86 protein-coding genes, 11 tRNA genes, 1 other RNA gene and 1 riboswitch (1 of these 99 running past the window's edge) are annotated in these 115,343 nt (G+C 72.8%); of the genes, 55 read left to right on the top strand and 43 right to left on the bottom strand.

Annotation, left to right across the window (positions count from 1 at the left end; genetic code table 11):
• Positions 1-216 carry the 3' portion of a hypothetical protein gene (locus ACZ6AQ_RS22330; RefSeq protein ID WP_388690110.1) on the top strand. The gene continues 15 nt to the left of window position 1, outside the view, so 216 of the gene's 231 nt are visible here — the last part of the coding sequence; its start codon lies beyond the left edge, outside the window; the stop codon is at positions 214-216.
• Between the two features lie 196 nt (positions 217-412).
• Here ACZ6AQ_RS22330 and ACZ6AQ_RS22325 read toward each other — a convergent pair whose 3' ends face one another.
• From ACZ6AQ_RS22325 to ACZ6AQ_RS22290, 8 genes are all read right to left on the bottom strand, one after another.
• Positions 413-1,315 (bottom strand): RNA polymerase sigma factor SigF, encoded by a 903-nt coding sequence (locus ACZ6AQ_RS22325; RefSeq protein ID WP_468761646.1) that lies wholly within the window; start codon positions 1,313-1,315, stop codon positions 413-415.
• A gap of 233 nt (positions 1,316-1,548) precedes the next feature.
• On the bottom strand, positions 1,549-2,553 hold the full coding sequence (locus ACZ6AQ_RS22320; protein ID WP_468761644.1) for an RNA polymerase sigma factor SigF: 1,005 nt from the start codon (positions 2,551-2,553) through the stop codon (positions 1,549-1,551).
• A 235-nt stretch (positions 2,554-2,788) separates the two neighbouring features.
• Positions 2,789-3,082, bottom strand: coding sequence for a Dabb family protein (locus ACZ6AQ_RS22315; RefSeq protein WP_388690106.1), 294 nt, complete (start codon positions 3,080-3,082; stop codon positions 2,789-2,791).
• Between the two features lie 9 nt (positions 3,083-3,091).
• On the bottom strand, positions 3,092-3,256 hold the full coding sequence (locus ACZ6AQ_RS22310; RefSeq protein WP_468761642.1) for a hypothetical protein: 165 nt from the start codon (positions 3,254-3,256) through the stop codon (positions 3,092-3,094).
• Between the two features lie 409 nt (positions 3,257-3,665).
• Positions 3,666-3,750 (bottom strand) — tRNA-Ser (locus ACZ6AQ_RS22305).
• A 66-nt stretch (positions 3,751-3,816) separates the two neighbouring features.
• Complete coding sequence (gene tadA / locus ACZ6AQ_RS22300) at positions 3,817-4,245, bottom strand: tRNA adenosine(34) deaminase TadA (RefSeq protein ID WP_388690609.1); 429 nt, start codon at positions 4,243-4,245, stop codon at positions 3,817-3,819.
• A 197-nt stretch (positions 4,246-4,442) separates the two neighbouring features.
• Positions 4,443-4,979, bottom strand: a complete 537-nt coding sequence (locus ACZ6AQ_RS22295; protein WP_468761640.1) for a tRNA adenosine deaminase-associated protein — start codon at positions 4,977-4,979, stop codon at positions 4,443-4,445.
• A 227-nt stretch (positions 4,980-5,206) separates the two neighbouring features.
• Positions 5,207-5,416 (bottom strand): hypothetical protein, encoded by a 210-nt coding sequence (locus tag ACZ6AQ_RS22290; protein WP_388690101.1) that lies wholly within the window; start codon positions 5,414-5,416, stop codon positions 5,207-5,209.
• A 92-nt stretch (positions 5,417-5,508) separates the two neighbouring features.
• Between ACZ6AQ_RS22290 and upp the strand changes: the two genes are divergently transcribed.
• Positions 5,509-6,144, top strand: coding sequence for a uracil phosphoribosyltransferase (upp, locus tag ACZ6AQ_RS22285; RefSeq protein WP_388690100.1), 636 nt, complete (start codon positions 5,509-5,511; stop codon positions 6,142-6,144).
• A gap of 127 nt (positions 6,145-6,271) precedes the next feature.
• On the opposite strand, the gene ACZ6AQ_RS22280 is transcribed toward upp, so the two are convergent.
• The 5 genes from ACZ6AQ_RS22280 to ACZ6AQ_RS22260 form a co-directional block, all read right to left on the bottom strand.
• Positions 6,272-6,901 carry a LytR C-terminal domain-containing protein gene (locus ACZ6AQ_RS22280; protein ID WP_468761637.1) on the bottom strand — a complete coding sequence of 210 codons (630 nt, stop codon included), beginning with the start codon at positions 6,899-6,901 and terminating at the stop codon, positions 6,272-6,274.
• A gap of 230 nt (positions 6,902-7,131) precedes the next feature.
• A complete protein-coding gene (locus ACZ6AQ_RS22275) occupies positions 7,132-7,428 on the bottom strand; it encodes a type II toxin-antitoxin system VapB family antitoxin (protein WP_018101777.1) in 297 nt (98 codons plus the stop codon).
• A gap of 318 nt (positions 7,429-7,746) precedes the next feature.
• Complete coding sequence (locus ACZ6AQ_RS22270; RefSeq protein WP_468761635.1) at positions 7,747-9,300, bottom strand: M28 family metallopeptidase; 1,554 nt, start codon at positions 9,298-9,300, stop codon at positions 7,747-7,749.
• Between the two features lie 389 nt (positions 9,301-9,689).
• The gene (locus ACZ6AQ_RS22265) at positions 9,690-10,334 is read right to left on the bottom strand and encodes a TetR/AcrR family transcriptional regulator (RefSeq protein ID WP_468761633.1); all 645 of its coding nucleotides are present in this window, start codon (positions 10,332-10,334) and stop codon (positions 9,690-9,692) included.
• Positions 10,335-10,571: 237 nt separating this feature from the next.
• Entirely contained in the window at positions 10,572-10,988 is a 417-nt protein-coding gene (locus ACZ6AQ_RS22260; RefSeq protein WP_468761631.1) for a YciI family protein, read from the bottom strand.
• A gap of 143 nt (positions 10,989-11,131) precedes the next feature.
• Here ACZ6AQ_RS22260 and ACZ6AQ_RS22255 point away from each other — a divergent pair, with 143 nt between their 5' ends.
• Positions 11,132-11,761 (top strand): MarC family protein, encoded by a 630-nt coding sequence (locus ACZ6AQ_RS22255; protein WP_468761629.1) that lies wholly within the window; start codon positions 11,132-11,134, stop codon positions 11,759-11,761.
• Between the two features lie 24 nt (positions 11,762-11,785).
• Here the strand turns inward: ACZ6AQ_RS22255 and ACZ6AQ_RS22250 are convergent, their stop codons facing one another.
• The 6 genes from ACZ6AQ_RS22250 to ACZ6AQ_RS22225 form a co-directional block, all read right to left on the bottom strand.
• A complete protein-coding gene (locus tag ACZ6AQ_RS22250; protein WP_468761628.1) occupies positions 11,786-12,622 on the bottom strand; it encodes an alpha/beta fold hydrolase in 837 nt (278 codons plus the stop codon).
• A 135-nt stretch (positions 12,623-12,757) separates the two neighbouring features.
• The gene (locus tag ACZ6AQ_RS22245) at positions 12,758-12,967 is read right to left on the bottom strand and encodes a DUF4287 domain-containing protein (RefSeq protein ID WP_468761901.1); all 210 of its coding nucleotides are present in this window, start codon (positions 12,965-12,967) and stop codon (positions 12,758-12,760) included.
• Positions 12,968-13,053: 86 nt separating this feature from the next.
• Positions 13,054-15,309 (bottom strand): FtsX-like permease family protein, encoded by a 2,256-nt coding sequence (locus ACZ6AQ_RS22240; RefSeq protein ID WP_468761626.1) that lies wholly within the window; start codon positions 15,307-15,309, stop codon positions 13,054-13,056.
• Positions 15,306-15,980, bottom strand: coding sequence for an ABC transporter ATP-binding protein (locus ACZ6AQ_RS22235; RefSeq protein ID WP_468761624.1), 675 nt, complete (start codon positions 15,978-15,980; stop codon positions 15,306-15,308). The genes ACZ6AQ_RS22240 and ACZ6AQ_RS22235 overlap by 4 nt, the downstream gene beginning before the upstream one ends.
• 64 nt (positions 15,981-16,044) lie before the next feature.
• Entirely contained in the window at positions 16,045-16,461 is a 417-nt protein-coding gene (locus ACZ6AQ_RS22230) for a hypothetical protein (protein WP_468761622.1), read from the bottom strand.
• 869 nt (positions 16,462-17,330) lie between these two features.
• Positions 17,331-17,418, bottom strand: a tRNA-Ser gene (locus ACZ6AQ_RS22225).
• A gap of 117 nt (positions 17,419-17,535) precedes the next feature.
• Here ACZ6AQ_RS22225 and ffs point away from each other — a divergent pair.
• The 6 genes from ffs (at position 17,536) to ACZ6AQ_RS22195 (ending at position 26,516) form a co-directional block, all read left to right on the top strand.
• Positions 17,536-17,634, top strand: an RNA gene (gene ffs, locus ACZ6AQ_RS22220) — signal recognition particle sRNA small type.
• A gap of 265 nt (positions 17,635-17,899) precedes the next feature.
• Positions 17,900-20,110, top strand: a complete 2,211-nt coding sequence (locus ACZ6AQ_RS22215) for a DNA polymerase III subunit gamma and tau (RefSeq protein WP_468761620.1) — start codon at positions 17,900-17,902, stop codon at positions 20,108-20,110.
• Positions 20,111-20,171: 61 nt separating this feature from the next.
• Positions 20,172-21,422 carry a phosphoribosylamine--glycine ligase gene (purD, locus tag ACZ6AQ_RS22210; protein ID WP_388690080.1) on the top strand — a complete coding sequence of 417 codons (1,251 nt, stop codon included), beginning with the start codon at positions 20,172-20,174 and terminating at the stop codon, positions 21,420-21,422.
• Between the two features lie 272 nt (positions 21,423-21,694).
• Entirely contained in the window at positions 21,695-23,653 is a 1,959-nt protein-coding gene (locus ACZ6AQ_RS22205; protein ID WP_468761618.1) for a hypothetical protein, read from the top strand.
• A gap of 406 nt (positions 23,654-24,059) precedes the next feature.
• Entirely contained in the window at positions 24,060-25,520 is a 1,461-nt protein-coding gene (locus ACZ6AQ_RS22200) for a N,N-dimethylformamidase beta subunit family domain-containing protein (RefSeq protein ID WP_468761616.1), read from the top strand.
• Positions 25,521-25,604: 84 nt separating this feature from the next.
• The gene (locus ACZ6AQ_RS22195; RefSeq protein WP_468761614.1) at positions 25,605-26,516 is read left to right on the top strand and encodes a phosphoribosylaminoimidazolesuccinocarboxamide synthase; all 912 of its coding nucleotides are present in this window, start codon (positions 25,605-25,607) and stop codon (positions 26,514-26,516) included.
• Between the two features lie 53 nt (positions 26,517-26,569).
• Here the strand turns inward: ACZ6AQ_RS22195 and ACZ6AQ_RS22190 are convergent.
• From ACZ6AQ_RS22190 to ACZ6AQ_RS22175, 4 genes are all read right to left on the bottom strand, one after another.
• A tRNA-Gly gene (locus tag ACZ6AQ_RS22190) sits at positions 26,570-26,645 on the bottom strand.
• 313 nt (positions 26,646-26,958) lie between these two features.
• Positions 26,959-27,031: transfer RNA gene (locus ACZ6AQ_RS22185), tRNA-Gly, on the bottom strand.
• Between the two features lie 80 nt (positions 27,032-27,111).
• Positions 27,112-27,183 (bottom strand) — tRNA-Gly (locus ACZ6AQ_RS22180).
• 226 nt (positions 27,184-27,409) lie between these two features.
• On the bottom strand, positions 27,410-27,754 hold the full coding sequence (locus ACZ6AQ_RS22175) for a histone-like nucleoid-structuring protein Lsr2 (RefSeq protein ID WP_468761612.1): 345 nt from the start codon (positions 27,752-27,754) through the stop codon (positions 27,410-27,412).
• A 351-nt stretch (positions 27,755-28,105) separates the two neighbouring features.
• Here ACZ6AQ_RS22175 and purS point away from each other — a divergent pair, with 351 nt between their 5' ends.
• From purS to ACZ6AQ_RS22150, 5 genes are all read left to right on the top strand, one after another.
• Positions 28,106-28,351, top strand: coding sequence for a phosphoribosylformylglycinamidine synthase subunit PurS (gene purS, locus ACZ6AQ_RS22170; protein ID WP_015035032.1), 246 nt, complete (start codon positions 28,106-28,108; stop codon positions 28,349-28,351).
• Complete coding sequence (purQ, locus tag ACZ6AQ_RS22165; protein WP_388690071.1) at positions 28,348-29,028, top strand: phosphoribosylformylglycinamidine synthase subunit PurQ; 681 nt, start codon at positions 28,348-28,350, stop codon at positions 29,026-29,028. The genes purS and purQ overlap by 4 nt, the downstream gene beginning before the upstream one ends.
• Positions 29,028-31,277: a phosphoribosylformylglycinamidine synthase subunit PurL gene (gene purL, locus ACZ6AQ_RS22160; protein ID WP_468761610.1), complete on the top strand. Its 2,250-nt coding sequence runs from the start codon at positions 29,028-29,030 to the stop codon at positions 31,275-31,277. Before purQ ends, purL begins: the two co-directional genes overlap by 1 nt.
• Before the next feature lie 79 nt (positions 31,278-31,356).
• Positions 31,357-32,145 carry a maleylpyruvate isomerase family mycothiol-dependent enzyme gene (locus tag ACZ6AQ_RS22155; RefSeq protein ID WP_468761608.1) on the top strand — a complete coding sequence of 263 codons (789 nt, stop codon included), beginning with the start codon at positions 31,357-31,359 and terminating at the stop codon, positions 32,143-32,145.
• Positions 32,146-32,280: 135 nt separating this feature from the next.
• Complete coding sequence (locus ACZ6AQ_RS22150; protein WP_468761607.1) at positions 32,281-33,120, top strand: META domain-containing protein; 840 nt, start codon at positions 32,281-32,283, stop codon at positions 33,118-33,120.
• Positions 33,121-33,154: 34 nt separating this feature from the next.
• Here ACZ6AQ_RS22150 and ACZ6AQ_RS22145 read toward each other — a convergent pair whose 3' ends face one another.
• A complete protein-coding gene (locus ACZ6AQ_RS22145) occupies positions 33,155-34,558 on the bottom strand; it encodes a sulfatase-like hydrolase/transferase (RefSeq protein WP_468761604.1) in 1,404 nt (467 codons plus the stop codon).
• A 659-nt stretch (positions 34,559-35,217) separates the two neighbouring features.
• On the opposite strand from ACZ6AQ_RS22145, the gene purF reads away from it, so the two are divergent.
• Positions 35,218-36,744 carry an amidophosphoribosyltransferase gene (gene purF, locus ACZ6AQ_RS22140; protein WP_388690062.1) on the top strand — a complete coding sequence of 509 codons (1,527 nt, stop codon included), beginning with the start codon at positions 35,218-35,220 and terminating at the stop codon, positions 36,742-36,744.
• Between the two features lie 45 nt (positions 36,745-36,789).
• On the top strand, positions 36,790-37,869 hold the full coding sequence (gene purM, locus ACZ6AQ_RS22135) for a phosphoribosylformylglycinamidine cyclo-ligase (protein ID WP_468761602.1): 1,080 nt from the start codon (positions 36,790-36,792) through the stop codon (positions 37,867-37,869).
• A gap of 149 nt (positions 37,870-38,018) precedes the next feature.
• Here the strand turns inward: purM and ACZ6AQ_RS22130 are convergent, their stop codons facing one another.
• The gene (locus tag ACZ6AQ_RS22130) at positions 38,019-38,273 is read right to left on the bottom strand and encodes a DUF3073 domain-containing protein (RefSeq protein WP_388690059.1); all 255 of its coding nucleotides are present in this window, start codon (positions 38,271-38,273) and stop codon (positions 38,019-38,021) included.
• 300 nt (positions 38,274-38,573) lie between these two features.
• A complete protein-coding gene (locus ACZ6AQ_RS22125) occupies positions 38,574-39,674 on the bottom strand; it encodes a Leu/Phe/Val dehydrogenase (protein WP_468761600.1) in 1,101 nt (366 codons plus the stop codon).
• A gap of 156 nt (positions 39,675-39,830) precedes the next feature.
• Between ACZ6AQ_RS22125 and ACZ6AQ_RS22120 the strand changes: the two genes are divergently transcribed.
• Entirely contained in the window at positions 39,831-40,691 is an 861-nt protein-coding gene (locus ACZ6AQ_RS22120) for a DUF8083 family protein (RefSeq protein ID WP_388690055.1), read from the top strand.
• Between the two features lie 716 nt (positions 40,692-41,407).
• Positions 41,408-41,614 carry a developmental transcriptional regulator BldC gene (gene bldC / locus ACZ6AQ_RS22115; RefSeq protein WP_003949541.1) on the top strand — a complete coding sequence of 69 codons (207 nt, stop codon included), beginning with the start codon at positions 41,408-41,410 and terminating at the stop codon, positions 41,612-41,614.
• A gap of 329 nt (positions 41,615-41,943) precedes the next feature.
• Here bldC and ACZ6AQ_RS22110 read toward each other — a convergent pair whose 3' ends face one another.
• The 3 genes from ACZ6AQ_RS22110 to hrpA all read right to left on the bottom strand — a co-directional run bounded on the left by ACZ6AQ_RS22110 (position 41,944) and on the right by hrpA (position 46,571).
• Positions 41,944-42,243 (bottom strand): DUF6274 family protein, encoded by a 300-nt coding sequence (locus tag ACZ6AQ_RS22110; protein ID WP_468761598.1) that lies wholly within the window; start codon positions 42,241-42,243, stop codon positions 41,944-41,946.
• Positions 42,244-42,369: 126 nt separating this feature from the next.
• Positions 42,370-42,443 (bottom strand) — tRNA-Asp (locus tag ACZ6AQ_RS22105).
• Between the two features lie 144 nt (positions 42,444-42,587).
• Entirely contained in the window at positions 42,588-46,571 is a 3,984-nt protein-coding gene (hrpA, locus tag ACZ6AQ_RS22100; protein ID WP_468761596.1) for an ATP-dependent RNA helicase HrpA, read from the bottom strand.
• Positions 46,572-46,743: 172 nt separating this feature from the next.
• Between hrpA and ACZ6AQ_RS22095 the strand changes: the two genes are divergently transcribed.
• The 3 genes from ACZ6AQ_RS22095 to ACZ6AQ_RS22085 are packed head-to-tail and all read left to right on the top strand — an operon-like array spanning position 46,744 to position 48,797.
• Positions 46,744-47,127 (top strand): hypothetical protein, encoded by a 384-nt coding sequence (locus ACZ6AQ_RS22095; protein ID WP_468761594.1) that lies wholly within the window; start codon positions 46,744-46,746, stop codon positions 47,125-47,127.
• A gap of 57 nt (positions 47,128-47,184) precedes the next feature.
• Positions 47,185-47,958, top strand: coding sequence for a DsbA family protein (locus ACZ6AQ_RS22090; RefSeq protein WP_468761593.1), 774 nt, complete (start codon positions 47,185-47,187; stop codon positions 47,956-47,958).
• Positions 47,955-48,797: a cytochrome c biogenesis CcdA family protein gene (locus ACZ6AQ_RS22085; RefSeq protein WP_468761591.1), complete on the top strand. Its 843-nt coding sequence runs from the start codon at positions 47,955-47,957 to the stop codon at positions 48,795-48,797. The genes ACZ6AQ_RS22090 and ACZ6AQ_RS22085 overlap by 4 nt, the downstream gene beginning before the upstream one ends.
• A 138-nt stretch (positions 48,798-48,935) precedes the next feature.
• Here ACZ6AQ_RS22085 and ACZ6AQ_RS22080 read toward each other — a convergent pair.
• The 3 genes from ACZ6AQ_RS22080 to ACZ6AQ_RS22070 form a co-directional block, all read right to left on the bottom strand.
• Positions 48,936-49,009 (bottom strand) — tRNA-Phe (locus ACZ6AQ_RS22080).
• A 22-nt stretch (positions 49,010-49,031) separates the two neighbouring features.
• Positions 49,032-49,105 (bottom strand) — tRNA-Asp (locus ACZ6AQ_RS22075).
• Positions 49,106-49,145: 40 nt separating this feature from the next.
• Positions 49,146-49,218, bottom strand: a tRNA-Glu gene (locus ACZ6AQ_RS22070).
• A gap of 104 nt (positions 49,219-49,322) precedes the next feature.
• Between ACZ6AQ_RS22070 and ACZ6AQ_RS22065 the strand changes: the two genes are divergently transcribed.
• From ACZ6AQ_RS22065 to ACZ6AQ_RS22000, 14 genes are all read left to right on the top strand, one after another.
• The gene (locus ACZ6AQ_RS22065; protein WP_467388292.1) at positions 49,323-49,673 is read left to right on the top strand and encodes a metallopeptidase family protein; all 351 of its coding nucleotides are present in this window, start codon (positions 49,323-49,325) and stop codon (positions 49,671-49,673) included.
• A gap of 176 nt (positions 49,674-49,849) precedes the next feature.
• Positions 49,850-50,530 carry a hypothetical protein gene (locus ACZ6AQ_RS22060; RefSeq protein ID WP_468761589.1) on the top strand — a complete coding sequence of 227 codons (681 nt, stop codon included), beginning with the start codon at positions 49,850-49,852 and terminating at the stop codon, positions 50,528-50,530.
• A gap of 200 nt (positions 50,531-50,730) precedes the next feature.
• Positions 50,731-52,887 (top strand): DEAD/DEAH box helicase, encoded by a 2,157-nt coding sequence (locus ACZ6AQ_RS22055; RefSeq protein WP_468761587.1) that lies wholly within the window; start codon positions 50,731-50,733, stop codon positions 52,885-52,887.
• A 296-nt stretch (positions 52,888-53,183) separates the two neighbouring features.
• Positions 53,184-55,388: an FG-GAP-like repeat-containing protein gene (locus ACZ6AQ_RS22050; RefSeq protein WP_468761585.1), complete on the top strand. Its 2,205-nt coding sequence runs from the start codon at positions 53,184-53,186 to the stop codon at positions 55,386-55,388.
• Positions 55,389-55,768: 380 nt separating this feature from the next.
• Entirely contained in the window at positions 55,769-58,930 is a 3,162-nt protein-coding gene (locus ACZ6AQ_RS22045; protein WP_468761583.1) for an FG-GAP-like repeat-containing protein, read from the top strand.
• A 241-nt stretch (positions 58,931-59,171) separates the two neighbouring features.
• Positions 59,172-59,245, top strand: a tRNA-Lys gene (locus ACZ6AQ_RS22040).
• A gap of 364 nt (positions 59,246-59,609) precedes the next feature.
• The gene (locus ACZ6AQ_RS22035; protein ID WP_468761581.1) at positions 59,610-60,839 is read left to right on the top strand and encodes a helix-turn-helix domain-containing protein; all 1,230 of its coding nucleotides are present in this window, start codon (positions 59,610-59,612) and stop codon (positions 60,837-60,839) included.
• A gap of 118 nt (positions 60,840-60,957) precedes the next feature.
• Positions 60,958-61,362, top strand: a complete 405-nt coding sequence (locus ACZ6AQ_RS22030; protein WP_468761579.1) for a hypothetical protein — start codon at positions 60,958-60,960, stop codon at positions 61,360-61,362.
• Positions 61,359-61,565 carry a hypothetical protein gene (locus ACZ6AQ_RS22025; RefSeq protein ID WP_468761577.1) on the top strand — a complete coding sequence of 69 codons (207 nt, stop codon included), beginning with the start codon at positions 61,359-61,361 and terminating at the stop codon, positions 61,563-61,565. Before ACZ6AQ_RS22030 ends, ACZ6AQ_RS22025 begins: the two co-directional genes overlap by 4 nt.
• Before the next feature lie 214 nt (positions 61,566-61,779).
• Complete coding sequence (locus ACZ6AQ_RS22020; protein WP_468761899.1) at positions 61,780-63,012, top strand: SIR2 family protein; 1,233 nt, start codon at positions 61,780-61,782, stop codon at positions 63,010-63,012.
• 106 nt (positions 63,013-63,118) lie between these two features.
• The gene (locus ACZ6AQ_RS22015; RefSeq protein WP_468761575.1) at positions 63,119-64,441 is read left to right on the top strand and encodes a UDP-glucose dehydrogenase family protein; all 1,323 of its coding nucleotides are present in this window, start codon (positions 63,119-63,121) and stop codon (positions 64,439-64,441) included.
• Positions 64,442-64,466: 25 nt separating this feature from the next.
• Positions 64,467-64,793 (top strand): MazG-like family protein, encoded by a 327-nt coding sequence (locus ACZ6AQ_RS22010; RefSeq protein ID WP_258790188.1) that lies wholly within the window; start codon positions 64,467-64,469, stop codon positions 64,791-64,793.
• A gap of 675 nt (positions 64,794-65,468) precedes the next feature.
• Positions 65,469-65,873, top strand: a complete 405-nt coding sequence (locus tag ACZ6AQ_RS22005; RefSeq protein WP_468761573.1) for a hypothetical protein — start codon at positions 65,469-65,471, stop codon at positions 65,871-65,873.
• 427 nt (positions 65,874-66,300) lie between these two features.
• A complete protein-coding gene (locus ACZ6AQ_RS22000; protein ID WP_468761571.1) occupies positions 66,301-67,842 on the top strand; it encodes a hypothetical protein in 1,542 nt (513 codons plus the stop codon).
• 13 nt (positions 67,843-67,855) lie between these two features.
• Here the strand turns inward: ACZ6AQ_RS22000 and ACZ6AQ_RS21995 are convergent, their stop codons facing one another.
• Together ACZ6AQ_RS21995 and ACZ6AQ_RS21990 are read right to left on the bottom strand one after the other, a co-directional pair.
• The gene (locus ACZ6AQ_RS21995) at positions 67,856-69,133 is read right to left on the bottom strand and encodes a serine/threonine-protein kinase (protein WP_468761569.1); all 1,278 of its coding nucleotides are present in this window, start codon (positions 69,131-69,133) and stop codon (positions 67,856-67,858) included.
• Between the two features lie 25 nt (positions 69,134-69,158).
• The gene (locus ACZ6AQ_RS21990; RefSeq protein WP_468761567.1) at positions 69,159-71,141 is read right to left on the bottom strand and encodes an HsdM family class I SAM-dependent methyltransferase; all 1,983 of its coding nucleotides are present in this window, start codon (positions 71,139-71,141) and stop codon (positions 69,159-69,161) included.
• A gap of 141 nt (positions 71,142-71,282) precedes the next feature.
• On the opposite strand from ACZ6AQ_RS21990, the gene ACZ6AQ_RS21985 reads away from it, so the two are divergent.
• Genes ACZ6AQ_RS21985 through ACZ6AQ_RS21965 form a run of 5 tightly spaced genes read left to right on the top strand, consistent with a single transcriptional unit; the run spans position 71,283 to position 82,098 of the window.
• The gene (locus ACZ6AQ_RS21985; protein ID WP_468761565.1) at positions 71,283-73,007 is read left to right on the top strand and encodes a PD-(D/E)XK nuclease family protein; all 1,725 of its coding nucleotides are present in this window, start codon (positions 71,283-71,285) and stop codon (positions 73,005-73,007) included.
• Between the two features lies 1 nt (position 73,008).
• On the top strand, positions 73,009-74,202 hold the full coding sequence (locus ACZ6AQ_RS21980; RefSeq protein ID WP_468761563.1) for a pPIWI_RE_Y domain-containing protein: 1,194 nt from the start codon (positions 73,009-73,011) through the stop codon (positions 74,200-74,202).
• Positions 74,202-77,777: a pPIWI_RE_Z domain-containing protein gene (locus ACZ6AQ_RS21975; protein ID WP_468761561.1), complete on the top strand. Its 3,576-nt coding sequence runs from the start codon at positions 74,202-74,204 to the stop codon at positions 77,775-77,777. The genes ACZ6AQ_RS21980 and ACZ6AQ_RS21975 overlap by 1 nt, the downstream gene beginning before the upstream one ends.
• 8 nt (positions 77,778-77,785) lie before the next feature.
• Entirely contained in the window at positions 77,786-80,677 is a 2,892-nt protein-coding gene (locus ACZ6AQ_RS21970) for a pPIWI_RE module domain-containing protein (protein WP_468761559.1), read from the top strand.
• The gene (locus ACZ6AQ_RS21965; RefSeq protein ID WP_468761557.1) at positions 80,674-82,098 is read left to right on the top strand and encodes a hypothetical protein; all 1,425 of its coding nucleotides are present in this window, start codon (positions 80,674-80,676) and stop codon (positions 82,096-82,098) included. The genes ACZ6AQ_RS21970 and ACZ6AQ_RS21965 overlap by 4 nt, the downstream gene beginning before the upstream one ends.
• Before the next feature lie 625 nt (positions 82,099-82,723).
• On the opposite strand, the gene ACZ6AQ_RS21960 is transcribed toward ACZ6AQ_RS21965, so the two are convergent.
• Entirely contained in the window at positions 82,724-83,299 is a 576-nt protein-coding gene (locus tag ACZ6AQ_RS21960) for a helix-turn-helix domain-containing protein (RefSeq protein ID WP_468761555.1), read from the bottom strand.
• 117 nt (positions 83,300-83,416) lie between these two features.
• Between ACZ6AQ_RS21960 and ACZ6AQ_RS21955 the strand changes: the two genes are divergently transcribed.
• The 5 genes from ACZ6AQ_RS21955 to ACZ6AQ_RS21935 all read left to right on the top strand — a co-directional run bounded on the left by ACZ6AQ_RS21955 (position 83,417) and on the right by ACZ6AQ_RS21935 (position 88,376).
• Positions 83,417-84,253, top strand: coding sequence for an EamA family transporter (locus tag ACZ6AQ_RS21955; RefSeq protein ID WP_468761553.1), 837 nt, complete (start codon positions 83,417-83,419; stop codon positions 84,251-84,253).
• A gap of 28 nt (positions 84,254-84,281) precedes the next feature.
• Positions 84,282-84,929 (top strand): FMN-binding negative transcriptional regulator, encoded by a 648-nt coding sequence (locus ACZ6AQ_RS21950; RefSeq protein WP_468761551.1) that lies wholly within the window; start codon positions 84,282-84,284, stop codon positions 84,927-84,929.
• Positions 84,930-85,055: 126 nt separating this feature from the next.
• Positions 85,056-85,763 (top strand): B3/B4 domain-containing protein, encoded by a 708-nt coding sequence (locus ACZ6AQ_RS21945; protein WP_468761549.1) that lies wholly within the window; start codon positions 85,056-85,058, stop codon positions 85,761-85,763.
• Positions 85,764-86,233: 470 nt separating this feature from the next.
• Positions 86,234-87,580 (top strand): diacylglycerol/lipid kinase family protein, encoded by a 1,347-nt coding sequence (locus ACZ6AQ_RS21940; RefSeq protein ID WP_468761547.1) that lies wholly within the window; start codon positions 86,234-86,236, stop codon positions 87,578-87,580.
• A gap of 148 nt (positions 87,581-87,728) precedes the next feature.
• Positions 87,729-88,376 (top strand): phosphatase PAP2 family protein, encoded by a 648-nt coding sequence (locus tag ACZ6AQ_RS21935; RefSeq protein ID WP_468761545.1) that lies wholly within the window; start codon positions 87,729-87,731, stop codon positions 88,374-88,376.
• 70 nt (positions 88,377-88,446) lie between these two features.
• Here the strand turns inward: ACZ6AQ_RS21935 and ACZ6AQ_RS21930 are convergent, their stop codons facing one another.
• On the bottom strand, positions 88,447-89,370 hold the full coding sequence (locus tag ACZ6AQ_RS21930; protein ID WP_468761543.1) for a sigma-70 family RNA polymerase sigma factor: 924 nt from the start codon (positions 89,368-89,370) through the stop codon (positions 88,447-88,449).
• Between the two features lie 448 nt (positions 89,371-89,818).
• On the opposite strand from ACZ6AQ_RS21930, the gene ACZ6AQ_RS21925 reads away from it, so the two are divergent.
• The 4 genes from ACZ6AQ_RS21925 to ACZ6AQ_RS21910 all read left to right on the top strand — a co-directional run bounded on the left by ACZ6AQ_RS21925 (position 89,819) and on the right by ACZ6AQ_RS21910 (position 93,831).
• Positions 89,819-89,892: transfer RNA gene (locus ACZ6AQ_RS21925), tRNA-Met, on the top strand.
• Between the two features lie 112 nt (positions 89,893-90,004).
• Positions 90,005-90,745 (top strand): MerR family transcriptional regulator, encoded by a 741-nt coding sequence (locus tag ACZ6AQ_RS21920; protein WP_468761541.1) that lies wholly within the window; start codon positions 90,005-90,007, stop codon positions 90,743-90,745.
• Positions 90,746-91,068: 323 nt separating this feature from the next.
• Positions 91,069-92,337, top strand: coding sequence for a PP2C family protein-serine/threonine phosphatase (locus tag ACZ6AQ_RS21915; RefSeq protein WP_468761540.1), 1,269 nt, complete (start codon positions 91,069-91,071; stop codon positions 92,335-92,337).
• Between the two features lie 212 nt (positions 92,338-92,549).
• Positions 92,550-92,695, top strand: a riboswitch (cyclic di-AMP (ydaO/yuaA leader).
• 11 nt (positions 92,696-92,706) lie between these two features.
• Positions 92,707-93,831 (top strand): M23 family metallopeptidase, encoded by a 1,125-nt coding sequence (locus ACZ6AQ_RS21910; RefSeq protein WP_468761538.1) that lies wholly within the window; start codon positions 92,707-92,709, stop codon positions 93,829-93,831.
• Between the two features lie 77 nt (positions 93,832-93,908).
• Here the strand turns inward: ACZ6AQ_RS21910 and ACZ6AQ_RS21905 are convergent, their stop codons facing one another.
• The 4 genes from ACZ6AQ_RS21905 to ACZ6AQ_RS21890 all read right to left on the bottom strand — a co-directional run bounded on the left by ACZ6AQ_RS21905 (position 93,909) and on the right by ACZ6AQ_RS21890 (position 99,149).
• A complete protein-coding gene (locus ACZ6AQ_RS21905; protein ID WP_468761537.1) occupies positions 93,909-95,267 on the bottom strand; it encodes a PrsW family intramembrane metalloprotease in 1,359 nt (452 codons plus the stop codon).
• Between the two features lie 251 nt (positions 95,268-95,518).
• Entirely contained in the window at positions 95,519-96,319 is an 801-nt protein-coding gene (trmB, locus tag ACZ6AQ_RS21900; protein WP_468761535.1) for a tRNA (guanosine(46)-N7)-methyltransferase TrmB, read from the bottom strand.
• A 78-nt stretch (positions 96,320-96,397) separates the two neighbouring features.
• A complete protein-coding gene (gene lhgO, locus ACZ6AQ_RS21895) occupies positions 96,398-97,582 on the bottom strand; it encodes an L-2-hydroxyglutarate oxidase (protein WP_468761533.1) in 1,185 nt (394 codons plus the stop codon).
• A 124-nt stretch (positions 97,583-97,706) separates the two neighbouring features.
• Positions 97,707-99,149: an MFS transporter gene (locus tag ACZ6AQ_RS21890; protein ID WP_388690016.1), complete on the bottom strand. Its 1,443-nt coding sequence runs from the start codon at positions 99,147-99,149 to the stop codon at positions 97,707-97,709.
• A gap of 547 nt (positions 99,150-99,696) precedes the next feature.
• Here ACZ6AQ_RS21890 and ACZ6AQ_RS21885 point away from each other — a divergent pair.
• From ACZ6AQ_RS21885 to ACZ6AQ_RS21875, 3 genes are all read left to right on the top strand, one after another.
• Entirely contained in the window at positions 99,697-101,988 is a 2,292-nt protein-coding gene (locus tag ACZ6AQ_RS21885) for an asparagine synthase-related protein (RefSeq protein ID WP_468761531.1), read from the top strand.
• Positions 101,989-102,119: 131 nt separating this feature from the next.
• On the top strand, positions 102,120-102,710 hold the full coding sequence (locus tag ACZ6AQ_RS21880; protein ID WP_468761897.1) for a Uma2 family endonuclease: 591 nt from the start codon (positions 102,120-102,122) through the stop codon (positions 102,708-102,710).
• An 84-nt stretch (positions 102,711-102,794) separates the two neighbouring features.
• Positions 102,795-106,067, top strand: a complete 3,273-nt coding sequence (locus tag ACZ6AQ_RS21875) for an ATP-binding protein (protein WP_468761529.1) — start codon at positions 102,795-102,797, stop codon at positions 106,065-106,067.
• 118 nt (positions 106,068-106,185) lie between these two features.
• Here the strand turns inward: ACZ6AQ_RS21875 and ACZ6AQ_RS21870 are convergent, their stop codons facing one another.
• Positions 106,186-108,456 carry a sigma-70 family RNA polymerase sigma factor gene (locus ACZ6AQ_RS21870; protein ID WP_468761527.1) on the bottom strand — a complete coding sequence of 757 codons (2,271 nt, stop codon included), beginning with the start codon at positions 108,454-108,456 and terminating at the stop codon, positions 106,186-106,188.
• A 311-nt stretch (positions 108,457-108,767) separates the two neighbouring features.
• Complete coding sequence (locus tag ACZ6AQ_RS21865) at positions 108,768-109,580, bottom strand: TetR/AcrR family transcriptional regulator (RefSeq protein WP_468761895.1); 813 nt, start codon at positions 109,578-109,580, stop codon at positions 108,768-108,770.
• Between the two features lie 353 nt (positions 109,581-109,933).
• Here ACZ6AQ_RS21865 and ACZ6AQ_RS21860 point away from each other — a divergent pair, with 353 nt between their 5' ends.
• Together ACZ6AQ_RS21860 and ACZ6AQ_RS21855 are read left to right on the top strand one after the other, a co-directional pair.
• The gene (locus ACZ6AQ_RS21860) at positions 109,934-111,295 is read left to right on the top strand and encodes an NAD(P)/FAD-dependent oxidoreductase (RefSeq protein WP_388690009.1); all 1,362 of its coding nucleotides are present in this window, start codon (positions 109,934-109,936) and stop codon (positions 111,293-111,295) included.
• A 106-nt stretch (positions 111,296-111,401) separates the two neighbouring features.
• On the top strand, positions 111,402-113,024 hold the full coding sequence (locus ACZ6AQ_RS21855) for an ATP-binding SpoIIE family protein phosphatase (RefSeq protein WP_468761525.1): 1,623 nt from the start codon (positions 111,402-111,404) through the stop codon (positions 113,022-113,024).
• A 7-nt stretch (positions 113,025-113,031) separates the two neighbouring features.
• Here ACZ6AQ_RS21855 and ACZ6AQ_RS21850 read toward each other — a convergent pair whose 3' ends face one another.
• A complete protein-coding gene (locus ACZ6AQ_RS21850) occupies positions 113,032-114,303 on the bottom strand; it encodes an MFS transporter (protein WP_468761523.1) in 1,272 nt (423 codons plus the stop codon).
• Positions 114,304-114,457: 154 nt separating this feature from the next.
• Here ACZ6AQ_RS21850 and ACZ6AQ_RS21845 point away from each other — a divergent pair, with 154 nt between their 5' ends.
• Entirely contained in the window at positions 114,458-115,024 is a 567-nt protein-coding gene (locus ACZ6AQ_RS21845; RefSeq protein WP_388690005.1) for a MarR family winged helix-turn-helix transcriptional regulator, read from the top strand.
• Positions 115,025-115,343: the final 319 nt, after the last annotated feature.

Here is a 115,343-nt window from a genome sequence, read left to right as displayed (position 1 = left end):
CAAGCACCGTACGGCCAGGGTCAGGGCCAGGGCCCCGAGGGCTCCTTCGACCCCGCCGGCAACACCCAGATGTTCCGCGCCTTCGTCGACGAGGGGGCCCCGCAGCGGCAGCAACCGCAGGCCGTCGCCGCCTCGGGCCCCCGGGTCGGCCTGATCGCGGGCGTGGTCGCGGCCGTCGTCGTCCTCGCCGTCGTCGCCTGGCTGGCGTTCGGCTGACCGCTCCGTACGCGCGCCCCGTCCCGGCGCGGATGCCCGTCCCGGCGGCCGGTCTCGTCTTGGCGGGCCGGACCCGCCCCGGCGCGGATGTCCCGGCCCGGACGGCGGCGCACGGGCCGCGAACGGCCGGCGCCCCCCGAGGGGGACGCCGGCCGTTCGCGTTCCGGGCGGCCTCCGGGGCCGCGGGGCGAGGGCGTCAGTCGGAGATGAGGCCGTCGCGCAGCTGGGCGAGCGTGCGGGTGAGCAGGCGCGAGACGTGCATCTGGGAGATGCCGACCTCCTCGCCGATCTGCGACTGGGTCATGTTGGCGAAGAAGCGCAGCATGATGATCTGCCGCTCGCGGGGCGGCAGCTTGGCGAGCAGCGGCTTGAGCGACTCGCGGTACTCGACGCCTTCGAGCGCCGTGTCCTCGTACCCCAGGCGGTCCGCGAGGGAGCCCTCGCCGCCGTCGTCCTCGGGCGAGGGGGAGTCGAGCGAGGAGGCGGTGTACGCGTTGCCCACGGCGAGGCCGTCGACCACGTCCTCCTCCGACACGCCCAGCACGGCGGCGAGCTCGGCGACGGTCGGGGAGCGGTCGAGCTTCTGGGCGAGTTCGTCGCCGGCCTTGGTGAGGGCGAGGCGCAGCTCCTGGAGGCGGCGCGGGACCCGCACCGACCAGGAGGTGTCGCGGAAGAAGCGCTTGATCTCCCCGACGACCGTCGGCATCGCGAACGTCGGGAACTCCACGCCCCGCTCGCAGTCGAACCGGTCGATCGCCTTGATCAGGCCGATGGTGCCGACCTGGACGATGTCCTCCATCGGCTCGTTGCGGGAGCGGAAGCGGGCGGCCGCGTACCGGACGAGGGGGAGGTTGAGTTCGATGAGGGTGTCGCGGACGTAGGTCCGCTCCGGGCTGTCGGCGGTGGCGCCCTCGGCGTCCAGGGCGCGCAGCCGCAGGAAGAGGGAGCGGGAGAGGGTGCGGGTGTCGAGGGCGCCGGACGGCACGGCCACCGGGGGCGCGGTCGGCGCGCTTTCGGGCGCGGTCGGCGCGGTCGTCTGCGTGGGCACGGGAACGGGCGTGAGCGTGAGCACCTTGGAGCTGCCCAGTTCTGTGGACATGCCACCCCCTTGAGGTCGCGGACGGTCGCGGTGCCGCGACCGTCTGAGGAACGCAGCCACCACCTGAATACCGGCGGTGGGGCTGCGGCAAACGCGGTTCCAGCAGAATGTCACATGTCGGCAACACGCTGTAGTGACTTGTCGACACATCGAGTGTGCATATCCGCAGGAAACAAGGGGTGTGCGGCATTTGGGGAGCGGGGGAACTCTTCCGAGGGGTCTACCCGTTCCAGCTACGCTTCGATCCTGTTTGCGGACCTCAATCGTGCGAAGCTGCGGGCGAGGAGCCTTGACACGTGCATCTGGGAGACGCCGAGCTCCTGGCTGATCTGGGACTGGGTCAGATTGCTGTAGTAGCGCAGCATCAGGATGCGCTGCTCCCGTTCGGGCAGTTGTACGAGGAGGTGCCGGACCAGGTCCCGGTGCTCGACCCCGGCCAGGGCGGGGTCCTCGTAACCGAGCCGGTCGAGCAGTCCGGGCAGCCCGTCGCCCTCCTGCGCCGCCTCCAGGGAGGTGGCGTGGTACGAGCGCCCGGCCTCGATGCAGGCGAGCACCTCGTCCTCCCCGATCCGCAGCCGCTCCGCGATCTCGGCGGTCGTCGGGGAGCGGCCGTGGGCGGTCGTCAGGTCCTCGGTGGCGCCGTTCACCTGCACCCACAGCTCGTGCAGCCGGCGGGGCACGTGCACGGTCCGGACGTTGTCGCGGAAGTACCGCTTGATCTCGCCGACCACCGTCGGCATCGCGAACGTCGGGAACTGCACGCCCCGGTCCGGGTCGAAGCGGTCGATGGCGTTGATCAGGCCGATGGTGCCGACCTGGACGACGTCCTCCATCGGCTCGTTGCGGGAGCGGAAGCGGGCCGCCGCGTACCGCACGAGGGGCAGGTTGGCCTCGATGAGAGCGCCGCGCACCCGGTCGTGCTCGGGGGTGCCCGGCTCCAGGTTCTTGAGCTTGCCGAAGAGGACCTGGGTGAGGGCGCGGGTGTCGGCGCCGCGGGTGCTCTGGGGGCGTTGGCGCGGGGACGCCGGGGCCTGGGGGCGCGGAGGGGCGGAGGGCTCCGCAGCCGGGGGGTGCGGAGGGGCGGAGGGCTCCGCGGCCGGGGGGTGCGAAGGGGCGGGCGGCTCCGGGCCCCGGTCGCGCGGTCCGGAGGGCTCCGGCTCCCGGGGGCGCGCGGACTCCGGGCCGCCTGCCTCGTGCTGGGGCGGGACTTGAGGTGCTGTACTGGCCGGCACGTTCACGCCACCCCTTTGGCTGGTCCTGCGGGTCGACTGGGTTCAACTGGGCTCGACCGGGTCAACTACGGTCAACTCATCCGTCAAAAGCGGTCATAGCATCACAAGACATGTCCACTGTGTGCAAGCACCCCAAAACTACGTGTTGAGGGATTCAAACACCCGAAAACGTGACCGGGAACCCGCGAGGCCCCCCGCCGGAACGGCGGGGGGCCTCGTCGAACGCGCGCGGGCGCCGGAACTAGAAGGCGTAGTCCGCGATCACCCAGGTGGAGAACTCCCGCCATTGGGCGACACCCGCCTGGTGGGCGGGGTGCTCCAGATAGCGCTGGAGGGCGTCGGTGTCCTCGACGGCCGAGTTGATGGCGAAGTCGTACGCGATCGGCCGGTCCGTGATGTTCCAGTCGCACTCCCAGAACCGCAGCTCCGGGATCTGCTCCCCGAGCGCCCGGAACGCCTCGACGCCGGCGACGACGCGCGGCTCGTCACGGGAGACGCCCTCGTGGAGCTTGAAGAGGACCAGATGGCGGATCACGGAGGGCTCCTAGTTGATGAGTTCGGTCATGAACTGGCCGACCCCCTGGGCGGCGCCGGAAATGCCCTCGAACCCTACCTGGACCAGGTCGGCCGCCCGGGCCGGGGACGTGACGATCGTGTACAGCACAAAGACCACGACCGCGTACAGCGCGACCTTCTTCGCCTGCGCCATTCCAGCCCTCCCCTGTTCCCCCGCCGCACGACCGCGCCACTCTAACCGAGCCCCCGGGGACCAAGGGCCCGGAGACGGAGGACTTTTTCTGTCCGCCGAAAGGGTGACGGGCCCGCAGGATGGAGGACGAGCCCGGAGGGTCCGGCAGGAATCCGAAGGGCTCCCGGAACCGGCCCGCACCTCGGCGCCCGCGCCGCGGGGCTTCCCCTGACGGCGGCGCGGGTGTCCGGTGGACCGGTTCCCACCGGGGGAGCGGCTTGTCCCCCCGATGCCGCTCCCCCGACCGACCGGGGGGAAGGGCCCCGGTCCGCGTCCGCGCGGAGCCGGGGCCTTCCCGTACGGGGCGTCACCCCGCTTCCCGGGTACGCCGAAGGGCCCGGCGCAGATGCGCCGGGCCCTTCGATCGAAGCGGTAGCGGAGGGATTTGAACCCTCGGTGAGTTTCCCCACACTCGCTTTCGAGGCGAGCTCCTTCGGCCGCTCGGACACGCTACCGAGAGAGAGCTTAGCCGAAACTTCCGCAGCGATGAAATCCGTGTCCCGCCGCAGGTGGGGCGGGGGTCAGCGGGTGCGGAAGAAGGCCGTCAGCCGCTCCGCGCACTCGTCGCCGAGCACGCCGTGGATCACCTCGGGGCGGTGGTTGAGCCGCCGGTCCCGTACGAGGTCCCAGAGCGAACCGGCCGCACCCGCCTTCTCGTCCGGGGCCCCGAACACCACCCGCTCCACCCGCGACTGGACCAGGGCGCCCGCGCACATCACGCAGGGCTCCAGGGTCACGACCAGCGTGCAACCCGTGAGCCGCCACTCCCCGGTCGCCGCGGCCGCCCGGCGCAGGGCCAGGACCTCGGCGTGCGCGGTGGGGTCGCCGACCGCCTCCCGCTCGTTGTGCGCGCGGGCGAGGACCTTTCCGTCCGGCCCCAGGACGACCGCGCCGACCGGTACGTCGCCGGCCGGCACGGCCTCGTCGGCCTCGGCGAGGGCGAGCCGCATGGCGTCCCGCCAGGGATCCCGTACGGGGTCCCCCGAGGGGCCCCGTACGGAGTTCCCCGAGGAGTCCCGTACGGGACCGGCCTCCGGAGGGGACGACGGGGAGGCCGCCGGACCGGTCGCCGGAGGCACCGGCCGGCCGGCCGCGGGGCCGGGCACGGTGCCGTGCGGTGGGTCGGGGACAGGGACCGCCGGTGTCACTAGCGGACGGCCTCCAGGACCTCGGCGGCGCCCAGCGCGTCCGCGATCTCCGAGAGCGCGTCGGTCTCCAGGGCGAGGAGGTCGGCCGGCGCGAGGCCGAGGTCCGCCAGGATCAGCCGGTCGCCCACCGGAGCGGCCGGGACGGCCTCGGCGGCCACGGGGTCCGCCTCGTCGTCCTCGTCCCCGGCGGTTTCGACCGGCTCCCCGTCCTCCGTACCGTCCAGGTCCAGCGACTCCAGCGCGTCGACCAGGTCGTCCGGATCGTCACCGAGGATCTCCCGGGTGAGCATCTCCCCGTACGAGGAACGAGCGGCGGCGGCGGCGTCCGAGACGTAGATGCGGGGGTCTTCCTCACCCTCGATCCGCACGATCCCGAACCACGCGTCCTCCTGCTCGATGAAGACGATCACCGTGTCGTCGTCCGAGACCTCGCGGGCCAGCTCGGCCAGATCCGACAGACTCTCCACGTCGTCGAGCTCCGTGTCGCTCGCTTCCCACCCGTCTTCGGTGCGCGCGAGCAGTGCGGCGAAGTACACCTGACTCTCTCCCACTGATCAGAGGTGTGACGTTCCGGCGGCGCGGTCCTGAGCCCCGCCCTTCGGCATCGTGACAGAAACGGCGCCCCCAGGAGAGGTCTTCGGCTCTTGCGTCGTGCATCAGTCTGAACGACCCCACCGGCGGGCGGGCGTGCGACCCCGGCGCACTCGGGGGGCGCACGTCCGCCACCGGCCCGTTCCCGCCGACCGGGCGCGTTCGGGCGGCCTCACCAGCGGAAGGTCCGCATCCGCATCGCCTGGCGCATCCGGGCCGCGCGGGCGCGCCGCGGCTGCACGCGTTCGCGCAGCGCCTTGGCCTCGTTCAGCTCGCGCAGGAACTGGGCGCGGCGCCTGCGGCGCTCCGCGTCGGTCTCCGTCGCCGACCCCGGAGCCGCCCTCTCGGCGAGTCCTTCGGACGGTTCATGCTGGTCGGGCATCTGCCACACCACCCCATCGCCGGGTCCGTGTGCCCTCACCTTCCCCCAGTGGGGAGGGTCGATGCCAGTGCGGGGCGGGCTACTGTTGAGGCATGCGTCTCCACGTCGTCGACCACCCTCTGGTCGCCCACAAGCTCACCACCCTGCGCGACAAGCGCACGGATTCCGCGACCTTCCGCCGTCTCGCCGACGAACTGGTCACCCTGCTCGCCTACGAGGCCACCCGGGACGTGCGGACCGAGCAGGTCGACATCGAGACCCCCGTCACGGTCACGACCGGCGTGAAGCTGTCGCACCCGCGTCCGCTGGTGGTCCCGATCCTGCGCGCCGGTCTCGGCATGCTCGACGGCATGGTCCGGCTGCTCCCGACCGCCGAGGTCGGCTTCCTCGGCATGATCCGCAACGAGGAGACGCTGGAGGCGTCGACCTACGCCACGCGGATGCCGGAGGACCTCTCGGGCCGCCAGGTCTACGTCCTGGACCCGATGCTGGCGACCGGCGGCACGCTGGTCGCGGCGATCCAGGAGCTGATCAGGCGCGGCGCGGACGACGTGACCGCGGTCGTGCTCCTCGCCGCCCCGGAGGGCGTCGAGGTCATGGAGCGCGAGCTGGCGGGCACCCCCGTCACCGTCGTGACGGCCTCGGTGGACGAGCGCCTCAACGAGAACGGCTACATCGTCCCGGGCCTGGGCGACGCGGGCGACCGGATGTACGGCTCGGCCGAGTAGGGGCCGGCGGGAGGCCCCGGGCCGTACGGAACGCTTCGAGCGGCACGGGCTCCGGGGCCGTACGGCCCTCAGGCCGCACGGGTCCTTCGGGCCGGGCGGTCCTCCGGCGTCAGCACGTCTCGCGGCGTCAGCACTTCTTGACAGGGGCGGGCGCGGGCCTGGTCAGGGCGACCAGGGCCGCGTCCGCCGTCGTCTTCGGGGCCAGGCTCTTGAAGGCGGTTCCGATGATCAGGTCCACGTCCGCCGTGCCCCGGGCGTCCGTCTTGGTCGTGGCGCCCGCGAGCTGGGTGCCCAGGACGGGGAAGCCGCCCTTGGTGGCGGCGGGCGCGCCGAGGAGCAGTCCGGCGCCCGTGACCTTCTTGTCGTAGGCGGCGGGTGCGTTCCCCACCTTGCCGATCTTGAAGCCGCGTTTCCTGAGTTCGTCCGCGGTCGTCTTGGCGAGTCCGCTGCGCGGGGTCGCGTTGTAGACGTTCACCGTGATCTGCGCGGGCTTCGGCAGGACGGCGGCCGGTGCGGCGGTCGCCGTGGGGGCGGGCTTGCAGTCCGCCCGCTTCCCGGCCGCCGTCTTCGTGTCCCCGCCGCCGGAGAACACGTCGACGAGCTGGTACGTGCCCCAGCCGGCCGCGCCGAGCACGACCGCTGCGGCGGTGGACGCGAGGATGATCCTGCGCCGGCGGTGGGGGCGGCGCATGCGCGGGTAGACATCCCCCGTGATGCGGTACTTTCCGCCCATGCCGGGGGGAGTGAGCATGCTCATGAGCGCAGCGTAATGCCGCCTGTCGGGGTTGCCTACTTGATGATCATGTGATCGCGTCCGGATGGGGACGAACTGGCCCCGAAAGGGTCAGCGCCCGATACCCGGAGCGACGCTTCGGGACGGATCGTGACCGGCCCCGGTAACGCCCCTCGGGGGCCTGGCGAGGAGAGAGCGCGCCGGAGGGGACGCAGGCGGGAGGGAGTGACGGCCTGCCCCTCCCGGGGTGGTCCTCAGCCCAGTTCGAGGACGCGGGCGTGCAGCACCTGCCGCTGCTGGAGCGCCGCGCGGACGGCACGGTGGAGTCCGTCCTCGAGGTAGAGGTCGCCCTGCCACTTCACGACGTGCGCGAAGAGGTCGCCGTAGAAGGTGGAGTCCTCCGCGAGCAGGGTCTCCAGGTCCAGCTGGCCCTTGGTGGTGACCAGCTGGTCGAGGCGGACCGGGCGCGGGGCGACGTCCGCCCACTGCCGGGTGCTTTCCCGGCCGTGGTCGGGATACGGCTTTCCGTTTCCGATGCGCTTGAAGATCACACGGAAAGCCTACCGGGCGAGCGGCCATCGGCGCAGCCACGAAGGGGGGTGGGATGACGGGCAGGACGCGGTGGACCCGGAACGGACCCCGTCACGCGGGGGAGCGGACCCCGTCACGCGGGGGAACGGGCTCGCGCCGACCGGGCCCCTGGGGCCGGCGGTCCGCCTCCGGACCGCGGTGGCTCCGGGCCCCGTACCCGTACTCGTACCCGAACGGGAACGGGAACGGGGAAAAGAACGGCCGACCGGCACGGGAAACCGGTCGGCCGTCCTTCGGCCCGGCGTGGCGGCGGAGCCGTCCGCCGCCGGCCGCCGGGACTACTCGGTGACCTCGTGGTGGTCGTCGTGCAGGCCGCCGCCGCTGCCCGCGTCACCGGTGGTCGGGACGGAGACGACCGGCTTGCGCAGCGAGGAGGTGTCGTGGGCGTAGGTGCCCACGGTGTTGGCGATGACGTCGATGTTGGCGTCGAACGCCTTCATGTTGATGTTGGTGATGTCGTCGCCCTTGGCGTGGTAGTTCACGTCGTACGCGACGCCCGCCTGGCCGCCGAACTTGGCCGCCTGGGCCGGGGTCTTGATGCCCTCGGCGCCGGTGAAGGTGCCGCCGGAGGGGATGCCGACCTCGATGAACGGGCCGTAGTCGGAACGGCCGGTGAAGTCGGTTCCCTCGTGCGGGAGGCCCTTCTTGTCCATGAAGTCGGTGATGTCGCGCTCCAGCTGGGCCGAGCCCGCCGGACCCGCACCGGCGCCGACGCCGTCCGAGTCGTCGCCGTCGTACACGAACAGGCCGTAGTTCGGCGAGGCGATCATGTCGAAGTTCAGGTAGAGCTTGATCTCGCTCTTGTCGAGCGCGGTGAGGTTCTTCACGTAGTGCTCGGAGCCCAGGAGGCCGTTCTCCTCGGCGGACCACCAGGCGAAGCGGACCTTGTTGCGGACCTTGTCCTTCGACTTGGCGAGCTCGAGGGCGGTCTGGAGGAGACCGGCGGAGCCCGAGCCGTTGTCGTTGATGCCGGGGCCGGCGGTGACGGAGTCGAGGTGGGAGCCGAGCATCACGGTGTTGGCGGCGTTGCCGCCCTTGGTCTCCGCGATGACGTTGTTGGTGGAACGTATCTGCTGGAGCTGGCGGATCTCCAGGGAGAGCGTGACCGGGCCCTTGGCGAGGTCGGCGGCGAGCGCCGTGCCCTCGGCCTGGCTGAGGCCGCCGGTGGGGATCTTGCCCGCGGCCGCGTCTCCGAGGGTGCCGGAGAGGGCGCCGTCGGTGTTGTTGTAGATGACGGCGGCGGCGGCGCCGGCCGCGGCGGCGTTCTCCTGCTTCACCGCGAAGGTGCAGCCGCCGCGCTTGATCAGCGCGATCTTGCCGGTGAAGGCGCCTGCGGCGAAGTCGCCCGGCTCGCACCCGGTGGTGCCGTCGGCGTCGACCGGAACGGCCGCCAGGTCGGCCCTGATGCCACCGACCGGGGTGGACTTGGTGTACGTCATCGCCTTGATGTCGAGCGCGCGGGGCGCGGGGGAGACGACGGAGGCTTTCTCGGCCTGCGTCTCCGTGTACTCGAAATCGAACTTCTGGTACGAGACGTTGTAGCCGGCCTTCTTGAGCTGCGTGTAGACGTACGCGGCCGAGGCGTCGTGGCCGAGCGAGCCGGCGGCGCGGTGGCCCCCGGCCGAGTCGGCTATCGCCTGGAACTTCTGCAGGTGCCTGTAGGCGTCCTTGGCGGTGGTTTCTCCGACCAGCTTCTTCGCCAGCTTGGCGGCATCGCGGGCGGGCGCGGCCGTGGGGTCCTGTCCCGCGGTGGCGGGGGATGCGAGGACCAGCGGGGCGGCGAGGGCGGCGGCGGCGAGGATGGCCGCGGCCCGGCGCTGGGATGCGTTCACAGAAGTCCTTCCCGGTACGGACGAGGTTGAGGGGAAGTTAGCGATCTCCGGGGCATCTTGTGAACAGATTCGCCACAATTCCTGCCGGGTGAAGCAGGATTGACATCTGAAATTCTCAATTCACTTGCGATTGAACGTCTTTCGCCGGATTTGCGCTCATCGGTTCCGGGAGGAGCGGAACGGCCGCAATCGCGCCGGCCGGAGAGGTCGATCCGTTGCGCCTCCGGGGCGAAGAGGCGCCGGGAGCGCGGGAGGGGCCGGAACCGGGCCCGCTGGGGGATGATCCCTTACGGGCCTTACGGGCCTTACGGGCCTTACGGGCCTTACGGGTCCCTAGAGGTCCCTGGAGGTTCGGGGGCGGCAAAGGCCCCGAGGGCGGCCCCGGGCCCTCAAGGGCGGTCCCGCAGGGCGAGGAGTTCCCGTACGCCCGCCTTGAGGCGCTCACCGGACAGTTCCCGCTCGACCGACAGGTGGTGCATGACGTCGGGGGAGAAGGGGGCGAGCAGCAGGTGGGCGAGGAGCGCGCCGTCGGCCTCCGGCCTGAGCTGCCCGAGGAGCAGGGCGACGTGGGTGTGCATCACCCGGTACGCGCCGCTGTGGTACCGGGCCCGGGGCGCGGCGGAGTGCGCGGCGAGCAGGATCTCGCGCTGCTCGGCGATCCGGTCGACGAGCGCGTCGAGGAAGGCGTCGAGCCGTTCGGCGGCCGGGGCGCCGGGACCGAGCGGCGGAGGCCCGCTCATGTATGCCTCCTGGAACCGCCGCTCGCGTTCGTCGAGGAGCGCCCACAGAAGCCGGGAGACGTCGCCGAAGCGGCGGTAGACGGTGCCGACGCCGATGCCGCTGGCGTGGGCCACCTGGTTCATGGTGACGGCTTCGGGCCCCTTCTCCGCGACGATGCGGGCGGCCGCGTCGAGGATCCTGCCCCGGTTCCGGGCCGCGTCGGCGCGTTCGGGGGCCGGGGTGCCGAGCGTGGGGAGCAGGCCGCGCGGGGAGCCCGCCGTCCGCTCGGTGGCCCGGGAGTTCTCCGTGCCCATCTCCGCAGCCTCCTGCCCTTCGGCCCCGTCACCGGGACGCTCCCGTGCCGAGCATACCGACCCCGCCGAAAAAATGGATAGAAATCCATTTCGTTCGCATCAATCGACCGGAAGGCGGACCGTCGGCTTCCCCGGGGCCCGGGCGGACCGGGGGACAGGCGTGGACGAGAAGGGGGCGGCGCGCCCACGGGCGCCTCGCTCCGGTCCCCGTCCCCGCCTCCTCGGCCCTTCGGGACCTCAGTCCCCCACCGGCCCCACTTCGTCGACCGGACGGATGACCACCGGGTGCTTCGGGGAGCCGGCCGGGACCGGGCAGCGGGCCACCTGGGCGGCGATCTCGGTGACGCGCTCCAGGGAGGCGCAGTCGACGACCCAGTAGCCGGCCAGGACCTCCTTGGTCTCCGCGTACGGGCCGTCCGTGACGACCGGGTTCCCGTCGTCGTCCACCGTCACGAAACGGGTCGTGGACGGGGCCGTGAGGCCCTGGGCGTCGAGCAGTTCGCCGTTCGCGGCGAGCTCTTCGCCGATCTCGCCCATGTGGGCGGCCATCGCCCGGATCGCCTCCTTGTCCCAGGCGGGGGCGCCGGCGGAACCGCGCCCCGCCATCGCCTCGTAACCGGCTTCCGACCCCTGGACCATCACCAGGTACTTCATGGTGTCCTCCTCGTTCGGCGGGCGTTCCGTGCGGTGCGTACCGCTTCTCGCAGCACAGTCGGATCCGGACCGCCGTTCTCGACACCACGCGGCCGGGAACCGGGAAAACGGGATAAATCACTCAGCCGTCCCATGATGCACGGGTGAACGCATTCACCTTCTCCGCCGCCTTCATCACCTTCTTCTCCGTCGTCGGCCCGCCGAAGGTGCTCCTCTCCTTCGCGAGTCTCGCCCAGGTCCACCCCGCCACCCAGCTGCGGACCATCGCCCTCATCTCCTCGGCCGTGGCCGTCCTCGTCGGCCTCCTCGCCGGCATCACGTCCCCCTGGCTCCTCGACCTCTTCCACATCAGCACCCCCGCCCTCCAGGTCGCGGGCGGCGTCATCTTCTTCGTCTACGCGGTCGGTCTCGTCCTCGGCACGCACCTCGGCTCCGAGGGGCCCCACCAGGACGCCCCCGACCTGGCCAGCGGAGTGCGCGAACTGCTCATGCCGTACATCGTGAGCCCTCTCGCCCTGACCGCCGTACTCATCGAGGGGTCGGCCCGCAGCGGCTTCAGCTGGCGCTCGACGGTCGTCGGCGCGTACGTGGCCGTCATCGCCCTCGACCTGGTCTGCGTCCTGCTCCTCACCCGGATCCTGCTCCGCACCCACCACGCGACGATCGAACTCCTCAACCGCCTCCTGGGCCTCCTGCTCGCCGCCGTCGGCGTCGACCTCGTCCTCGACGGCCTCTCCGGTCTGGGCGTCCCGGGCCTGGAGGCCCGGCACTGAGCGTTCCGGGGGCCGGGGCCCGTGTCAGTCCGCGTCGAGACCGGCGAGGAACCCGAGAACCACCCGGTGCAGTGGCGCGGGCCGCTCCAGGTGCAGGTCGTGCCCGGCTCCGGGCAGGCTCACCCCCCGCAGTCCGGGACGGAGCCGGGCCATCTCCGCGTACTGCTCGCCGCCGACGATCCCGCCCCGCTCGCCCTGCCCGAGAACGGCGAGGGCGGGACAGGTGATCGAGGCCCACTCGTCCCAGAAGGCGCGGGCGGCGTTCTCGTCGAGGGAGCGGACCATGACCTCGGGGTCGAACCGGGGCCACAGCCCCCCGTCCCGTTCCTCGAGCCCGTCCGCCCACCCTTCCCCTACGGGACGCACCCCGCCCCCGAGATACGCGACGGCCGCCTCCCGGGAGGGGAACGGAACCGGCCACCCCCGCAACCAGCCGCCGATCCGCTCCTGTGTGTCCGGGGCCGAGCCGCCGGGGCCGGCCTCGACCAGGACGAGGGCGCGCGGCAACCCGGGGTGGGCGGCGGCGGTGAGGAGCGCGGTGTGCCCGCCGAGCGACTGGCCCATCAACACGGGCTCGCGCAAGGCGAGTTCTTCGACGACGGTCACGACATCGGCGACGTGGGCGGCGCGGGACACGTCGCCGGGAAACCGCTCACTGCGCCCGTGCCCGCGCTGGTCGAAAGCGACGACCCGGTGACCGGCGTCCCGCAGCAGCCGGGCGGTGGTGTCCCACTCCCCGGAATGTCCCGCGAGTCCGTGCAGGAGGAGCACATCGGGCCCGGAACCGCCCCAGTCACGGCAGAACAGCCGTACTCCGTCCCGCCCCACGACCGGCCGCCCGGTCCCGCGCATGGATGTCATTCCCCCACCTTCTCCCACGGGTCGAGGGACCGCCGGGTCGGGGAACCGGCGGGCCGGGGCGTCGGCGGACGACGGGAACGCGGGTGACGGGAACGCGGACGGCGCGAACTCGGCTGACAGCATGCGTGGGAAGCCCTACTTCTTCCCGGCAAGGGTGTGGGCCACGAGCGCGTTCGCGTGCCCGTGGCCCAGCCCGTGCTCGGCCTTCAGCCAGGAGACCAGCTCCATGTGCTTGGCGAGCGGCGAGGAACGGATGAGGTCCTGCCACTCGGTGACGGGCCGCCCGTACTTCTTCTCGATGGAGGGGAAGTAGCTGGCGGGACCCTTGACGACGTTCTCGGCCACGGCGATCTCCTGAGGTGGGGTGGTCACTTACGGGTAGGACCCCCACCCCACCGAAAACTCATCGCCGCGAACGGGAGCACGTGCGGTCAATCACGCCGGATGTGCTCGGGATCGACGTGCCTCCGCACCATGGGCACGGAGGCCAGCGCGGCCACGAGCACCACACCCGCCGCGCAGGCGAACAGCAGGGGCAACCCCTCCCAGTCCCAGTGCACGGCCCCGCCCCCGGTGATCAGGTAACTGGACTCGGCGAGCCACCCCGCCACGATCGCCGCCCCCAGCCCCACCACCAACGGCAACACCACCTGTACCACCTGTACCGTCCGCAACGTCCCGGCCCGCGCCCCCAACAAGGCCAGCGCCGTCACCTGCCCCCGCCGCTCCATGGCCCGGTCGGCCACGGACACGACGAACGCGGCGACTCCGATGACCAACCCGAGCACCATCCCGACCGCCAGCAGGCTCCGAATCACGGCCAACTGCGCGAGCGACTCGATCACGATGCCGACGGGATCCACGGAAACGGTGGGAGCGACGGCCCCGATGCCGTCCAGGACGGCTCGGACGGTGTCGGGGTCGGACGGACCGACCAGTACGAGAGCGGCACCTGCGACATGAACTCCCTGAGGGATGAGGGAAGGCGGGATCAGAAGACTTGGTCCGGCGGCCCTGGAGGGAGTGTAGAGCTGAGCGGTGATGGCGGTTCGGGGTACGGAGATGTCCAGATCGCGGCCATTGGTCAGAGGGAAGGAGAAGGACTTTCCGGCTCGGGCGTCCTCGTCGAAGAGATAAGAAGGATCCTTGATCAGGAGGACCTTGTTGTCGACGCAGCCTCGGACGGATTTGGTGAAGGCTGCCAACTGGGCGCATGTGGCAACGATTCCTTCCACGCGCGGCACGACGTACTCAAGGTTCCCTCGCTGCGACTCGACATGAAAAGCATGGGCGTTCACGCCGCTCAGACCGGTCATCTGTGCAATCTGCCGAGGGTTCAGTTCATCCAGAGGAACGCTGTATTCCTGGACGGGAGCCGTGCGCCGACTGACCTGATCCAACTCGACGAGCACTCCCTGGGTGAGCGAGGCGCCGAAGACGAGCAGTACGAGCCCCGTGGCCACGCGCAGTGCGCTTCCCGGGTCGACTTCCGTTCGGCGCATGGCCAGTGTCAGAGCCAATGATCCGGACGCTGCCGCGAGGCGTCGCGAGATCCAAGCTGTGATCGGTGCCAGGCCCAGCGCGAGCCCGGCGCCGGTGAGGAGAACGGCACCAGGAACCAGTACGGCACTGGCGGGGCCACCCGACGGGTCCCGTCCCATCACGCCGAGCGCGCAGTAACCGCCGATGATCCCAAGGCCCGGAACCAACAACAGCGTTCCGTACTTGTTCGGGGATTTGCGTTCTCCGGTCCGCCGCACAGTGAGGGGTGACAACGCGGCCCGCTGTGCGCCGGCCCGGCTCACCACTGCCGCGAGCACCGGGCAGCCCAACAGGCAGGCGATCAGCGTGGTCGTTTCGGGGTGTCCGTCCGCCGGGTACCAGTGCAGTCCGGGCAGCCCGATCCGCGCCATCACCTCATTCACGCCGAGATACCCCAGAAGCCCCAGGACGGCACCCAAGGAGGCGGCGGCCACGCTTTCTCCGGCATTGACCCGCAGAGTGTCTTTGGCGCTGAGCCCGACAAGCCGGAGCGCGGCGAGACGGCGTGCACGAGACTCGCCGGACAGCCGTGCGCAGACGGAAAGAAAGATGGCGAGGGGAAGGAGCACGATGCAGCCGAGGGTGAATCGCAGGATGTCGACGGTGGAGGGGTCGATGAGTTCGTGTCGTGTGTACTCGTCTCCGAAGTGACCCAGTTGCCCCGCTCCGCCGAGTTCGGCTGGAAGTACACCGATGTATGCGTACAGGTCATCGGGTCCGCCCAGTCCCGAGGGGGCGATGGTGCCGATCACGCGACCGGGTACGAGTCCTGTGGCACGAGGATTGGCATCCAGGATCTCCGCCAATTTCGGCGAGACGATTGCCTCGCCGGCCCGGGGGAGCCGTTCCACGCCGGGGGGAGAAGGGGTGGGCCCGGCGCCCGTGTGCCCGATGAAGACCCTGCGCAGCGGCTGCGAGCCGTACGGGTCCATTAATTCTTTGTAGACGACGTTCTTGTTGCTGCCCGAGTGCACGGTCCGTTTCGTCACGCGGGCGTCGTGGGCGGCGATGATGGTGGGAATCGTGAGAGTGGCGGCGAGACAGGCCACTCCCAGCGCGGACCCGAGCGACATCAGCAGGAAACGGATTCTTCCTCTGCGCCCGCTGCCCCACAACAGGCGGATTCCGAGGAAGAACGGGTTCACACCGCCACCCGCTGTGTCAGAACACCGTCCGTCATCGTGTACTGCGTGTCGGCCTTCGCGGCTACGTCGACATCGTGCGTCACGATGATCACGGCCGTCTGCTGGTTCCGGGCGAGCTGGAGGAACTCGTCCAGCACGGCGTCCGCGTTGGCGCTGTCGAGAGCGCCGGTCGGCTCGTCCGCGAACACCACGTCCGGCTGGTGCACCAGGGCTCGCGCGACCGCCACGCGCTGGCTCTGTCCACCGGAAAGCTTCGAGGTCCTGCGCCGTGCCAGATCGCCCATCCCGAGGCGTCCCAGCACTTGGCCGGCCATCGCGTAAGCGTGGGACTTGCTGATTCCGGCGAGCCGGAGGGGGAGTGCCGTGTTCTCCTCGACGGACAGCTCCGGGAGTAATTCTCCGTACTGGAAGACGAACCCCAGCCGTGTGCGCCGCAGTGCGCTCAGCTCGCCGTCGGGCAGGGCGGACAGCAGTTGTCCGTCGAAGGTCACCCGCCCGTTGGTGGGGGGAAGAATCCCGGCGAGGCAGTACAGCAGGGACGACTTGCCGGATCCGCTGCTGCCCATGATGGCGGCCACTTCACCGCATTTGAGGGTGAAGTCGGCACCGCTCACAGCCTGCTGCGTGCCGTAGAAGAGATCCACGCCTTCGGCGCGGAGGATGGCGTCCATGGTGATGCGCGCTCCTAAGGGACGGGAGCCGCTGAAGGCGGCTCCCGCATGAGTGGATTCTTTGTCAGGGCCGCTTGTACTGTTTCGTGAACGAGCAGTTGTCGGGACGGAGCGAACCCCGGTTCTGGCACACGCGCACTTCGGCCGAGTTCGTATACCGAGTGGCTCCGTCGTATACGATTCTGTCGAGCCAGACGGATTTCTTCTGCGTGCCGTCGAACCGGTTCCAGTCGTAACCGTGAACCTTCACCTGCAGATAGATGTTGTGGTTGTCCGAGAGTCCGGTGTCGCGGAGCGCTCCCTTGATGTGGAATGCGCCGCGCATCTTCCCCGGGTCCTCCCACTTGTAGCTTCCATTTTTGAGCTCTGCCCCGCCTGTGACGAGAAGCCCTGTGTCCTGCCAGGCCGATTCGGCCACAGCTGCACCCATCCCTCCGAAGAACAAACCTGCGGTGAGTGCCGCTGCGGTGATCTTCCTCATCGTCAACCCTTGCTGTTCGTATGCCGGTCGATCGAGGCGAAACTTAGCGGAATGAAGACGTGAAAGATTTCGCAGGAACGTCACTTCCGTTCATTAACCCTCGATCCAGTGAAGGGGACCTTCCCCGTCACGGTCCACCCCGTAAGGGTGGTGGTCGGTACCCCTGGGCAGGGGAGGGCGGGGCGTCGCGGTTGGCTGAAATGTCAAGGTTGACGGTTTCGGAGTCAACACGACGGATGCTTCCTGTTGGTTGCCCGATGTGCGGACCTGCTTCCTGAGGAGCCATTCGCGCTCCTGGAAGATCCGTAGCCGTACTCCCGTGCATCGGCAGCGTGTCGGCGACGAAATGAACCGCCTCAGGGGGGGCTTTTTCTATCCCATGCGCAGTGAGGCGCTGAACCTTCTCCGTTTCCGCGTCGATGTGGGGCGAAGAGGGAAATCGGGCTTCGCGATGCCAGTGGTCCGGCTGATGCCGCGAAGGGTCTTCCGCAGTAGGTTCAGGCCTTCCGAGGCGGCTGTTCCCGTGCTTGTTCCGGAGGCACGGGAAGGGGCGGCCGGCGTGACGGGGAGCGCGGTGTGCGTCCTTCGTCCTGTTCGCGGACGGCTCTTCATGGGTGAACCCCTGTTGTCGTCATGGAAGGCGGGGGCCCAAGGGCGGCGGGGTCGTCGGACGGAAAAGCCGGTGGTGCCGCTCGGAAGGGGGCGCGTGCGCGGAGGTGGCGGGCCCGTCGAGGGAGAGTCGGTCCGGCTTGCGAAGCCCTCCGGTGCCTGCCCGGAGGGAAACGGAGCGGACAACGGTCAACGCGGACAACGACGAAGGGCCCCACCGCGAACGGTGGGGCCCTTCGACATCGTGCCCGGTGAGGCACTGGCGGAGGATACGAGATTCGAACTCGTGAGGGGTTGCCCCCAACACGCTTTCCAAGCGTGCGCCCTAGGCCTCTAGGCGAATCCTCCGACGGGAACATTACATGACCGAGGGGGGTGCTCGCGAACTCGATCCGGGGAGGGGTCGGCGGCGGGTTCCGGAAGGGAGGGGTGGGTCCGGGGGCGGCGGGGATCGGGTAGTCTGGGCGGAGCCCCTCACGCGGCGCTATCTGACTGAACTCCCCCAGGGCCGGAAGGCAGCAAGGGTAGGTCGGCTCTGGCGGGTGCGTGGGGGGCGCTTGCGTTTCCCGGCAGGGCCGGGCCGGGACCGGGGCCGAAGCCGTGGTTACGGTCGGTGTCGGTGTCGGTGTCGGTGCCGGCGTCGACGTTGCCGTACGCGGTGCGCCGTGCACGGTGCGCCGTACACCGTGCGGGGCCCCTCGGGCGTCCCGGGCGACTTCGGGCCTTTCCGGAACCGTCCCCCAGTGGTTCCGCCTCGTGGTCCCCTCCTCCACTCCCCGCCCCGGTCGTTTTTCCCGGGTTGTCGGTGGACGCCTATAACCTCGTACACGTGTCGTCTCTCGCGCTCTACCGCCGCTATCGTCCCGAGTCCTTCGCCGAGGTCATCGGGCAGGAGCATGTCACCGACCCGTTGCAGCAGGCCCTGCGGAACAACCGGGTCAATCACGCGTACCTGTTCAGCGGGCCCCGCGGGTGCGGCAAGACGACCAGTGCGCGGATCCTGGCGCGGTGCCTGAACTGCGAGCAGGGGCCGACGCCGACGCCCTGCGGGGAGTGCCAGTCCTGCCGGGACCTCGCGCGGAACGGGCCGGGGTCGATCGACGTCATCGAGATCGACGCCGCCTCGCACGGTGGTGTGGACGACGCCCGTGACCTGCGGGAGAAGGCGTTCTTCGGGCCCGCCTCCAGCCGGTACAAGATCTACATCATCGACGAGGCCCACATGGTCACCTCGGCGGGCTTCAACGCCCTCCTGAAGGTGGTCGAGGAGCCGCCGGAGCACCTGAAGTTCATCTTCGCCACGACCGAGCCCGAGAAGGTCATCGGTACCATCCGGTCGCGGACCCACCACTACCCGTTCCGCCTGGTGCCGCCGGGCACGCTGCGGGACTACCTCGGCGAGGTCTGCGGGCACGAGGGCATCCCCGTCGCCGACGGCGTGCTGCCCCTCGTCGTGCGGGCCGGCGCCGGGTCCGTCCGTGACTCGATGTCCGTCATGGACCAGCTCCTGGCCGGCGCCGCCGAGGACGGCGTGACCTACGCCATGGCCACCTCGCTCCTCGGCTACACCGACGGTTCGCTGCTCGACTCCGTGGTCGACGCCTTCGCAGCCGGGGACGGCGCCGCCGCCTTCGAGGTCGTCGACCGGGTCATCGAGGGCGGCAACGACCCGCGCCGGTTCGTCGCCGATCTCCTGGAGCGGCTGCGCGACCTGGTGATCCTGGCCGCCGTGCCGGACGCCGCCGAGAAGGGGCTCATCGACGCCCCGGTCGACGTGATCGAGCGCATGCAGGCCCAGGCGTCCGTCTTCGGCGCCGCCGAACTCAGCCGGGCCGCCGACCTCGTGAACACCGGGCTCACCGAGATGCGGGGCGCCACCTCGCCCCGGCTCCAGCTGGAGCTGATCTGCGCGCGCGTCCTGCTGCCCGCCGCCTTCGACGACGAGCGCTCGGTCCAGGCCCGCCTCGACCGGCTCGAACGCGGTGCCGCCGCGGCGCCCGCGCCCGTCTTCACGCCCGGCCCCCCCGAGCCCGCCCTGGGGTACGTCCCCGGGCCCGACGCCCACACCCCGATGGCCCCGCCCCCGCCCGCCCCACGGGCCCAGCCCGCTCCCGCGCAGGCCCCGCCCGTCCCCGTACAGCCGCAGCAGTCGCAGTCCCCGGCGCCACCGCAGCCCCAGCCGACGGCGTCCGCGCAGGCGCCCGCCGCGTCCCGGCCCGGCGCCTGGCCGGGCGCGGCCGTGCCCGGCGGCGGAGCCCCCGGCGGCGGCCCCGGCGCCTGGCCCGGTGCGGCCTCCGCTCCCGCTGTGCAGGCACAGCCCGCCCCGCAGGCCCCCGCGCCCGCCGCCGCCGTCGGCGGTGACATCGCCCAGGTGCGGAACCTGTGGCCGCAGATCCTCGACGCCGTCAAGAACAGGCGTCGTTTCACCTGGATCCTGCTCAGCCAGAACGCGCAGGTCGCCGGGTTCGACGGCACCACCCTCCAGCTCGGCTTCCTCAACGCCGGCGCGCGCGACAACTTCGCCGGCAGCGGCAGCGAGGACGTCCTCAAGCAGGCCCTCGCCGAGCAGTTCAACGTCCACTGGAAGATCGAGGCGATCATCGATCCCTCGGGCGGCGCCTCGCCCCCGCCCGCCGCCGCCCACTTCGGCGGAGGCGGAAGCGGGAACGGGAACGGGGGCGGGAGCGGCTTCGGAGGCGGAGGCGGCGGCTTCGGAGGAAGCGGTGGAGGCGGCGGCTTCGGAGGGAGCGGCGGCGGCGGCCGGCCGGCGCCCGGTCCGTCCGCCGCCCCCGCGCCCTCCTTCCCGCAGTCCCCCGCGCCCGCGCAGCCGCAGTCCGCGCCCGCCCCGGCGCGGCCCGCTCCCGCACGGGCGGAGCCCGCGTACGTCCCGCCCCCGCCCTCCGCCCCGCGGCCCGTGGCGCCCGAGGACGACGTACCGGAGGAGGACGACCCGGACCTCGTGGACTCGGCCCTCTCCGGGCACGACCTGATCGTGCGCGAACTCGGCGCCACGGTTGTGGAGGAATACACGAACGAGTAGCGCCGTCTCGCTCGGTGGCCCGTACGAAGGGCATCCCGTTCCGCGGGCTACCCTGACTGGCGTGAAGGTCCTCGTCATCGGCGGCGGCGCCCGCGAACACGCCCTGTGCCGCTCTCTCTCCCTCGATCCCGACGTCACCGCTCTGCACTGCGCGCCCGGCAACGCCGGAATCGCGGAGGTCGCCGAGCTGCACGCCGTCGACCAGCTGGACGGCGACGCGGTCGCGCGCCTCGCCACCGAACTCGGTGCCGGCCTGGTCGTCGTCGGTCCGGAGGCCCCGCTCGTCGCGGGCGTCGCGGACGCCGTGCGCGCGGTCGGCATCCCCGTCTTCGGCCCCTCGCGGGAGGCGGCGGAGCTGGAGGGTTCCAAGGCGTTCGCCAAGGACGTCATGGCCGCCGCCGGAGTGCCGACCGCCCGCAGCTACGTCTGCGTCACCCCCGAGGAGATCGACAAGGCGCTCGACGCCTTCGGCGCTCCGTACGTGGTGAAGGACGACGGCCTCGCCGCGGGCAAGGGCGTCGTCGTCACCGACGACGTCGAGCGGGCACGGGCCCACGCGCGCGCCTGCGACCGCGTGGTCATCGAGGAGTACCTGGACGGTCCCGAGGTCTCCCTCTTCGCGATCACCGACGGCACCACCGTCCTGCCGCTCCAGCCCGCGCAGGACTTCAAGCGCGCGCTCGACGGCGACGAGGGCCCGAACACCGGTGGCATGGGCGCGTACTCCCCGTTGCCCTGGGCCGATCCGAAGCTGGTCGACGAGGTCCTGGAGACCGTGCTCCAGCCGACCGTGGACGAGCTGCGCCGCCGCGGCACCCCGTTCTCCGGCCTGCTGTACGCGGGTCTGGCGATCACGGGCCGCGGCGTCCGGGTCATCGAGTTCAACGCGCGCTTCGGCGACCCCGAGACCCAGGTCGTCCTGGCCCGGCTCGCCACCCCGCTCGCCGGCGTCCTGCTGAACGCCGCCAACGGCACCCTCGCCGACCAGGCGCCGCTCCGCTGGCGGGACGACGCCGCCGTCACCGTGGTCGTCGCCTCCCACAACTATCCGGACACCCCGCGCACCGGCGACCGGATCGTGGGTCTGGAGGAGGTCGTGGAGCTGGACGCCCCGCACGCGTACGTACTGCACGCCGGTACGAAGCGGGACGGCGACGCCGTGGTGAGCGCGGGCGGCCGCGTCCTCTCGGTCACCGCCACCGGGAGGGACCTCGCGCAGGCCCGCGAGCGCGCCTACGCGGCGGTCGGCCGCATCCGGCTCGACGGCTCCCAGCACCGTACGGACATCGCGCGCGAGGCCGCCGGAGCCTGATCCCCGGACCGGGTCCCGCCCGCGGAGCCCGGTCCGTTCGCTCGGCCGTGCGGTGGACCGTACGACCGCGCGAACGCCATCACCTTTGACCAAAGCCATTCCATCGAGTGACGGCTGAGCCATCCGGATGACGCCCGCCACCACCCCAACTAGGGTGCGGCGAAGGCGTTCCGGCACTTGGCCCACCGGCATTGCGATGTCAGTGACGGGTGCCACAGTGGGGGAGTGACCGACACCGCCACGGGCAGTCCCGTCGAGGGCAGGAGGGGGTGATGGACGGCGTGACCGGTACCGGTTCCGTCGCCGGCGAGGAGTGGGGTGCGCGCGCCGCGCGCTCCCGGGCCCTCGCCGTCCTCCGCGTCCGCGGCAGGGCACTGGGCCTCGCGGTGCTTCCCGCCGCGGTGGCCGTCGTCCTGCACGCGGGCGGTGTCACCGGCCACTTCGCCGGTACGGGCTGGGACACGGCCCGCCGGGTCGTGACCGTCCTCGCGGTCGTCGTCCTGCTCGCCGCCACGGCCGTCGCCCTCGTCGTCGCCCGTGCCCGCCCGGCCGCCACACCGACCGTGGACCTGGCCGAGACGGCCGCTCCCGGTCTGTACCGGCTCGTCCGCGACCTGGCCGACCGGCTCGGCGTCCCGCCGCCCGCCGCGATAGCCCTGACCCCGGACTGCGACAGCTGGCTGGAGGACCGCACCCACCGGGCCCACCGCACCCGCCGGGCCCACCGCACCCGCCGGGCCGACCGCACCCACCTGACCGCCCGGACCCGCCGGGCCCCGGGGGCGGGCGGCGGCGGTGCTCCCGTCCTGGTCATAGGCTCGCCCTTCCTCTGGTGGATGCGCGTCGGCGAGCTGCGGGCGGTCCTCGCCCCCGTCGTCGCCGGTACGGGCCCGGCCGCCCACCCGGACATAGCCGCCGCCCGCCGCTTCGTCCGGGGCCTCGACGCCGCCGTCGCCGTGCCCCGGGACCCGGGCCTCGACCCGGTTCGCCGGCTCGGCGCCCGCGGTGTCGGACAGGTCGCCCGTGTCCTGCTGCGCGCCTGTCGCGGGCACGCCGCCGAGATGGAGCGCGGGGTGGCGGTCGCGGGCTCGGAGCGTGCCCAGGGGGTCGACCACGGCGTACGGATCGTGGCGCAGGAGCAGGTCGGCCTGGCCTACGCGGGCTGGGACCGTCTCCTGACCCGGGTCGCGCTGCCCGCCTGGCGCATGGGCCGCTGGCCCACCGGGCTCGACGCGGGCGTGGTCTCCGCGCTGACCGAGCTGTCCCGCCGCGACCGGCTCGCGGACGGCTTCTCCTCCCGGCTGGGCGACCGTCCGGCCTGCGACCTCCTGGAGGAGCCCGGCGCGGTCGACGAGGCCACCTCGCTGCTGGCCGCCCGTCTCTTCCACGGCGGTCCCGCCGAGCCCGGCCCCGACTGGTCGCCCGTGGAGTGGGGCCAGTACCCGGAGGAGGTCGTCGACCGGAAGTGGCGCACGGACGCGGCCCGCCTCCACCGGGCCCTCGACGGACTCGGTACGGCAGGGTCCGCCTCCGTCCTCCCGCCCGCCGAGGGCCCGACCCTGGCCCGGGTGATCGACCACCTGACGGCGGAGCCGGCCCCCGGGGCCGCACGGGAGGAGCCGGGAGCCGCGAGGACGGAGACCGGCACCACGACCGGCTCCGGCCCCGCCGCCCCCGACGGGGGGAACCCCGACGGCGACCCGACGGCGCCGGAGGATCCAGCAGCTCCGGGCGATCCGGACGACCCCGACGCCCTCGGCACCCCCGGCACCCCCGACGACGTGTCCGTCAACCCCGCCGCCGACGCGCTCGCCGGAGCCCTCAGCGCCCTGCTCGCACGCGAGGAGGCCGCCCGGGAGGCGAGGGTCGCCGCCGCCGAGCGCGCCCGGAGCGGGACGAAGGCCGGCCCGGCACCGGACACCGCCCCGTACGCGGGCGTCACCGGCCCCGACGGGCCGCTCCCGCTCTTCCCGCTCCAGCCGCCCCGGAGCGGCCGCGACCTGCTCGCCGACCACGTCACCGCGATGGTCTGCTGCGCGGCCGTGGACACCGCGGAGGCCGTTCCCGGACTCGACTGGCTCGACGGTCCCGCCCTCCTCGTCGGCGGCGAGCGGGCGGCGGACCTCGGTCCTCGCGTTCTCGCCCTCGTGGAGGACGGGGACCCCGAGCCGCTGCGGGACTGGATCGCGCGCACCGGCGTACGCCCCGAGAAGCCCGTGCGTCTCGTCTGACACGTGACGGGCCGCGGGGCCGGGGCGTGGGCCCGGGGCATAGGCCAGAAGCAAAACCGAAACTTTGACTTCCGTTCTCGTCAATTCACGACGAACGGTGACGGAGTGCGCGCGTTATGTGATGTGCTGGAGGCCATCGCTGACAGAAGCGCGAACCGGAAGCGCCCACCAGGCGTCACCCACCACACGGCGTACGCCGGCGGGCACCCACCGATCGGCACGCGCCGGCCGGCGCGCACCGGGCAGCGTGCGACGAGCGGCACGAACCAGACGGCACAACCGAGCAGGACGATCGAGCAGGACGACCCAGCGGTACGGACCGGGCGGCACGACCGGGTGGCACGGGCCGGGAGAGACACCACAGGCCACGGGCCGGCGGACCGGGGGAGTCGAGGAGGGGCGCATCATGGGGGCGGATCAGATCAGACGGTGGGAGTCGGGCGCGCTGGCGCACGCCGTGTCGGACCCGTTCGGCCAGGGCCCGCTGCCCTGGCTGCGCGGTTCGGAGAACTACTTCGACGACACCGGTCAGATCGTGCCCTGGTACGCGGACGAGGTCCTGGCCCGGGGCGGCGGTGGCGGCCCCCGCACGGCGGACGACGTCCGGCGCCAGATCAAGGGCTTCGCGGCCCGCGGGGCCGTCGCGCCGGGCGAGTCGATCGACTTCCACATCACCGTGGACCCGCCGCAGCAGTTCTCGGTCGACATCTACCGGATCGGCCACTACAGCGGCGTCGGCGCCTCGAAGATCACCACCAGTCCGCGCATCTCCGGGATCGTCCAGCCGCCCCCGCTCACCGCCGACCGCACGGTCTCCTGCCACCACTGGTGGCAGTCCTGGCGGCTCCAGGTCCCCAGCTACTGGTCGACCGGCGCGTACGTCGCCGTCCTCACCACCGCCGACGGGCACCGCTCCCACGTCCCCTTCACGGTCCGCGACGACCACCCGGCCGATCTGCTCCTCGTCCTCCCGGACGTGACCTGGCAGGCGTACAACCTCTACCCGGAGGACGGCCGCACCGGCGCCAGCCTCTACCACGCCTGGGACGAGGACGGCCGGCTGCTGGGCGAGGAGGAGGCGGCCGTCACCGTCTCCTTCGACCGCCCCTACGCGGGCGCGGGCCTCCCGCTGCACGTCGGGCACGCCTACGACTTCATCCGCTGGGCCGAGCGCTACGGCTACGACCTGGCGTACGCCGAGACGCGCGACCTGCACGCGGGCCGGATCGACCCGGGCCGCTACCGGGGCCTGGTCTTCCCCGGCCACGACGAGTACTGGTCGGTGCCGATGCGCCGGGCCGCCGAGCGCGCCCGCGACCTGGGCACCTCGCTCGTCTTCCTCTCCGCCAACACCATGTACTGGCAGGTGGAGCTGGGCCCCTCGCCCTCCGGCGTGCCGGACCGGCTCCTCACCTGCCGCAAGCGGCGCGGGCCGGGCCGGCCCGCCCTCTGGCGCGAGGCGGGACGGCCCGAACAGCAGCTCCTCGGCATCCAGTACGCGGGCCGGGTGCCCGAACCGCACCCGCTGGTCGTGCGGAACGCCGGGCACTGGCTCTGGGAGGCCACCGGCGCCGGGGACGGCGACGAGATCCCGGGCCTGGTCGCGGGCGAGGCGGACCGCTACTTCCCGCGCACGGCGCTCCCCGAGCACGAGAGCCGCATCCTGCTCGCGCACTCGCCCTACCAGGACGGCGAAGGGGCCCTGCGCCACCAGGAGACGTCCCTCTACCGGGCCCCGTCCGGGGCCTGGGTCTTCGCCTCCGGAACGTTCGCCTGGTCGCCGGCGCTCGACCGTCCGGGGCACGTCGACGCCCGTGTCCAGCGCGCCACCGCGAACCTCCTCGACCGGATCTGCAAGCGGGACTGACCGCGCCGGAGAGCCCGCCCGCCGGTGGTCCGCGCCCGTACGAGAGAATCGTGGGGCTCCTGGATCAACCTACGCGGAGGAACCGTGTCCGGATTCGTAGAAAAGCCCGAGCCCGTCCAGGTCCCGGGCCTCACCCATCTCCACACGGGCAAGGTGCGCGACCTGTACCGGAACGAGGCCGGTGACCTCGTGATGGTGGCGAGCGACCGCATGTCCGCGTACGACTGGGTGCTGCCCACCGAGATCCCCGACAAGGGACGGGTCCTCACCCGGCTCTCCCTGTGGTGGTTCGACCGGCTCGCCGACCTGGTCCCGCACCACGTCCTCTCCACCGACCTGCCCGCCGGCGCCCCCGCCGACTGGGCGGGCCGCACCCTGGTCTGCAGGTCGCTGGACATGGTCCCGGTCGAGTGCGTCGCGCGCGGCTACCTCACCGGTTCGGGCCTGGCCGAGTACGAGGAGTCCCGCACGGTCTGCGGACTCGCGCTCCCCGAGGGGCTGTCCGACGGCTCCGAGCTGCCCGGCCCGATCTTCACCCCGGCCACCAAGGCGGCCGTGGGCGACCACGACGAGAACGTGTCGTACGAGGAGGTCGCCCGCCAGGTCGGCGCCGAGAGGGCCGCGCTGCTGCGCCGGACGACCCTCGACGTGTACTCCCGGGCCCGGGACATCGCCCGTGAGCGCGGAATCGTCCTGGCCGACACCAAGTTCGAGTTCGGCTTCGAGAGCACTCCGGACGGCGACCGGCTCGTCATCGCGGACGAGGTCCTCACCCCGGACTCCTCGCGCTTCTGGCCGGCCGACCAGTGGCAGCCGGGCCGCCCCCAGCCCTCGTACGACAAGCAGTTCGTACGGGACTGGCTGACCTCTCCGGCCTCCGGCTGGGACCGCCGGAGCGAGCAGCCCCCGCCGGCGCTCCCGCAGGAGGTCGTGGACGCGACCCGGGCCAAGTACATCGAGGCGTACGAGCGCCTCACCGGCAACACCTGGAGCTGAGGCCCGCGCGGGTACGAGAAAGCCCCCGGTCGGATCGACCGGGGGCTTCTTCGTGGAGCGGACGACGAGATTCGAACTCGCGACCCTCACCTTGGCAAGGTGATGCTCTACCAACTGAGCCACGTCCGCATGCGCCGTAGCGCGGGGACCACTATACCCAACCTTTCGCCCGCGTGAGACGCGCCGCCGTCCGCCGGTTCCCGGCGCCGGGCTTCACGGCGGCGGGGAGTTCCCCACGGCGACGGCCTCGGCCACCAACTCCGTTTCCGCGTAACGGTTTCCGGCGCGGACGGTACGGACGGGTCGGGCGGCCCGCCCCGTACGGACGTGGCCACCGTCACACCGTCCGTGGCGGGCACCCGCAGAACGAGCGCGGCGACGCCGGGGCGGAGGAAACACGACGAAGGCCCCGGTTCCTGAGAACCGGGGCCTTCGCTCCCTGAGCGGACGACGAGATTCGAACTCGCGACCCTCACCTTGGCAAGGTGATGCTCTACCAACTGAGCCACGTCCGCATTGCTGCCGCTCAGCTTTCACTGGGCGGTGCGAGCACCACTCTACCTGATCCACCAGAGTGGCCGGTAACGCGATGCAGAGCGGGTGACAGGGATCGCACACTGCGCCTTCCCCCTGGAAGGGGGATGTTCTACTACTGAACTACACCCGCACGCTCCTCGGAGTGGGGCCTTCCGGCCTCGCCCCTCGGCGTGATCCAGACTCTAGCGGATCATCGGGGGGGCAATGCAAATCGGCGCCCGCCCCGGGCCGGCCGCGGCCCGGGGCGGGCGCCGCGCACCCGCGTCCCGCGCCCGGGTCCACCCCCGAGAACCGGCCTCGGGCGTCCCGGGGCGTTCCCGGGTCTTCGAGCCCCGCCGTCCCCGCCCGCCGCTCCGTCAGCTCGCCTCGCGGAACGCCTCGTAGACCCGCTTGGGGATGCGGCCCCGCGCGGGCACCTCCAGCTTGTGGGACTGCGCCCAGGCGCGGACCGCCGCGGGGGCGGGGGCGAGGGCGGTGTGCGTGTACGGGCCGGAGGGCTGGTTCCGGTCGTCGGCGCCGGCCCGGGCGGGGAGCTTGCGCCCGGCCGCCAGGTAGGGCGCGAGGGTCTCGCGGAGTTTCTCTGCATTGGCAGCATTCAGGTCGATCTCGTACATCTTCCCGTCGATCCCGAACACGACCGTTTCAGCCGCTTCTCCACCCTCGATGTCATCGGACAGGGTGACCACCACACGCTGAGCCACGGATATCGGTCCTTTCCTGCGGCTGCCGGGGTCGTGGGGCGCTTTTGGCGCTCCTGACGTGCGGCGATGCCGACCGTTCGGCTGTGCCGGGACAATGCTGCTTTCCTCTGGAAACCTTTGTACAGGTGCAGGTGTCGCAGGGGGAAGCCCCGCCAATTGTTTCAGCGTGTCCCGGCGCAATGAGGTCCGCAATATTTAACGTGAATTTTGCTGGGGAACCTCTGGCGACGAGGGGGCGAAGGGGTCTTGCGGCCCGGTCATTTGTAGGAACCTTCAGATCTCTACCCGCGTAGAATTTGGAGGCAGGTACGCTGAGGGAACCGCCCACGCAACACACCACCGGGAGTGCCAGTGGCACGCGTCGTAGTCGACGTCATGCTCAAGCCGGAGATCCTCGACCCCCAGGGGCAGGCGGTGCAGCGTGCACTGCCCCGCCTGGGATTCGCCGGAATCGCCGACGTCCGTCAGGGGAAGCGCTTCGAGCTGGAGGTGGAGGGGCCGGTCGACGACGCCGCCCTCGCCCGCATCCACGAGATGGCCGAAACCTTCCTTGCCAACACCGTGATCGAAGACTTCGTCGTGAAGGTGGAGTCGTGACCGCACGCATCGGCGTCGTCACGTTCCCCGGAACGCTCGACGACCAGGACGCGCTGCGCGCCGCCCGCCTCGCGGGGGCCGAGCCCGTCCCGCTCTGGCACCGCGACAAGGACCTCAAGCAGGTCGACGCCGTGGTCCTGGCCGGCGGCTTCTCCTACGGCGACTACCTGCGCGCGGGCGCCATCTCCCGCTTCTCGCCGGTGATGGGGACGATCATCGAGCAGGCGAAGGCGGGCATGCCCGTCCTCGGCATCTGCAACGGCTTCCAGATCCTCACCGAGGCCCACCTGCTGCCGGGCGCGATGCTGCGCAACAACCACCTCCACTTCATCTGCCGCGACCAGAAGCTGCGGGTGGAGAACGCGGAGACCGCCTGGACCTCGGACTACGTCCGGGGCCAGGAGATCGAGGTCCCGCTCAAGAACATGGACGGCCGCTACGTCGCCGACGAGCGCGTGCTCGACGAGCTGGAGGCCGAGGGGCGGGTGGCCTTCCGCTACCTCGACGTGAACCCCAACGGCTCGCTCCGTGACATCGCGGGCGTCACCAACGCCGCGGGCAACGTGGTCGGCCTCATGCCGCACCCGGAGCACGCCGTCGAGCCGCTGATCGGCACCGGCAAGACGGACGGTCTCGGTTTCTTCACCTCGATCCTCAAGAAGCTGGTCAACGCGTAATGAGCCTCGACACCGTCAAGCACGCGAGCGGGACGCCGGACAGCGAGCAGCCCTGGAAGGAGCTCGGCCTCAAGGAGGACGAGTACGCGCGCATCCGCGAGATCCTCGGCCGCCGTCCCACCGGCGCCGAACTCGCCATGTACTCCGTCATGTGGTCGGAGCACTGCTCGTACAAGAGCAGCAAGGTCCACCTGAAGCAGTTCGGCGAGAAGGTCCCCGCCAACGACGCCATGCTCGTCGGCATCGGCGAGAACGCCGGCGTCGTGGACGTCGGCCAGGGGTACGCGGTCACCTTCAAGGTCGAGTCGCACAACCACCCCTCGTACATCGAGCCCTACCAGGGCGCGGCCACCGGCGTCGGCGGCATCGTCCGCGACATCCTCGCCATGGGCGCCCGCCCGGTCGCGGTCGTGGACCCGCTGCGCTTCGGCGCGGCCGACCACCCCGACACCAAGCGCGTGCTGCCCGGTGTCGTCGCCGGCATCGGCGGCTACGGCAACTGCCTCGGCCTGCCCAACATCGGCGGCGAGGTCGTCTTCGACTCCTGCTACCAGGGCAACCCGCTGGTCAACGCCGGCTGCATCGGCGTGATGAAGCACGAGGACATCCACCTCGCCAAGGCGTCGGGCCCCGGCAACAAGGTCATCCTGTACGGCGCCCGCACGGGCGGCGACGGCATCGGCGGCGTCTCGGTCCTCGCGTCCGAGACCTTCGACGACACGAAGCCCACCAAGCGCCCCGCCGTCCAGGTCGGCGACCCCTTCCAGGAGAAGCTCCTCATCGAGTGCACCCTGGAGATCTTCCAGGAGAAGCTGGTCGCGGGCATCCAGGACCTCGGCGGCGCCGGGCTCTCCTGCGCCACGTCCGAGCTGGCCTCCGCCGGTTCCGGCGGCATGCGGATCGACCTCGACAAGGTGCACCTGCGCGACGCGACGCTCTCGCCCGAGGAGATCCTCATGAGCGAGTCGCAGGAGCGCATGTGCGCGATCGTCGAGCCCGAGCACGTCGAGCGCTTCCTGGAGATCTGCGAGAAGTGGGACGTCATCGCCACCGTCATCGGTGAGGTGACCGAGGGCGAGCGCCTGGAGATCTTCTGGCACGGCGAGCAGATCGTGGACGTGCCGCCGCGCTCCGTCGCCCACGAGGGACCGACCTACCACCGGCCGTTCGCGCGCCCGGACTGGCAGGACGCGCTCCAGGCCGACGACGCCGGCAAGCTGCCCCGGCCGCGGAACGGCGAGGAGCTGAAGGACCAGGTCCTCAGGCTCGTCTCCTCCCCGAACCAGGCGTCCAAGGCGTGGATCACGGACCAGTACGACCGGTTCGTGCAGGGCAACACGGTCCTGGCGCAGCCCGAGGACGCGGGCATGGTCCGGATCGACGCGGAGTCGAACCTGGGCGTGGCCATGGCGACCGACGGCAACGGCCGGTACGCCAAGCTCGACCCGTACACGGGTGCGCAGCTCGTGCTCGCGGAGGCGTACCGCAACGTCGCCGCCACGGGCGCCAAGCCGCTCGCCGTCTCGGACTGCCTGAACTTCGGTTCGCCCGAGGACCCGGCCGTGATGTGGCAGTTCGCCGAGGCCACCCGCGGCCTCGCGGACGGCTGCCTCCAGCTCGGCACCCCGGTGACCGGCGGCAACGTGTCGCTGTACAACCAGACCGGTGACGTGGCGATCCACCCGACGCCCGTCGTGGCCGTCCTCGGCGTGATCGACGACGTCAACCGCCGCACCCCGATCGCCTTCGCGGAAGAGGGCCAGCTCCTCTACCTGCTCGGCGACACCAAGGAGGAGTTCGGCGGCTCGGCGTGGTCCGAGGTGATCCACCAGCACCTCGGCGGCCTGCCGCCGGCCGTGGACCTCGACCGGGAGAAGCTGCTCGGCGAGATCCTGATCTCGGCCTCCCGCGACGGCATGATCGACGCGGCGCACGACCTCTCCGACGGCGGCCTCGTACAGGCGGTCGTCGAGTCCTGCCTGCGCGGCGGCAGGGGCGCCCGCCTCGTCGTCCCCGAGGGCCTGGACGCCTTCACCTTCCTCTTCAGCGAGTCGGCGGGCCGCGCGGTCGTCGCCGTCCCGCGCAGCGAGGAGCTCCGCTTCACCGACATGTGCGGCGCGCGGGGCCTGCCGGCGACCCGGATCGGCGTCGTGGACGGCGACGCGGTGGACGTGCAGGGCGAGTTCGTCCTCTCCCTGGAGGAGCTGCGCACGGCCCACGAGGCGACGATCCCGGGCCTGCTGGCCTGATCCGTCGCAGCGGCAGCGGTACGCGGGCCCCCGTCCGGACCTTCGGTTCCGGGCGGGGGCCTTCCCGTACCCTCGCTCCATGCCACCGGCCAAGAAGCGCACCCGCAGCTACGACCCCGTGAAGACCCGGGCGGCCGTCCTCGCCCAGTTCGGGCACGTACGGGACGCCGTCGAGGCGTTCACGACCGCGCAGCTCGACGGGCCGACCCGGCTCGGGGAGTGGACCGTGCGGGACCTGGCGGCGCACGTCGCGTGGATGGTCGACTCCGTGCCCCGGCTGCTCGCCGCCCCCGCACCGGCCGCGCGGGAACTGGCTCTGCTCGACTGGCCGTCCAGGACCGCGGAGGCCGCCGGGCGGATCGACGCGCACACGCGCGGACTCGACGCCGCGGACCTGCCCGCCCTCTACGCGCGCGTGCGGGACGACTACGAGGCGGCGGTGGCGGGCGCGGGCGGCGAGCGGCTCCTGCCGCTGAGCCTCGGCGCCATGACCCTCGGGGACTTCCTCGTCACCCGGGCCGTCGAACTCGTCGTCCACACCGACGACCTGAACGACGCGACGGGGGCCGCCATCCCGTACGACCGGCAGGCCCTGGCCGCCTGCACCCGCCTCCTCGCGGACGTGCTCGCGGCGCGGGTGCCGGGCGGCGCGGTCGAGGTCCGGGTTCCCCCGTACGCGGTCGTCCAGTGCGGGGAGGGCCCCCGGCACACCCGGGGCACCCCGCCGAACGTGGTCGAGACGGACCCCCTGACCTGGATCAGGCTGGCCACCGGGCGCACGGGGTGGGCGGCGGAGCGGGACGCGGCCCGGGTGAGCGCGAGCGGCGAACGCGCCGACCTGGCGGGCCTGCTGCCCCTGATGGGGTGACCCGTACGGGGGAGCCGGCCGACCCTGAGAGGGCCACCCGTACGGGAGGGCCCCCGCCCCTGTCGGGATGATCCGTACGGGTGGCACTCGGGGAAGGGAGGGGAACCGTCTCGTCCGTCCCCCCGTCCCATCCCCATGTCGAAGCCACGCGCACTCGTCGTCCTGGTCCCGCTCCTCCCGGCCCTCCTGCTCACCGCCTGCGGTACGGAGGGGGGTCGCGGCTCCGGGCCCGGGGCGGGCACCGTCTCCCCGGACCTCCCGCTCACCGGCACGCACTGGACCGTCGACAGGGTCACCGTCGGCGGAAGCGCGTCCGGCGCCCCGGACGGCGCCCGCGTCACGTTCGGGAAGGACGGCCGCGTCACGGGCAGCGGCGGCTGCAACACCTTCAACGCGACCGTCACGGTGCGGGGCGACACCCTCACCGCCTCCCCGGGCCCGATGACCGAGATGGCCTGTTCCGCCGACCGGATGCGGTTCGAGAAGGAACTGGTCAAGGTCTTCTCGGGGCGGCTCAAGGGCGTGCTGGGGAACGACACGCTCACCCTGACCTCGCCCGACGGACGGAACGCCCTCGCGCTCACCGCCGAGCGTCCCGCCCCCCTGCGCGGCACCACCTGGAAGATCGACGGGCTCGTCTCCGGGAAGACCGCGACCTCGCTGCCCGCCGGCAGCGCGGGCAAGGCGCGGTTCGTCGTGGGCGAGGACGGCCGGGTCACCGGCAACCTGGGCTGCAACAACTTCTCCGCGTCCGCCAGGAACGACGCCACGACCCTCACGATCGAGGGCCCGGCCGCCACCACGCGCATGATGTGCGCGAGTCCGCAGATGACGCTGGAGACGAAGCTGTACGAACTCCTCGACGGCCCGCTCTCGTACCGGATCGACCACCGCGCCCTGACCCTCACCGACGCCTCGGGCGAGGGCTTCACCGCGGTCGCGGTCGAGGCCGAGGCCGCGACCGACGGCCGGTAGGGCGGGCCGCCAGGTCAGGGCGGGTCAGGGCGGGTCAGGCAGGTCCGTAGGGCAGGAGCCCCGCGTCGATCCGCTCCCATGCCTTCCGCAGCGAGGCGGTGAGTCCGGGCTCGGCGGCCGCCCGGTCCGCCTGCTCGCGGGCGTCCCCGGCGAGGTGGAAGAGCTGGTCGCGGCCGGTCTTCCCCCGGTAGTACTTCCAGTCGCCCCGGCGCAGGGCCCGCTCCCCCCGCACCCGCCAGAACAGGTCCCGTTCGGGCACCTCGTCGCCGTGCAGCAGGTACCGGGCGAGGCTCGTGCCGTCGAGCGGGTGGGCCGGGTCGGGCCGGGCGCCCGCCAGTTCGAGGAGGGTGGCGGTCCAGTCGGGGGTGAAGACGGGGAGGCGGCTGACCTGGCCGCCGTCGATCCGGGCCGGCCAGCGCAGGATCGACGGGACGCGGATGCCGCCCTCCTGGAGGGAGCCCTTGTTGCCGGTGAGCGGCCAGTTGTAGGAGAAGCGTTCGCCGCCGTTGTCGCTGGCGAAGAAGACGAGGGTGTCGCGCTCCCGGCCGGAACGGCGCAGCGCGTCCAGGACCTTGCCGACGGACCGGTCGAGGTCCTCGACCATCTGTCCGTACTTCTCGACCGAACCGCCGTCCTGGTGCCACAGGGCACGGCCGTCGCCGGCCTTGATGCGGCGGACGATCTCGTCGCTCGTCCCCTTGTCGCCGTCGGCGACCCACGGCCAGTGCGGAGTGGTGAAGTTCAGGTTGAGGAGCCAGGGCCGGTCGTGGTCGCGGGCGACGTACTCGCTCGCCCGTTCGGTGAGGATCCGGGTGTAGTAGCGCAGGTCCTTGTACGCGGCGTCGCCCTCGTAGAGGTCGTACTCGCCGCCGAGGCCGAGCTTCGAGTAGTACTCCAGGGCCCCGCCGAAGTTCCCGAAGAACTCGTCCCAGCCGGAGCGGGTGGGGGAGTAGTCGGGGAGGTAGCCGCAGTGCCACTTGCCGATGAGGGCGGTGGCGTACCCGGAGTCGCGGAGCAGCGAGGCGAGCGTGGGATGGGTGGGTTCGAGGCCGACGGAGCGGTCGGCGATGGGTTCGGCCAGACCGCCCTTCGTACGGCCCGGATAGCGGCCGGTGTAGAGGCTGAAGCGGGTCGGGGAGCAGGTCGCGGAGCCGGAGTAGGCGTCGGTGAAGCGGACGCCCTGGCGGGCGAGCCGGTCGAGGTGCGGGGTGCGGATGTGCGGGGAGCCGTACGAGGAGAGGTCGGCCCAGCCGAGGTCGTCGCCGAGGATGAAGAGGATGTTGGGGCGCGGGGAGTGGCGGCGGGGGCGCGCGGCGCGGAAGTCGCGCTCCTCGGGCGCGGCGGCCTGGGCCGGGGCGGCGGTGACGCCGAGGGCGGCGGCGGCCGCGGCTCCGGCGGCGGCACCGCCGAGGGCACGGCGGGACAGGGGCGTGGACATGGGGGTCTCCAGACGGGCGTGCGGGTACGTCTCCGGGCCCGGTGGCGGCGCCGGGCGGGCGGAGGAAAAGACGGGAAAAACGGGGAAAAACGGGGGAAAGGCGGGGGAAAGGCGGAGGAGAGAAGGGGGAAGGAGACCGGGAAGCCGGTCAGGCGCGGCGACAGCCGGCGCTCGTGACACGGACGAGGTGCACGTGTCGGCGCTGGACGAGGGTGACCGACCGGTCACGCGGGGGCTGCATGGGCTGGAGCTTCGTCCGGCGTCCGCGTACCTGTCAACGACCGTCTCGCCCCCCGGGACCGGGTGTGGCGGCGCTGTTGCGGCAGTGTTGCGAGCCCTCGGAAGAACCCCGGAAGGACCCCGGAAGGGCCCCGGGAGGACCCCCGGAAGGGCCCCGGGAGGACCCCGAAGGGATCCCCGGAACGCCCCCGGAATCCCCCGGGAACGCCCGGGGACTGCGAACTCCGTCACATCACGGGGAATTTCGCGGGCCGGTACGGGGGTCCGCGCGCCGGAACCCGGGGACCGGGATCCCTTGTTCCGCCTGGCTTGTAGGCCCCTCCAAGCCGGAGATGATCAATTCATGCGATCCCACAAGGAGGGAGTCGCGGGATTTCGCCAATTCGGACCAGTGGTCGAGCCCGTCTACACTCGGAAACGTGCCACGTGGTGACGGTCGACTCAATCACGATCTGCTTCCCGGCGAGAAGGGCCCCCAGGACGCTTGCGGCGTCTTCGGGGTCTGGGCTCCGGGTGAAGAGGTCGCAAAGCTCACGTACTTCGGGCTCTACGCCCTCCAGCATCGGGGCCAGGAATCCGCGGGAATCGCGGTCAGCAACGGCTCCCAGATCCTCGTCTTCAAGGACATGGGCCTCGTGTCCCAGGTCTTCGACGAGACCTCTCTCGGTTCCCTCCAGGGTCACATCGCGGTCGGTCACGCCCGCTACTCGACCACCGGTGCCTCCGTGTGGGAGAACGCGCAGCCGACGTTCCGGGCGACCGCCCGGGGCTCGATCGCGCTCGGCCACAACGGCAACCTGGTGAACACGGCGCAGCTCGCCGAGATGGTCGCGGACCTGCCCAAGAGGGAAGGCCGCGCGACCCAGGTCGCCGCGACCAACGACACCGACCTGGTCACCGCGCTCCTCGCGGGCCAGGTGGACGAGGACGGCGAGCCGCTCACGATCGAGCAGGCCGCCGCGAAGGTCCTCCCCGACGTCCGGGGCGCCTTCTCCCTCGTCTTCATGGACGAGCACACGCTCTACGCGGCCCGCGACCCGCAGGGCATCCGCCCGCTGGTCCTCGGCCGTCTGGAGCGCGGCTGGGTGGTCGCCTCGGAGTCCGCCGCCCTCGACATCTGCGGCGCCAGCTACGTCCGCGAGGTCGAGCCGGGCGAGATGATCGCGATCGACGAGAACGGCATCCGCACCTCACGATTCGCGGAAGCGAAGCCCAAGGGCTGCGTCTTCGAGTACGTGTACCTGGCCCGCCCGGACACCGACATCGCCGGCCGGAACGTGTACCTCTCCCGCGTGGAGATGGGCCGCCGCCTCGCGAAGGAGGCGCCCGTCGAGGCCGACCTGGTGATAGCGACGCCCGAGTCCGGCACCCCGGCCGCCATCGGCTACGCCGAGGCGTCCGGCATCCCCTTCGGCGCCGGCCTGGTGAAGAACGCCTACGTCGGGCGCACCTTCATCCAGCCCTCCCAGACCATCCGCCAGCTGGGCATCCGGCTGAAGCTGAACCCCCTCAAGGAAGTCATCAAGGGGAAGAAGCTCGTGGTCGTGGACGACTCGATCGTCCGCGGCAACACCCAGCGCGCCCTGGTCCGGATGCTCCGCGAGGCCGGTGCCGCCGAGGTCCACATCCGGATCTCCTCCCCGCCGGTCAAGTGGCCCTGCTTCTTCGGCATCGACTTCGCGACCCGCGCCGAGCTGATCGCCAACGGCATGTCGGTCGACGAGATCGGCAAGTCGCTGGGCGCGGACTCGCTCTCGTACATCTCCCTGGAGGGGATGATCGAGGCGACCACGATCCAGAAGCCGAACCTCTGCCGCGCCTGCTTCGACGGCGAGTACCCGATGGAGCTGCCGGACCCCGAGCTGCTCGGCAAGCAGCTCCTGGAGACCGAGCTGGCGGCCGGACCGGCGGCCACCGCGGCCTCCGACGCGCTCCGTCGCCCGTGAGACCCCGCTGCGCACCCGCAGTAACGACACGAAAGTTCTCAACCCATGTCTGAGACCCCCAGTGCCGAAGGCGGCGCCAGCTACGCGTCCGCGGGCGTGGACATCGAGGCGGGCGACCGCGCCGTCGAGCTGATGAAGGAGTGGGTGAAGAAGACGCGGCGCCCCGAGGTCCTGGGCGGCCTCGGCGGGTTCGCCGGCCTCTTCGACGCCTCCGCCCTCAAGCGCTACGAGCGTCCCCTGCTGGCCTCCGCGACCGACGGCGTCGGCACCAAGGTCGACGTCGCCCGCCAGATGGGCGTGTACGACACGATCGGCCACGACCTGGTCGCGATGGTCATGGACGACATCGTCGTCTGCGGCGCCGAACCGCTCTTCATGACCGACTACATCTGCGTGGGCAAGGTCCACCCGGAGCGGGTCGCCGCCATCGTCAAGGGCATCGCCGAGGGCTGCGTCCTGGCCGGCTGCGCCCTGGTCGGCGGCGAGACCGCGGAGCACCCGGGCCTCCTCGGCCCGGACGACTTCGACGTGGCCGGCGCGGGCACGGGCGTCGTGGAACACGACCGCCTCCTCGGCCCCGACCGCATCCGTACGGGTGACGCGGTCATCGCCATGGCCTCTTCCGGTCTTCACTCCAACGGGTACTCGCTCGTGCGGCACGTGGTCTTCGACCGCGCGGGCATGACCCTGGACCAGCGGGTCGAGGAGCTGGGCCGGACGCTCGGCGAGGAGCTGCTCGAACCGACGAAGATCTACTCGCTCGACTGCCTGGCCCTCACCCGCACCACGGACGTCCACGCCTTCAGCCACATCACGGGCGGCGGCCTCGCCGCCAACCTGGCCCGGGTGATCCCGGACGGCCTGCACGCCACCGTCGACCGGTCGACCTGGACCCCGGGCGCGGTCTTCGACCTGGTCGGCACGGCCGGGCGGGTGGAGCGCCTGGAGCTGGAGAAGACCCTCAACATGGGCGTCGGCATGATGGCCGTCGTACCGGCCGATGCGGTGGACGTCGCCCTGACGACGCTGGCGGACCGGGGCGTGGAGTCCTGGGTCGCGGGCGAGATCACCGAGCGCGGCGACCGCGCCACCGGCGCCGAGCTGGTCGGGGACTACGCGCGCTGAGACCGGGAGGCGTCATCGATCGGGGGTGCCCTCAGGGGTGCCCCCGATCCGGCTCTCCGGGCGGGGGGAGCGGCGGCGCTCCGGGCGCACGCGGACAGCACGGAAACCCGGCCGGGGCGTACCGGGCCGGGTTTCGGTGATGCAGAAGGTCAAGCGCGACGCGGGGACGAAGAAGGACCGGACCGGTCGTCCTCGTCCTCGTCGTCCGTGTTGTAGAGATCCGCGTACTGGGCGTACGGGTCGTCTTCCTCGTCGTCGTCCTCGAACGGCTCGCCATTCGGCGGCTGGCTCGAAGTCGAAGCGCCCAGCTCATTGGCCAGACGCGTCAGGTCCGTCCCGCCGCTGCTGTACTTCAGCTGGCGGGCGACCTTGGTCTGCTTGGCCTTTGCCCGGCCGCGCCCCATGGCTCGACCCCCTCGGTGACGGGGCTCGATGGCCCCAGAGTCTTGACACGCGTTCATGGTTCGGAACGGGCTCTCGACGGAGAGACCGGCCCGTAGGGCTTCAACGGTACCTGTTTCCGCGGGCCTACGGTACGCCGTGCGCATCACATACCCCGGTACAGAACCTTCGAGGAGCCCTTTCCTCGCTGGTCAGTCGCGATTTTAACCTCTTCCGGGGGTCCGACCCGCCGAGGGGGGTGAGGGAAGTCTCCCCCGGACCCCCCGGCGGCGGGCCGGGACCGGACGCGGCCGGGGCGCGGTTCAGCCGCGCCGCGCCTCCGCCATCCGCTGCTCCGCGATCCGGTCGGCCGCCGCGGCCGGCGGGATCCCGTCCTCCTTCGCACGCGCGAAGATCGAGAGCGTGGTGTCGAAGATCTTCGCCGCCTTCGCCCTGCACCGCTCGAAGTCGAAGCCGTGCAGCTCGTCCGCGACCTGGATCACGCCGCCGGCGTTGACCACGTAGTCGGGCGCGTAGAGGATGCCGCGGTCCTCCAGGTCCTTCTCGACGCCGAGGTGGGCGAGCTGGTTGTTGGCCGCGCCGCAGACGATCTTCGCGGTGAGGACCGGCACGGTGTCGTCGTTCAGGGCGCCGCCGAGCGCGCAGGGCGCGTAGACGTCCAGGCCCTCGACGCGGATCAGCGCGTCGGTGTCGGCGACCGCCTTCACCTCCGGGTGCCGGTCGGTGATCCGGCGCACCGACTCCTCGCGCACGTCGGTGACGTACACCTCGGCGCCGTCCTCCAGGAGGTGCCCGACGAGGTGGTGGCCGACCTTGCCGACGCCCGCGACGCCGATCCGGCGGCCGCGCAGGGTGGGGTCGCCCCACAGGAACTGCGCGGAGGCGCGCATGCCCTGGAAGACGCCGAAGGCGGTGAGGACGGAGGAGTCGCCGGCGCCGCCGTTCTCGGGGGAGCGGCCGGTGGTCCACGCGTTCTCGCGGGCGACGACGTCCATGTCGGCGACGTAGGTGCCGACGTCGCAGGCCGTGACGTACCGGCCGCCGAGGGAGGCGACGAAACGCCCGTAGGCGAGGAGGAGTTCCTCCGTCTTGATCTGCTCCGGGTCGCCGATGATGACGGCCTTGCCGCCCCCGTGGTCGAGACCGGCCAGGGCGTTCTTGTACGACATGCCGCGTGCCAGGTTGAGCGCGTCGGCGACCGCCTCCGCCTCGGTGGCGTACGGGTGGAAGCGGGTGCCGCCGAGGGCGGGGCCCAGGGTGGTGGAGTGGAGGGCGATGACGGCCTTCAGGCCGGTGGCACGGTCCTGGCAGAGCACGACCTGCTCATGGCCGCCCCGCTCCGAACGGAACAGGGTCTGCAGCACGTCGGCGGGGTCGACAGGAACGCCGGTCACATCGGTCACGGTGGTGACTCCCGGGTAGGAAGCGGCGGTTGTGGCCCTCCCTGTGGGTGGGGGAGGGACCGGTTCGGCACGAGGGTAAGCGCTACCAGGGCGTAGATCAGCCGTAGTGCGCGGGATCACCCCCTCGGGGGGTACCGCCGTGGAAGGATTCGCGGCATGTCGGTCCCCTCCCCGGTCCCCGTTCCCTACGCGTCCTATCTGCGGGTGTACGAACCGCTGGCCGCGTTCCCCGAGCCGGAGCGGACCCACTGGTCCCGGTACGCGCGGCGGCCCCGCACCCCGGGGGCGCAGGAGGAGCTGCGCCGGTCGCTCGCGGACCTGCTGCCGGTGCCCCCGGTGCCCGTCCCGGTGCACGAGAGCGGGGAGGCGTTCGTCGCGCACCTGGACGGGGCGGTGGTGATCTGCCCGTGGCGGACCCGGCTGCGCGGCTGGCTGGCCCTGGAGGAGCTGGAGGCGGAGGGGTACCCGGAGCCGGTGCTCGACGCGATGCTCCCGCCGGTGGTGCGCGCGCAGGTGGCGGCGGACCACGAGCGGTGGCGGGCGCGGAACCCGGACGCGCGGCCGTGGATCCGGACGGCGGTCTGGCAGGTGCCGTTGCGCTGGTTCGCGCTCTTCGGGGACGAGGACCGGCGGTACGAGCCGGGGGAGCCGGCGGACGGGGGGCCGGGCCGGGCGCCGGTGCTGCGGTACCGGACGACGATGGCGCAGGCGCGGCGCCGGCTCGCGCGGGCGCTCCGGACGCTGCGGGAGTCGATCGACGAAGGTCCCATGACGGAGGGTCTGGTCGAGGTGGGGCGCTGGCTGGAGGAGTTCCACCCGAGGTCCCTGGTGGAGCTGGACTTCGGGGGCCTCGTGCACGCGGCCACGGCCGAGTGGCTGGCGGAGGAGCGGTCGGCGGCCCAGCTGGCCGAGGGGATCGCCGCGCTGCGGGCGGGGGACGGCGAGGCGGCGGGCGAGGTGTACGGGCGGCTCGCCGAGCGCTGGCGGGCGGTCGGGGACCTGCGGTTCGCGAACTGACCGGGAGGGGGCGGGCTCCGGGGCGGCCCGGGGACGGTACGGGCCGGGATCCCGGACGGTACGGCCCGCGGCCCGGGTCCCGGTCCGTCCCGGGGCCGTGGTCAGGGGCGCGCGGAGCGCGAAGTGACATCAGTCGGGCATCTTCGTCAGGTCGGTATCGACAAGACATGTCCGACCGGGGTAAATGATCTTCGAGGTCTCCGGAGCCGACGGCTCCGGGTCCCTCCGCGTCCGCTTCCTCCGGCCCGGGTCCTCCGGCTCCCGTCCGGTGGGGACGTTGGTCCCGATCCGGGCCTTTGGCTCAAGCGTGACGGACAGCACGTAATGCACCCTTGCGCCGATCCCCCATCCTCGTGCCAAAATAGGACAAGGAGTCCGGGGAGGGTTCCTTCCGCCCAAGTATGGGCGGAACGCTCAGCATTGCACTCTATGGGGGGTCTGAGGACTCCTGATCGCGCCTGTGACTGATCGTCACAGGCGCGTGACTGTCCGTTATGGCATGGTCCATCGACTTCCGCCGCTGATGAACACCTGCGAGGGCAATTCCATCGGTTTGGCCGACGTGGCTGGACGGATGGTGTAGTTGTAGTGCCGAGGACAAGCCGTTCGTCCTATAACCGACTCGGCCCGCTTCTGCCATTTCGGGCAACGCGGGTCAAGGTGCAGAATTTAGAGGAAAGAACCGAGATGGTTCGGTTCTCCCGAGGAGGCCGCTCATGACCGCTCGCACCCCTGATGCCGAGCCGCTGCTGACCCCTGCCGAGGTTGCCACGATGTTCCGTGTGGACCCGAAGACGGTGACCCGTTGGGCCAAGGCGGGCAAGCTCACGTCCATCCGCACCCTGGGTGGGCACCGCCGGTACCGCGAGGCCGAGGTCCGCGCGCTGCTGGCGGGCATTCCGCAGCAGCGCAGCGAGGCCTGAGGTCGCGTGACACCCCGCAGTACCCCGTAGTACCGGGCCCGTCCGGACCCCCCAATCCGGTCGCCCACCCCTAGCTCTGCCGGCGTGCGCCTGCCCCAACAGGCCCTCGTCGTACGATCGCGCTGGACTCCGCCGGGTCCAGCGCGATCTTTTTGTGTCCGGCGCCGCGCCCGGTTCCGACGTGCAATTGCACATATTAAATCGGACTGGTGTAGGGAGGGTGTAAGTGAAGCGGTTTCTGAAACGCTTTCAGTGACACCCGTCACAGGCGCGAACACTTGCCAACGGACGGCCGGCTCCCTCCCGCCCGGCGCCCAACGCCCCTTCGGTCACGGGTCGGTGGGCTTCCCGGGCGCCGGGGTCCCCCCGGGTCCTCCGGGTTCCCCGGCCTCTCTGAACTCTCCGGGCTCCCCCGGCTTCCCCGGCTCCGCGGTCCCCGCAGTGCCCGAGGGTTCCCCGGGTGCCGCGGGTTCCCCGGGGTCGGCGGGCTCGGCGGCCTCCATGGCGAGCCTCAGGAGGCGGTGGCAGACCGTGCAGCGCCGCGTGAGGTGCCCGTACCGCGACGCGGCCGCCAGGTGGGCGCGCAGGAGCGCTCGTGTGTCGTGTCGTGCTGCGGACGCCGCGGCCATGCGCGACCACCTCCGGTCGGGTCCCCCGATTCCCTGGAAGACCGGAGTACCGGCGGGCGCGGGCTCCCGTCAAGACACCGGGACACAACGAAGGCCCGCATCTCACGATGCGGGCCTTCGGTACGGCGATCCTGACGGGACTTGAACCCGCGACCTCCACCTTGACAGGGTGGCGAGCTAACCAACTGCTCCACAGGACCTTGGTCGCAGCCTCTGTAAAGCGGCTGCGAAGAAGACTGTACAGCAGGTCAGCGGGTGCGGTCGAACTCACCCACGGCGAGGGCCCGGCTACGGATCCGCGCGGACCCGTGCGGGCCCTCGCGGACCCGACCGCGCGGGCCCCGCTACGGCACCGCCGCGTCGATCGCCTTCACGATCCGCTTGTCCGACACCGGGTACGCCGTCCCCAGGGCGTGCGCGAAGTAGCTCACCCGCAGCTCCTCGATCATCCAGCGGATGTCGGTGACCGAGGACGGCACCGGCCGGCCCTTCGGGAGCTGTTCGAGCAGCCAGGCGTACTCGTCCTGCATCTCCCGGACCTTCTCCATCCGGGTGGTGTCCCGCTGGACCCCGGTCGGCATCTGCTGGAGCCGCCGGTCCACCGCCACCAGGTAGCGCATCAGGTCCGGGAGCCGCTTCAGGCCGGTGCGGGTGACGAAGCCGGCCGGCACCAGCCGGTCCAGCTGCTCCCGCACGTCCCGGAGGTTCGGCAGCAGGGCCGGGCTGGTCGTGGCCTTCAGGCGCCGCTCGCAGGCGTGCCAGGCCGCCAGGATCTGCTGGACCTGGCCCACCGTCCGCACCGTCGTGTCCACGAGGTCCGCGCGGACCCCGTCGTACAGCTTCCGGAAGGACGCCTCGTCCCACACGGGGCCGCCGTGGTCCGCGATCAGCTTGTCGGCGGCGGCGGTCGCGCAGTCCTCGAAGAGGGCCTGGATCGAGCCGTGCGGGTTCGAGGACAGGGCCAGCTTCTGCTGGTTGGTCAGCTTGTCCGAGGCGAACTTCGCCGGGTTCACCGGGATGTTCAGCATGATCAGCTTCCGGGTGCCCCGCCACATCGCGAGCGCCTGCTCGGCCTCCGAGTCGAAGAGCCGCACGGCCACCGAGTCGCCCTCGTCGACCAGCGCCGGGAACGCCTTCACCGGCTGGCCGGCCCGCTTGGTCTCGAAGACCTTCGTCAGCGTCCCGATCGTCCAGTCCTTGAGGCCCGTGCGCTCCAGGGAGGGCCCGGAGCCGTCCGGGCCGCCCGTCGCCGCCGCGGCGGCCTGGGAGAGCGCCTGACGGGCCTTGGGGCGCAGCTTCAGGCGCAGCGCCTCCAGGTCCTTGTCCTCGGCCAGCTTCCGGCGCCGCTCGTCCACGATCCGGAAGGTCACCTTGAGGTGCTCGGGCACCTTCGCCCAGTCGAAGTCCTCGGCCGTGACCGGGACGCCGACCATCCGGTGGAGCTCCCGGGCGAGCGCGCCCGTCAGCGGCTCCTGGACGGGGACCACGGAGTCGAGGAAGCGGGTCGCGAAGTTCGGCGCCGGGACGTAGTGGCGGCGGATCGGCTTCGGCAGGGAGCGGATCAGCTCCGTGACGACCTCCGTCCGCAGTCCCGGGATCTGCCACTCGAAGCCCTCGTCCGTCACCTGGTTGAGCACCTGGAGCGGGATGTGGACGGTCACGCCGTCCGCGTCCGCGCCCGGCTCGAACTGGTACGTCACCCGGAACTTGAGCGCGCCCTGCCGCCACGAGTCCGGGTAGTCGTCCTTGGTGACGGCCCCCGCCTTCTCGTTGATGAGCATCTCGCGCTCGAAGTCGAGGAACTCCGCCGCAGCGCCTCCTTCGCGGAGCTTGTGCTTCCACCAGGAGTCGAAGTGGGCCCCGGAGACGACGTGTTCGGGGACGCGCTTGTCGTAGAAGTCGAAGAGCGTCTCGTCGTCCACCAGGATGTCCCGGCGGCGGGCGCGGTGCTCCAGCTCCTCGACCTCCGTGAGGAGCCTGCGGTTGTCCGCGAAGAACTTGTGGTGGGTGCGCCAGTCGCCCTCGACCAGCGCGTTCCTGATGAACAGCTCCCGGGAGACCTCCGGGTCGATCCGCCCGTAGTTCACCTTGCGGTCGGCGACGATCGGGACGCCGTACAGCGTCACCTTCTCGAACGCCATGACGGCCGCCTGGTCCTTCTCCCAGTGCGGCTCGCTGTACGTCTTCTTCACCAGGTGCTGGGCGAGCGGCTCGATCCACTCGGGCTCGATCCGGGCGTTGACCCGGGCCCACAGCCGCGAGGTCTCCACCAGCTCGGCGGACATGACGAAGCGCGGGGGCTTCTTGAAGAGCGCGGAGCCGGGGAAGATCGCGAACTTGGCGTTCCGCGCGCCCAGGTACTCGCCGCGGCCGCCCTCCCGGCGCCCGCCCTCCTTCGCCCCGTCCTTGGACTCCTTCACGTCCTTCAGGCCGATGTGCGAGAGGAGACCGGCGAGCAGGGAGACGTGCACGGACTGTTCGGGCGCGTCTTCTTCGTTGGGGTGGATGCCCATCTGCCGGGCGACCGTCCGCAGCTGGGTGTAGATGTCCTGCCACTCGCGGATGCGGAGGAAGTTCAGGTACTCCTGCTTGCACATCCGGCGGAACGAGGACGAGCCGCGCTCCTTCTGCTGCTCGCGGACGTACCGCCACAGGTTCAGGAAGGCGAGGAAGTCGCTGGTCTCGTCCTTGAACCGGGCGTGCTGCTGGTCGGCCTGCGCCTGCTTCTCCGAGGGCCGTTCGCGCGGGTCCTGGATGGAGAGCGCCGCCGCGATGACCATGACCTCGCGGGCGCAGCCGTTCCGGTCGGCCTCCAGGACCATGCGGGCGAGCCTCGGGTCCACGGGCAGCTGGGAGAGCTTGCGGCCCTGTTCCGTCAGCCGCTTCCTCGGGTCCTTCTCGGCCGGGTCGATCGCGCCCAGTTCGTGGAGGAGCTGCACGCCGTCCCGGATGTTGCGGTGGTCCGGCGGGTCGATGAAGGGGAACTTCTCGATGTCGCCGAGGCCGGCGGCGGTCATCTGGAGGATGACGGAGGCCAGGTTCGTGCGGAGGATCTCGGCGTCCGTGAACTCGGGCCGCGAGAGGAAGTCGTCCTCCGAGTACAGCCGGACGCAGATGCCGTCGGACGTACGGCCGCAGCGGCCCTTGCGCTGGTTGGCGCTGGCCTGGCTGATGGGCTCGATCGGCAGCCGCTGCACCTTGGTCCGGTGCGAGTAGCGGGAGATGCGGGCGGTGCCCGGGTCGATGACGTACTTGATGCCGGGGACGGTCAGGGAGGTCTCGGCGACGTTCGTCGCGAGGACGATCCGGCGCCCGGAGTGCGCCTGGAACACCCGGTGCTGTTCGGCGTGCGAGAGGCGCGCGTAGAGGGGGAGCACCTCGGTGTTCCGCAGGTTCCGCTTCAGCAGCGCGTCCGCCGTGTCGCGGATCTCGCGCTCGCCGGAGAGGAAGACCAGGATGTCGCCGGGCCCCTCGGCCTGGAGCTCGTCGACGGCGTCGCAGATCGCGGTGATCTGGTCGCGGTCGGAGTCCTCGGAGTCCTCTTCGAGGAGGGGGCGGTAGCGGACCTCGACGGGGTACGTGCGCCCGCTGACCTCCACGATCGGGGCGTCCCCGAAGTGCCGGGAGAAGCGCTCGGGGTCGATGGTCGCGGAGGTGATCACGACCTTGAGGTCGGGGCGCCTGGGGAGCAGCTGGGCCAGGTAGCCGAGCAGGAAGTCGATGTTGAGGGACCGCTCGTGGGCCTCGTCGATGATGATCGTGTCGTAGGCGCGCAGCTCGCGGTCCGTCTGGATCTCCGCGAGCAGGATGCCGTCGGTCATCAGCTTCACGAAGGTCGCCTCGGGGTTCACCTGGTCGGTGAAGCGGACCTTCCAGCCGACGGCCTCGCCCAGCGGGGTCCTCAGCTCCTCGGCGACGCGCTCGGCGACGGTGCGGGCGGCGATCCGGCGGGGCTGGGTGTGCCCGATCATGCCCCGGACGCCCCGGCCCAGCTCCAGGCAGATCTTGGGGATCTGGGTGGTCTTCCCGGAGCCCGTCTCACCGGCGACGATCACGACCTGGTGGTCGCGTATCGCCTCCAGGATCTCGTCCTTCTTCTGCGAGACGGGGAGCTGTTCGGGGTAGGTGACGGCGGGCACGCGGGCGGCGCGCGCGTCGACGCGCTCCTTGGCCTTGGCCGCCTCGGCGGCGATCTCGTCCAGGACGGCCGCGCGGGCCTCGGGCTTGCGGATGCGGCGGGCGCCTTCGAGACGGCGGCCGAGCCGGTGGGAGTCCCGCAGCGAGACCCCGGCCAGGACGGACTGGAGGGCGGCGAAGGAAGTAGACATACGGAATCCAGGATCGCACCTGCGGCCGAGAAGCGGCGAACCGATTTACGAGGGGCACGTCCCGGAGGTCCGGCGGGGGCCGGCCGGGGAGGGGCCGGGACGCGCGGTGCCGGGGCCGGCCGGGCGGAGTGCGTACTATTTCGGGCACGTCGACCGGACCGGAGAGTTCTGCATGTTCCGCACCACCCGCGCGCCGGCGGCGTTCGCCGCGCTCCTGGGGCTGGTGCTGGGACTGCTCGCGTGCGGGGCGTTCGCGCGGACGGAGCCCGCCGGGGCCCCGCACGCCGGGGACGCCGTCGCCGTCGCCGTCGTCTCCGCCCCGGGCGCCCCCGTGCCCGGCTGCGATCCGGGCCGTTCCGCCGGGGGGACGGACGAGCCCCTCGTGCCGCCGCGCGCGCACGGCTTCGCGGAGCTGCTGCCCGCCCTCGCCGCCGACCGCGTGCCGTGCGGCGTCCGGCCCGTGGACGCGGCGGCCGGCGCCCGGCCGATGCCGGGGCGGGAACCCCCCGCGCGCGTACCGCCGTCGCCCGTGGAGCTGTCGGTCCTGAGGGTGTAGACGGACGGCCGTCCTCCGCCGTCCTGTCCTTCCCCTTCTCCTCGGGAGCGCTTCCGCATGCCTGCCTCTTCTTCTTCCTCCTCCTCCAGGTCCCGGCCCGTCGCGATCGTCGCCGGAGTGGCGACCGCCGCCGTGCTGCTCGGCGTCGTCTCCTACACCGCCACCAAGCCCGCGGCCCCCGGCGCCTCCGGTGCGGCCGCCGTCGCGGAGGTCTCCGCCGACCCGTCCGCCGGCGTGTACGCGCGACTGGAGGCGTACGCCCGCCGCGACGCCTCCGACAAGCTCGCCCTGGGCCGGGCCGACGCGCCCGTGGTGCTCGTCGAGTACGCCGACTTCAAGTGCGGCTACTGCGGGAAGTTCGCCCGGGACACCGAACCGGCCCTGGTGGAGAAGTACGTCGGGAACGGCACCCTGCGCATCGAGTGGCGGAACTTCCCGATCTTCGGGGAGGAGTCGGAGGCCGTCGCCCGCGCCTCCTGGGCGGCCGGACAGCAGGGCCGTTTCTGGGAGTTCCACAAGGCGGCCTACGCGGAGGGCGCCAAGGAGAAGGGGTTCGGCGGGGACCGGCTCGCCGCCCTCGCGAAGGAGGCGGGCGTCCCCGACGCGGCCCGGTTCGCGCGCGACAGCGAGGGGGAGGCGGCCCGCGCGGCCGTGCGGAAGGACCAGGAGGAGGGGTACGCGCTCGGCGCCACCTCCACCCCGTCCTTCCTGGTCAACGGCCGTCCGATCGCGGGCGCGCAGTCGCTGGGGACCTTCACGGAGGCGATCGAGGCCGCGGCGAGGGCGAAGGGCGCGGAGAAGTCCGCGCGGCCCTCCGGGAGCGGACGGTGACCTCCGGGATCGGGTACTTCGCCGCCTTCCTCGGCGGGCTGCTCGCCCTGCTCAGCCCCTGCAGCGCGCTGCTGCTGCCCGCCTTCTTCGCGTACTCGATCGACACGCGCGCGAAGCTGGTCGCCAGGACCGGCGTCCTCTACGCGGGCCTGGCGACCACCCTCGTCCCGCTCGGGGCGGCCGGTTCGCTGGCGGGCCGGTTCTTCTACGGCCACCGGGACCTGCTCGTCACGGCCGGGGGCCTGCTGATCGTCGGGCTCGGCGTCCTCCAGATCCTCGGGCTGGGCTTCGCCTCCCGCCGGATCGCGGAGGCGAGCGGCCGCATCCGGCCCGTGTCGGCGTTCTCCGTGTACGCCCTGGGCCTGGTCTACGGCCTCGCGGGCTTCTGCGCGGGCCCGATCCTCGGCAGCGTCCTGACGGTGGCGGCGCTGGGCGGCAGCCCGGTGTACGGGGGGCTGCTCCTCGCGGTGTACGCGCTGGGGATGGCGGTGCCGCTGTTCGTCCTGGCGCTGCTCTGGGAGCGGTACGACCTGGGCCGGCGGTCCTGGCTGCGCGGCCGGCCGCTCCGGGTGGGCCCCCTCCGGCTCCACTCGACGTCGCTGCTCTCGGGCCTGTTCTTCGTGGCCCTCGGGACGCTCTTCCTGGTCTTCGACGGGACGACCGCGCTGCCGGGTCCGTTGTCGGTGGACGACTCGTTCGCGGTGGAGCAGCGGGTGGCCTCGCTGGGCCGGGCGGTCCCGGACTGGGCGCTGCTCGTCGCGGTGGTGGCCGTGGTGGCACTGGTGCTCGCGCTGCGGGCGAGGCGGGGGAGCCGTTCGGGGGAACGCGAGGAGGTCTGACGGTACGGGGAGGGGGCGCCGCCTCCTCCCCGTACGGACGTCTCCGGCCCTGGCGCTCCGGTTCCGGCGCTCCGGTTCCGGCGCTCCGGTTCCGGGAACGACGAAGGCCCCGTTCTTTCGAACGGGGCCTTCTGTTTGTGGCTGGGGCCGGGGTCGAACCGGCGACCTATCGCTTTTCAGGCGATCGCTCGTACCAACTGAGCTACCCAGCCACGAAGCCGTCTCCAGCTTCAGCGACTCTGACGGGACTTGAACCCGCGACCTCCACCTTGACAGGGTGGCGAGCTAACCAACTGCTCCACAGAGCCAAGCTTGTGCGCGATCACTAGTCTCGCACACGGTCATGCGTGCCCCCAACGGGATTCGAACCCGTGCTACCGCCTTGAAAGGGCGACGTCCTGGGCCACTAGACGATGAGGGCTAGAGGCTCACCTGCGCACTTCCCAGTGCGTCGGGGACGTGAGAAGCATATGGGATGCCGACCGCTATCGCCAAAACGGTTTCCCGGCGGGGGAGAATGGGCGGGTGCTGGAGATGACGCGCGAGGAGTTCGAGGAGCTTGTCGCCGAGGCCCTGGACCGCATTCCGCCCGAGCTGACGCGGCTGATGGACAACGTCGCCGTGTTCGTGGAGGACGAGCCCCCCTCCGACGACCCCGAGCTGCTCGGGCTGTACGAGGGGACGCCGCTGACCGAGCGGGGCGAGTGGTACGCCGGCGTCCTTCCGGACCGGATCACGGTCTACCGGGGCCCGACGCTGCGCATGTGCGCGTCGCGCGAGGACGTGGTCGCGGAGACCGAGATCACGGTGGTGCACGAGATCGCCCACCACTTCGGCATCGACGACGAGCGGCTGCACGCGCTGGGGTACGGCTGACGCCCGACGGGCGCGGGCGCGGTCCGGGGTGGGCCCGGGGCGGCGGGCGCGGGGCGCGGTCGGGCGGGGCGCGGGGCCGTGTCCCGTGCGCGGCGGCCCGTGTCCCCCGTGGTGTCCGGGGAGTTGGGCAGGGCGACGCGTTCCGTTCCTGCCCGCTGTGTCCTGGAGGTGCCCCCGTGCGCCATTTGCCCACCCCGGTGAGATGGGCCGCCGCCGCGCTGGCCGCCGCCGCCTGTGCCGGTCTGAGCGGCTGCATGAGCGTGAGCGACGAGGGGACGGAGCCGGGGCCCGGCGCGTCCGGGGGGAAGCGGGGCGTGGCGGCCGAGACCGACGCCGGCGGCACCGGGCTGCCGGGCGGGGGCGGCGGGCACCGCAACGGCCGGCCGGACGCGGGCGGACCGGAGCCGGCCGGCGCGGGCAGGTCGGCCCCGGTGCCGAGCGGCCCGTCCGCGTCCGGCACGGCGTCCCCCGCGCCGAGCGCGCCGTCGCCCGGCGCCGTCCCGTCCGGTGGTGCGGCGGCGTCGCGGCCGGCCGGGGGCGGCCACACGGCCGGCGGGCCGGGCGGCAGCGGCGGGACCGGGGGCGGGACCGGTGGCGGCGCCGTGACCGGCGGGGGAGGCGGGACCGGCGGAGCGGGCGACGGCGGGGGCACGCCGGCCCCGGAGCCGACCGCGCCGCCCGTCGAGCCCACGCAGGAGCCGCCGCCCCCGACGCCGGAGCCGACGTCCGAACCGACCTCCCGGCCGACCGACCCGCCCAGCCCCGGACCGGACACCCAGATGGGCGCCCTGCGGAGGGCGGAGGGGATCGGCGTACCCCCGGGAACGATGACGTATCCGCAGGTGGGACCGGTGTGAAGGAGTCCGGTTTGCCATAGGTGGGGGAGGGTGCGTATGGTAGTAGATCGCTTGATCCCATTGCCCGGCGCCGACACAGAAGAGCGCCGTGTGGCGCGTACTCTCCCTAGCCGTGGCTGGACCGCATCGAGGCGGTCGTTTTGCGAAAAACACGGAGTTGACGGGCGCGTGCCGAGACTCCGGAAGGTTTCGCATTTCGCATGTCCATTTTCAGTTCTGACCACGCCGTCATGCCCGAGAACGACGAGATCGTCGAGGCCGCAGCGGCCTCCGAGATCGCCGAAGCCGTAGAGGCCGTCGAGACCGACGCGATCGAGGCCGAGGCCGAGGCCCTCCTCGAGGACGGCGCCCCGGACGAGGACTCCGCCGAGGAGCCCGCCGAGCCCACGATCACCTTCGGGGACCTCGGTCTCCCGGAGGGCGTCGTCCGCAAGCTCGCGCAGAACGGCGTGACCTCCCCCTTCCCGATCCAGGCGGCGACCATCCCGGACGCCCTGGCCGGCAAGGACATCCTCGGCCGCGGCCGTACCGGCTCCGGCAAGACCCTCTCCTTCGGTCTGCCGCTGCTCGCCGGTCTGGCCGACGGCCACACCGAGAAGAAGAAGCCCCGCGGCATCATCCTCACGCCGACGCGTGAGCTCGCGATGCAGGTCGCGGACGCCCTCCAGCCCTACGGCGACGTGCTCGGCCTCAAGATGAAGGTCGTCTGCGGCGGTACGTCCATGGGCAACCAGATCTACGCCCTGGAGCGCGGCGTCGACGTCCTCGTCGCCACCCCGGGCCGTCTGCGCGACATCATCAACCGCGGCGCCTGCTCCCTGGAGCAGGTCAAGATCGCCGTCCTCGACGAGGCCGACCAGATGGCCGACCTGGGCTTCCTGCCCGAGGTCACCGAGCTGCTCGACCAGATCCCCGGCGGCGGCCAGCGCATGCTCTTCTCCGCCACCATGGAGAACGAGATCGGCACCCTGGTCAAGCGCTACCTGACCGACCCCGTCACGCACGAGGTCGACAGCGCGCAGGGCAACGTCACGACCATGACCCACCACGTCCTCGTCGTGAAGCCGAAGGACAAGGCCCCGGTCACGGCCGCGATCGCCGCCCGCAAGGGCCGCACGATCATCTTCGTCCGCACCCAGCTCGGCGCCGACCGCATCGCCGAGCAGCTCTGCGACGCCGGTGTGAAGGCCGACGCGCTGCACGGCGGCATGACCCAGGGCGCCCGCACCCGCGTCCTGGAGGACTTCAAGAAGGGCTACGTCAACGCGCTGGTCGCGACCGACGTCGCCGCCCGCGGCATCCACGTCGACGGCATCGACCTGGTCCTGAACGTGGACCCGGCCGGCGACCACAAGGACTACCTGCACCGCTCGGGCCGCACCGCCCGTGCCGGCCGCTCCGGTGTCGTGGTCTCCCTGGCCCTGCCGCACCAGCGCCGCCAGATCTTCCGGCTGATGGAGGACGCGGGCGTCGACGCCACGCGCCACATCGTCGGCGGGGCCGGCGCGTTCGACCCGGAGGTCGCCGAGATCACCGGCGCCCGTTCGCTGACCGAGGTCCAGGCCGACTCCGCGAACAACTCCGCCAAGCAGGCCGAGCGCGAGGTCGTCGAGCTCACCAAGCAGCTGGAGCGCCTGCAGCGCCGGGCCGTCGAACTCCGCGAGGAGGCCGACCGCCTGGTGGCCCGCGCCGCCCGCGAGCGCGGCGAGGACCCGGAGACGGCCGTGGCCGAGGTGACCGAGGCCGCCGAGGCCGAGGTCGCGGCCGCCGCCGCCGAGGCCGAGCGTGCCGCGCGCGCGGAGGAGCAGCGCCGCGAGGAGCGTCCGTCCTTCCGTGACGAGCGCGGCAACTTCGAGCGCCGCGACCGGGGCGGTTCCCCCCGTGACGACCGGGGCGACCGCGGCGGTTTCCGCGGCGGCGACCGCGGTGGTGACCGTGGCGGCTTCCGTCGTGACAACGACCGTCCGTCCGGTGGTTTCCGTCGTGACGACCGTCCTTCGGGTGGTTTCAACCGTGACGGTGACCGTGGTGGTCGCCCGTTCGAGCGTCGTGACAACGACCGTCCGTCCGGCGGTTTCCGTCGTGACGACCGTCCCTCGGGTGGTTTCAACCGTGACGGCGACCGCGGTGGCCGTCCCTTCGAGCGCCGTGACGACCGCCCCTCCGGCGGTCACCGGGGCAGCGACCGTCCGTTCAACCGCGACCGCCGTGACGACCGTCCGGCCGGCGGCTTCCGCTCGGGCGGCGACCGCCCGTACGGCCGCCGCGACGACCACCGCGGCACCGGCTCGACCGGTTCGACCGGTGGCTCCTTCGGCCGCCGCGACGACAAGCCGCGCTGGAAGCGCAACGGCTGACCTCGCGCGACCTCGCGCAGAGGTACACGCGGGATCCTGAGGCAGGGCCCGTACGAGCACTCCGGTGCCGTACGGGCCCTGTCCCTTTGCGCGGGACGGGCCGTGCCCCTCCGGGCGGAGCGGTCCGGTCTCTTTGAACGTGTTCGAAAACCTCTTTCTTCCGTCCGCCGGGGCTGTTAGCCTCGCCCTACTTGCACGGGGGGTTCGGCAAGGACGGGGCACGCGAACGGGCGTCGTCGACCGCGGCACGGGGTGCCGCGTCCTCTCCGTGCGCCCATCTCATGCATGGAGACGACGTGAACCACCACGTTCGGCCCCGGAGGGCCACCCTTCGCCGCGTACTCGGCGCCGCGCTCATACCCGTCGTCGGCGTCGGCGTCGCGGCGACCGCCGCCCCCTCCGCCTTCGCCGCCCCGGCCGGCGTCACCGCCGCCGCCCTCGCGGCCCCCGATCCGTGGGCGGCGTCCACGGCGCTGTCGGACGGCACGGCGGACGAGGGCGTGCTCGACCTCGTGACCGCGAAGGACGGCGCGGTCGTCGCCCTCGCCTACCGCGTGGGCGCCGACCGCAAGACGCACGAACTGAGGGCTCTGGTGCGCCCGGCGGGCAGCACGGTCTGGGGAGCGCCGCAGCTCCTCGCCACGACGGCCGGATACCCCCAGGGCACCGGGCTGTCCGTCTCCGCGGACGGCGCCGTCGTCGCGGGGTGGTCGGAAGGGGCCGAGTGGTCCGACACGGGGACGTTCCGGATGTCCGTGCTCGAAGCGGGTGCCACGACCTGGTCCGCAGCCGCCGACGTCCCCACCGGGGGCGCCCGTCACGTCAAGATCGCCGGCTCCCCGTCCGGCAGGCTGGTCGCGGTGTGGAGCAACGCGTCGGGACGTACGAGCGCCCTCTACGTGTCGGTCCGTACGGCGCCCGGCCAGGCATGGTCCGAGCCGGCCCGGCTGAGCGACGACCTGCCGGACATCGAACTGGTCTCCGCGGCGGAGCTGGTCGTCTCGGAGCAGGGCGCGGCGACCGTGGCCTTCGGCCAGTACGGCGCCGAGAAGAGCGAGGTGAAGATCGCCGAACTGCCCGCGGACGGCACGGTCTGGACCACTCCGGTCACCGTCTCGAAGCCGGGCGTCCACGCGAGCAGCCCGTCCCTCGCGCTCGGCAGGGACGGGCGTGCCGTGCTGGTCTGGTCGAACAGCGACACCGCCAACAGCTCGGAGACGACCCAGGTGTTCTCCCAGCGCCCGGCCGGAAGCACGGTCTGGAGCGCCGAGGAGCCGGCCGGCGGCTTCGAATCCGGAACCTGGCGGCAGGTCGTCGTCGGACCCGAGGGCGACGTCACCCTGCTCAGCGTCACGCCCGGGGAGAGCGACGGGTTCGCCGCCCGGACCGTCACCCGGTCCGCCGCGACCGGGACCTGGTCCCCCGTGAAGACCCTCTCCACGGGCTACGTCCCGGACGACCAGTTCGACCTGGCGGTCGGCCCGGACGGCGGCGTCCACGCGATCTGGACGCAGAACATCGGCGACAACCGGAAGGTGATGGCGTCCTCCCGGGTGAACGGCGCCTGGTCCGACGCCCCGACGCCGCTGAGCACCAACACCGAGGGATACGCCCTCGGTCAGGTGACCGCCGACGCGGCCGGGCGGCCCGTCGCCGTGTGGCAGCAGACGGCCGGGGAGCTCGACCAGCTGCGCGCGGCGACCACCGCGCCCGCCCCGGTCGACCCCCCGAAGCCGCTGCCCGCCTGGCGCGACGTCAGCGACGACGGCAGGGGTGACCTGCTCGCCCTCGCCCCGAACGGGACGCTGACCGTGCGGACCGGCACGGGGACCGGGGGGCTCGGCACGGGCGCCTCGGCGGCGGGCTGGCCCGTGACCTCGACGGTGGTGCCGTTCGGGGACCTGTCGGGCGACCGCTGCAACGACCTCCTGGTGAGGGACGCCGCCGGCATCCTGACCCGGTACGACGGCGGCTGCGGCAAGGCGTTCGCGCCGGGCGGGACGCGGCTGGTGCTCGGCGGCGGCTGGAACATGTACAACACCCTCACCGCGCCGGGCGACCTGACGGGCGACGGCCGGACGGACCTCCTCGCGCGCACGCCGGGCGGCGAGCTGTACCTGTACGCGGACGACGGCACGGGCAAGTTCGGTTCGCGGGTGCGGGTCGGCGGCGGCTGGGAGATCTTCAACACGATCACCGGCGTCGGCGACCTGAACGGTGACAAGGTCGGTGACCTGCTCGCCCGGGACACGGCAGGCGTGCTGTGGCGCTACTACGGCACGGGCGAGGGCACGCTGTCCGGCCGGGTGAGGATCGGCGGCGGCTGGCAGGTCTACGACGCGCTCGCGGGCGTCGGCGACTTCACCGGCGACGGCAGGGCGGACCTGGTGGCCCGGGACACGACCGGTGTGCTGTGGCGGTACGAGGGCACCGGTACGGGCGTCTTCGCGGGCCGGACGCAGATCGGCGGCGGCTGGCAGATGTACAAGACGCTGTCCTGACGGCCGGTTCCGGTTCCGGCGCTGACGTCCGGAGCCGGCCCCGGAACCGGAACCGGAACCGGAATCGACGGTCGGCACCGTCCCCGACGACCGGGTCCGGGGCCGACGTCCGGGGCCGGAACCGGAGGCCGGGGCCGGTACGGGGCGGAATCCCCTCCGTACCGGCCCCGGCCCCCGTCCCGTACCGCTTCCGCTCCTGCGCCGCCCCCTGTCCCGTACCGCTTCCGCTCCTGCGCCGCCCCCCGTTTCGCATCCCTGTGCGACCGGCTACGCTCAGCCGGTCGATGCGGGCGGGGAGCGCGGGCCGGGAGCCCGGCGGACACCCGCCCCCGCACCCGAAACACGCACCACACATCAGGCTGCCCCGGGGAGGGACCTCTTTGCCTCGTTCCGCACGCGCGCGACACACCCGTGCGCGTATCACCGTCCTCGCCACCGCGCTCCTCGCGTCCGGCGTGGTCCTCCATCCCGTCACGACCGCGCAGGCGGCACCCGCGGCGGACGCCGACCGGATGGACGTCGCGCCCAACTGGCGGGCCGTGCCCCGGCAGGTGGCCGTCGCCGCGGTCGGCCCCACGGGCTACGCGCACGAGACGGAGGACCCCCACCGGTCGTACGGCGGGGAGTTGGAGTGGACGGACTTCACCGACCCCGCGAAGAGCTTCTCCCTGGGGTACGGCAAGGGAGCCCTGCCCTTCGCGCAGTCGGGCACCGGCGGGCGCCACCTGTACGTCCAGCCCGGCGTCGGCCTCCACGCCCTGCACGACCTGGAGACCGGTACCGAGCGGCCGTTCGTGGTGCCGCAGGGCGCGGCTTACCTCGGGCTGTTCGGCGAGACGCTGCTCTTCCGGGAGGGCCCCTCCGCGACGGACCCGGACCGGCCGGTCGGGTACTACCTGACGCGCGCCGACGACCCGGACGGGGCCCGCACGCCCGTCACGGGCTGGCCCGAGCAGGCCGACCTGGACCAGGCGCGGATCACGGCCGGCGACGCCTCCACCGCCGTGTTCCAGTTCGCCCGCTTCCCCGAGTCGGTCGGCTACGGCTACTCCGACCTCGGCCTCGTCGACCTGCGTACCGGCCGGATGACCGTGATCCAGACGCCCGTCGCGCACGCCCTCGAACCGGTCGGGCCCGTGACCCTGAGCCCCGAACGGCTCGCCTGGGTGGACCGGAACCGCACGGTGCACCTGAGGGACCGCTCCGACCCGACCGGCGCCGAGCGGACCTTCCCGCTGCCCGAGGGCCTGGGCACCGAGCGCATCGGCCTCGTGGGCGACTGGGTCCTCGCCCTGGGCGACTTCTCCGGCACGGGCTCCGTCCTGCGGCGGAAGCTCGTCGCGCTGCACCCCGACGGGCGCGCGCAGCACCTCCTGGACATGGCCGAGGAGGAGCTGAACCAGATACCCGGCGGCGGCGTGGCCGTCGCCGGCGGCTCCTCGTCCGCCGACTGGGCGCTCCTCAAGGTGCTCCCGGGCAAGGGCGACGGCGCCCCGGTCCTGGAGAAGCTGCGCCGGATCGAACCGCTGCCGGCCACCGTCGACTCGCTGGCCCTGGGCGGGGGCCACCTCTCCACCCTGGAGACGAACACCTCCAAGGGGCTCGGCCTGTACGGCCGGACGCTGCCGGTCGGCCCCGTGCGCACCGGGTCCCCGGAGCCCGTGTGGGCCGGTGCCGAGCGGGGCTACCTGGGGAACAACCCCACCCCGCTCTTCGCCACCGGCGACGGCCGCACGGTCTACGTCGCGGGAGGCGCCGACGCCCGGAAGGAGGTCGTCGCCCGCGCCTCCTCCGGCCGGGAGGTCCGCATCCCCACCAGGAGGTTCGAGGGCCGGATCGCCGACGCCGCCGGCCGCTGGGCCGTCTTCCACGAGGGCCGTACGAGCGCCCCCGGCCAGATCACGTCCGGCGCGATGCTCGTCCTCGACCTGGACGCCGGGACCACCGTCGTCACCCGGACCTCCCAGACGGCGGCCGCCCTGTGGGGCGACACCCTGTACGAGGCCACGGCCGTTCCCGGCGAGGTCGTCCGCACCGACCTGGCCACCGGCAAGGCGCTCGCCAAGGTCGCCACCGGCGCCGAATGCCGGGCGACGGAACTCCAGGTGACCGGCCACTGGCTGTACTGGGCCTGCTCCCAGTTCCTCCAGCAGGGCGTGGTCGACCTGAACACGGGCGTGCCGGTCAAGCTGGACAAGGGCCCCCTCTCAGGCGCCCTGCTCGGCGACGGCTACCTCGTGCAGCAGAGCACCTCGTACGGGTCCCACCTCGACCTCGTCGACTTCCACACGGGCACGGCGGCCCCGGCCCGCCCGCTCCCCGGCTCCTCCCAGGTCGTGTCGGGCGACAGCCGCCGCACGTCCTGGACGGTGGACCGCTTCGGCGGCGGCGTCGCGTACAAGGACCCCGACCACCTCACCCACGTGGTGTGGCCGGGCGTGCCCACCTCCGACCTCACCGTCGCCTCGGCGAGCGCGCCGGCGGCGATGCGTCCGCAGGACGGCTGGAAGGCGTCCTGGACGCTCTCCAAGCCGGCGGCGATCTGGCGGCTCACGATCCGCGAGCGGTACAGCGGCGCGACGGTCCGCGAGTTCGGGGCCGACGAGACCCGGAACCGGATCGACGTGGCCTGGGACGGACGGACGGCGGCGGGCAGGACCGTGCCGAACGGCCGGTACGTCTGGGAGCTGACGGCGGGCGCGGCGGACGGTCTGGGCCGGGACCTGACGGCCTCGGGAACGATCACGGCCACCGGCGGCACGCCCGTGTGGCGGGACCTGGCCGGGAACGACGGCCTCGGTGACCTGCTGGTCTCGGACGCGGCGGGCCTGGTGTCGATGTACCGGGGCAACGGGACCGGCGGTCTGTCGGCGCGGGTCGCCGGCACGGGCACCGCGTTCCCCGCCGCGACCGTCCTGGTGCCGTACGGCGACGTGGACGGCGACGGGTGCGCGGACGTGCTCGCCCGCGTGGGCGACCGGCTGCGCGCCTACCGGCCGGGCTGCGACAAGGTCGTCTCCGCCTCCTCGCCGTACACGGAGCTCGGCGCGGGCTGGGGACAGTACGACGCGCTGACCTCGCCGGGGGACCTGGACGGGGACGGACGCACGGACCTGGTGGTCCGCCAGACGTCCACGGGAGACGTGTACTTCTACGGGGGCACGGCCGACCACCGGCTGAAGGCCCGCGTGCGGATCGGGACCAACTGGAAGCTGTACACGAAGCTCGTGGGTGTCGGTGACCTGAACGGCGACGGGCGGGGCGACCTGCTCGGCGTGGACGCCTCGGGCGTGCTCTGGAAGTACCACGGCACGGCGACCGGCGGCGTGACGGCCCGGACGAAGGTCGGCGGCGGCTGGGGCGTCTACTCGGCCCTGGCCGGGACCGGCGACCTGAACGGCGACGGCCGCGCGGACCTGGTCGCCCGCGACACCACGGGCAAGCTCTACGCCTACTACTCCACCGGCTCCGCCGCCACCCCCTACGGGGGCCGCGTCCTCATCGGCACCGGCGGCTGGAACACCTTCACGTCCCTCTTCTGACCCGCCTCCGGGGCCCGGTCCGTGCGATCGGGCCCCGGGGCGGTGTCCGGGAGGGCCAGGGCGGTGTCCGGGAGGACCGGGACGGCGTCCGGGAGGACCGGGACGGGGTTCCCGGGAGGGCCTGGGGACGCCCGGGAGGACCGGGGGCGGCGCGCGGAGAGGCGCGCGGCGCGACCGGTGTCGGATACCCGATCGGCTCCGGGGATCACTCGGGCTATGCTGCACGGGTGTGCTTGTCCACGGGCCGTTAGCTCAATTGGTCAGAGCAGCGGACTTTTAATCCGTTGGTTGTGGGTTCGAGTCCCACACGGCCTACGTGTGGCGGGGGAGGGGAAACCCTCCGGCCCGCAGGGGAGCGCCCCGATCGGCTTCGGCCGGGCGGGGCGCTCCGTCGTTTCCGAGGGCGGCCCCGGCGTCTACCCGGAGCACCCCGGCCCTTCGGGCGTACGGAAGCGGGGGCGCCCCGCGACACCACACCCGCGCAGGGCGGACCCCGAGGCGTCCTGATCGGGCAGACGAGGTGCCGGCCCTTCCACGGACGGCCGCCCGTCGCGGCACCGGGCGGCTCCGCGAGTGCCTCACGGCCGAGCCGCGTCCTCGGTACCGTGCTGGTGACGAACTCTGCACGGACAGACCGGCGCACCCCGCACGGACGTCCGACGGTTGGGGAGGTGTCCTGATGCTGGAGGAAGCCGAGGAGATCGGTCGGCGCGTTCGCAGGGCGAGGCTGCGGCTCGGGATGCCGCAGGCCGACCTGGCGACGGCCCTGGGCAAGTCGCAGGGCTGGGTGTCGAAGATGGAGCGGGGCCTGATCGAGCTGGACCGGGTCGGGCTGCTCAACCAGGTGGCCGCCGAGCTGCACGTCCATCCGAACGACCTGATCGGGCGCCCGTACAGCAGCTCCCCTGACGACAACCAGTGGCAGGTCGCCGCCTCCTCGATCCTGCGCGAGCTACGCCGCTACGACCTCGCCCCCGTCTTCGACGGTACGCCCCGGCCGGCACCGCAGTTGTGGCGGGAGGTGACGCGGCTGCACCGGCTGCGGGACACCGCCTCCAACGTGGCGATCCTCCGCATCCTGCCCGACCTGTTCCGCGAGGCCCGGGCCCTGGCGGAGGTCTCGGAGGGGCACGGGCGGGAGGAGGCGTACGCGATCTACGCGGTGTGCTGCAAGTTCGCCCACACCGCCGCCCACTCCCTCGGCCACCCCGAGCTGGTGGCGATGGCCTGCGAGCGGGCCGCGTGGTCGGCGCGCCTTTCCGGTGACCCGGTGCTGCCGGCGGTCGCGGACTGGATGCGGGTCTGGGACATGTGGGCGACGGCCGACTGGGCGGACGCGCTGACCCTCTCGGACAAGGCGATCGGATCGGTGCAGCAGGCGTACGAGGACGGTGACCCGCTGGCCGTACGGGCCTGGGGAACCCTCCAGCTCCGGGCGGCGGTCTCGGCCGCCCGTGCCGGCCGCGCCTCGGAGGCGGAGGACCGGATCGGGTACGCGAAGGACGCCGCCGAGCGAATGGACGCGTACGCCGGGGCGCCGGTGTACGACCGGCACTCGCTGACGTTCTCCGCCGGGAACGTGCAGATCCACGCGATCAGCGTCGCCCTGGAGATGGGCGAGCAGGGCAGGGCCCTTGAGATCAACCGCCGCACCAGCCCCGAGCTGGTCGGGGCGCTGCCCCACTCCCGCCAGGGCCACCACCACATGGACATCGCGCGGGCGTGGCTGTGGGACGGCAACCGGGACAAGGCCCTCGGCGAGCTGGAACGGGCCGAGCGGATCGCACCCCAGCTCGTACGGAACCACCCCATCGCCCGTTCGACGCTCCGCGGCATCGTCTATTCCGAGCGGACCGCCACGCGCGAGAAGCTTCGGCGCATGTCCGACCGCTTCCACCTGGACGGATAGGGGCGGACGGGAGGCGGACAGGGGTCGTATTCCTCCGGCTCATATTCAGGGGCTCTCCCGTCCCTACCTTCGGGACATGACCGGACGACTTCTTCCCCATCTCCCCTCGCAGGGAGCCGTGTTAGGGGCAGCGGCTCCCTTCCTCCCCCAGCTCGGAGACCTCGCCGCCGACACCGACCGGGACGGCCGTGTCGGCGTCGTGGTCGCGCTGCCGGGCGAGGGTTCCGCCACGACCTACCACCTGCGTCCGCCCGGCGGCGGGCCCGCCTGGGCCGCGCCGGCGGACGGTACGACGCTGCGCCCGGTACCGGCGCGGGCTACCCACGCGACGCTGACGCCCGGCCGCGACGCGATCTACGACCCGCGCGCCCGCCAGGGCTCGGTGCCCGTCGAGTTCCACTTCGAGGACGGCTCGACCTGCGAGGCGGCCCTCGTCCTCACCTCGGTGGAGCTGGAGCGGTTGTACGCGCAGACCAGCCGCCTCCTCGACACGCACGAGAACGCGCTGGGCGGCACCTCGTGAGCGGGACCCATCGCCGTCAGGCGCGGTCTGCCACCCTCGTACGGAGTGATCGGTTCGCGCTCGCGTTCCTGGCCCTCGCCGGTCTGGTGGGGTCGGCCTGGGCCCTTCGCGACCAGGCCGTCCAGCTCATCGGCGACATGAGTCACCGGCCCGCCGTCGCGGCTCCGGACGCGAGCCTGCCCCACCTCGCCCCCGGCCGCTGAGACCCGCCTCCGGCCACTGAGATCGCTCCTGCGCCCGAGCCGCCTCCCCGTGCCCGGCCGCCGGAGCCCTCCACGCCGCCCTCCCGTCCGGGCGGCGCGCAGGAAACCGCCCCGCTCCCGTGCGGCCCCCGTGGCTTCGGCTGCCGGGGGCGGGGCGGCTCGTACCTCTCGCACGGTCCTGGAACATCCACGCGTGATTCCCCAGGGAGGGTTCGTGGACATCCCGTACATCGTCGTCGACCAGCTCGACCCCGATCAGCAGCAGATCTGGAAGACGTACTTCGGCGACGCCGACCGCCCCCGCTACGTCGAGGAGGGCATCTGGCGCCGCACCCAGGAGAAGGCCACCGCTGGCCAGTCCGGCTGGGCGGACTCCGGGGACGCCCGGCGGCGGATCATCCACTACCGGTACCGGTACGGCCTGGTGCCGACGACCGCCGCCCCGGCGATCGGCCTGACCGACCTGTACCTCTACCACTCCGCGTCCGCCCCGGCCGGGGAGATCACCGCCCACCACGACGCCCTGCGGGCCTCGCTCGCCGTCGGCGGCTGGAAGACGGCGCCGGGCGGTGCCTTCTGGACGCGCCGGGACCTGAGGTGCCGGATCACCGAGCACGACGTCCACCCGCAGGACGCCGCCGCCGGACGCGCGCTCCCGGACGGCTACCGGACGCTCGACGTGCGGATCACCTCCGCCGCGTACGCGCCCCCGCCCTCGGTCCGGCAGCTCCCGTGGAACGTGCTGTCCACCGGGATCCGGGTCAAGGACCGGCCGGGGGCGGCCACGCGGATACCGGACCTGTCCGTGCTCGGGGACCTTCGGCCGTTCCAGGTGGAGATCGGCTGCGGTACGTCGGTCGAGGCGGGCATCCCGCCCCTGCACCGGCTCCACGAGATCTACCGGGTCACCGACCGGCAGGGCCACGAGCCGCGCGAGCACCGCTTCACCCTCTCCCCGGCCGCGGACACCCTGCTGCACGAGGTGCTGACCGAGCCGGAGGAGAAGACGGCGGAGTTCGTGGAGATGTTCCGCGCCTGCTTCCTGGCCGAGCCGACCCCGGCCCTGTGGGCGCTGAAGGAACTGAAGGACGCCGGCCACCTCGTCGGGCCGGTCATCACTCACAACTTCGACGTCCTGGCCGCCCGCGCCGGGCTCGACGAGTGCTTCGTGCGCCGGTACGACCAGGCCGTGCCCGACGTCGAGTGGGCCGACGGCGTCAAGGCCCTCCTGGTGGTCGGCCTGCACGCCGACCGGCGCAGGGTCCAGGCCCGTGCCCGCGAACGCGGAATGAAGGTCGTCCACCTGGACCCGGAAGGCTTCTGGCACGACGGCGCGTTCCTGCCGTACCCGCTGGAAGGGCCCCAGGACGGTGACCTGGTGTGCCGGGCGACCGCCGCCGAGGCGCTACCCGCGCTCGTCAACCTCCTGAAGCAGAAGACCGGTTGATTCACCTGCACGAAGAGGGTCGCGCCGGGTGCGGGCGCTAGCGTGACGCACCCGGCCGGCCCGGACTCCCCGGGTGGGCGAGAACAGGGAAAGGAGCGTCGGCCCCATGCGCGTATCCGTCATCGGCTGCGGCCACCTGGGCATCCCGCACGCCGCTGCCATGGCCGAGATCGGCCACGAGGTCATCGGCGTGGACCTGGACCAGGCGAGGATCGACCGACTCAACGCCGGCGAGAGCCCCATCTACGAGGAGGGGCTGCCCGAACTCCTCGCCGCCCACACCGCCTCCGGGCGGCTGCGCTTCACCACAAGCCTGGTCGAGGCCGCCGAGTTCGCCGACGTCCACTTCCTCGCCGTGGGCACTCCGATCGACGCCGACGGACGGAGCTACGACACCGGCCAGGTCTTCGGCGCCGCCCGCGCCCTCGCTCCGCACCTGACCCGCCCGACCGTCATCATCGGCAAGTCGACGGTCACCGTCGGCACCACCCGCGACCTCGCCGCCCTCCTCGCCCGGCTCTCCCCGGCCGGCGAGGAGGTGCAGGTCGTCTGGAACCCCGAGTTCCTGCGCGAGGGCCACGCCATCGACGACACCCTGCGGCCCGACCGGATCGTCGTCGGCGTCCCCTCGCCCCGCGCGGAGGACGCCGTACGCGAGGTCTACGCGCCCCTCCTGGCGAACGGCATCCCGCTGTTCGTCACCGACCCCGCCACCGCCGAACTCATCAAGGGCGCCGCCAATGCCTACCTCGGCATGAAGATCTCCTTCATCAACGGCGTCGCCGACATGTGCGCCGCGGCCGGAGCCGACGTCCAGCAGCTCACCGAGGCCATCGGCCTCGACCCGCGCATCGGCCGCGGCGGCCTGAACGCCGGACCCGGTTACGGCGGCGGCTGCCTCCCCAAAGACGTCCGCGCCTTCACCGCCTCCGCCCGCACCCTCGGTGCCATCGAGGCCGCGACCCTCCTGCGGGCTGCCGAAGAGGTCAACGAGTCCCGCCCCACCGCCGCCCTGAAGCTCATCGAGCAGACCCTCGGACGGCCGGTCGACGGCGTCCGCGTCACCGTCTGGGGCGCCTCCTTCAAGGCCGGCACCGACGACGTCCGCGAATCCCCCGCCCTGGCGGTGGCCGCCCTGATGCACCAGCGCGGCGCCACCGTCACCGTCCACGACCCCCACGCCGTGCACACCGCGCTGCGCCGCAACCCCGAACTCGACTACGCCGACACCCTCGACGACTCCGTCCGGGACGCCGAGCTGATCGTCCTGGCCACCGAGTGGCCCCACTTCCGCGAGGCCGACCCCAAAGCCCTCGCTCCCCTGGTCGCGGACCCGGTCCTCGTCGACCTCCGCAACCTCATCGACGCCGACGCCTGGCGCATGGCCGGATGGACCGTGCGCCAGCTCGGACGCCCCGCCCAGGAATAACCGCCCTAGCAACCGGAGGTCCACCGTGGACACCCTGTGGGACGACATCGAGAAGCTCTCCGCCGTCTGCCGAGCGGCCGGCGCCCACCTGCCCGACGAGGAGCTCAAGAGCCTCCAGGTCGGCAAGGTCGCCGAGGAGGCCGGCGAGGCCATGCACGCCCTCCACGGCCTGAAGGGCCTCACCACCTGCGGCGACGACCACGCCTGGCCCGAGGTCCAGAACGACCTCGTCGGCGCCGTCATCGCCGCCCTCCTGGCCATGCACTACATCGACCCCACGGGCGCCCGAGCCACCTTCGACGAGATCTTCCACCGGCGGACGCGCAGGGGACGGGAGGCGGCTGCGGCCTGACCGCTCGCTCACGTCGGCCGGTGACCAAGCCCTTCAAAGGAACTGTCACCGGTCGACGTGGACTCGGGTCACGCAGCAGTGGTATCGCCGTTTCGCAGGTCGAGCTTCATCATGGCAAAAAGCAATGGCAGCGCTCACCTCTTCGGGCAATGGCGCAATCAGACGCAGAGTTTCCTTACAGCGAGAGTGGTCGACCTAGCCACCGTTCACCGAGATCACGTCCAAAGACGGCACCGGTAACGGTCCATCGAGTGAGTGTCGAACCGAGCGGACCCGGCCTCCGCATGGCTGCGAGACACCAGGGCTTCCCACAGCACACAGAGGTGGGCTTGCACGATGCGTGTTCGCGTGATTACAGTCCCGCCCGAGCGACCCGCCCGGTGTCCGACACCATGGCGGCATGGCCCGCTCGGTCCTCAGGTTCCGAGCCGTCGTGTCGTCTTGCCGCGCTCCTCGGGAATGAGGCTGCTCACCGCCTCCTCCCCAGGGCCGGATGGTGTGCGGTCCGCGCGGCACCAGAGGTCTGTGGATTTCTTTCCCGCCCCAGACCGACACGGGTGGAGGTCGGCGGTCGGGTACGCCCGCGTTCTCTCGCTCTGTCCGACACACCCGTGGTCGGGCAAGCCAGGCGCCAACGCCGATGAGACATCGGCCGACCCAGCGGAGCGCGGTCCCGTGACGGAGACGACCAACACCTTCTTCATCCCCCTCGACCAGGCACAGGTCAGCCTTGTGACCGCCGTGTTGCACCAAGCGGCCCGGGATTGCCGGGCCGTTGACGTGCCCGGCATCCCGACGGACGACCGCTCGGTGGTCACCCTCGGCCGTATGGCGGCGCGGTGGGCAGCTATCTCGGAGCGCGAGGAGCACTGTGATGTCGTCAACGTCCACGGCGAGCGGCTGTACAGTATCCCGCTCACCCTGGAGGGGTGGTACCAGGTGCGGGCAGCGCTCAGCGAATACGCCGCACGTCTGACTCGGGCTGCGGGCAACCCGCCGTCCCCGCGCGAGAACCACAGGCAGGCGACACGGGCGTTGCTTCTCGTGGACCGCATCACGGAGGTCATCGCCCATGGCTGAGGATCCTGCGAGCCCGGACGGAGTGGTGGAAGAGGAAGTGGTCCCGGGGTGGCAGCCCGCACCTTGGACGCTGCCCCGCACAGCGGCGGTCGACAACCTCGCCGCCGCCCTGCGCGGGCACGGACTCACGGAGGGCGGGGTGCGCGCGATGGCCCGGGCCGCTGTGCGTCCGGACGACATGCGACGGAGACTTGCGGACCCCGCCGAACTGAGGGTTCAGGGCGGGACCTTGTTGATCGCGGAGACGCGGCTGTGGTCGGCGACCGTACTGCCCCATCCCGCGAACCCCCGGGAGTACGGGCACCGCCAGTACGCCCTGTCGGGCCTGGGAACGCGACGGCCCACGCTGGTAGAACCACGGTCGGCCCCGGGTGACGCCGCTGGGTTGGAGATGCACGCCGAGACGCCGTCCAGGCTTGCCCAACGCTTGGAGGACGCGAAGGGGCGGCTGGTTCGGGACAACCCTCTGGCCCAGGACATCGCCGTCGAGGGGGTTCTCCAGCCGCTGACCGTGGTACCCCTGACGGTGGTGCACGAGAACGGTCATCCCGACTGCGCGCTGCTTATCGCGGCCGACGGGTCGAGCCGGATCAGCGCGGTGCACGAACTCCTCGACTACCAGCCGTCGAAGATCGCGTACGAGTGGGGTGCCGACGACCGGAAGCTTCGTGGTGAGATCAGCCGCTGGGCCCGGCTGGTGCGGAAGCAGGGGTGGCCAGAGCTCACCGAGGACGAGCGGAGCAAGGTGCGTGCGCTCAGCGTTCCCGCCCGCGTAGTCGTCGGGTTTCGTCCCGACACCCGCACGGGACAGATGTTCCACACGGCGGTACGCAACTTCATCGGCCTCACCCACATCCGTCCGCCGCGCCCCTACGGGCCGGCCGTGGAGAACGAGGCGAAGGCGGACGCCGTCCTCGACAGCCTCGCCGAGCCGGGACGGTCCGCCACAGCCCACATCACGGAGACGGAGAAGCGCTGGTTCTCCGGAACCATCTCCCGGGAGGAGGTGAAGGCGGCCGGGCTGAACCATGAACTGGACATCCGTGCGGAAGAGATCGTCCGCTCGCTGCTGGGCGGCGGGGTCAGGACCGCGCGCCGGGTCAACGAGGGCATCCGGTCCCTGACCGCGAAGCAGCGGCCGAAGCGGGAGGAGCGCGTCGATGTCGCCGTGGAGCTGATTCTGCGCCCGGTGCGCACCGGATTGAGCGACGACGCCAAGTTCGTCCGTCCGCGGCGCGCGGTGCTCCAGCGCGCGTACCGGCTGCCGGAGATCGAGGAACTGCGAGCCGAGGTGCGGTGGGAGGGGCCCGGAGCGGGCGACCGAGCCCTGGAGAAGCTGCGTGACGCGGCCCTGGCCGAAGCGGACCAGGGCCTGGGCGACAGCGGCAGACTCGGCCCCGCGCAGACCGAACTCGCGGTGAAGGCGGCCTACCACATGGCGATGGCCGAGCCGATGGCCCTGCAGCGCGAGGTTTTCGGCGGCGGGGAGGAGGAGGACGACCGAGGGGCCGCGACGGTGCTGCGGGCCATGCTGTCCCGGCGGCGCGGAATCCTCCAGGCATACGAGGTCGTCCGGGCAGGACGGGCGGGCGAACGCCTCCACGAGGTGGACGAGAGCGGCAGCCCCCTGCTCACGAGCGAGGGCCGGCCGCGGGTCCTCACGGACGCACTGGTGCGCCACGCCTACAGCGGCGGGCCGGTGCCGCTCGAAGACTCCCGGGTGGGTGGCAAGGCCGCCTCCGTGAGCTGGGCGTGTGTGCGGGAGAGCGTCGACAGGCTGCGCAGGGACGTGGATGGGATGGCGGGTGTGCCCGTGGAGGAGGGCGGGCCGAGCTTCGTCGCCCAAGAGGGCTGGGACCCCCCTCAGGTGAAAGAGGTACGGGACGCTCTCGACCGCGTCAGCCGCAGGATCGCGGGGTGGGCGGACCGGGCTGAGGAGCGGGCCGAGGCCGTGGCGGCGGAGTCGTGACCGCCCGGCCCCGTCAGCCGCATCGAGCGATGCCCTCCTCCGCCCGGGTCCGGTACACCTCCAGTCCGTCCACATCGGCGGTGTCCTGCCGGATCGCCGTGTAGAGGTCTCTGGCCGCCTCGCGGTCGACCTGGGCGAGCAGGGCCTCGGCCAGGTCGAAGCGGAGGTCCAGCACTTCGTGGGCGCGCAGGCCGTACTGATCCGCCAGGTCCGGCAGGCGTTCCCTGAGCAGGTCGACCGCCTTCGCCGGCTCCGTCCCGAGCAGGCGTCGCACCTCGTGGTGGAGGTCCTTGGCGTCGGCCCTCGGTCGGTACGTGCGGGAAACGGTGCCGGGCAGCTCTACCCGAGGTCCGGTCAGCGGCACCTCCTCGGGTGCGAACGGCAGGCGGAAGGGACGGGTGGGGTCCGGGAAGACATAGTCGTCCGGCGGGGCGTCACCGTTGGCGGGCAGGTAGACACGGAGGATCTCGTTGACCTCGTCCGCGCTGGCGGGGCGGTCCGCCGGGTCCTTGGCGAGCAGCCGGTCGACGAGGTCCAGTACCGCTTCTGGCAGCCCCTCGCGCAACCCGCCCAGTGCGTCGGGGGTGACGGTGGTGTGCATGTGGCGGAGCACGAACTCGTCGTCCTGAAGAAAGACCGGGCGGTCCGCGAGCATCTTGTACAGCAGGCAACCCAGGGCGTAGAGGTCGGACCTTCCGGTGACCTGTTTGCCCTCGTACTGCTCGGGCGACATGTACCCGGGACTTCCCGGATTCCTTCCCGTTCTGGTCAGCTTAGTGTCAATGGCGGCGCCCTCCACCCGGGCGATGCCGAAGTCCAAGACCTTGGTGTGGCCCTGTTCGGAGACCATCACGTTGGAGGGCTTCAGGTCGCGGTGCACGATGCCCGCGCGATGGGCCGCCGCGAGGACGGAGCAGATGGGCACGATGATGCTGGCGGCCACGGAGAGTTCGAGCGGCCCGCACTCCTCCATCAGTTCGTCCAGGGTCGAGCCCTGGACGAGTTCCATGACGAGGTAGAAGTGTCCGTGTTCCTCTCCGACGTCGTAGACCGACGCCACCTCGGTGTTCGTGAATCGTGCCGCTACCCCGGCCTCCTGCTGGAAGCGCTTCAGCATCTCGTCCCGGCCCTGGAGGGTCAGGGCCGCAGCGGGGTTCGCGAACTTCACCGCGACCACGCGACTGAGCCTCACGTCGTACGCCCGCCAGACCATCCCCATGCCACCGGCACGCAGGGGTCCGTCGAGCCGGTAGCGGGAGTTCAGGACGTGACCCTGCCGAATCTCAAACATGCCGTCGGCCTCTTCCCACGGCGCCTCAGCCCCGCCTGTCGTCGTCGATCGGGTCTGCCAGCCCGGCGGCCAGCGCGTCCGCCAGGCGGCGGGCGACGCGGCGACCGTGTTCGGCGGCCTCGTCCAGAAGTTCGTCGAGCCGCGCGATGTCCCGGAAGGCCCGACCGATCCGTTGCTGCTCGGCCGGCTCCCGGACCGGGAGGAAGACACGCCCCGGATCGAGGCGGCTCGGCCGCCCGGTGGTTCCCGTCGAGCTTCCGGAGCGTCCTGCCCCGGGTCCTCCGGTCAGCGCTCCGGCCAGGAACCAGGAGTCCAGTGACTCCTGTTCGGGACGCAGGACGGTGATGCCTTGGCCGGCCGCGGCACCGTACTCCTGCGGAACCGCAGGACGCGCGCCCTGCGGTGAGCCGGCGAACACCAGGACGTCCCCCTCGCGGATGCGCTCGGTCTCGGGGGCGTACGTCCAGCGGCCCGGCGGCGTGTGGGACTGCCCGTCGATCAGGCTGAGGAGCGGGACCCGCGCTTCCACCCCGTCGGACGCTTCCCTGGCGGAGGAGCCGCGCCACATCCGCAGGGCACCGGAGCGGGTGAGGTCCTCCAGCGAGACGAGCACCTGCGGGTCGGCCACCGGGACCTCCCTCACCGTGGGGAGGACGTCCGTCAATCCGGCCAGCGTCCGGCGCCAGCGGGTCCGGTCCTCCTCCAGCTGTGCCGGATCGAAGGTCTCACCGGGGTCCGTGCGGACGTGGCGCGCGGGGGTGATATCCACTTCCTGGTCGAGGAGTTCGATGACGGGGACCGCGCTGGAGACGGCCGGGTCGAGCTCCGCTCCCGTCCGGAAGCGCCGCCACGCCTCGGTCACGGCGGTGTGTACGGCCTTCCAGTCCGTGCCGGCGGCATGGTTCTCCGGAGCCGCTTCGATCAGCGGTTCGGCATCGACGAAGAGTACGTCGGGGGAGGAGGGCTCGTTGCTCGGCCGAGCGATCCAGAGATGGGTTCCCAGGGAGTGGGTGGAGGCGGAGCCGGACGGCAGGGCCACGACCGCGCGCAGTGCCCCGCGTCGCACCAGCTCGGCTCGGATGCGGCGGCCCGAGGGCCTGGCCGCTGCCGCGGCGGGCATCAGGAAGACCGCGCTGCCGCCGCCGTCCAGATGGGCCAGGGCATGCTGGACCCAGGCGAGTTCGGGCTCCCCCTTCGGGGGCAGACCGTAGGTCCACCGGTTGTCGTACCCCAGCTTCGAGCGGCCCCAGTCCCGCTGGCCGGACGGGAGGTTGCAGACGATGCCCCGCACCCGTGCGGCGTCGTGGGCGTCCTCCAGGAGGGAATCGCCCGTGACCACGGTGACGTCGTGGTGCCCGTGGAGCCGCAGTCGCACATCCGCGACCTCGGCGAGGTCGGGCTGGACCTCCTGACCGAGCAGGGAGACGGCGCCGTTCTCCGCGGCCTGGAGCAGGAGTCCGCCCGTCCCGCACGCGGGGTCCAGCACGGAGTCGGGAGCCGCGCCGTCTGCGGAGCTGGCCAGGGCGCACATCAGTGACGCCACCGGGACGGGGGTCACCTCCACCTGGCGGGCATGCGCCTCCGTCCAGCGGCTGAGCAGCGCTTCGAACGCTTCGGCCGCGCCGAGCCGATCTCCGAGCGCGTCGACATGGACGCCCAGGTCCATGGGCAGGCCGGCGGCGTCCGCCTCCGTCCGGCCGGAGTGCCGGGGCGGCTCCTCGCCGAGCAGGCGGAACCCGACCGCGGCGAGTATTCCGCCGGGCCGTCCCGGGTCCCGCAGGGCGTTCATGGCCCGCCACACCTCGTCGACCGGCGAGAGGTGCACCGGCCGACCGTGGGCTTCGAGCCAATCCACCACTTCCGGCAGGGAGAACTGCGGACTCGCCGCCGTACCGCCCACAGGAGTGGGAAACTCCGCGTACCTCCGGCGCCAGTTGCTCACCGCCGCCGGCCCGACCCCGGCGATACGGGCGATCTCGGTCGCGGTGACCGTGGCCCCGTTCGTCATGGTGTTCCTCCTCGCAGGACGCCTCTCAAGAATCATAGCCCTCGTGAGTGTTGATTCAAGTCACTCGAAAGAGTGCGTTGACTCCTTTCACAAAAAAGTGCTCCCATGGGAACCCCTCAAGGTCGATGCCCTGGAGATCGCATGACTGTGTGGACGCCACCCCGTGAGAGCACGTGGACCAGCGGACTGATCCGCGTGTTCGCGGGATCTTTCCTCCGCCCGAACGCCCATGGCAGTTGCCCCTACAAGGGGGCGCTGAAGGCCCGAACCGGGATCAAGCTGGCCCAGGGCCCGCTCCCCGGGTACAAGGCCGACCCTCGGGAGGGCTTCAACCTCGGGCCGCTCGGGGAGACGCTCGACCTGATCGAGTACGAGGACGTCGACCCCGAGGAAGCCCTCCGCAGGGCCCTGGCAGCCACCCGAGAACGCCCCCGGGCCGATCCGGGACTCGCCTCCTGGACCCGCTCCGCCCTCGACCGCTACCTGGAGAACAGCCCCCCGGGCCTGCGGCCGGTCCCCTACTCCTGGGTGCTCGTCACCCGGCTCAAGAAACCCGACGGCCGCGGTGCCCGGCGCTACGAACAGTGCGTCTGGGGACGCCCGTACGCCTCGGCGGACGGCCGGGTGCGCGAACTGCGCGTACCGGTCGCCAGGGGACTGGGCGGGCCGGACCGGGAAGCCGTGGAGCGCGTCGGACACGCCGAACGGGCCGACCTCGCGGCGGCCGCGCAGGTCGTGGCCTTCGGTGAGCCGCACCGCTTACCGGACCGCTTCCACTGGAGCGATGCGGCCCGGCCCGTGCGGGACGTCGGCGAAGCGGCCCGACGAAAGCCCGAAGAGGTGAGGATCACCGAGGTGAGCTGCCTCGACGGCGAACGGCGCGAGGTGCTCTCCGAAGGTCCCGAGGACGTGGCCCGGCGCTATACCGCCCACGGCCTCCCGAGGTTGACCGCCGCCGTCTCCGCCGGCACCTTCCTCCCCGGCCACGACTGCGAGGACTGCAAATACGCGCCCAGCTGCCCCGCTCTGCCCCGCCTCGGTGGCCTCCTGGACATCAAGGAGCGGAACCGGCCGCGCCGCACGTGGTCGGTCACCAACGGGCGTTCGTACGCCGGCCGTCCGGACCGCGACGAGAGCTGCCCCGCCAGGGAGCGGCTGCGCCGGCTCCGGCTGCCGGACCCCGAGGCCCGCGCCCTCACCCCGCACGTCGTCCGCGGCCACGCCGTGCACGCCTGGATCCAGCAGTGCCACGAGGCCCACCCCGGACTCGCCTGCCGCCCCGACGACGCCCCCGACGGCCGGGCCCCCTGGTCGGCGGGACGCTGGACGGTCCCATCCGACCAGGCGGATCTCGGCGCGCGGATGATCGCCGCGCACGCCCGTCACTGCCCGTACGGACTCTCCACCGTCAGCGAACTGGTCCACGAACGCACCCTCGTGGTGCACGACACCGACGCCGACGTGGTGGTGCTCGCCAAGACCGACACGCTCTACCTCGACGGCTCCTCCTGGGTCTACCGGGAGACGAAGACGGACGCCCGGCGAGACCCTCCGCCGGAAACCGATGTCCTGCGCGAACGGCCGCAACTCGCGCTCGCCGTCCTGCTCAGCACCAGCCCGGTCGTCGGTGAGGACGTCTCCGCCGCGCGGGTGGAGCTGGAGGTCCTCGGACCGCGTGGCGCCCGGCTCACCGTCATCGACCCCTTCGACGCCGAGATCCGCACCTCGGCACGCCGGGTCGTGCGGTCCCTGGCCTCCGACTGGCACGCGGACACCACCGCGGTCGCCCGCCCGGGCCCCCACTGCCGGACCTGCGAGATGTCCGTCTGGTGCCGTCCCGGCCTTCCCGACCCGACGAAAGGCTGAGATGAACCCCGACCGGACAGTCCGCACGGCCCGATGGTCGGAAGCGGACGGCGTACTCCTGCTCCGGAGCGTCGCCACCGCCATGGTCCGCCTCAGCGAGGCAGGCGACCCGGGGACGGCGTCCGCCGTGCCGTACCCCGAGGAGGCGCAGCGGGCCCTGAACGCCACGGTCCTCACCTGCCTGCTGCTCAAGGCACGCCCCCCGGAGAGTCTTCCCGAACTCGCCGAATGGGCGGCGCGCCGTCCGCTGGACCGTTGGCCCGTCACGCTGCCGCCGGACGTGGTGCCGCCGGAGGCCCGGCTCCTCGACGAGGCCACCCGCCAGCCGACCCAGATCTGCTACGAATGGGCTGTGGACGCGGAGGACTCCGCGGCCCGGTACTCCGGGCAGCACCACATGAGTGTCGTGGCCCAGCGCTGCCGCGAGGAGAAGTACCCGGAGGCGTACCGGGCCTTCCGCCTCCTGCTGGTGCGGCGGCCCGTACTGACCCACCGTGAACTGGCCACCCTCCCCGCGGCGGCGAGCAGCGACCTGGGTTCGCTCGGCGACCTGCTGTACGACGTCTACCAGCCGGCACCGGCCGGCCACCTCGACCGGGAACGACGCAGCTACGTCTCCTGCAAGCGCTGTCACGGCCTGCTGCACCCCACGACCGGTGGCGGGCTGTGGTGCGAGCAGCGGCGGTGCCGCGAGACCGGCACCGTCCGACGCGGACGCGAATACCGGGCCGACGAAGGCGGCGGAGTCCAGTTGCTGATCAGGCCGTTGCGCCAGTGGGTGTCGGCGCCCGGCCTCATGGAGAAGCGGCTGGCCGACCAACTGACGGACATCGGGGCGGAGGTCGAACTGTGGCCCGGCTTCGGCGCGTACGGCATGCGCGTCCGGTTCCCCGGCGGCACGATCCTGGCCGTCGACTGCAAGGACTGGGCGAGCCCGGCACTGCTGGGACGCAGGGCCACCCCGCCACCGCCCGACCCCCCGTACGACCGCTGCCTATGGGTGATACCGGCCGGCAGGCTCCGCGATCACCCCGGCTTTCGGACGGTTTTCGAGCGCTACCGGCCGTCCGCGTCGCCGGAACTCGTGACCGACCGGGAGCTGCTCCGCACCGCGCGGCGACTGGTCGCCGCCCGCCGCCCGTACGAGGACATCGCCCCGGTCGCGCCCGGGGAAGCACCGGAGGGACTGTTCTGATGCGTGACCGCAGCTCCTGGTTCGCCGAGCTCTCCCCCCGCGTCCGCGCCGCTTGGCCCAAGGACCGCGGCCCGATCCGAGCGACCCGCCTCTTCCGGGTGGAGCTGGGGCTCTACCTGCTGGAACGCCTCTGCCCCGGCGAGCCGGCCCGCGCCGCGTGGACGGTCCTCGGAGGCTATCCCTTCGCCCTGGTCGGGGGCCGGACACCGGAGCGGGAGAGGATGCTCCGGGTCGCACGGCACCTGCTGTGGATGCTCCGGCGCCCCCGCACCTGGGAACGCGCGCTGCGGCAGTACGCGTCCTTCCCCGCCGAGGTGCGCGGCTACCTGATCAGCGACCACGACGCACCTGCCCAACGGCAGGAACCGGCCATCGCCTCCGATCGCTGGAGGACGTACGAACGAGCCCTCACCGCCGCTCCCCCCTTCCACCTGAGACAGCGGCTGAAGATCGCCGGGCTTGGAAGATCCTACCGCTTCCCGCAGGGCAAGCTCCTCACCTCCGTCCGGCTGCCCGAACACCTCCCGGTCGGCGCCGCCCGGCCGCACGGCCTCCTGCGCCCTCCCGGCGTGGGGCTCCCGATCGAGACGACCTGGGACGAGTTGCTGGCGACCGCCGCGTGGATGGACGAGCGGCTGGGGATCACCGACCCGCGCAAGACCTGGCACAACCGGGTACAGCGAGTCGAACTGGACGTGCTCGATTCCGGAGGAACGGCCTACCGGCCGAGCCGGAAACTGTCCGTCGCCGGTCTCTTCCACCTGGTGGGCATGGTCGGCGCCGGCAAGAGCACACTGCGGGACGTGCTCACCGTCCAGGTCGTCCGGCAAGGACGGAAGGTGACCATTGTCGTGGGGGACGTCGCCGAACAGCTGACGCTGGTGGCCCTCTTCGGTGCGCTGGAACTGAAGGTCGCTCCCGTGCTGGGGTCCTCCACCCGGGCCCGGAACACCCAGCGCATGCACCGCAGGCTCGCGGGCGCCGGCGCGACGTCTCTGCTCGGCCACGAAGCCAGGCACTTCACCTATCTGAGCACCGCCTGTCCGCTCGACGCCCTGCGTGGTACCGAGGCACACCAGCCCCTGGACATTCTCGAATCGCCCTGCACCCGCCTGTACCCGGCGGACCCGCGAACGGCTGTGCAGGAGCCGACCGGGACGGACGCGCCGACCCCGGAACCACCGACCGGGCCGACCGCCGACGGGCCCGGCGAGACGGGCACCGGCCGGTCGGACACCGGGTACGGCTGCCCCCTGTGGTCGGGGTGCCCTCGGCAACGCGGCGCCCACGACCTGGTCGACGCGGACATCTGGGTGGCCAACCCCGCCAGCCTCCTCTACGGACTGGCCCCCCGGCACCAGAACCGGGAGCGGGCCCGGTTCCTGGAGATCGCGTGCGTTCGGAGCGACCTGATCATCGTGGACGAGGCCGATCGCGTACAGATGCAGCTCGACTCGATGTTCGTACCCTCCGCCACTCTCGTCGGACGGTCCCCGGACTCCTGGCTCGACGAACTGCAGGCCCACACGACCGACGAGTTCGCCCGGAACGGGCGCCTGCAACTGTCGGACACGGACGTGGACCGCTGGTCTTCCGCCCTGACCGCGTCGGTCGCCGCTACCAACCGGCTGTACTCGATGCTGATGCGCCACCCCAGGCTCCGTGCCTGGGTGCAGGCCGACTACTTCAGCACCTGGACCCTCCAGCAGAAACTGGTCGAGGACTGGTTCCGGGACCGCTCCGCCCTTGACGGCCGCAACGCCCAGGACGAGGCCGACGACGAGACGGACGACGAATTCGAGGAAGAACCCTCCGAGGAGGACGACCCGGACGACCCCGACACCCACGGCACTGGAGAGGGTGAGGAGCCGGCGGACCCGGACGACGCACGTCGGACCGCGGTCATGGAGGTGCTGGACGCCTTCCGCGACGAGCCCCTCGGGGGCGTCCATCCCGACTCCTCCGAACTCGCCGAGCTGGTGGGCCTCGCCCACGACCTGCTGCACACCCTGGACGAGGACCGCACCCGTGCCAGGGCCGAAGCCGCACTGCGGCGACTGTCCGGGATCGCTCCCTCCTCCGCAGACGAACTCCTCGACGAGACCATGCGGTTCGAGTTCACCCTGCTGCTCGGGGTACTCCAGCAGCGCCTCGACGTCCTCACCGAGCTGTGGCCGACGGTGGAGGCCGCACTCAACCTGGAATCGACGGACAACCAGCTGTCCCGCCGGCCCCCGCTCGACTACGGCCCCCTCGTCCCGGAGTCGCCGATGGGCAACATCCTCGGATTCCAGTTCCTCACCGAGGAGCCGGACGCCGTACCGGGCTCCGGCAGCGCCGTGCTCCGCTTCTTCCGCTGCGCCGGAGTGGGACGCTCGTTGTTGACCTCACTGCACGAGGTGTCCTCGCTCGACGGTGCCCCGCCGGCCAACGTCCTCCTGATGTCGGGGACCAGCTGGGCGGGCACCGCGGTGGGCGCCCACGTGATGGTGCCGGTCCACGCCATCCTGAAATCCTCCACCAAGGAACGCGGCGCGCTGCGCCGCACCTCCTTCCGGAAGATCTTCATCCCGGGGCCCGACGGGAAACCCCTCCACCTGTCCGGCATGCGGCCCGACCGCCGGCCCAAGGTCCTGGAGTTGATGCTCGAAGGTCTCGCCCGGCCCCGGGGAGACCAGCTCCAGAGCGACTTCGAACAGGAACTGAACCTGATCGGGAGCGCCAGGAGGAAGCGCCTGCTGGTGCTCGTCGGCTCGTACGAGGAGGCCCGCCGGGGCTTCCAGCTCCTCGACACCATCCCCCGCTGGAAGGGAAAGGTGCGCCGGCTGATCGCGGACGACGCGGAGCTGGAGATCTCCTTCGGCGGGGCCACGCCGGGAGATCCGTCCACGGTCACCGAGCCAGGGACGCTGCGGCGGGGCGACGTCTCCTCCTTCGGCTCCATGGACGCCGAGATCCTCATCGCACCGCTCATGTCCGTGGAACGCGGGCACAACATCCTGAACGATGCCGGACAGGCGGCGATCGGCTCGGTCTTCTTCCTGGCCCGGCCCCACCCCCGACCGCACGACATCGGCCTGGCGGTCCAGGGCATCAACAGCTGGGTGACCCGCTTGGTGGCCGATGGCGGATTCGACGAGCTGGTCTCCTCGGCTCCGGACCTCGACCGGGCCGGACGCGCCTTTCGCCGGGAGGCGCGCATCCGGTGGCGCCACCTGCTCACCCGGAAGATGGCCTGGCGGCACCTGAACGACGAGGACAAGGCCGCTTTCACCTGGGACCGGCTGGTCGTGATGTGGCAGGTGATCGGGCGGCTGGTGCGGGGCGGGGTCCCGGCCCGGGTCGTCTTCGTGGATTCCCGCTTCGCCGAACGCGAGGCCGCCGGCCTGGGGCCCGACACCTTCCGCACCGGACTGCTCGCCAGCATGGTTCACGTCCTCGCCCCGTACTTCGACGACGACGGGCCGCTCCCCCTCGACCAGCGGCAGCTGGTACAGACCCTTTACGAGCCCCTCTACCTGGCACTCAAGAACATCCCCACCCACCGGCCGGACGCGCCGCGCCGCACGGCATGAGGAATCCTGTGACCCGCTACGACACCATCAGACTCGCCGGCTACGTCCCCGACCCGGACGCCGAGTGGACCGTCCCCTACTACACGCTGGCCCTTCCCCGGTCCCGGCGGAGGCTGCTCCTCGATCTCTACCGCCTGGGACTCAAGCGGCCGGACGACTGCCTCGCCGTCCCGGTCGGCCGTCTCAACTCGCTCCTCCAGGCGCTGGCTCCCGAAGTGGTCTCGGTGGCGAAATGGCTCGACGTCTCCCACGACGAGCCGTGGCTGTACGCCCGCAGCCCCGTTCCCGCGGACGTCTTTGCGACACTGATGCACGCCTGGGTGAACGACCTGCGTCCCGAGCCCGAGCACCGGCAGGCGGTCCGCGAGGCGCTCGACGCGTTACGTCCCGGTGAACTCCGCTGGGAGCGGTGCGAGGTCCCGATGCTGGCCCGGACGCCGACGGCCGCCGGTACGGCGCAGCCGGACGGGCGGCTCTACCAGCTGCTCCCCGACGTCCTCGCCGGTCTGGCCCTGGAACTGGACTCGTTCTCCTACCCCGGTGGGTCCCTGGGATTCCGCGGTGTGGCCCGACGGCCCTCCGAGCGGGGCGCCGAGCTGCTCTCCTGGCCGCCCGACCGGTACGAGGACCGCGACGGGCGGACGTGGTGGTTCTCGGCCCTCCTCACGCTGACCCTCCAGACCGTCCCGTTCTCCCCGGAGTTCCGGGTCCACCTGCGGTGCGGTGTCCGGCGGTGGGCGACGCGGACCGGGCCGAACGGCCTGTACCTCCCGCCCCGTCGCGCCGCCTCCGTCTACCTGCTGGCAAACGCTCCGTGGATCGACGACGGCCCGGAGAGACGGGCCTCCGCCCGCTTCTCCGTGGGGCGTCTCCGGTACGACCGCGCGCTTCGCGCCCGCCGATGGGAGGCGGGCGGGCCAGACGGAATGCTCTCCCGGTTGCGGCTGCGACAGCCGTTCCCCCAGCCCGACAGCCTCACCGGCGACCCGACCCGCTGGCTCGCCGGCGCGGGGGGAGTCACTGCCGCCGTGGTGCACAGCGCGCCGATGGGCTCACACGGGGTGAAGGCCGGTTTGATGCCCGGTGATCGCGTCCCGCTCACGGAATGGTTCGAGCAGGCCCTGCCCGAAGGACTGCGTCGTGCACCGGACCCGGTGCGGGCGAACCGCTGGTCCACGGTACGGAGACCGACCGGGCGACGTACCGGGGAAGCCCTCGACCCGGACACGCGGGAAACCATGGAACGTCGTCGGGACATGGCCGAGCTGCTGGCGGGAAACCCCTTCCGGGCGGAGTTCCTCTGGCTCACCGAGCCCGTCAGGGACGCGGGTGTACAGGCACTCGCCACCCTGCTCGGCCTCGACGGAGAACCCGTGCGGAAACCTGCCGGGGAAGCACCCTCCCCGGACGGGGAGACGCTCTCGTGGCAGACGCCCGAGCTCGCGGTGGAACTGCGCCTGGCGCGGATCGGCGGGCTCGCCGACAGCCTCACCCTCTCCCCCGCCGACCAGAGCAGGACCAGCGCCCTGCACGCGGCCATCGCGGATCGTCGTGCTCAGGTCGTGCAGCGCCTGCCCGCCGCGCCGGCGGGCGACCGCGCCTCGCTCGCCCTGCTGGAGATCCACGCCAAGGACGCCTACGCTCCACGCTCCGCCGACCCCAAGTTCGCCCTGCGGCTGGGGTTCCGGGACGCGGGGCGGGTGACCCAGTTCGTGGTGAACCCGCGCCGGGTGCCGGGCAAGCCCACGGACGTGAACAAGGCCAGGGCCAGGAAGCTCGAAGCGTGCTGGACGGACGGTTTCCGTCAGCTCGGTCACCGTGCCGTACCCGCCCACGGCCTCGGCCCGGAGATCCCTGCGGACACCCAGTATGCCGCCCTGTGGCTGGTCAAGCGGCGCCGGGATGGTCCGACCCGGCGGGCGGATCTCGTGCCGATCGCCGTCCGCGTGCGCCCCGGCGACCCCGCCCCAGAACGCATCACCGGCTGGGACGTCAGGACCGGCGAGTGGGTCCCGTACCCGACGCTCCTGATGCGCCTGGCCGAATCGGCCGAACTGCCAACCGCCGATGATTCCGACGAGGAGTCGCCCTCCGACGGTGCGGGCGGCCCCACCGAGGCGGAGGACAGTGACGGCCCCGATCAGGACGAGGACCGGAACAGCCCCACCGAACGACATCGGAGGATCGTGGCGGACGCCGTGCAGGAGGTCCTGTTCGGTCTGCGCGATCGCCCGACCCTGCTGCTGGTCCACGCCCAGAACGCTCGTCGGCTGTGGCCGTGGCTGCAGGATGGCCACATTGAGCCGGACAGGGTCCGGCTCCACGGCCGGCCGGCCCAACGGCTCGCCGTTCAGGGTCCCGGGCTCCGCCTGGTCCGGGTCCGGGACAGCACCGACACCGAAACCCCCCAGTGGTGGGGCCACGGACCGCAGACCTCGGACGACGGCGAAGAAGAGGAGAGGTTCGGCATCACCACCGGGCTGTGGAGACCGCCCGGCCACGATCCGCAGAACCGGGTGTTCGGCAGCACCGGTGAGAAAGCGGGGCCGGGCACGAAGGTTTCCGTCATGGCGTCGCGCTGGGCCTTCCGCTCCTACACCAAGGAGGGAAAGACGGGTACCACGATCGACACCGACCGGTCGGCGTGGAACCCCGGGCTGCTGGAGATCGTCGTCGCGGGATGCCTCCCAGACGACGACCCCGAGCTGTGGGCGACCCTCGCCCACCGGCTGCGGCAGTCACCCGGGCGGGCGCCCCTGCTCGCCCTGCCGCTCCCGCTCCACCTGGCCCGCAAGGCCACCGAGTACGTCCTGCCCACCACCCGGGACCAGCCGACGGAGCCCGAAGAAGACAACGGAGCTGTTCAGCTCTGCTTCGACCTAGGAGTGATCACCCCATGAGCAACCCCGACCTCCACGGCATGTGGGCCGACGCCCACGTCTCCTACTCCGCGCCCGCGGGGCCGGGTGCCGCCCACCGCTCCGACCCGCTCGCCGAACAGACGGTGGCGTGGAACGCCCGGCTGGCCGAAACGGCTCCTCAAGGAGCCCTGCTGACCGACAACGCCATGTTCGCGTCGCTGCGTGGCGGGAACACCCAGCACCTGCTCCACGTCACCCACTCCTTCGACCGCATCATGCACAACGGCACGCTCCGGCCGTCGGGCGGCTGCCTGGTGGGAAGCCTCTACTGCGCACCGCTCACGCCCACGTCCGGAGGGTTGCGCATGCACAACCTCGCCGAGTACGTCCTCACCAGGGAGGCGCCCGCCTCCCTGGCCCGTTCCCCGTTCTCCGGCCAGGTCACGACTCCGCTGGTCCTGGAGATCAACACGCCGCGCCACGGCTACCGCGGTCTGGCCGGCATCGACTACCTCCGGCTGGGCCCGATCCACCTGCGCAACTACCGCGAGCTGGAGAATCTCCTGGGACCTGCGGAGCGGTGCGAGCTCCGCGAAGCGGTGGTGAGCCGGGTGAAGAACTCGGTGGACTTCCTCGGCCTGGCGGCCGCCATCGCCCACCGACCGGAACCGGCAGAGCACGAAGCGTTCCCCCGCCTCCTCTCCGAGACCATCCCCCGGCTCCCCGTCCTGGGCTACGTCTACTTCGAGGCCCTGTCGGAGTACCTCATGCTGTACTCCCGCTCGCCTCACACCCAGCGGTTGGCGGAGCAGGGAGAGTTCAACAACTGGCTCTACAAGAAAGTACTGTTCGAGGGGTTTCCCGGTACGGCGGGCCACTTCGACCTGGCGCGGTTCCGTCCCGGCTTCGCCCTCTTGGAGCAGATCCTGGGCCAGGTGGACCCCAGCATCGAGGCGGCCCATGCCCGAGCCCACCTCACGGCGCGCATCAGCCACCTGACCATCGCGCGTTTCCTCGGCCCGGAGCGGAGCGCTGAGCCGTGGCATCGCATCCGGTGGGACTTCGACCACGTCGCGGAGGTCTTCGGTCCGCTCCTGGGTCACCTCATCCACCGCGAGCTGCGCCGCTTCCACCGGTACCCGGACTTCTACCACTTCTTCGACGCGTACAAGGCCGTCCAGGCATGGAACTACTGGAACCACATGGACATCGCGCTGCCCTTCAACGGGACCTTCCCCAAAGGGGAGATCGGCGTCAATCCCGCCTACTCCGAGCTGGACTACCGGGTCTGGCGGGCGGAACTCGGTGACGACGGTCTCCTTCACCCGGTGCAGGAGGTCCCCCTGCGGCTGACACCCCGGCTGGTCGACACCCAGCACACTCTGATGCGCGACAGCCGAACGGCAGGCAGGCACGACGTCCCGCGGAAGCCCCGACGGCTGGCCGACTCGACTCTCTGACGGTTGAGGGGGCCGGACCTCGTACCGGTCCGGCCCACGAAACCTCCAGGCTCAACCCGTGCACAAACCCACTGTCCAAAGTCCGCCGTCGCTGCCGGGCCGGCCGGGAGTCGCATCCGTGTTCGCGCATCGGGAGGCACACTAGGGTCGCTGAGTGGGCACGCCACACTCTGGACGAGCCAGGAAACCTGGATGACCCGCTATGTCCTCCGGGCCTCTGCGGACCGGTTGCAGCTGGCGGTACCAGCGTGACCGGTGGAATAACCGGACTCCATATGTTGGATTCATTCGATTGGGTTACTCACAGGATCGACGTCGACGGTGGGTCGCAGCGCCGTCCGTGCGTGAGCGATGCGTGAGCGGACGCTCCGGCACAGCCCGGTTTCGTCCGGATCGCGTGGCGCCGGACAGCCCGTCCGACCAGGCCGTTCCGAACGGCACACCACCGGCCGGCATCAGCCACCCGGCTCTGACCAGGACTTTTAATCCGTTGGTTGTGGGTTCGAGTCCCACACGGCCTACCCGTCACCGGGTCAGGAAGCCTTTCCCGACCCGGTGCTCAGCGCCCCGCCCGGTTCCTGCCGGTCGGGGCGCTTCGTGTTGTCCGGTGCGCGCCCGGCACTTCCTAGGCGGGCCCGGGCGGCAGGTGGACGGTCATGATCAGGTGGCAGGTCCCGGTTCCCGCGCCGCGGTAGGTGTGGGAGGTGTCGCCGTCGAAGGCGGCCGTCTGGCCGGCCTCGACCGGGTGTTCCGTGCCGTCGACCACGAGCACCATCCGTCCGGCGGTGACGCTGACGGTCTCGGTCACGCCCGTCTGGTGGGGGTGGCTGGGGTACTCCTCGCCGGGTTCCAGCTTCCAGCGCCAGACCTCGGTGGCCGCCGGGCCGCCGGTGGTCAGCATGAGCCGGGCCTCGCTGCCGTGTTCGCCCTTCCACAGGGGCATGACGGCCTCGGCGCCCACCACCCGGACGCGTTCCTCGGACCGGCCCTCCATCAGGGTGGAGACGGAGACGCCGAGGGTGTCGGCGAGGCGGACCAGGGTGGCGAAGTTCGGGTTGCCCTGGGCCTTCTCCAGTCCGACCAGGGCGCCCTTGCTGACCTTGGCGCGGCGGCCGAGTTCGTCCAGGGACAGCCCGGCCCGGTGGCGGGCGGCCCTGACGTTGTGCGCGAGCGTCCGCAGGGCGGCCTCGGTCTCGGTCATCGCTTCGTCCCTCCAGGCGGTGGATCGGCGCATTGCACCGCTCGGTCGTTCGGTTGACGGGGCCCGGTCGATGCGTTGTACGGTGTGGTCGTTCCATTGATAGTAAGGGATGTACCCGTGATCGCTCTGCTGCTGGCCCTGGGCAGCTCCCTGGCCTACGGATGCGCCGACTTCCTCGGCGGTCTCGGCGCCCGCAGGGCCCACGTCCTGCGCACCGTGATGATCGCCGCTCCGGCCTCGCTCACCGTGGAACTGCTGCTGTGGCCCTTCCTCGGCGCCTCGTTCGACCCGGCCACCCTCGGGTGGGGCGCCGCGTCCGGCGTCGCCTCCGCCGCGGCGTTCGCCCTGCTCTACCGCACGCTCGCGATCGGCCCCATGAACGTCCTCTCCCCCGTCACCGCGCTGGTCTCGGCGGTGCTGCCGGTCGGCGTCGGACTGCTGCAGGGCGAGCACCTGGGGCCGGCCGGGCTGATCGGCCTGCCGCTGGCACTGGCGGCGGTGGTGCTGGTCAGCGCCGGGCACGGGGCGAAGTCGGTCCGTCCGTCGCGCACCGCGCTGCTGCTGGCCCTCGGCGCCGGGGCCGCCATCGCCCTGCAATTGGTCTTCCTGCACCAGGCGCCGTCCGACAGCGGCGTCGGGCCGCTGATCGTCGGCCGCGCCGTCTCCTCTGCGGTCACCCTGGCCGCGGCCGGCCTGATGTACCGCAGGCTCGGCTCCGAGAGGCCCGCGTACGCCCTGTCGGCGACGGCGGGAGTGCTGGACTCGGTGGCCAACCTGCTCTTCCTGCTCGCCGCCCGCGGCGGCGACCTGGCCGTCGTCGCCGTGATCACCGCCCTGTACCCGGCCGGCACCGTCCTGCTCGCCCGCGGCGTCCTCGCCGAACGGGTCCACCGGGGCCAGCTGGTCGGCCTGGGCGCCGCCGCCGTCGCCGTCAGCCTCCTCGCCCTCGCCTGACCCCGTACCGCCCCGGAAGGACCTCCACATGTTCATCCAGCCCTGGGACGCCGCCCTGGACGACGCCGAGTGGCAGGCGTGGATCGCCGACGGTCACGACTTCGGCGTCCTCGGCGTCAACGGCCCGTCCGGAGGCCCGCCCGTCGTCGTGCCCACCCACTTCACCGTCGAGGGCGCCGGTCTGCTGGTCCACCTCGCCCGGCCGAACCCCGTCTGGAAGGCGGTCGAGGCCGCCCCCGACGTCACCTTCACCGTCATCGGCGACCACGCCTTCGTCCCCGGGCCCTGGCGCGCGGCGCCCGGCACCCCGGCCACCGACGGTGTTCCCACCAGCTACTACGCGGCCGTCCAGTTCACCTGCCGGGCCACGATCGTCGACGACCCCGAGGCCAAGGCCGAACTGCTGCGCCGCCAGATGGCCCACTTCCAGCCCGAGGGCGACCACGCCCCCGTCGAGGCCGGCCGACCCCCTTACGGGCGGATGCTGTCCGGCATCCGCGGCCTGCGCCTGGACGTCACCGAGGTACGGGCGAAGTTCAAGTACGACGACCACAAGCCGGTCGGGCAGCGCGCCGACACCGCCCGCCGGCTCACCGAACGCGGCACCGGCCCCGACGCGTCCGCCGCGGCCCAGCAACTGCGCCGCCTGGACCGCGTCGGCCTCTGGAAAGCCTGACCCCGCCGCACCGCGTCAGCCCTTGGAAAGCCCGACCCCGCCGCACCGCCGCACCGCCGCACCGCCGCACCACCAGCCCGCCGCCCGGCCCGCTGCCCCGCCCACCTCCCGGAACGGACCCTTCCGATGACCGTCTTCCACCTCACCCCCGCCGTCGCCGAAGCCTTCCCCGGCACCCTCGCCGCCGTCGTCACCGCCACCGGCCTGCGCGGCCGCGAACCGTGGCCCGCCACCGCCGTCGCCCTGGAAGACCTGGAACGACAGCTCGCCGACGGCACCTGGCAGCCCGCCGACGAGACCGACCCGCGCGTCGAGGCGTGGCACACCGCCTACCGCTCCTTCGGCACCAACCCCCGCCGCGTCCGGCCCAGCGTCGACGCCCTCGGCCGCCGCCTCGCGAAGAAGGGCACCCTGCCCCGGATCAACCCGGCCGTCGACTCCTACAACGCCGTCTCCGTCCGGCACGGACTGCCCGCCGGGGCCTTCGACCTCGGCCACGTCGCCGGTGACGTCGAGATCCGCCGCGCCGAAGGCACCGAGAGCTTCACCCCGCTCGGCGAGCCCGACGTCACGGAGACCCCCGGGCCCGGCGAGATCGTCTACACCGACGACGACGGCGTACTGACCCGCCACTGGAACCACCGCGACGCCCACCGCACCCGCGTCACCGAGGACTCCACCCACGTCGCCTTCATCCTCGAAACCCTCCACGCCGCCCGCGACGGGCACCTCGTCGAAACCGCCGCCGCCGAACTGCGGGACCTGCTCGCCGAACACGCCGACCGGGTCACCATCCACCACCTCGACCCGGCCCACCCGCGGGTCTCCGTCTGAACCACCCCCTCGCGTGGGTACGTGCGTGCGCGCGTACGGGGCCGTTCGCGCGTGTACGGGGGCGGGCTCCCGGACGAGAACGGCACCCGCCGCCCTTTCCGGCGTCCGGGACGGGGCCGGAAACCGGACGGCGGCGCCGGGGCGGACGGACCCGCCGGTGATGGGGCGGACGGACCCGCCGACGCCGGGGCGCACAGAGCCGTCTTCTCCGGCGGCCTCGGGGATCTCCCGGGGTTCCGGCTCCCCGGACTCAGGGTTCCGCGCCGCGGGGTTTCAGGGTTTTCCGGGTGGTTTCCGCTGCGTGGGGTAGGCAGGCCGCGGGGTACGGAAGGAGAGACGGCCCGGCCACCGGGAGGTCATCACTCCCGGGAGAGCCTTTTCCCGTGGACCCCCGCCCCCGAACGGCCTGGTCGGAGCGCGGGCCGGAAGGGCGTGGGGAAAGGTGGGAACGGAATGCGGAGGTGGGGTCGGTGACGGTGAGCGGTTCCGGTGATCCGGTGGGAGCGGCCCGCTGGCTGGCGCGCTGCGCGCTGCTCGCGGCGCTGGCGGCGGTCGTGGTCCTGCTGACGGCGCTGGGCGGCGGCGGAGTGCTGATCCTGGTGGCCGGGCTGGTGGGACTCGCCCTGTCGGCCGTGGGCGTCTGGTGGTTCCTGGCCCATCGGGGACCGCTGCGGCTGCTCGGCGCGCTGCTCACGGTGGCCGCGCCCGTCACGGTCCTCACGCTGTACGTCGTGGGGGGCGTCTGGGTGAACGCCCTCGTGGCCCTCGCCCTCTGGGGCGCGGCCCTGTCCTGCGCCCGGTCCGCCCTGCGCCGTCCGGGGGTGGACGGGACCGAGCCGATGCGGGGCGCGCCGGCGGCCCGGCCCGCGAAGCCCGTCCTGATCATGAACCCGAAGTCCGGGGGCGGGAAGGTCGAGCGCTTCGGGCTCGTCGAGCGCGCCGAGGAGCGGGGCGCCCGGGTGATCCTCCTCGACCCGTCCGAGGACACCGACGTCGCCGAACTCGCCCGGCGGGCCGTGGCCGAGGGCGCCGACCTCCTGGGTGTGGCCGGTGGCGACGGCACACAGGCGCTCGTCGCCGCCGTGGCCGCCGAGCACGACCTGCCGTTCCTCGTCGTCTCCGCCGGCACCCGCAACCACTTCGCCCTGGACCTCGGCCTCGACCGCGCCGACCCCTCGACCTGCCTGAACGCGCTGACCGACGGCGAGGAGCTGCGGGTCGATCTCGGTACGGTCGCCGGCCGGCCCTTCGTCAACACCGTCTCCTTCGGGGTGTACGCGGACGTCGTCCAGCACCCCGAGTACCGCGACGCGAAGGCCGGCACCGCTCTGGACGCCCTTCCCGACCTGCTCCAGGGGGGAGAGGGCGACCGCATCGACGCGACCGTCGACGGCACCCCGCTCGACGCGCAGCAGGCGCTCCTGATCAGCAACAATCCGTACGCCACACCCGATCCGCTCAGCACCGCCCCCGCCCGCAGACCCCGGCTCGACGGGGGCGAACTCGGTGTGATCGGCATCCGGGTGGAGGGTGCGGTGCAGGCCGCCGAGCTGGCGGTACGGGGGACCCAGGCGGCCGGCCTGAACGTCCTGACGGCCCGCAGGGTCGAGGTCACCTGCGACAGCGGCGACGGCCCTCTCTCCGTCGCCGTCGACGGCGAGGCCCTGACCCTGCCCGCCCCGGTCGTCTGCACCCTCCGCCCGCGCGCCCTGCGGGTGCTCGTCCCGCGCGACCGGCCGGGCACCACACCCCCGAAACCGCCCCTGGACTGGCGGCGCATCACCGAGCTGGCCTTCCACCGCTCTTCCGCCCACTGATCCCGGCACCGGGCCCACCGGCACCGGGCCCACCGGCACCGGGCCCACCGGCACCGGGCCCACCGGCACCGGGCCCACCGGTACCGGGCCCACCGGCACCGGATCTCCGACCACACTCCCCGACCACCGAGCCCCCGAGGAGCGGCGCATGACCGACGACACGACCACCGGGACCGTCCGTCCGAACGCCGGTACCGGCCACACGGCCGCCGGGACCGCCCAGGACATCCTGCGCGACCTCCGGGCCGTCGACGGTGCCGTGTACGCCGCCGTGGCCGCCACGCCCACGCCCACCCTCGACACGGCCCTCCGCCGGCTCTCCACGGCGGCCGACCACTCCAAGATCTCGCTCGCCATCGCGGCGGCGCTCGCCCTCTTCCCGGGCCGTCCGCGCCGGGCCGCGCTCGTCGGGATCGGCGCGGTCGCGGTGGCCTCGGCCACGGCGAACCTGCTGGGCAAACGGCTCGTCCGCAGGTCGCGACCGGACCGCGAGGCGGCCCGGGTGGTGGCGGGCCGACACGTCCCCATGCCGGACTCGGCCTCGTTCCCCTCGGGGCACACCGCGTCGGCGGTCGCCTTCGCCACCGCCACGGGGGTGGTGCTGCCCGCCGCCGCCGTTCCCCTCGGCGTCCTGGCGGCGACGGTGGGGTACTCCCGGGTCCACACCGGTGTGCACTACCCGGGCGACGTGGCGGCGGGCGCCGTCCTCGGCGTCGCCAGCGCCGCTGTCTCCCTGACGGCCGGCGCCTCCCTGGCCCGCCGCCGGGCGGACCTGCGGGCGGCCCTCGGGGCGTGACGGCTGCCGGGCGGGCGGTTCGGGCGCCGGCCGCCGAGCCGGAACCCCCGGCCCCGCGGCGGAAGGCCCCCTACCTCGCTCGCGCCAGTTCCTCCTCCGTGAGGCCGAGGGCCGTGAGGCGTTCCGGGTCGGCCAGGATCTGGAGTTCGACGATCCGGTCGCCGGCGATCGTGAACGCCATGAGTGCGCTCGGGCGCCCGTCGGCCACCGACAGGAACGCCGGTGCGCCGTTGGCCACCAGGGGCAGCACCGCCTGCCGGAACCTCGCGTACATGACGGCCTGCGCGACGACGGCCCCGGCGCCCCGCACCACCTTGGAGACGCCCGCGAGGACCCGGCCGCCGTCCGCGCGCAGCACCACGTCCGGGTCGAGGACCGCGAGCAGGCCCTCGAAGTCGCCGCCGTGCGCGGCGGCGAGGAAGGCGTCCGCGATCTTCCGTTGCCGCCGTGCGTCCGGGGCCGGGGCCGGGGAGGCGTCCCGCACCCGCCGACGGGCGCGGCTGGCGAGCTGACGGCTGGCGGCCGGGGTGCGGCTCACGACCTCCGCTATCTCGTCGAAGGAGACGGCGAACATGTCGTGCAGGACGAACGCGACCCGTTCGGCCGGGGACAGGGCCTCCAGGACGACCAGGAGGGCGAGGCCGACGGAGTCGGCGAGTTCGGCCGCGTGCGCGGGATCGACGGCGGTGGTGGTGGCGGTGGTGCCGGGGGCGTCGACGACCCGGACCACGGGGTCGGGGACGTAGTGCTCCCACGGGGTCTCGCGGCGCGAGCGGCGTGAGCGCAGCATGTCCAGGCAGACGCGGCCGACGACCGTGGTCAGCCAGCCGCTCAGGTTCTCCACCTCGCCGACGTCGGTGCGGCCGAGCTTGATCCAGGCGTCCTGGACGGCGTCCTCGGCCTCGCTCACGGAGCCCAGTACGCGGTATGCCACCGTCCGCAGCCGGCCGCGTTCCTCCTCGAAGCGCCGGGCCAGAAGGTCGTTGTCCTCCACGGTCGGTCTCCCCCCTTCGTCTCCCGTCGTGCCGTACGACGGGCCGGACCCCGCTCGTCGGCGGCGGGACGGGCCGCGGGTTCCGGTACGCGCGATCCCGGTGCGTGAGATCCCCGGCGGTCGGCGGGAACCGGTGGGATTCCCCGGCCACGGGTCCCGAACGCCGTGGTTCCGGGGAGCGGGAGGGTGCTCCCAGTTCCCCGGGTGATCACCATGACGACGACGAGGGGCCGGGTCAACCCCGTCCCCCGCGCCCCGTCGGCCCTGGTTTCGCGGTGGTCGGCACGTGCTCCGAGGCGTGCGGAGCGAGGCCCGCGAACCCTCTGGACGGCATCTGCCGGCACCTGTCGACACCGGCGACCGCGGCTGCCGACGGAGGCGGCCGGACACCCCGGCGACAACCGATTTCATGATTGCCCCGGTCATGCCGTAGAGTCGTGTTTACCGACGCGGGGTGGAGCAGCTCGGTAGCTCGCTGGGCTCATAACCCAGAGGTCGCAGGTTCAAATCCTGTCCCCGCTACTCAGTAGCAACGAAGGCCCGAATCCTTGAGGATTCGGGCCTTCGTCGTGTCGGCGCGCGGTCGCGCGTTCCGCTTGACCTTGACGTTGCGTCAAGATCTAGCGTTCTCGGCATGGAGTGGTCGATCCAGGAGATCGCCAAGAAGGCCGGCACCACCAGCCGCACCCTCAGGTACTACGGAGAGTGCGGGCTGCTGGAACCGAGCCGGATCGGCGCGAACGGTTACCGGTACTACGACCAGGCGGCGCTCGTGCGGCTGCAGCGGATTCTGCTGCTGCGCGAGCTGGGGCTCTCGCTGCCCGCCATCGCCGAGGTCCTCGAGGGACAGCGGGACACGTCCGCCGCCCTGCGCGCCCACCTCGCCCTTCTGGAGCAGGAGCGCGAGCGCCTCGCCCGGCAGATCGCGTCGGTGCGGACCACCCTCCGCAAGACCGAGAACGGAGAAGAGCTCATGGCCGAAGAAGTGTTCGACGGTTTCGATCACACGCGGTACGAGGAGGAGGTCACCCGGCGCTGGGGCCGGGAGGCGTACGAGAACGGCGACCGCTGGTGGCGCTCGCTCGACGCCGAGGGGAGGCGGGCGTTCATGGACGAGCAGGCCGCCATCGCCCGTGACTTCGGGAAGGCGGCGCGGGAGGGCCTGGCGGCCGGCAGCGACGAGGTGCAGGCCGTCGTGCGGCGCCAGATCGCCTGGCTGTCGGCCACCACGACGCCGACCAGGGAGTACGTGATCGGCCTCGGCCGGATGTACGTCGACGACCCCCGCTTCGCGGAGAACTACGACAAGCACGGCGAGGGCACCGCCGTGCTCGTCCGGGACGCGATGGAGATCTACGCCGAACGGAACATGTAGTTCTGGCCGGACGGCCTGTACCGGACGGCCTGTACCGGACGGCCTGTACCGGACGGCCTGTACCGGACGGCCTGTACCGGACGGCCTGTACCGGACGGCCTGTACCGGACGGCCCGTACCGGACGGCCTGTACCGGACGGCCTGTACCGGAAGACCCGTACGGGCCGCCCCCCGGCCCCCGGCCGATCCCGTACTCCGCTTCCCGCCCCGGTGTCCCGGTACGCCACTCGGCCGTACGGGAGTCGCCGTTCCCCGGCGCGGCGGCCACCCTGGGAGGGCGCGGTGCGGGGCCGCGGGCGGTCGGACCGGGCAGGAGAGTTCAGGTGGGGCACCCCCTAGGATCGGCGGACCGCGGGCGGCGGGACGCCGAGGGCCGTACCCGGCGGGACGCCGGAGGGAGCGCCGCGCCCGGTCGTTCCCGGCGGGCCGGCGGGGGCGTACCCGCGTACGGCGGTGCCCGGTGGTTCATCCGCCTGCTGCCGCCGCTGATCATCGCGGGCGGTGTCGCCTTCGACCTGGCGACCCCCGCCCCGTACACCGCCTCCCCGATGCTCGCCGCCGCCCCGCTGGTCGCCGCGCCCTTCTTCTCCCTGCTCACGACCCTTCTCACCGGGATTACCGCCGTTCTCGCCTCGGTCGGGCTCTACCTCGGCAACAACGACGTGACCCGTGCCCCGGCCGTCGCCGAGACCCTGACCGTGTTCACCGTCTCCGGACTCGCCCTCTTCATCAACCGGGTGGTGCGCCGCAGCGGCGAACGGCTCGCGTCGGCCCGGGTCATCGCGGAGAACGCGCAGAAGGCGGTGCTGCCGACGCCCCCCGAGCGGATCGGCGGGCTCTGGTGCGCCGCCCGCTACGAGGCGGCGCAGGCGGACGCGTTCGTCGGTGGCGACCTCTTCGCCGTACAGGACACCCCCTACGGGGTGCGGCTCGTGGTCGGGGACGTGCGGGGCAAGGGGATGGAGGCGGTCGAGGCCGTCGCCGTCGTCATCGGGGCCTTCCGGGAGGCGGCCGAGCAGGAGCGGTCCCTGGAGGACGTGGCGCAGCGGCTCGAACGGGCGCTGACCCGGGAGGGCACCCGGCGGGAGGGCCTGGACGCCTTCGAGGGATTCACCACCGCCGTCCTGGCCGAGATCCCGCGCGCCGACGGCAACGGAGCCTTCGACGGTTTCGTACGGGTCGTCAACCGGGGGCACCCGCCCCCGCTGGTGCTGCACGGGGACGGCCGGGTCGAACCGGTGGAACCGGGCCGGCCGGCGCTGCCGCTCGGCATGGGGGACCTGGCGTCGTGGCCGGACCGGGCCGAGGCGCGCCCCTACCCGCCGGGCACGACGCTGCTCTTCTACACCGACGGCCTCTCGGAGGCGCGGAACGCGGCCGGGGTCTTCTACGACCCGGTGGCACGGCTGGCCGGACGGATCTTCCCGGGGCCCGAGGAACTCCTCGACGCGCTCGTGGACGACGTACGCCTCCACACGGGCGGCGGGGCGACGGACGACATGGCCCTGCTCGCGCTGAGCCGGCCCGAGGAGGGGCGGCGGGAGCGGCGACGGACGATGCAGGTGCTGCACCGGGACGGTCACCACCCGTAGTCGAGAGGTGTCACGGGGATAACGATTGACAAAACGTCAGATCGCGAAGGGTTTGGGGGTCTCGCGCCGTGCCCTGGTGAAGGGGGGTCAAGTCGGGACAGTTCCTGCCAATTCAATGAATGATCAAGGGGAACGGCTTGGAAACGGGACCCCCTGTCTATTAACGTTCGATAACGCAGCGCGGTCGTCCCCGCCGTCGCAAGAGACGGCACCGTGCGCGTGCGCCGAATCCCGCAAGGGAACCGGGGAACCACCATTTGGGGTGAATCGAGCCCGTCGCACCCGTGCGGCGCGCCCGTAGGAGACCTTCCTGCTCCGAACCCGTCAGCTAACCCGGTAGGCGAGAAGGAAGGAAAGGAGTGCGCCTCCGTGGCGTCCAACCCCCCTGCCCCCGAAGCCCCCTTCGACGCCTTCGGTGGTGGTGCGGCTCCCTCCGACCCTGACACCGAGTGGAATCCCACCGAGGACTCCCTCCGCGACCGGAGCCGTTCCGGCCGGCACCGGGTCGTCAAGCAGCGCTCCCCCTTCGCCCGTTCCTCCACCGTCCTCGGCGTCGGCGTCATCGCGGCCGTCGGCGCGGGCGGCCTCGCCACCGCGCAGGACAAGCCCCCGGTGGCCATCTCGCTCCCGGACCTCCCGGACCTCGACCTGCCGGACGCCCACGACCTGCCCGGCATCGGCTCCCTCCTGCCCGAGGAGGAGCGGGAGGCGGTCGCCGAGGACCGCGTCAACCCGAACCCGCTGACCTCCACCGCGTACACCACCGGCGCCGACGGGCGGACCGGCGGGGCCGGGCAGGTCACGCGGGCCTCCCTGAAGGCCGACGTCCCGAGCGCCACCGACGCGGGTGAGGCCCTGCGCACCCGCATCCTCCAGCAGGCCGAGCAGCAGCAGGCGTCCGCCGACGCGGCCGAGAGGGCCGCGGCGGAGAAGGCGGCGGCCGAGAAGGCCGCGGCGGAGGCGAAGGCCAAGGCGGACGCGGCGGAGAAGGCGGCCGCCGAGGCGCGGGCGAAGGCCGAGGCGGAGGCCAAGGCGAAGGCGGAGGCCGCCGCCAGGGCGAAGGCCGAGGCCGAGCGCCTCGCCGAACTCGCCGCGAGCTACTCGCTCCCCCTCTCCTCGTACTCCATCACCGCCACCTACATGCAGTCCGGTTCGATGTGGTCCTCCGGCCACCACACGGGCCTCGACTTCGCGGCCTCCGCCGGCACCCCGCTCAAGGCGGTGCACGGCGCCACGGTGAAGTCGGCCGCCTGGTCCGGTTCCTACGGCTACCGGATCGTCCTGGAGCTGGAGGACGGCACCGAGGTCTGGTACTGCCACCTCTCGTCCATGACGGTCGGCGCGGGCCAGACCGTGTCCACCGGCGAGACCATCGGCCGCGTCGGCGCCACCGGCAACGTCTCCGGCGCCCACCTCCACCTGGAGGTGCACCCCGGCGGTGGCGACGGCGTCGACCCGGGCGCGTGGCTGCGCTCGAAGGGCCTCACGGTCTGAGGACCCGGAGGCCCGGGGACCCGAGGACCCGAGGACCCGGGAACCCGGGCCCCGTCGGGCCCGGAGTTCCCGGCGTACTACCTCCGGTACGGGTTGTAGTCGCCGTAGTCCAGGTACTGCGGCGGCGCCCACACCCGTCCCGTCGCCCGGGCCGCGTACGTCAGCGCGGGCGAGGCGATCGCGCGGCGCTGCCACAGGTGGTGGAGCAGTTCCTGCTCGCGGGCCGCGAAGTCGGGCCCGGCCGTGCCGCGCCGGGCCCGGTCGCGCAGGAACGCGAGGGTCGTCGCGAAGGACTCGTACTCGCCGACGGTCCGGGCGGCCCGCTCGCCGTACGTCCGGGCGGCGACGGCACGGGCCGCCCGGCGGGCCCGCATCGAGGAGAGCGCGAGCGGTTCGGCGGGGGAGAGCCAGCCGGCCGCCGCGTACGCCGGCAGCTCCCCGGCTATCGTCCGCAGCTCCCGCTGCCTGCTCCACACCGCGAGCCAGGTCAGCAGTCCGAAGGCGGGCATCATGAACGCTCCGTAGACCGCGAGGAAGGCCAGGGGGCCTCCGAAGGTGACCGAACCGTTCCAGGCGGCGTGCATGCCCATGGCGAGAAGCAGCCCGGCCAGGGGCAGCAGGACGCGGCGGAGCCGCCTGCCGCGCGGGGCGAGCGCGGCGAATCCGAAACCGAGGCCGGTGAACACGGTGAACAGCGGGTGCGCGAACGGCGACATCACGGCCCGTGCGAAGAAGGTGCCGACGGTCGTGACGCCGATGCCGGGGGCGCCGAACTCCTGGTCCTCCCCGAAGGCGTTGCCGAGGTAGAGGATGTTCTCGGTGAAGGCGAAGCCGGTCGCGGTGAAGCCGGCGATCACCACGCCGTCGACGAGGCCGTGGAAGTTCCGGCGGCGGAAGAGGAAGAGCAGCAGGACCGCGGCGGCCTTCGCGCTCTCCTCCACCACGGGCGCGACGACCGTGGCGCCGAGGCTGTGCGCCGAGTCCGGGTCGGCGGTGGTCGCGGCGATCCAGCGGACCGCGAAGGAGTTCGCCAGGATCGCGGCGAGGGCGGCGGCGAAGGCGCCCCAGGCGAACGCGAAGAGCAGGTTCTTCCAGGGGAGGGGCTCGACCCGGTCGAGCCAGCGGAACGCCGCCGCGAGGAGCGGTACGGGAAGCACGGCGAGGGCCAGGCCGACGAGGAAGCCCCGCGTCCCCGTCTGCTCGCGGACCAGCGCCAGGATGGCCAGCGCGCAGACCAGGAGGACGGCGACCAGGGCGACCGCCCGGACCGTTCGGCTGCGCCAGAAGGCCCGGTGGGGGCGGTAGCGCCACTGGGAACGGTCGGCGGCGCCGGGGAAGGCCGGGTCCCCGGTGCCCCGGTGGGGGACGGGAGAGGCTCCGGTTCCGGGCGCGGCGCCGGCTTCGGTTCCGGTTTCGGCGGGGACGGGGTTCGACACGTGAGCGACCCTAACGACCAGCACGGACAGAGGGCGAAGGAGTTGTCAGGTCCGCCCCCGGTCCGTCCCCCGGTGCGCCGCCGGTCCGTCCCCCGGTGCGCCGCCGGTCCGTCCGTCGGTACGACCCCGGTCCGTCCTCCGGTGTGACCCCGGTCCGTCCTCCGGTGTGACCCCGGTCCGTCTTCCGGTACACCCCGGTCCGTCCTCCGGTACGACCCCGGTCCGCCCGCCGGCCCGGCGTCCTTCCCGGGTCACTTCCTCCGGAAGAGGAGGTCGTGCACGACGTGTCCCTTGTCGAGTCCCTGGCCCTCGAAGCGGGTGAGGGGCCGGAAGTCGGGGCGGGGCGCGTAACCGCCGTCGGCCTGCGTGTTCTCGAAGTCGGGGTGCGCGGAGAGCACGTCCAGCATCTGCTCGGCGTACGGCTCCCAGTCGGTGGCGCAGTGCAGCACGCCGCCGGGCTTGAGCCGGGTCGCGAGGAGGCTCAGGAACTCCGGCTGGATCAGGCGCCGCTTGTGGTGGCGGGCCTTGGGCCACGGGTCGGGGAAGTAGACCCGGCAGCCGTCGAGGGAGTCGGCGGCGAGCATCTCGCGCAGCAGGATGATCGCGTCGCCGTTGGCGACCCGGACGTTGGTGAGGCCGTTGCGGTCGGCGAGCCCGAGCAGATTGCCCTGGCCGGGGGTGTGCACGTCCACGGCGAGGATGCCGGTGCCGGGGTCGGCCGCCGCCATCTGCGCGGTCGCCTCGCCCATCCCGAACCCGATCTCCAGGACGACCGGCAGGCCGCCGAACATCTCGTCCAGGTCCAGGACCCGCCGGCCGTCGATGTCGAGCCCCCAGTCGGGCCACCGCTTCAGCATCGCCTCGGCCTGTCCGGCGGTCACCCGGCTGCGGCGCGGCTGGAAGCTCCGGATGCGCCGCTCGTGGTGCGACCCGGCGGGGTCGGGCAGGGGCCCCTCGCCGGGGGCGAACATCCGGCTTCCGCGCCGCGCCGCGGGCTGGGCGGGACCGGTTGCGGGACGCGGGCTGTTCTCGGACTCAGGCTGCTCAGACACAATGCGGACGATTCTACGGGGCCGGGGCGGGACCCGCGGGTCGCGCGGGCGGGTGCCCGTCGCGGCAGGGACCGGGCCCTACAGGAGGGCCAGCGCCCGCCCCGCCACCTCGCGCCCGATCGGGAGCGAGGCAGTCGCCGCGGGGGAGGGCGCGTTCAGGACGTGGACCGTCCGCGCCGCCTCCCGGACGAGGAAGTCGTCGACGAGCGTCCCGTCCCGCAGCACCGCCTGCGCCCGCACCCCCGGCGCGGCCCGCCGCAGGCCGGACTCCCGCACCTCCGGAAGGAGCCGCCGCACCGCCTCGGTGAAGGCCCGCTTCGAGAGCGAGCGGCGCAGCTCGCCCGCCCCGTACCGCCAGTGCTTCCGGGCGATCGCCCGGGAACCGGGCCAGGCCAGGGTGGCGGCCAGCTCGCGCGGCCGGACGACGGACCAGCCGTACCCCTCGCGGGCGAGGGCCGGCACCGCGTTCGGCCCGATGTGGACCCCGCCGTCGATTCCCCGTGTCAGGTGCACCCCGAGGAACGGGAACGCCGGGTCCGGCACCGGATAGACCAGTCCCCGCACCAGCGACGGATCGGCCAGTTCGTAGTACTCCCCCCGGAAGGGGACGATCCGCATGCCCGGGTCGTCGCCCGCGAGCCGCGCGATCCGGTCGCAGTGCAGCCCCGCGCAGTTCACCAGGACCCGTGCCCGCACCACCCGCCCGTCCGCCGTCCGCACGGCGACGCCCCAGGGCCTCCGGTCGATCACGGCGGCCTCCGCGCCGTACAGGATCCGCGCCCCGGACGCCTCGGCGAGCCGCGCCGCCACCGCTCCGTAGTCGCAGATCCCGGTCGTGCCGACGTGGATCGCGGCGAGGCCCCGCACCCGCGGCTCGTACGCGCTGATCTGCGCGGGGCCCAGCTCCCGCACCGGGATGCCGTTCTCCCGGCCGCGCTGCACGAGCGCGTGCAGCCGGGGCAGCTCCTCGCGCGCGGTGGCGACGACGAGCTTCCCCGTCACCTCGTACGGAATGCCCCACTCCGCGCAGAACTTGATCATCTCGGCGGCGCCCTCGGCCGCGAACCGCGCCTTGAGCGACCCCGGCCGGTAGTAGATCCCGCTGTGGATCACCCCGCTGTTGCGCCCGGTCTGGTGGCGGGCGAGGCCGTGCTCCTTCTCCAGGACCGTGACCCGGGTGCCGGGGGCGGCGCGCGTCAGCGCGTACGCCGTCGACAGGCCGACGATCCCCCCGCCGATCACCAGCACGTCACAGTCGAACACCGGTCCCACCTCCCACCCCCGATACTGCACTGACCCACTGACAGCGCCGCGAAACCTCGCCCGGACGCGCAAGACGCGGATCACGGCGGAACACGGGCCGCTCAGGGGCCGGCGGGCGGGCGCGTCACACCGGGGCGGCGAGCAGCGGACGGGCCCGCTCCCGCAGCTCCGCGACGCGCGGCTCGTCCCCGTACGGTTCCAGCCGGTGCAGCAGGTCCCGTACGTACTCCGTCGTCCGCGCCGACGAGATCCGCCCCGCCACCTCCACCGCGCGCGTACCGGCCGCGCACGCCGCGTCCAGGTTCCCGGACTCCAGTTCGGCCACGGCGGAGACGACGAGCCGCAGCCCGTGCGAGCGGACGAACTCCTCGGTCGGCCGCGACAGCGCCTGCTCCGTGAAGCGGCGCACCTCGCGGGGCATCCTCAGGTCGCGGTAGCACTCGGCGGCGTCGGCGCAGAACCGGTCGTACGAGTAGAAGCCCAGCCAGGTCGGATCGGCGTCGCCCTTCCGGGAACGCTCCAGCCAGCCCTCGGCGGACTTGAGCGCGGCCGCGGCGGCGGCCCCGTCCCCGGCCTTGGCGTGCGCGCGCGCCTCGACCAGCCGGAAGAAGGACATGGTGCGGGCGGTCGCGAGCCCCCGGTTGCGTTCGAGGGCGGCCTGGGCGAGGTCCACGCCCTCGTCGGCGAAGCCCCGGTAGGTGGCCTGGAGCGACATGGACGCCAGGACGTAGCCGCCGAGGGGCACGTCGGCGGCGGCGCGGGCGAGCCGCAGCGCCTGGATGTAGTAGCGCTGGGCGGCCTCCTGCTGCCCGGTGTCGAAGGCCATCCAGCCGGCGAGCCGGGTGAGTTCGGCGGTCGCGCCGAACAGGGCCCGGCCGACCTCGTCCGAGTACGAGCCGAGCAGCAGCGGGGCCGCGTCCACGCGTAAGCACTCGGGGACCATGGACGAGCGCCAGTCCCCTCCGCCGTACTTGGAGTCCCAGCGGCGCGCGTCCTCGGCGGCCTCGCGGAGTTTGGCGACGTCGCTGTGGCCCACGCGCGCGTGCTCGGTCACGGGCGCGGCGGGGGAGCCGCCCGCCGGGCGCGGGACCTCGCGCTCCACCGACGGGTCGGCGGGGGTTATCAGCCAGCGGGACGCGGGCGTGGCGTAGGCGCTCACCGCGAACGAACCCGCGAGCGACTGCCAGATGCCGCCCCCGCCGGCCCGTCGGCCCGCGAGGTCGAGCCGGTACAGGTCGGTCGCGGAGCGGACCGCCTCGCCCACGTCGCGCGGGAAGGCGAGCCCCACCTCGGGCGCCGGATCGGCGTCGGCGAGCCCTATCTCGTGCAGCGGCACGGGCCGGCCGAGCTTCTGCCCGATCGCGGCGGCGATCAGGTGCGGGGCGGCGCCCTGCGGCACCATGCCCTTGGACACCCACCGGGCGACCGAGGTCTTGTCGTAACGAAGCGTCAGGCCCCGTTGCGCGCCGAGGTCGTTGACGCGCCGGGCGAGCCCGGCGTTGCTGATTCCCGCGAGGGCGAGAACCGTGCCGAGCTTTTCGTTCGGCCCGCGTTGCTCCCTGGACATGACGCCACCCCTCGACAGCACAGACGGCTGCCACGACGCCGGGCATAGGCGTGCGGCATTCGTAAACACAGGGTAGTTCGCCGCATCCCTACCGTTAAGGGGCGGTGTTCCGTATGGCGAGATTGTTGTGTGATCGGTCGATGAACCGAACGGACCGGCCCGTACGTGCTCCGCGCGTGTGGCCGTGCGCCCGGCCGTGCGCTCTCGTCCCGGAGGCCGGGGAGGGCTTCCATCGGTACCGCGTGGGTCGGCCCGTTCGACCGGGACCGGAGTCCCGGACCAGTGGGCCGGGGGACATCGCCGCCCCATTCCCCGCGGGCGGCGGACGGCACCGGGAGGCGGAACCGCCTCCCGGCCTGCCGTGGTTACGTGCGGACGGATCGCCCCCGCCGGGGCGCCATCGGCGGCCGAACGCCGTTCAAACCTCCTTGGGGCGGTCGATATTTGGCCGAATGTCACCGGTGTCCACCTGGCTCATGCCAGGGGCGCATTCGGCTTTCGCGCCCGTGCCCCCGCACCCCGCCCCGTGCGCCGTTGTCGTGGCAGCATGTCTCCCACCGAAACGGACGTGGAGGCGCCGATGCGATGGCTGGTGGGCTGGAGCAGTGCCGCCGCGGGCTTCGCACCGTCCGGGAGGGCGCGGACCGGAGCGGGGAACGGCCCGCACGGCCCGTACGACTCCTACGGCCCGTACGACGCGCACCGCCCGTACGACGCGCACGGCCCCTACGACGCGCGCGGCCCCCACGGCCCGGCGGACACGGCCCGCGGGTACGGCTCCGGGCACGACCGCCCGGCGGCCGAGGGGCGCACGGTGCAACCGGTGGGCGCACAACCCCTCTGGGGCGGTCCCGACCCGCTCTGGGCGGTCGGCGACTGGCGCCCCGACGAAGTGCGCGTCGTCTCCGTGGACGACCACACCCGCCTCGCCGTCCTCGGCTGCTGCGCCGCCGGCGACGAGGAGCTGCGCCTCGGCCTCCTCACCGCGCGCGGTGGCGCCCTGCGCCACCTCACGGCTTGGCCGGGAAGCTACACCGCCGTCGTCAAGGCGGGCCGCCGCATCACCGTCACGGGTGATCTCGCGGGCGCCCGGCCGGTGTTCCACACCCCCTGGCAGGGCGGCACCGCGTACGCCACCGCCGCCCTCCCCCTCGCCGACCTGGTCGAGGCCCAGCTCGACATCGGTCACCTGGCTGCCCTGCTCGCCTGTCCCGAGACCCCGGAGGCGCTGCGCGACTCCACCCCGTACGAAGGGGTCCGGCGGGTCCCGCCCGGCCACGCGCTGATCCTGCGGGAGGGCTCGCGCGAGATCACCGGATACGAACAGGTCGCCTCGCTCGCGGTCGCGACCCCCGAGTCCGATCCCCGGCAGGCCGTCGAAGGCGTCAGGGACGCCCTGGTCGAGGCCGTACGGGCACGGCTCACCGCCCCCCGGCACGCCCCCGAGGCCCCGCCGCCCGATCCGGGCCCGGTCCCCGGCATGGGACCCGCCGACCGGCGCGCCGCCCGGGGCGCGGGCCCGGCGCCCGGCATCGGCGCCGACCTGTCCGGCGGCAGCGCCTCGGGCACGCTCGCCCTCCTGGCGGCCGGTCTCCCCGGGGTCCCGGGCACGATCACCGGCCACGGCGCGGGCGCGGGGGAGCGGCTGCTCGCCGTCACCTTCAACGACCTGGCGAACCGGACCGGCGCCGGCCGCGAGGACGAGCTGGAGCGGGCCCGGGAGCTGGCCGCCGACCCGCGCCTGCACCACGTGGTCGTTGCGGCCGGCGAGGAGGCGCTCCCGTACGCCTCCCTCGACGGACCGCTCACCGACGAGCCGGGGCCCGCCCTCGTCACGGCCGAACGCCACCGGCGGCGGCTCGCGGGCGGCAGCGCCGACCACTTCACCGGCATGGGCGCCCGGCAGGTTCTGGACGCGCACCCGGCGCGCCTCGCCGACCTCCTGATGGACCGCAGGCGACGCTCCCTGGTCCGCCCCGTCACCGCGCTCGCCAAGGCGTCGGGGCCGTCGGCGGGCGCGCTCCTGGTGCCGCTGACCGTGTACCGGGCGGCCCGGAAGCTGGCCCGCACCCCGTACCGGGCCGGTCTGGAGGCGGCGGCCAAGCGGGTCCTGGAGGCCAACCGCACGGCCCCGGACGGCTTCGGCCCCCTGGAGGCGTCCCTCTCCGCGCTCGCCTGGTCGCGGCCGGGGCCCGCCGCACGGTGGCTGACGGGGGAGGCGCTGGCCGAAGTATCGGTTCGCCTGACCAGGGCGGCGACCCTTCCCGCCTCCGTCCAGCGCCCCGGCGAGGCACGCGCGCGTGCCGCCCTCGCCCGCGCCGCCGCCGACCACCGGGTCCTGGAACAGGCCGCCGAGATCCGGGGCCAGCGACTGCACGCCCCCTTCCTCGACAACCAGGTCGTACGGGCCTGCCGCGTCCTCCCCGAATCGCTGCGGGTCCAGCCCGACGCCCGCGCGGGCGTCCTGCGCACGGTCCTGTCCGGCGCCGGCGTCCACGACCTGCCGCCGGGCTGGGGCGCCCCCCACCCGGCCGTCCCGGCCGCCGCCGTCCGTGCGGGCCTGCGCGCCGCGCTCCCCCGGCTCCTCGCCCTCTTCGACGCGCCGCTCCTCGCGGACGCGGGCCTGATCGAGGCCCGCGTCGTCCGCGAGGCCCTCCGCGCCGCCGCCGACGGCGAGCCCGTCCCCCTCGACGGCCTCGCCGACCTGGTCTCCACCGAACTCTGGCTCCGCCGCCTCCTCGCCCGCCGCGGCTCCTGCTGGACCAGCACCGCGGAGCCCCGGGCCCACCGCGCGGTCCAGGGCCCGCTGGTCCCGGCCTCGCGATCGCTGCCGGCCTGAGCCGTCGCGGGTCACCCCCCCCGGTGAAACACGCACGGCACGCTCGTTCGAGTGAACGTGCTCCGGTCTCCGCCGCGCTGCCCGGCCTAGGCTGGGAGCGTCGCACCGAGCGAAGGAGGTCCGGCATGGCGATGCCGCTGCCGATTCCGGAAGACGCGTTCTCCGAGGGCACGCCCGACCGCGAGGGCGCGAGCGTGCAGGAGACCTTCGAGCTGTTCAGTGCGCTGGCACCCAAGGGCTGGCGCGTGGAGCTGATCGAAGGGGAGATCTACGTGGTGCCTCCGGCCAATGGCGAGCACGAGGAGATCGTTTCAGAGGTGAACGGCCAGGTCCGGGACCATGACAAGAGCCTTGGGCGCTATACGGGCATCGGCCTCGTCCTGCCCGGGACCGCCGACCCGGTGCGGGTCATCCCCGACCTCGTCGTCGCCCCCAAGGGCAGCTTCGACGACCGGCGGGAGTGGCACGCCCCCGACCCCGTCCTCCTCGTCGCCGAGGTCACCTCCACCTCCACCGCCGGACGCGACCGCGTCCAGAAGATCCGGGCCTACGCGCGCGCGTGCATCCCCCTCTACCTCCTGATCGACCGCGACGCGGGCGAGGCCGTCGTGTGCTCCGGGCCGATGGGGGACGACTACGGCCACAAGTCCGTCCACAAGCTGGGGACGCCCGTACCGCTCCCGGCCCCCCTGGACCTCACCCTGGACACCGCGGAGTTCTGACGCCCGCCGTCCCCGGGTCCGGCCCGGGGACGGGTCCGGGGAAACCCCGAGGCGCACGGAGGGGGCGGCGGCCACAATGAACCGGTGCGGTATCTCATCCTCGGCACCACCGAGGCCCTTCGTCCCGACGGCTCCCCCCTTCCCCTCGGCGGTGCCCGGCTGCGCGCGCTCCTCGCCGCGCTCGCGCTGCGCGGCGGGCGGACCGTCCCGGTCGGCGAACTCACCGACGACGTGTACGGGGACGACCCGCCGCAGGACGCGCCCGCCGCCCTCCAGGCCCTGGTCGGCCGCCTCCGCCGGGTCCTCGGCCGGGAGGCCGTCGTCTCCGCTCCCGGTCCCGGCTACCGGCTCGCCGCCGGACCCGAGGACATCGACCTGTACGTCTTCGAGCGCCGGACCGCCGAAGCGGGCGCCCGCCTGGACGCCGGCGACCCCGCGACCGCCGCCGCCCTCCTCCGGCAGGCCCTCGGGCTCTTCCGCGGTCCCTCCCTCGCCGACCTGCCCGGCCCTGCGGGCGTCCGGACCGAGGCCCAGCGGCTCGCGGCCCTGCGCCGCCGCGTCGAGGCGGACCTGCGCCGGGGCGCCACCGACGGACTCGTACCGGAGCTGACCGAACTCACCGCCACGCACCCGTACGACGAGACGTTCCACGCCCACCTCGTCCGCGCGCTGCGGGCCGAGGGCCGCCACGCCGACGCCCTCGCCGCGTACGAGTCCGCCCGCCGCACCCTCGCGGACGCCCTCGGCGCCGACCCCGGCCCCGAACTCGCCGCCCTCCACCGCGAACTCCTCACGGGCCGGACCCCACCCCGACCCGTACCGGCCCCGTCGGCACGCGTCGCCGCCGCTCCCGGCACCGGCACGGGCCCCGCTCCCCTCTCCGGCAACATCCGCCCCCGGCTCACCTCCTTCGTCGGCCGGGAGCCCGAACTCGCCGCGCTCCGCGCCGATCTGGAGCGCTGCCGACTCGTCACGCTCACCGGCCCCGGCGGGAGCGGCAAGACGCGGCTCGCGGAGGAGGCCGCCCTGCGGACCGTCGGCCCCGCCGCATGGATCGCGGAACTCGCCCCGCTCGACGACCCCGGGGCCGTACCCGGCGCCGTCCTCTCCGCGCTCCGCCTCCGCGAGATCAACCTGATCGCCCGCGAGGGCGCCCCGCCCCAGGGCGATCCCACCGCCCACCTGGTCGAGCACCTGGCCGACCGCCCGCTCCTCCTCGTCCTCGACAACTGCGAGCACGTGATCGGCGCGGCCGCCGCCCTCGCCGAAACCCTCCTCTCCCACTGCCCGCGGCTCCGTGTCCTCGCCACCAGCCGCGAACCCCTCGGCGTCCCCGGCGAATCGATCCGCCCCGTGGAGCCCCTGCCGCCCGACCCCGCCCACCGCCTCTTCGCCGAGCGCGCCCGCGCCGTACGGCCCTCCTTCGACCTCGCCCGGGACGGCGGCGAGACCGTCGACGAGATCTGCCGGCGTCTCGACGGCCTGCCGCTCGCCATCGAACTGGCCGCGGCCCGCCTCCGCCTGCTCACCCCCCGCCAGATCGCGGACCGCCTGGACGACCGGTTCCGGCTCCTCACCTCCGGCTCCCGTACGGTTCTGCCCCGCCAGCAGACCCTGCGTGCCGTGGTCGACTGGTCCTGGGACCTGCTCGACCCGGACGAGCGCACCCTGCTCCGCCAGGTCTCGGTCTTCGCCGGCGGCTGGGACCTCGCCGCCGCGGAGTCCCTCTCCCCGCCCGCCACCGACACCCTGGGCATCCTGGGCGCCCTGGTCGAGAAGTCCCTCGTCGTCGCCGCCCCCGCCGAGGACGGCGAGATGCGCTACCGCCTCCTGGAGACCATCCACGAGTACGCGGTCGAACGCGCCGCCGAGACCCCCGCCCTGCTCGCCGCCGCCGAGGCCGCCCACACCGCCCACTTCACGGCCCTCGCCGAGGCCGCCGAACCCAAGCTGCGCTCCGGCGAGCAGATGCCCTGGATCGAACGGCTGGAGCGCGACCTCGACAACATCCGGGCCGCCCTCCACCGCACCCTCGTCACCGACCCCGACGAAACCGCCGCCCTCCGCCTCGTCTTCGCCATGGGCTGGTTCTGGTGGCTGCGCAACCACCGCCCCGAGGGCCTGGCCTGGGTCGAGCGCGCCGTCGCCCTCGGCGACGACCCCGCCGACCCGGCCGACCCGCGCCACTGGCCGCGCATGCGCCTGCGGATGCTGTACTTCTTCCTGCTGATCGAGAGCCACACCGTTTCGGAACTGCGCGACGACCCCGTGACCATGGCCCTGGTCCGGCGGGTGCGGTCCGTGTTCGGGGACGAACCGGGTCCCGAGGCCGCCCGCTTCCCCGGCCTGCTCTGGCCGTTCACCGCGATCCTCACCGAGGAGCCGGCGCGGGTCCGGGACCTGCTCGACACCGCCGTCGCCAACTGCCGCCGCCACGGAGGGGACTGGGAGGTGGGCGTCAGTCTGATGTTCCGTACGCACATGACCGTCGACATGCCCGGCGGCATGGCCGGGGTGGACGAGGACCTGGCCGAACTCCGCGCCCTCGCCCGCCGGGTCGGCGACCGCTGGATGGGGGCGCAGATCACGAGCGCGGCGGCCGAGGCCAACATGGTGCGCGGCCGGTACGAGGAGGCCGGCGCGGACTACGAGGAAGCCCTCCGCCTCGCCCGTGAGGTGGGCGCCCACGCCGAGGGCCCCTTCCTCATCGCCCGCCTCGCCGAGATCGCCTACCGCTCCGGTGACATGGAGGCGGCCGACCAGGGCCTGGACGAGGCGTCGGCGGAGGCCGAGCGCCACCACGTCAAGGACCTCCGGCCCTTCGTCTGCTTCCTGCGCGCCTCCATCGCCCTCCACCGGGGCGAGATCGAAACGGCCCGCGCCCGGGTGGCGGAGGCGAGCCGGCTGACCGTGGCCGGAAACCCGCCGCCGCACTTCACGGCCGGGGTCATCGGCCTCACCGCCCGGATCGAGGCGTACGGGGGCGGGGGCACCGCGGCCGTCGCCTCCGCGGCGTCCGCACTGCGGGACGCGCGGGACGCGCGGTGCGCGGACCTCGTCCTCACGTTCCTCGGCCAGGGGGTCGCGGTCGCCCTGTCCCGGGCGGGCGAACACGGCTTCGCCGCCACGGTCCTGGCCGCCGTCGACGTCTGGCGCCGCGAGGTGCCCCCCTCGGTCCCGGAGGTGGCGGAGGCCGGATCGGTGCGGGCCCGTGCGCTCGCCGCCCTCGGCGCGCTCGGCCTCGCCGCCGCCCGGACGGTGGGCGAGGGTCTGGACGCCGACGGGGTCCTGGCCCTCGTGGCACCCGTGGCCCGCATACGGACGGACACCGGCCCGGACGGCACCGGGGACGGCTGACGGGCATCGGGAGCAGCCACGAGGCGGCGGAAACGGACACCCGGAGGAGCGGTCGCACGGGTGCAGGGCGCGGCCACCCGGCCCCGGCCGCGCGGTGGCCGGGACGTCCTCCCCGGCGTCAGGAGCAGCTGATCCGGGACTGCGCCCAGTCGGCGATCACGGCCCGTCCGAGCGGGGCGTCCTCCTCGACCACGAGCCGGAGCGTGGAGCGCCCGGTGATGTCGACGTGCACCGGGACGGGCGGATCGCCCGCCCCGACCACCCCGGAGCTCCAGAGCCGCTCCCCGTCCCCGTAGACGGAGAAGCGGACGCCGCCGAGGCCGAACAGGGCGCTCAGGTCGTCGACGCCGGCCATCGCCTCGTACGTCGTGCACTGCCGGTTCAGGTCGATGACCAGCGAGGACGGCGCGTGGACGCTCACTCCGTGCGCGTACCGGGTGCCGCCGACGGAGAGGCCGTCGCGCTGCCACATGAAACCGCTCTCCGAGAGCGACACCTCGGGTTCGGTGCCGCCGCCGAAGATGCCGTACTCCAGCTCGCCGACCGGATAGACGGTCGGCGGCGCCGGCTCGGGCGAGGGCTCCTCGGGACTCGGAGTCGGCGTCGGAGTGGGCGTCGGAGTAGGGGTGGGGGTGGGGGTGGGTTCCGGGGACGGAGTGGGCGGCGGCGTCGGTTCGGGCACGGGCTCCGGGGACGACGGCGCCGGTTCCGGTTCCTGCTCCGGCGACGGCTTCGCGGGCACGGGCTCCGGCATGGGCGCCGGGGGCGCCGGCGGGACGGACACGACCGGCGGTACGGGCTTCGCCACCGGCTCCACGGGCGGCGCGCTCGCGGGGGGCGTCACCGGCGTGACGACCGGCCGCGGGGGCGCGGCCTCGGGCCTCGGGTCCCCGGCCATGGCCCAGGCGAGTCCGGCGGCCGCGGCGATGGCCACGGCCGCCGCGAGGCCGGCCTTGGCGGGCGCGCCGAGCCCCTCGGCGGCGGCGCCGCCCGACGCGGCACCGCCCGTGGACCCGGAGGCGGCGGCCGCCGCGCCCGCGCCGGCTGCGCCGACGGCACCCCCGGCGACGACGCCGGCCGCCTTGAGCGTGTACCCGGCGGCGAACCAGCCGATGACGGCGATCGGCAGCAGCGCGGGGATTCCGGCGTTCACGTGGGCCAGCTCACCGGCGGCGAGCCGGCAGCGGGCACACTCCTCCAGGTGCTTGCGCAGACCGCGCTCGGCCCGCATCCGCAGCCCGCCGCGCGCGTAGGCGCCGAGCCGGTCCGCGTACCGGGCGCAGTCGCCGCCCGCCGTCAGGGACTGGCTGACGTGAGCCTGGAGGTACGCCTGCTTGAGTCCCTCCCGGGCCCGACTGGCGAGGACGGCCGTGGCGTTGGCGGTCAGTCCGAAGAGCGGGGCGATCTCGCTCGGCGACTCCTCCTCGACGGTGGTGTGCCACAGCACCGCCTGCCACCGCTCGGGCAGCGAGCGGAACGCCCGCATGGCGAGCGTCTGTTCGGCCTCGTGCATGGCCCGCACGTCCGCGCCGAGGTCCATCGTGTCCTGGTCGGAGACCTCGGAGGAGCGGGCGGCCTCCGCCGCGAACGCCGCGAAGTCCTCGACGAGGTGTTCGCGCTTCTGCGTCCTGGTCCAGTGCGCGGCGACCCGCCGGACGGTGGTCATGAGGTAGGCCCGCACGGCCTGTTCGGGCCCCGCGCCGCCCCGTACCGCCTGGAGGGTACGGGCGAACACCTCGGCGGTGAGGTCGTCGGCGGTGTGCGCGTCGCGACAGCAGGTCCTCGCGTACCGGCGCACGGCCTCGGAGTGCCGGCGGAACAGCTCCTCGTACGCCGAGTCGTCCCCGCCCCGCATGAGCCGGACGAGGTCGGAGTCGGAGGGCGGCAGCTCGACGGGCGGCGGAAGGACGCCCTCGTCCCCGTCGAAGCCGTCCTCGACGCCCGGCCCGTCGCCCGCTTCCGGGCCACCGTACGCACCCGGCCCGTCGCCCGCTTCCGGGCCACCGTACGCACCCGGTCCGTCATACGTACCCGGGCCGCCGTACGCGTCCGAGTCGCCGTACGCGCCGGTCCCGCCGTACGCGCCCGGCCCCGTCCGGTGGGCCGCCCCCGCGACGGCCCCGGAACCCGACCCGGCATCCGTACCGGCACCCGCCCCGGCGGATTTGCCCTCGCGCTGCTGCGGCACGCTCGCGTCGAGCGCGGCGGCGTATCCGGGCGGCAACGCCCCCGGCGGCCCCGGTGGCCCGGAGGACGGGCCTCCCGCGCCGGACGCACCCGGCACGGCGCCTCCCGGCCCTCCCTGGAGCGGGATCTGCCGGGAGGGCATGCCTCCGGTCTCCGTGGCGCCGCCGTTTCCCAGCGGCTCGTCCCGTCCGTCACCGCTCATCGCGGAAGCCCCCGTCCGCACGCTCCGACCCGAACACCGGCCAAGCCTGACACAGAGGGCGGGCACGCCGAAGGGGCGCGGTCACGAACCACTCGTCCGGGGCGACTTCACGCACCCGGGCGTGACCGCTCACGCGTTCGTGTCATGCTCGCGGGCGCGCCCGAGCCGCGGCCCGCGTCCCGGCGGAAGACGACGCTCCGCCGCGGGACCGGAGCACCGGCAGATCCACGGCGCCGACGGCTCCACGGCACCGACGGTCCCGCGACACCGGCAGACCCACGGCACCCGCCGTCCCGCGACGGAGACCGCCCCTACCGCGACCGCAGCCCTTCCAGCAGGATGTCCAGGAGCCGGGCCGAGGCCGCGGCCTGCTGCTCCGCGTCCGGCAGGGCCGGCGCGGCGGTCGCGATGACGAGGAGGACGTCCGCCACGGTCACGTCCGTCCGCAGCTCACCCGCCTCCCGCGCCCGGTCGACCAGGCGCCCGACGACCTCCAGGAGCTCGGCGGTCCCCGCGGTGGTCCGCTCGCCGTCCGGCACGCCCCGCGGCGCGACCACGCGCGCGTCCGCCTGCTCGGCGCCCATCCGCTGGTACGGCACCCGGGCCCCGCCCTCGGCACCGTCACCGTCCGTGTTCCCGGCGTTCCCGGCGTTCCCGGCGACCGCGCGGTCGTCCACGCCCACCCGCAGCACCTGCGGCGGCAGGAGCCGGCCCGCGCCCGAAGCCACCGAGGTCCGCAGGAAGCGGGAGAGGGCCGACCACGGCTCCTCCTCCTGACCGAGCGCGGCCCGCGCCTGATCGGTCAGCCGGGACGTCTCCTCCTCGGCTATCCGCCGCACCAGCACGTCCTTGCTGGGGAAGCGCCGGTAGACGGTGCCGACCCCCACGCGGGCGCGGCGCGCGACGTCCTCCATCGGCGCGCCGTAGCCCAGCTCGCCGAACACCTCGCGCGCGGCCCGCAGAACGTGCTCCAGGTTGCGCTGGGCGTCCACCCGCAGCGGCGCGGACCTGCCGTCCTGCACCGGCGCCCCGTGGCGCCCGGAAGCGTCGGCCCCCGTGGCACGGCCGGCGTCGGCGGTCACCGTCCCGGTGCCCGCCTGCCCTCGCGAATCCTGCATCCGCATAAGCGTTCCCCCGCTCATGATGTCTCCCCCCGGAGACTCCCCGCCCTGATGCGGGGCTCCCGGCCGGCGAGCGCTTCGGTCCACGCGCTCGCCCCGACACCCCGACGAACTACGAACATAGTTGAGTCGGGGTCAATTCAGAAGGGGGAGTTCCGCACGGTGCGCCCCCCGATCGGAGCAAGGACCTGATGGCTCCCGATTCCGTCCTCCCGCCGGACCCGTCCCGCCCACCGTGACCTGGACGGATTCCGCCGGGCCCCGCCCGTGCGCCACCCCGTGCCTCCGTACCCCTCCCGTCACACAATTCGTCGAGCCTGTGGACAAACCCCGGACGGCAGGTGCGTCATGGGACAGTGACCGAACCTGCGCGCATTCTCGTGGTCGGCGGTGGCTACGTCGGCATGTACACCGCGCTGCGCCTCCAGCGGCGGCTCAGGGCGGAACTCGGGGCCGGCACCGCGGAGATCGTGGTGGTCACTCCGGACCCGTACATGACGTACCAGCCGTTCCTGCCCGAGGCCGCGGCCGGCTCGATCTCCCCGCGCCACGTCGTCGTACCGCTGCGCCGCGTCCTGGGCCGCTGCCGGATCGTCATCGGCGAGGTCCGGTCCGTCGACCACGCCGGGCGGACCGCCGTCCTCTCCACCCCCGCCACGGACGAGGAGGGGAGCGGACCGGTCACGCTCGCCTACGACGAACTGGTCCTGGCCCCCGGCTCCGTCTCCCGCACCCTCCCGGTCCCCGGCCTGGCCGAGCACGGCATCGGCTTCAAGACCGTCGAGGAGGCCATCGGGCTGCGCAACCACGTCATCGAGCAGATGGACATCGCCTCCTCCACCCGCGACCCCGCGATCCGCGACGCCGCCCTCACCTTCGTCTTCGTCGGCGGCGGCTACGCGGGCGTGGAGGCCCTCGCGGAGCTGGAGGACATGGCCCGCTACACCGCGCGGTACTACCACAACATCAAGCCGGAGGACCTGCGCTGGGTCCTCGTCGAGGCGTCCGACCGCATCCTCCCCGAGGTGGGCGGGGAGATGGGCCGGTACGCCGTCCGCGAGCTGCGCGGACGGAACGTCGACGTCCGCCTGGAGACCCGCCTCGACTCCTGCGAGGACCGGGTCGCCGTGCTCAGCGACGGCACCCGCCTGCCCACCCGCACCGTCGTGTGGACGGCCGGCGTCAGGCCCTCCCCCCTCCTCGCCGCCACCGGCCTGCCGCTGGACGCGCGCGGCCGGCTCCGCTGCACCGCCCGGCTCGCCGTCGAGGGCGTCGCGCACGCCTGGGCCGCCGGCGACGCCGCCGCCGTCCCGGACCTGACCTCGGGCGAACCCGGCCGGGAGTGCGCGCCCAACGCCCAGCACGCCGTCCGCCAGGCCCGGGTCCTCGCCGACAACATCGCCGCCTCCCTGCGCGGCGAGCCGCTCAAGGAGTACGCGCACGCGTACGCGGGCTCCGTCGCCTCCCTCGGCCTCCACCAGGGGGTCGCCCAGGTCCGCGGCCGCAAACTCAAGGGATACCCGGCGTGGTTCCTGCACCGGGCCTACCATCTGAGCCGGGTCCCCACCTTCAACCGGAAGGCCCGGGTCCTCGCCGAATGGACCCTGTCCGGCCTGTTCAAACGGGAGATCGTCTCGCTCGGTTCGCTGGAACACCCCCGCGCCGAGTTCGAACTCGCCGCCTCCCCGCCCCGGGACGACGACAAGCCGTCGTCCTGACATCACTGTCAGTGCACCCGTCCACACTGGGCGTGTGACCATAGGTGGGCCCACACCTGCACAGCGTGACTCCGCACGGCACCGACACCACGAGGCATACGAATCCGTGAACTTCACCCGCTGGAGCGCCCGGCTCCCCGGCACGCAGCGCCGCACGGCGCGGGGGACCGAAGGCTCCGTGCCCGCCGCCCGCGGGGCCGGGCGGCCGTCGGAGCCCCCACCCGAGGGCGTCCCCGTCCTGGAGGACTTCCCCGTGCGGGAGCTGCTCGGCCGCCTCCCCGGCCTGGTCGCGCTCGTGCACGGCCCGGAGCACCGCATCGTGTACGTCAACGAGGCGTACGCCGCCGCCTTCGGCCCCCGCCCGGCCGGTGCCACCGTCGCCGACACCTGCCCGGAGGCCGAGGAGCTGGGCCTGCTGCCGCTCATGGACCAGGTGCTGCGCAGCGGCAGGCCCCGCACGGTCAAGTCCCGCCGCACCCGCGAGGGTGGTTCGTACACGGTCACCTGCCTGCCCGTCGACGGCCCGGAGCCGGACGGCGGGGGCGGCGTCCTCGTGCACGCGGCGGACGTCACCGACCACGCCGAGGCCGCCGAACGGCTCCGCGCCAGCGAGCGCCGGCACCGCGAGACCGCCGTCACCCTCCAGCGCTCCCTCCTCCCGCAGGACCTGGAGCAGCCCGACGACCTGCGGATCGCCGCCACCTACCAGCCCGGCGGGACCGACGCGGCCGTGGGCGGCGACTGGTACGACGTGATCACCCTCGGAGCCGGCCGCACCGCGCTCGTCATCGGGGACGTGATGGGCCGGGGCGTCCGCGCCGCCGCCGTCATGGGCCAGCTCCGCACCGCCGTCCGGGCGTACGCGCGCCTGGACCTGCCCCCGCACGAAGTGCTCCAGCTCCTCGACGGCCTCGCCGCCGAGATCGACGCCAGCCAGATCGCCACCTGCGTGTACGCGGTCCACGACCCCAACGAGGGAAAGCTGGTGTACGCCTCCGCCGGCCACCTCCCGATGCTGGTGCGGGACGAGGACGGCACCGTCCGTCGCGCCGAGGACCCGACCGGCCCCCCGCTCGGCACCGGCGGCTGGCTGCACACCTCGGGCTCCATCGCCCTGCCGCCCGGCTCCACCGCCGTCCTCTACACCGACGGCCTGGTCGAGCGCCGCCGCGAGGACATCGACGAGGGGGTCGCCGCCCTGGCCCGCGCCCTCTCCGGCGCGAGCGGCACTCCCCAGGTGGTCTGCGGCCGGCTCCTGCGCTCGCTCGGCGTCACCGCCGACCACGACGACGACGTGGCGGTCCTGGTCGTCCAGCACCCCTCCCGGGAGGGGGCGGACGCCGAGCTGTTCCACAACGCCGCCCTGGACCTCCTCGGTGGCGTGGAGGCGGCCCCGCGCGCGCGTGCCTTCGCCTCGGGCGTCCTGGCGAGCTGGCGCTTCCCGGTCGAACTGTGCGACCTGGGCGTCCTCGCCACCAGCGAACTGGTGGCGAACTCCCTCCAGCACGGCACCCCGCCCATGTGCCTGCGACTCCGCCGCACCGACCGGCGCCTGATCATCGAGGTGACCGACGGCGACGACCACCTGCCGCGCCGCCGCAGGGCGGAGACGGAGGACGAGGCGGGTCGCGGAATCTCGATCATCGCGACGATCGCCTCGTCCTGGGGGAGCCGCCGCACTCCGGGCGGCGGCAAAGCGGTCTGGTGCGAGTTCGCCCTGCGGAACTAGACCGTTCTCACCGGGCGGACGCGGACTCGCGGGCCGGTTCGTGCCGCGCGACCACCTTCGACGGCCTGAGGGCCGACGAGGGCAGGTCCTGCTCCGGGGTCAGCTGCCGGCCGAGCCGGACGGCGAGGAAGGCGATCCCGAGCGAGAAGAGCACGAAGGTCACGATGTACGGACCGTGCAGCGCGGCCCCCATGGGTCCGCCCACGGCCGGGCCGACGGCCAGGGCCAGCTGCTTCACCAGGGCGAAGGCCGAGTTGTACGACCCGACCCGCGACTCCGGCGCCAGATCGGCCACCAGCGGCGCCACGGTCGGCGACAGCATCGCCTCACCGAGCCCGAAGAGGGCGTACGTGGAGATGAAGGCCGCCGTCGCCATGGTCTGGCCGCCGTGCCCGAGGCCCGCGTACCCGGCGATGAGCCACGCCACGGTCCAGATCAGGCCCACGGCCGCGATCACCTGGGACCGCCTGCGCCGCTCGACGAACCGCAGCACCAGGAACTGCGCCACCACGATGACCGCCGTGTTGGCGGCGAGCGCGAGTCCGAGCGCCGAGGGCTGAATGCCGGCGGCCTCGGTGCCGTACGCGGCGAGACCCGACTCGAACTGCCCGTAGCAGGCGAAGAAGAGGACGAAGCCGAGGACGCAGAGCTGGACCATCGCCTTGTGCGCGAGCAGGGCGCGGAGACCGCCGCCCTTGCCGGCCCCGGTGGGACGGGTGTCCTGGAGCGCGGGGGAGCCCGGCACCCGGGCGGTCCCGACGATCCCGGCGAGCACCAGGAACATCGCCGCCTCGATCGAGAACAGCAGGATGAAGCTGCCCGGCCGGCTGGTGTCGACCAGCTGGCCGCCGATCAGACCGCCGACGCCGAGCCCCAGGTTCTGCAGGAAGAACTGCGTGGCGAACGCCCGGGTGCGGCCCGCGGGCGTCGAGCACCAGACGATCATCGTGGCGAGCGCGGGCTGGAGCACGGCGGTACCGGCGCCGAGCAGCGCCGCGGCTGCCACGACGGTCGGCACGTGGGCGGCGAACCCCATCCCCACGGCGCCCGCGGCCGCGACGACCGAGGCCACGAGCAGCACGGGCACGGGCCCGCGCCGGTCGACGGCCCGTCCGCTGAAGGGCAGCACCACGAGCGCGGCCACGGCGAAGACGGCGAGGACGATGCCCGCCGTCGCCGCGCCCAGATCCCGCACCTGCGCCACGTACACATAGAGGTACGGCACGGTGAAGCCGAGTCCGAACGCGCTCAGCGCGCTGCCTGCCTGAATCCGGCGCATCGCTGCGCCCCTCGCCTCGGTCACACTCACCCACTTCGATCGCGGGTTCAGACCTGTAGCCCTGAACCCTGAAGACTTCAATACTAAAGTTAACCCCTTAACTGTACACATGGAAGGACTTCAACGCCAACGGGCCCCGTGGGATACTCGCCGCATGTCCGACACCCCCGCGCGGTCCGGCCCGCAGGCCCTCCAGGAGCCGAGCCTCGACGAGCAGATCGCCGCCTACCAGCGCGAGTTCCGCGACCTCGACCCCCAGGTCGAGAAGGTCGTCTCCGCCCTCGGCCGGCTGAACCGGCGGATGAATGTGGCGTACGGGCGTCAGCTCGCCGACCTCGGCATCAGCAACGCCGAATGGGAGGTCCTGAAGACCCTGGTCCTCTCCGGGGAGCCCTACCGCCTGGGCCCCGGCGAGCTGGCCAAGCGCCTGGGGCTCACCCCGGCCGCGATGACCCACCGCATCGACCGCATGGCGGGCGAGGGCCTGGTCACCCGGGACCGCGACGAGAGCAACCGGGTCCGCGTGATCGTCGAGCTGACCGACGAGGGCCGTACGAAGTGGCTGGAGGCCATGCGCATGGCCACCGCCTTCGAGGAGGACCTGCTCCAGGACCTCAGTACGGAGGAGAAGGGCGTCCTCGGTGACGTCCTCATCCGCCTCCTCCGCCGCGTGGAGCTCACCCAGCCCGACGCCGGCGGCCGACTGACGGACCTCGATTGAGGTCGTGGGACGGGGGTAGGGGAGGCAGTTGACACTCGCCTCCCGGACGCGTAGTGTTCTCCGAGTTGTCACGGAGCCTGAACGGTTCTGCGGCAGCGACTCCCGCCGCTGATGCGGCACCTCTACTCAGCACGATCTCCCTCTCGGGAAGAATTTCGGCATGCCGAAATTCATTTCGAAAGACCCGATTATGAGTCGCCGGGGAAATCCGCTAGAGTTTGAGACGTCGGAACGGCCCAACGGCCGGAAAGACAACTCCCGCTGACCGGGAATCAGACGCCGAAAGGATCTGATAGAGTCGGAACCGCCGGAAGGGCCC

The organism is Streptomyces sp. NPDC041191 (genome assembly GCF_055591945.1).
The sequence above is the reverse complement of the archived record's forward strand: the minus strand, read 5'-3'. Positions and strand labels throughout refer to the sequence as shown.

Bases quoted from the DNA above. Each gene is read 5' to 3' on its own strand.
- hrpA (WP_468761596.1), bottom strand. From the start codon at position 46,571: ATGTCTACTTCCTTCGCCGCCCTCCAGTCCGTCCTGGCCGGGGTCTCG.
- ACZ6AQ_RS22130 (WP_388690059.1), bottom strand. From the start codon at position 38,273: ATGGGGCGCGGCCGGGCAAAGGCCAAGCAGACCAAGGTCGCCCGCCAG.
- tadA (WP_388690609.1), bottom strand. From the start codon at position 4,245: ATGCGGCTCGCCCTCGCCGAGGCCGACGAGGCCGTGCCGGCCGGCGAC.
- ACZ6AQ_RS22120 (WP_388690055.1), top strand. From the start codon at position 39,831: ATGTCGGTCCCCTCCCCGGTCCCCGTTCCCTACGCGTCCTATCTGCGG.
- purM (WP_468761602.1), top strand. From the start codon at position 36,790: ATGTCTGAGACCCCCAGTGCCGAAGGCGGCGCCAGCTACGCGTCCGCG.
- ACZ6AQ_RS21990 (WP_468761567.1), bottom strand. From the start codon at position 71,141: ATGACGAACGGGGCCACGGTCACCGCGACCGAGATCGCCCGTATCGCC.
- ACZ6AQ_RS21945 (WP_468761549.1), top strand. From the start codon at position 85,056: ATGACCGTCTTCCACCTCACCCCCGCCGTCGCCGAAGCCTTCCCCGGC.
- ACZ6AQ_RS21960 (WP_468761555.1), bottom strand. From the start codon at position 83,299: ATGACCGAGACCGAGGCCGCCCTGCGGACGCTCGCGCACAACGTCAGG.
- ACZ6AQ_RS22235 (WP_468761624.1), bottom strand. From the start codon at position 15,980: ATGGACGCCATCCTCCGCGCCGAAGGCGTGGATCTCTTCTACGGCACG.
- ACZ6AQ_RS22325 (WP_468761646.1), bottom strand. From the start codon at position 1,315: ATGTCCACAGAACTGGGCAGCTCCAAGGTGCTCACGCTCACGCCCGTT.
- ACZ6AQ_RS22230 (WP_468761622.1), bottom strand. From the start codon at position 16,461: ATGAGGAAGATCACCGCAGCGGCACTCACCGCAGGTTTGTTCTTCGGA.
- ACZ6AQ_RS22250 (WP_468761628.1), bottom strand. From the start codon at position 12,622: ATGACATCCATGCGCGGGACCGGGCGGCCGGTCGTGGGGCGGGACGGA.
- bldC (WP_003949541.1), top strand. From the start codon at position 41,408: ATGACCGCTCGCACCCCTGATGCCGAGCCGCTGCTGACCCCTGCCGAG.
- ACZ6AQ_RS22150 (WP_468761607.1), top strand. From the start codon at position 32,281: ATGTCGAAGCCACGCGCACTCGTCGTCCTGGTCCCGCTCCTCCCGGCC.
- ACZ6AQ_RS22260 (WP_468761631.1), bottom strand. From the start codon at position 10,988: ATGAAGTACCTGGTGATGGTCCAGGGGTCGGAAGCCGGTTACGAGGCG.
- ACZ6AQ_RS21850 (WP_468761523.1), bottom strand. From the start codon at position 114,303: ATGCGCCGGATTCAGGCAGGCAGCGCGCTGAGCGCGTTCGGACTCGGC.
- upp (WP_388690100.1), top strand. From the start codon at position 5,509: ATGCGTCTCCACGTCGTCGACCACCCTCTGGTCGCCCACAAGCTCACC.
- ACZ6AQ_RS22095 (WP_468761594.1), top strand. From the start codon at position 46,744: ATGTTCCGCACCACCCGCGCGCCGGCGGCGTTCGCCGCGCTCCTGGGG.
- ACZ6AQ_RS21980 (WP_468761563.1), top strand. From the start codon at position 73,009: ATGAACCCCGACCGGACAGTCCGCACGGCCCGATGGTCGGAAGCGGAC.
- ACZ6AQ_RS21985 (WP_468761565.1), top strand. From the start codon at position 71,283: ATGACTGTGTGGACGCCACCCCGTGAGAGCACGTGGACCAGCGGACTG.
- ACZ6AQ_RS22055 (WP_468761587.1), top strand. From the start codon at position 50,731: ATGTCCATTTTCAGTTCTGACCACGCCGTCATGCCCGAGAACGACGAG.
- ACZ6AQ_RS22205 (WP_468761618.1), top strand. From the start codon at position 21,695: ATGGACGGCGTGACCGGTACCGGTTCCGTCGCCGGCGAGGAGTGGGGT.
- ACZ6AQ_RS21950 (WP_468761551.1), top strand. From the start codon at position 84,282: ATGTTCATCCAGCCCTGGGACGCCGCCCTGGACGACGCCGAGTGGCAG.
- ACZ6AQ_RS21920 (WP_468761541.1), top strand. From the start codon at position 90,005: ATGGAGTGGTCGATCCAGGAGATCGCCAAGAAGGCCGGCACCACCAGC.
- ACZ6AQ_RS21880 (WP_468761897.1), top strand. From the start codon at position 102,120: ATGCCGCTGCCGATTCCGGAAGACGCGTTCTCCGAGGGCACGCCCGAC.
- ACZ6AQ_RS21885 (WP_468761531.1), top strand. From the start codon at position 99,697: ATGTCTCCCACCGAAACGGACGTGGAGGCGCCGATGCGATGGCTGGTG.
- purL (WP_468761610.1), top strand. From the start codon at position 29,028: ATGAGCCTCGACACCGTCAAGCACGCGAGCGGGACGCCGGACAGCGAG.
- ACZ6AQ_RS22310 (WP_468761642.1), bottom strand. From the start codon at position 3,256: ATGGCGCAGGCGAAGAAGGTCGCGCTGTACGCGGTCGTGGTCTTTGTG.
- ACZ6AQ_RS21965 (WP_468761557.1), top strand. From the start codon at position 80,674: ATGAGCAACCCCGACCTCCACGGCATGTGGGCCGACGCCCACGTCTCC.
- ACZ6AQ_RS22265 (WP_468761633.1), bottom strand. From the start codon at position 10,334: ATGGGCACGGAGAACTCCCGGGCCACCGAGCGGACGGCGGGCTCCCCG.
- ACZ6AQ_RS22110 (WP_468761598.1), bottom strand. From the start codon at position 42,243: ATGGCCGCGGCGTCCGCAGCACGACACGACACACGAGCGCTCCTGCGC.
- ACZ6AQ_RS21865 (WP_468761895.1), bottom strand. From the start codon at position 109,580: ATGCGGATGCAGGATTCGCGAGGGCAGGCGGGCACCGGGACGGTGACC.
- ACZ6AQ_RS22035 (WP_468761581.1), top strand. From the start codon at position 59,610: ATGCTGGAGGAAGCCGAGGAGATCGGTCGGCGCGTTCGCAGGGCGAGG.
- ACZ6AQ_RS22280 (WP_468761637.1), bottom strand. From the start codon at position 6,901: ATGAGCATGCTCACTCCCCCCGGCATGGGCGGAAAGTACCGCATCACG.
- ACZ6AQ_RS21890 (WP_388690016.1), bottom strand. From the start codon at position 99,149: ATGTCCAGGGAGCAACGCGGGCCGAACGAAAAGCTCGGCACGGTTCTC.
- ACZ6AQ_RS21995 (WP_468761569.1), bottom strand. From the start codon at position 69,133: ATGTTTGAGATTCGGCAGGGTCACGTCCTGAACTCCCGCTACCGGCTC.
- ACZ6AQ_RS22145 (WP_468761604.1), bottom strand. From the start codon at position 34,558: ATGTCCACGCCCCTGTCCCGCCGTGCCCTCGGCGGTGCCGCCGCCGGA.
- ACZ6AQ_RS22090 (WP_468761593.1), top strand. From the start codon at position 47,185: ATGCCTGCCTCTTCTTCTTCCTCCTCCTCCAGGTCCCGGCCCGTCGCG.
- ACZ6AQ_RS22200 (WP_468761616.1), top strand. From the start codon at position 24,060: ATGGGGGCGGATCAGATCAGACGGTGGGAGTCGGGCGCGCTGGCGCAC.
- ACZ6AQ_RS21845 (WP_388690005.1), top strand. From the start codon at position 114,458: ATGTCCGACACCCCCGCGCGGTCCGGCCCGCAGGCCCTCCAGGAGCCG.
- ACZ6AQ_RS21935 (WP_468761545.1), top strand. From the start codon at position 87,729: ATGACCGACGACACGACCACCGGGACCGTCCGTCCGAACGCCGGTACC.
- ACZ6AQ_RS22290 (WP_388690101.1), bottom strand. From the start codon at position 5,416: ATGCCCGACCAGCATGAACCGTCCGAAGGACTCGCCGAGAGGGCGGCT.
- ACZ6AQ_RS22015 (WP_468761575.1), top strand. From the start codon at position 63,119: ATGCGCGTATCCGTCATCGGCTGCGGCCACCTGGGCATCCCGCACGCC.
- ACZ6AQ_RS22155 (WP_468761608.1), top strand. From the start codon at position 31,357: ATGCCACCGGCCAAGAAGCGCACCCGCAGCTACGACCCCGTGAAGACC.
- ACZ6AQ_RS21975 (WP_468761561.1), top strand. From the start codon at position 74,202: ATGCGTGACCGCAGCTCCTGGTTCGCCGAGCTCTCCCCCCGCGTCCGC.
- ACZ6AQ_RS21870 (WP_468761527.1), bottom strand. From the start codon at position 108,456: ATGAGCGGTGACGGACGGGACGAGCCGCTGGGAAACGGCGGCGCCACG.